Raw genomic sequence first — 104,079 nt, 5'->3', positions numbered from 1 at the left:
GTTATTTGCTGAGTGGTGCGCACCACAGGCCCCCGGTGATTGCTTCCCCTTAGCGCGGGGCGGCTGGTGGCTGCGAGTGGTCGGGAAGCGGCGGGGGGGGGGGGGGGGGGGCGGGGCACCCCCCCCCCCGACTGACTCTTAGGAAAGCAGGACGCAGGATTGTTTAGCGCCGTTGGGCGGATCTTCCGCACCCCGGATCTTCGCCGGAAGATCTTCTTCACGCTGGGCATCATCGCCCTGTTCCGGCTGGGGTCCTTCATCCCTGCGCCATTCGTCGATTTCGGCAACGTCCAGACCTGTCTGAACGCTAATCAGGACACTTCCGGCCTGTATTCGCTGGTGAATCTGTTCTCCGGCGGTGCCCTCCTCAAACTCTCGATCTTCGCGCTCGGCATCATGCCGTACATCACCGCGTCGATCATTGTGCAGCTGCTGCGCGTGGTCATCCCGCGCTTCGAGACCCTCTACAAGGAGGGCCAGGCCGGCCAGGCCAAGCTCACGCAGTACACGCGCTACCTCACCATCGCGCTGGGCGTACTCCAGTCGACGACGCTCATCACCGTCGCGCGCAGCGGCGCGCTGTTCGGCACCACCGCCGTCTCGCAGTGCACGCAGCTGATCACGGACGACTCCTGGTACGCGATCATGCTCATGGTCGTCACCATGACCGCCGGTACGGGCCTCATCATGTGGATGGGCGAGCTCGTGACCGAGCGCGGCATCGGCAACGGCATGTCGCTCCTCATCTTCACCTCGATCGCCGCGCAGTTCCCGTCCTCCCTCTGGGCGGTCGGCCAGTCGCAGGGCATCGAGATCCTGCTGGTCGTGATCGCGATCGGATTGCTCATCGTCATGGGCGTCGTGTTCGTCGAGCAGTCGCAGCGGCGCATCCCCGTCCAGTACGCGAAGCGAATGGTCGGCCGGCGCACCTACGGCGGCAACAACACGTACATCCCGATCAAGGTGAACATGGCCGGCGTCGTGCCCGTCATCTTCGCTTCGTCGCTGCTGTACCTGCCGGCGCTCATCGCCCAGTTCAACCAGCCGGCCGCGGGCAAGGCTCCTGCGCCCTGGGTCACCTGGATCACGAACTACCTGACCAAGGGCGACCACCCGCTGTACATGCTGCTGTACTTCCTCCTGATCGTCGGGTTCACCTACTTTTACGTGGCGATCACCTTCAACCCGGAGGAGGTCGCGGACAACATGAAGAAGTACGGCGGCTTCATCCCCGGCATCCGCGCGGGCCGTCCGACGGCCGAGTATCTGGACTACGTGCTCACGCGGGTGACCCTGCCCGGATCCTTCTATCTGGGCATCATCGCGCTGATCCCATTGGTCGCCTTCGCGTTGATCGGCGCAAGCCAGAACTTCATGTTCGGCGGCACGTCCATCCTGATCATCGTCGGTGTCGGACTGGAGACGGTCAAGCAGATCGACTCCCAGCTCCAGCAGCGGCATTACGAAGGGCTTCTGCGTTGACCCGAATGCTGATCGTCGGACCCCCCGGAGCGGGCAAGGGCACTCAGGCCTCCCGCATCACCACCACCTACGGGATCCCCGACATCTCCACGGGCGACATCTTCCGGGCCAACATCAAGAACGAGACGCCGCTCGGCAAGCAGGTCAAGGCCATCGTGGACGCGGGGGACTACGTCCCGGACACGCTCACCAATCAGCTGGTCGCGGACCGGCTCGACGAGGAGGACGCCAAGAACGGCTTCCTGCTCGACGGCTATCCGCGCACGCTCGCGCAGGTCGACTACCTCGATGAGCTCCTCGCCGGTAAAGGGCAGAAGCTGGATGCGGTTATCCAGCTGACGGCCGACCAGGACGAGATCGTGCAGCGCCTCAGCAAGCGCGCCCTCGAGCAGGGCCGCGCCGACGACTCCGAAGAGGCCATCCGGCACCGCCAGGAGGTCTACCTCCGCGAGACGTCGCCGCTGATCGACGTGTACCGCGAGCGCGGACTCCTTGTGCCGGTCGACGGTCTGGGCGGGATGGACGAGGTCGCCGAGCGGATCACCACCGCCCTCGCCGAGCGTGGCATCGTCCCGGTGGCGGGCGCCGGCGCGTCTACCGGCGAGTCCGTGGCCTAGAAGTGGTCTTCAAGAGGTCGATCTACAAGACGCCCGCGCAACTCCGCGACATGGTCGCGCCCGGGCGCGCGACGGCCGCATCCCTCGAAGCGGTCGCCGCGGCGGTCGCTCCCGGTGTGTCGACCCTCGAGCTCGACGCGATCGCGGAACGCGCGATCGTCGACGCCGGCGGCGCCTCCAACTTCAAGTTGGAGCCCGGGTACCACCACACCATCTGCGCCTCCGTCAACGACGAGGTCGTGCACGGCATCCCCGGTGCGCGCATCCTGGAGCCCGGCGACATCCTGTCGGTCGACAGCGGCGCCATCCTGGGCGGATGGAACGGGGATGCTGCGCGCACGTTCGTCCTTCCCGACCCGGCGCATCCCGACCCCGTGGCCGAGCGCGCCCGCCTCTCCGAGGTGACGGAGCAGTCGCTGTGGCGGGGCATCGCGACCCTCGCATCCGCGCGCTACCTCAACGACGTGGGGGAGGCGATCGAGGACTACATCTCGGCGCAGGGCGACTACGGCATCCTGACCGACTACATCGGTCACGGCATCGGGCGTCGCATGCACGAGGAGCCGCCGGTGTTCAACTACCGCGTGCGCGCCAAGGGACCGGAGGTGCGTCCCGGACTCGTGGTCGCGATCGAGCCGATGGTCGTCCTCGGATCGCAGGAGACCTACGTCAAGGACGACGGTTGGACCGTCGCGACGGAGGACGGCTCGGCGGCCGCCCACTGGGAGCACAGCGTCGCCGTGCACGCGGACGGCATCTGGGTGCTCACCGCGAGCGACGGAGGGGCCGCCGGCCTCGCCCCGTTCGGTGTGACACCGACCCCGATCGCCTGATGGGCGCCCGGAAGACGGTGTTCGCCCAGAGCGGCGGAGGATCATACACTCGGATTGGCGGATTCGCGCCCTTTCCCATAAGATAGATCCTTGGTGTCTTAGGCGCGTTCAGACGTGCCTTCCGCCGATCAACGCACGACCAGCAAACCACGACTTTTAGCGACAGTGAGGCTATGGCCAAAAAAGACGGTGTCATCGAGATCGAAGGATCCGTGATCGAGGCTCTTCCCAACGCGATGTTCCGCGTGGAGTTGACGAACGGTCACAAGGTTCTTGCCCACATCTCCGGCAAGATGCGCCAGCACTACATCCGCATCCTCCCCGAGGACCGCGTGATCGTGGAGCTGAGCCCCTACGATCTGACCCGCGGCCGGATCGTCTACCGCTACAAGTAAAGGTCTGCTGTAAGTAACGGCCCCACCCAACGGGTAGCCCCGGGTGAGGTACGAGGACAGCGAACAAAGGTAAGAAACACTCATGAAGGTCAACCCCTCGGTCAAGAGGATCTGCGACAAGTGCAAGGTCATCCGCCGCAACGGCCGGGTCATGGTCATCTGCGAGAACCCGCGCCACAAGCAGCGCCAGGGCTGAACGCAGTCATAACCGAATAGAAGAACAGGCGATCCCAGAACCCGCGTCCGGAGACGGACGCGGGGGACACCCTCGGAGGAGGCCGGGGCACCGGGATCGCTGCAGACCTCCACTCATCACAGGAGAAGCCAACACATGGCACGTCTAGCAGGCGTCGACATCCCGCGCGAGAAGCGCGTCGAGGTCGCACTCACCTACATCTATGGAGTCGGCCGCACCCGCGCCCTCCAGACTCTGCGCGAGACCGAGATCTCGGGCGACATCCGCGTCAAGGACCTGACCGACGAGCAGCTCGTCGCTCTCCGCGACTACATCGAGGGCAACTTCAAGGTGGAGGGTGACCTGCGCCGCGAGGTCGCCGCCGACATCCGCCGCAAGGTCGAGATCGGCAGCTACGAGGGTATCCGCCACCGTAAGGGCCTCCCGGTCCGCGGCCAGCGCACCAAGACCAACGCTCGTACCCGCAAGGGTCCGAAGCGCACCGTGGCCGGCAAGAAGAAGGCGCGCTAAGGCCCGCGGCCCCACGCTCTTAGGATTCAGGAGAAGAAATGGCAGCACCCAAGTCGGCCGCTCGCAAGCCGCGCAAGAAGGAAAAGAAGAACATTGCTGTGGGCCAGGCCCACATCAAGAGCACGTTCAACAACACGATCGTCTCGATCACCGACACCACCGGTGCCGTGATCAGCTGGGCCTCGTCCGGCGGCGTCGGATTCAAGGGCTCCCGCAAGTCGACCCCGTTCGCGGCGCAGCTCGCCGCCGAGTCGGCCGCGCGTCAGGCGCAGGAGCACGGCATGAAGAAGGTCGACGTCTTCGTCAAGGGCCCGGGTTCGGGTCGCGAGACGGCGATCCGCTCCCTCCAGGCCGCTGGCCTCGAGGTCGGCTCGATCAACGACGTCACCCCGCAGGCGCACAACGGTTGCCGCCCGCCCAAGCGCCGTCGCGTCTAAGCAGTTCTCTTCAGTCCGCCGCAGGCGGCGACTCGACCGGGTCGCCGCCTGACGGCGTGACACCCCACCACAGTAGAAGCAAGTGTCATATAGCGGACACTTAGCCGAAAGGAATCAATAGTGCTCATTGCACAGCGTCCTACGCTCACCGAAGAGAACATCTCCGAGTTCCGCTCGCGGTTCGTCATCGAGCCCCTGGAGCCCGGCTTCGGATACACCCTCGGCAACTCCCTGCGCCGCACCCTCCTCTCCTCCATCCCCGGCGCGGCTGTCACCAGCATCCGCATCGACGGTGTGCTGCACGAGTTCAGCACCGTTCCGGGCGTCAAGGAGGACGTGACCGAGATCATCCTGAACATCAAGGGTCTGGTGGTCTCCAGCGAGCACGACGAGCCGATCACCGCGTACCTCCGCAAGACCGGCGCCGGTCAGGTCACCGCCGCCGACATCTCGGCTCCGGCCGGTGTGGAGATCCACAACCCCGAGCTGGTCATCGCGACCCTCAACGACAAGGCGAAGTTCGAGGTCGAGCTGACCATCGAGCGCGGGCGCGGCTACGTGTCGGCCCAGCAGAACCGCAACGAGTACAGCGAGGCGGGCCAGATCCCGATCGACTCGATCTACTCGCCCGTCCTGAAGGTCACCTACCGCGTCGAGGCCACCCGTGCCGGTGAGCGCACCGACTTCGACCGCCTCGTGGTCGACGTCGAGACCAAGCCCGCGATCAGCCCGCGCGACGCCATCGCCTCGGCCGGCCGCACGCTAGTCGAGCTGTTCGGTCTCGCCCGCGAGCTCAACAGCGCCGCCGAGGGCATCGAGATCGGCCCGGCTCCGGTCGACGCCGTCCTCAGCTCCGAGCTGTCGATGCCGATCGAGGACCTCGACCTCTCGGTCCGCTCGTACAACTGCCTCAAGCGCGAGGGCATCAACACCGTGAGCGAGCTCGTCTCGCTGTCGGAGACGCAGCTCATGAACATCCGCAACTTCGGTCAGAAGTCGGTGGATGAGGTCAAGGACAAGCTGACGGAGATGGGTCTGTCGCTGAAGGACTCGGTCCCCGGGTTCGACGGCGCCCACTTCTACAGCGGCTACGACGAGGACGAGTCCACCACCATCTGAGGCACGTCGCCCGACTCAGCCATCAGACCTTTTCAACACTGGAGATAACCGATCATGCCTAAGCCCACCAAGGGCCCCCGCCTCGGGGGCGGCCCGGCGCACGAGCGCCTCATGCTCGCCAACCTGGCCGCTGCGCTCTTCACGCACAAGAGCATCAAGACCACCGAGACGAAGGCCAAGCGCCTCCGTCCCGTGGCCGAGCGCCTGATCACGTTCGCGAAGCGCGGCGACCTGCACGCCCGCCGTCGCGTGCTCGCCGTGATCAGCGACAAGTCCGTCGTGCACGAGCTCTTCACCGAGATCGCGCCGCTGGTCGCCGAGCGTGAGGGCGGCTACACCCGCATCACGAAGCTCGGCTTCCGCAAGGGTGACAACGCGCCGATGGCGCAGATCGAGCTCGTGCTCGAGCCCGTCACCCCGAAGGTGAAGTCGTCCAAGACCACCGCCGCCCCCAAGGCCGCGCCGGTCGAGGAGACCCCCGCCGAGGAGACCGCGACCGAGGAGACCCCGGCCGAGGAGACCAGCACCGAGACCGCCGCCGCCGAGGCGGAGGTCGTCGAGGACGCGACCGCCGACGCCGACGCCGCCGGTGAGACCGACGCCGAGAGCGAGGCGGAGAAGGCGTAACGCCCTCCCGTTCCACACGAAGGCCCCGCATCCCTGGATGCGGGGCCTTCGTCGTTCCCGGCCGTCTGTGGGTCGCAACACGCCGCTACGCAGACGGGATAACGGCGTGTCGCGACCCAGGGATGCGGGGCGCGGCCGGGAGGCGAGGCTCTAGGGTGAAAGGATGACCGACGACACCCTGAGCCCGCTGCGCGAGCGGGTCGCCGCGCCGCCGACCTACCGCCCCCGGCATCCCCTCGTCGCCGAATGGCGACCGGCGACCGCCGCCGACGTGGACGCGATATACGACGTGTACCGGGCGATCGCCGTGCAGGACCACCCGAACTACGTCAACACACGCGAGGAGGTCGAGGAGGAGCTCGGCTACAGCTTCATCGACCTGGAGACCGACACGCTGCTCGCCGTCACCGCCGACGGTCGAGTCGCCGCCGTCGGTATCGTGATGGAGCCGCCGCGGCAGGAGACGCTGGTGCGCGAGTTCATGAACGGCGGCGTCCATCCCGAGTTCCGCGGCCAGGGAATCGGACGCGAGCTGCTCGCGTGGCAGCGGGCCCGGGGCGAGCAGAAGCTGGCCGCCTCGGACAAGACGCTGCCCGGCTGGCTGGTCGGGTACGCCGACCGGCGCGCGCCCGATCGCGAGCGGCTGCTCCTCGCCGGCGGGTTCGAGGTCGCCCGGTACTTCCGGACGATGGAGCGCGACCTGCGCGATCCCATCCCCGAGGTGTCGCCGACGATCGACGTGCGGATCGTCCCCTACACGAGCGAGCTCGCCGCCGCCGTTCACGCGGCGCGCGATGACGCCTTCCGTGATCACTGGGGCAGCCAGCCTCTGAGCGACGAGCAGTTCTCGGGGCTGGTGTCCGGGGTGTTCGTGGCCGAGCTCTCGTTCGTCGCGCTCGCGGGTGACGAGGTCGTCGGCGTCCTGCTCACGGATGTGAACGAAGACGACTGGGCCGGCCAGGGTTTCACCGGTGCGTACGTGTCCACCGTCGCGGTGACGCGGCCGTACCGCGGGAAGCGCATCGCACCGTCGCTGCTGCGAGCGGTGCTCGAGGGATGTGCTCAGCGTGACTGGGACAAGGTCGTCCTCGACGTGGACGCCGAGAATCCGACCGGCGCGCTGGGGCTCTACACGGGGATGGGGTTCGTGACGACCCAGGCCGAGACGGGGCTCGTGCGTGCCTACTGATCGCGCGCCGGGCGACGCCGCCCGACGGTACCGGCTCGACATCGCCTACCAGGGCACGGATTTCAACGGCTGGGGGCGCCAGCCGGGCCTGCGGACGGTGCAGGGGACGCTGGAGGACGGTCTCGCGACGATCTTCCGCCGGGCGGGGGAGCCGCCGCTCCTGACCGTCGCCGGCCGAACGGATGCGGGGGTGCACGCTGCGGGACAGGTCGCCCACGTCGACCTGTCGCGGGAGCAGGAGGCGGTCCTCCGGAAGCCGCACGGGAAGCGCCCGCCGCTGTCTGCAGAGGAGGCGCTCGGCCGGCGGCTGAACGGCATCCTCGGCCCGGTATCCGACGTCGTCGTGCTCGACGCGACGGTTGCGCCCGAGGGATTCGACGCGCGCTTCTCGGCGCTCTGGCGACGTTACGAGTACCGCGTCGCCGACCGCGCGGCCCTCCGCGACCCGCTGCAACGCCACCGGACCGCCTGGGTGTCGGCGGACCTCGATGTGGATGCGATGGACATGGCCGCCCACGGACTCCTCGGCCTCCACGATTTCGCCAGCTACTGCAAAGCGCGCGAGGGCGCCACGACCATCCGCACCCTCCAGGCGTTCAGCTGGCGTCGTGACGATTATGGCGTGCTCATCGCGGAGCTCACGGCCGACGCCTTCTGCCACAGCATGGTGCGCGCGCTCGTGGGGGCATGCGTCGAGGTCGGTGAGGGCAAGCTCGGCGCCGGCGACCTGGTGAGCCTTCGCGACGAGAAGCAGCGCACCAGCGCGTTCAAGGTGATGCCGGCCCGCGGCCTCACCCTGATGGAGGTCGGCTACCCCGAGGGAGCGGAACTCGCCCTCCGTGCGGAGCGAACGCGCGCGATGCGGGAGCTGTGAGCGCCGCTCACCGCACGAGCCCGTTCTCATAGGCGAACGCCACCAGTTGCACGCGCGACGCCAGCCCGAGCTTGGCGAGGATGCTGCGGACGTGCGACTTGACGGTCGCCTCGGAGATGAAGGCCGTCTGCCCGATCTCGCCGTTGTTCAGACCGCGGGCGGCGAGGAGGAACACCTCCTTCTCGCGGACCGACAAGGCGTCGATCGACTCCGGCCGCCGGCGGGCCAGCGTGCGGAACAACTCCGTCGTCGCCTTCGGTGCGATGACCGAGTGACCGTCGTGCACGGTCCGGATGGCGGCCAGGATGAAGTCCGGCGTCGCATCCTTCACCAGGAAGCCGTCCGCTCCCGCCCGAAGCGCCGCGGCGACCGCCTCGTCACGTTCGAAGGTCGTGAGGACGACGATGCGGGGGAGTGGGGCCGCGTGCTCCCGCCGGATGCTCTCTGTCGCTGCGATGCCGTCCAGCACCGGCATCCGGATGTCCATGAGCAGCACATCTGGACCCGCCGACCGGGCCAGCTGTATTGCTTGCAGGCCGTCCGCGGCGCTGCCGGCGAACTCGAGATCGGGTTGCGACTCGATCATCATCTGCAGTCCCGTACAGAACAGCGGCTGGTCGTCGGCGATCGCGACCCGGATCATGCGGTCACCGCATTCCGGCTCGCCGGGATGTAGGCGGTCACGAGATACCCGCCCGGCTGGTCTTCGTCCTCGCCGGCGTCGAGCCAGCCTCCAGCGAACCGGGCGCGCTCGCGCATCCCGATGAGGCCGCGGCCCGTTGATCTGGGCGGAGGCGCGTCCCGCGGAGCCGACGGCCGGGATGCCAGGGACAGGGCGATGCCGTCCTCTCGCTCGTCCAACGCCAGCCGCGCGCGTGCACCGGCGCCGGCGTGCTTGAGCGCGTTGGTGAGGCCCTCCTGGACGATCCGGTAGACGGCGAGTTCCTGTGCCGCGCTGAGTTCCGCGGCGCCGCCGAACCGCTCGACGGCGATCGTGAGGCCGGCGTGGGACATGCGCTCCACCAGTTCGTCGAGGTCGGCCAAGCCGGGATGCACGGGGCCGTCGGGACTGCCGACGAGCGTCTCGATCAGCACTCGGACCTCTGTGAGGGATGCGCGCGCGGTGTCCGCGATGGTGGCGAGCGATGGAGCGACGTAGGCGGGGCGCTCGTCCACGAGCATGCGAGCGCCGTCCGCCTGGGCGAGGATCACGGAGAGCGAGTGCGCCATGATGTCGTGCACGTCCTGCGCGATCCGCTCCCTTTCCCCGGCAACCATCGTCTCGACCTCCGCGATGCGGAGTTCGGCCGTCGTGCGCGCGAGCTCCTCCTCGCTCCGCCGCGTGCGCATCCACACGCCGATGAGGGTGCCGATGACCCAGGCGAACGCCGCCGCTCCGGCGCAGACGACGAAGAATGTCACTCGGATCGCAGCATCGGTGTGCCCGATCCCCTGGGCCCAGGACAGGAGCCCCGCAACGGACACTCCCGCCCCGACGGCGAAGGCGAGGGCGACGACCCGCATGCGACCGTGCACCGTGGCGGCCACGACGACGATGATGACGGCATAACCGAGGTAGATGGCCGCATTCTGGAAGATCCCCGACGGGAAGAGGAGCTGACCGACGAGCACCGCGGTTCCGCCTGCCATGGCCACGACAGGACTGAGTCGCGAGAGCCCGATAGCGCAGGCGAGCACCAGGAGGGCGGCCCAGAACGGAACGGTAGAACGGAGGGCAGACGGCAGGAGCTGGTTGCGGCCGGCCTCTGCGACGGCCCAGAAGACGAAGAACGTCACCGCGAGGGCGGGCTCGAGCAGCCACCGGCTGCGTTTCAAGAGCGGACTCATACCGGCAACGCTAGGGTGGGGAGGCTGATTCTGCGCACGATCGCGCCGGGTTTCAGCCCTGGGGCTGAGTGCGGCTCAGCCGGTTTGACCGGGTATGCCCGGCTCCCGTAGTATTGACCTTTGGTGTCCGCGCCCCCTGCGGCCGGACGCACGAACGTGAGCCCTCCACCGGTCCGGTTCGACGCCATCGCGAACGAACCACCAACGGAGTGGGATTCACGAACACCTCCGTTCGAGACAGAAAGCAGCCACTACTGTGACGCGCACCTATTCCCCGAAGGCAGACGAGATCCAGCGCGACTGGGTCGTCATCGACGCGACCGACGTCGTGCTCGGCCGTCTCGCCAGCCACACCGCCGCCCTCCTCCGCGGCAAGCACAAGCCGACCTTCGCCCCCCACATGGACAGCGGTGACTTCGTCATCATCGTCAACGCCGACAAGGTCGCGCTGACCGGTCAGAAGGCTCTGCAGAAGAAGGCCTACCGCCACTCGGGCTACCCGGGTGGACTCAAGGCGACCACGTACTCGGAGCTTCTCGAGAAGAACCCGGTGCGCGCCGTCGAGAAGGCCGTCCGCGGAATGCTGCCGAAGAACTCCATCGGCCGCGCCCAGCTCCGCAAGCTGAAGGTCTACACCGGAAGCGAGCACCCGCACGCCGCCCAGCAGCCGAAGCCGTACACGCTCGGCCAGGTCGCCCAGTAAGCGCGACGACGCAGACCTTCACGACTTAAAGAGACAAAGGATTATCACCACCGTGGCGAAGATCGCAGACAGCATCGACTCGGCCCAGGTCGAGAACGTCGAGTCCTACTCGACCGAGACCCCGGCCTCCGAGGCCCCGGCCGCCCCGCGCGCCGTCCTCTCCGTTCCCGGCGCGGCCGTCGGCCGCCGCAAGGAGGCCATCGCGCGCGTGCGCCTGGTCCCGGGTTCCGGCACCATCACGGTCAACGGCCGTGAGTTCGCCGACTACTTCCCGAACAAGCTGCACCAGCAGCTCATCAACGACCCGTTCAAGGTGCTCGACCTCATCGGCTCCTACGACGTCGTCGCCCGCATCACCGGCGGTGGCCCCTCGGGTCAGGCGGGCGCGCTGCGCCTCGCCATCGCGCGCGCTCTCAACGAGATCGACCGCGACAACAACCGCCCGACCCTGAAGAAGGCCGGCTTCCTCACCCGTGACGCCCGCGTCACCGAGCGCAAGAAGGCCGGTCTCAAGAAGGCCCGCAAGGCGTCGCAGTTCTCCAAGCGCTAACGCTCGCCAGCGTTTAGGCTTCGGTCCATGCCACGCCTCTTCGGAACCGACGGCGTTCGCGGTCTCGCGAACGGCAGTCTCACCGCCGACCTGGCGCTCGGCCTTGCGCAGTCAGCTGCTGCTGTACTGACGCAAGGCCGAAGCGCCGAGGCGCGCCGCGCCGCCGGCAAGCGCCCAACGGCCATCGTCGCCCGCGACCCCCGCGTCTCGGGTGAGTTCCTCTCCGCCGCCGTCGCGGCCGGGCTCGCCAGCTCCGGCATCGACGTGTACGACGCGGGAGTCATCCCCACGCCCGCAGCGGCGTTCCTCATCGCCGACTTCGATGCAGACTTCGGTGTGATGGTTTCGGCGTCGCACAACCCGGCGCCGGACAACGGGATCAAGATCTTCGCCCGCGGGGGCACCAAGCTCCCCGACGTCGTCGAGGACCGCATCGAGCAGCACCTCGACCTCGAGAAGCTGACCCCGACCGGCGCCGACGTCGGCCGCATCCGACGCTTCGCCGACGCGGAGGACCGCTACGTCCTCCACCTCCTCGGCAGCCTCCCGCACCGCCTCGACGGCATCCATGTCGTCCTCGACTGCGCCCACGGTGCGGCGGCGGGGATCTCGCCCGAGGTGTTCACCGACGCCGGAGCGCGAGTGACCGTCATCGGCGACGCGCCGGACGGCATGAACATCAACGACGGTGTCGGCTCCACGCACCTCGACAACCTCGCGAAGGCCGTGCTCGCGGCCGGCGCCGATGTCGGCATCGCCCACGACGGCGACGCGGACCGCTGCCTCGCGATCGACGCCGACGGCAACGTCGTCGACGGCGACCAGATCATGGCGATCCTCGCGGTCGGCATGAAGGAGCGCGGCAAGCTGCGCGACGACACCCTCGTCGCCACGGTGATGAGCAACCTGGGCCTGAAGCTCGCCATGCGCGACCACGGCATCCGGATGGTCGAGACTGCGGTCGGCGACCGCTACGTGCTCGAGGAGATGAACGAGCACGACTACTCCCTCGGCGGAGAGCAGTCCGGCCACGTCATCATGCGCGAGTTCGCGACGACGGGTGACGGCATCCTCACCGGCCTCCACCTCCTCAGCGAGATGGCGCGCCAGGGCAAGACGCTGGCGGAGCTCGCCACGGTCATGACGGTGTACCCGCAGGTGATGGTGAACGTGAAGAACGTCGACCACCACGCGGTGCACACCGATGAGGGGCTCCGCACCGCCGTGCAGACGGCGGAGAGCGCCCTCGGCGACACCGGACGCGTGCTGCTGCGCCCGTCGGGTACCGAGCCCCTCGTCCGCGTCATGGTCGAGGCCGCGGACCACGTCACGGCAGAGCGCCTGGCGAACGAGCTCGCCGATGTCGTGCGGGAGCGCCTGGCCCTCTAGTCGGTCAGCGCGTTTCGCGCGTCAGCACCCGCGTCAGCGCGTCTCGTGCGCGCGGCGCGCCGCGAGGAAGTCCGCCACGGAGTAGGCGCGCGAGCGGTCGGGCAGCATCTCGGTGCCGTACAGTCCCGCCATCAGGGTGCCCGGGTCGACGTCCAGCGCCGTCGCGATGCGGACGATCGTGTGCAACTCGGAGTTCGCCTCGCCGCGCTCGACCCGCCCGTAGTTCGTGACGTGCATGTCGGCCAGGTTGGCGATGTCCTCCTGGCTCATCCCGAGCGAGATCCGTGCCTCGCGAACCCGCTGCCCGAAGAGTTCGGCGGCGCGAGAACGTGGTGCTGGCATGCCTCATGCTTACGGGACGTATGCATGCATGGCCAGAGCACCACGACCTCATTTATGCATGCTTGAGGTCTAGAGGCCAGATCAGAGCTTGCGCAGCAGCACCGAACTGACCGCGTGATCCGCATCCTTCCGCAGCACCAGCTTGGCGCGGGAGCGCGTCGGCCGGATGTTCTGCAACAGGTTGGGCTCGTTGATCGCGGTCCAGATGGATGCGGCGCGCGCTCGCGCCTGCTCCTCCGTCAGCTGGGCATAGCGGTGGAAGTACGACTTCGGATTGGCGAACGCGCCGCGCTGCAGCTTCAGGAAACGCTCCTCGTACCAGTGCGCGATGTCGCGGGTGCGCGCATCCACGTAGACGCTGAAGTCGAACAGGTCGCTCACGGCGAGCCGGTTGCCTCCGCCCGCCGGCTGCAGCACATTCAGGCCCTCGACGATGAGGACATCCGGGCGCCGCACCACGATCTCCGCATCCGGAACGATGTCGTAGCTGAGGTGCGAGTAGAAGGGGGCCCGGACCTCCGGGGCTCCGCTCTTGATGGCCGTGACGAAACGCAGCAGCGCTCGCCGGTCGTACGACTCGGGGAAGCCCTTGCGCTCCATCAGGCCACGACGCTCGAGCTCGGCGTTCGGAAGCAGGAAGCCGTCGGTGGTCACCAGCTCGACACGCGGGGTGTCGTCCCAGCGCGACAGCAGCTCGCGCAGGAGGCGGGCGATCGTCGACTTGCCGACGGCGACGGAACCGGCGACGCCGATGACGAACGGGGTGCTGGCCGCTCGCTCACCGAGGAAGTCGCTCGTCACCCGGTGCAGCTGCTTCGCGCCGCCCACGTAGAGATTGAGGAGACGGCTGAGCGGGAGGTAGACCTCCGACACTTCGCGCATGTCGAGCGGATCGCCGAGGCCGCGGAGCTGGACGATCTCCGTCTCCTGCAGGGGCAGGCGGGTGTTCTCCGCCAGTTCCGCCCAGTCGGCCCTGCTCAGCTCGACGAAGGGGGTGGAGGAGTCGCCGTTCGGAAGCATAGGCCACCAATTCTAGGGGGGCGCTCCAAGCGGGCTCCCATTTCAGCCCACGATAGACTCGAGCCCATGTGTGGAATCGTGGGGTACGTCGGTACCGACAAGAGCCTCGAAGTGCTTCTCGGCGGTCTGAAGCGTTTGGAGTACCGCGGATACGACTCCGCGGGCATCGCCGTGATCGGCCCGGACGGAGCTCTCGGCACCGCCAAGAAGGCGGGCAAGCTCTCGGTGCTGACCGAAGACCTGCAGGAGCACCCCATCCCGAACGGGCAGACCGGCATCGGTCACACCCGTTGGGCGACGCACGGCGGGCCGACCGACGTGAACGCGCACCCGCACCTCGGCGACGACGGTCGCCTGGCCGTCATCCACAACGGCATCATCGAGAACTTCGCGACGCTGAAGGACGAGCTGCTGGCCGACGGCTTCGCCTTCGAGTCCGAGACCGACACCGAGGTCGCGGCCGTTCTGCTCGGCCGCGAGTACCGCCGGACGGGCGACCTGCCCGAGGCGTTCCAGAGCGTCGTCTCGCGCCTGGAGGGTGCATTCACCCTCCTCGCGATGCACCAGGACCAGCCGCACGTCGTCGTCGGCGCGCGCCGCAACTCGCCGCTCGTCATCGGGCTCGGCGAGGGCGAGAACTTCCTCGGTTCGGATGTCGCCGCGTTCGTCGAGCACACCCGCAAGGCGATGGCGATCGGCCAGGACCAGATCGTCACCATCACTCCGGACAGCGTCACGGTCACCGACTTCGCCGGCGCACCCGTCGAGGTCGAGCCGTTCGAGGTCGCGTGGGACGCCTCCGCCGCCGAGAAGGGCGGATGGTCGTCGTTCATGGCCAAGGAGATCGCCGAAGAGCCGGATGCGGTGGCCAACACCCTGCGCGGCCGTCTCGTCGACGGCACGGTTCACATCCCCGAGCTCGACGCGCTCGGCGACGAGTACTTCGCCGGCATCGACCGCATCACGATCATCGCGTGCGGCACCGCCGCGTACGCGGGCCTGGTGGGCAGCTACGCGATCGAGAAGTGGGCCCGCGTGCCCGTCACGGTCGAGCTGAGCCACGAGTTCCGCTACCGCGAGCCCGTGCTGACCGACGGCACCCTGGTCATCTCGATCAGCCAGTCGGGCGAGACGATGGACACGCTGATGGCCGTCAAGTACGCCCGCGAGGGCGGCGCGAAGGCGATCTCGGTCTGCAACACGCAGGGCGCGACCATCCCGCGCGAGTCCGACGCAGCGCTCTACACGCACGCCGGGCCGGAGGTCGCCGTCGCGTCGACGAAGGCTTTCGTCGCCCAGATCACCGCGCTGTACCTGTTCGGGCTCCACCTTGCGCGCGTCCGCGGAACCCTCAGCGCCGCCCAGCAGCGCGACGCGATCGAGGAGCTGCAGGAGGTGCCCGCGAAGATCGCCACGGTGCTCGAGTCGCACGCCGAGATCGCGCAGCTGGCCAAATGGATGTCGGACACCCGCGCGGTGCTGTTCCTCGGTCGTCACGTCGGCTACCCGATCGCGCTGGAAGGCGCGCTGAAGCTCAAGGAGCTTGCGTACATCCACGCCGAGGGCTTCGCGGCCGGCGAGCTGAAGCACGGACCGATCGCCCTGATCGAGCCGGGCCAGCCGGTGTTCGTCGTCGTGCCCAGCCCGCGCTGGTCGGACGAGCTGCACAAAAAGGTCGTCTCGAACATCCAGGAGATCCGCGCCCGCGGCGCCCGCGTCATCGCGATCGCCGAGGCCGGAGACGCCGCCGTGCTGCCGTTCGCCGACGAGGTCATCCGCATCCCGCTGGCCGCGCCCCTCTTCGAGCCGCTTCTCGCGGTCGTCCCGCTGCAGATCTTCGCCATGGAGCTGTCGGCGGCGAAGGGCCTCGACGTCGACCAGCCGCGCAACCTGGCCAAGTCCGTCACCGTCGAGTGACGCCGTGATCGCCGGCATCGGGGTCGACGTGGTCGATCTGGCACGCTTCGCGCGGTCGATCGCCCGTACGCCGAAGCTGCGCGACCGGCTGTTCACCGAGGCGGAGCGCCTGCTTCCCGTGCACTCGCTCGCGGCCCGGTTCGCCGCGAAAGAGGCGCTGATCAAGGCGCTCGGCGGGTCGGAAGGCGTGCGCTGGCACGACATGGAGATCGTCCCCGACGAGGAGAGGAACCCCGGTTTCGTGCTGCACAACGTCGTCGAGGCGCAGGTCCGCGAGCGCGGCATCGTGCGCATCCACGTGTCGATGACGCACGACGCCGGCGTCGCGACGGCGTTCGTCGTGACGGAGTGCGCGCCGTGACCGCGGCGTTCCGGGAGCGGGTCGTCGACCTGGATGCGGTGAGCGCGAACGTCGCGCGCCTGCGCGAGCTCGTCGGCACGCCGCACGTCATGGCGGTCGTCAAGGCCGACGCGTACGGCCACGGCGCCGTCGAGTGCGCCCGTGCGGCGCTCGCCGGCGGAGCGGACTGGCTCGGCGTCGCCGAGATCTCCGAGGGCCTTGCGCTGCGGGAGGCCGGCATCACCGCGCCGGTGCTCGCGTGGCTGCACGACCCCGACGACGACTTCGCCGACGCCGTCCGCGCCGACCTCGACCTCGGGATATCGTCCCGCGCTCAGCTGGAGGCCGCAGCGGCCGCAGGCACGGGCGACCGGCCGGTCTTCGTCCAGCTCAAGATCGAGACCGGGCTGAGCCGCAACGGAGTCCCCGAGTCCGAGTGGGATGCGGTGGTCGCGCGCGCACGCGAGCTCGAGCTCGCGGGGCTCGTCCGGGTCCGCGGCATCTTCTCGCACCTCTCCAACGCGTCGCCGGACGACGACCGCGCGGCCATCGCCGCGTTCGAGCGCGCGCTCGATCGCGCGTCCGCCGCCGGACTCGATCCCGAGCTGCGGCACATCGCGGCTAGTGCCGCAGCCCTCTCGCTACCGGAGTCGCGATTCGACCTCGTCCGTCTCGGCATCGCCGTGTACGGGCTGTCGCCCTTCGGCCGCGAGTCGGCCATCGAGCTCGGGCTGCGTCCCGCGATGACGCTCCGCGGACGGGTGGCGGCCGTCCGGCGCGTGCCTGCGGGCACCGGCGTCTCCTACGACTACACCTACCGCACCGAGAAGGAGACGACGCTCGTCCTCGTCCCGCTCGGCTACGCGGAGGGCATCCCGCGTCACGCGTCCAATCGCGGTCCTGTCGCGATCGGCGGCCGCACATTCCAGATCAGCGGGCGCGTCGCCATGGACCAGTTCGTGGTCGACGTCGGCGACCTGGACGTGGCGGTCGGCGACGAGGTCGTCCTGTTCGGCGACCCCGCGACCGGCGTGCCGGGTGCGGACGACTGGGCCGAGGCCGCCGACACCATCAACTACGAGATCGTGACCCGGCTCGGCGGACGACTGAGACGGAGCTACACCGGAGGCGACCGATGACGGACGCGCTGCAGGTGCCCGCGGTCCGGCGGGTCGCCACGGCGGAGGAGATGCACGAACTCGGCCGGGAGCTGGCCGGGGTCCTTCGGGCGGGCGACCTCGTCATCCTGTCCGGCCCGCTCGGAGCGGGTAAGACGACGCTGACGCGCGGGATCGGCGAAGGACTGGACGTGCGCGGCCCGGTGACCAGCCCGACCTTCGTGCTCGCCCGGACGCATCCCAGCCTCTCCGGCGGCGCGCCGCTCGTCCACGTCGACGCCTACCGCCTGTCCAGCGCGCTCGAGCTCGACGATCTCGACATCGACTTCGCGCGCTCGGTCGTCGTGGTGGAGTGGGGCGCCGGGATGCTCGACGGCGTCGCCGAGTCGTGGCTCGAGGTCGCGATCGAGCGGCCGACGGGGGCGGCGGAGGGCGCGGCTGCCGCGGACGAGGCGGTCGACGAGACCGACGAACCGCGTACCGTCACGCTGACCGGGTTCGGTCCGCGCTGGGCGCCGCTCACGGGCTCCTCGTCCGCCGATCCCGCTTAGGCTGGATGCATGCTGCTCGCCATCGACACGTCCGCCGGGACCAGCGTCGCCGTCGTCGACCGGGAGGGCGGGGTGCTCTCGGAGATCATCGAGACCGACACCATGCGTCACGCCGAGGTCATCGGCACCCTCATCGACGAGGCGCTGACCGTGGCCGGAATCGAGGTGCGCGCTCTGTCTGGCGTCGTCGCCGGGATGGGGCCGGGCCCGTTCACGGGACTCCGGGTCGGCATCGCCGCGGCGAAGGCGTTCGCGATCGGCGCGGGAAAGCCGCTCGTCCCCGTCGTCAGCCATGACGCCGTCGCCTACGACCGCTACGCGTCCGGCCACGAGGGTCCGCTGCTGATCGTCACCGATGCCCGGCGCCGGGAACGGTATTGGACCGCCTACTCGGGCGTCGACGGCTTCGGTCTCCCGATCCGCCTCGACGGGCCGGGCCTCGCCCGGCCGGACGAGCTGCCGCATCCCGATGTCGCTCGAGTCGACGCCGACGTCGTCCCCGCCGGCCGCCTCGGCATGATCGCCGAGCTGCGCTACGCGAACCGGCTGCCCATGGACCCCGATGTCGCCCTGTACCTGCGCTCGCCGGATGTGACGCCGTCGGCCGGGCCGAAGCGGGTGACGGCGTGACCGATCCCGCCCGCACCGTGCACCAGCTGCGCCGCGCCGAGCCCGCCGACGTGCCCGCGATCATGGAGCTGGAGCGCAGCGTCTTCGAGAACGACGCGTGGTCGGAGCGATCCATGCGCTCGGAGGTCGCCGGCGAGCACGGCTACTACCTCGTCGCGTTCGCACCGGAGTCGCCCGACCGACTCGCCGGGTATGCCGGACTCCTCGCCCCCCGCGGGGGAGGCGAGGGCGACATCCAGACCATCGCGGTCGCCCCGCACGCCCGCCGCCGCGGGCTGGGACGTCAGCTCATGCTCGCCCTGATCGCCGAGGCGCGGAAACGGGGCGCCCGCGAGGTGTTCCTCGAAGTCCGCGCCGACAACCCGGGCGCCCAGACCCTCTACCGCGACCTCGGTTTCGAGGAGATCGGCGTTCGCCCGAAGTACTACCAGCCGGACGGTGTGGATGCGATCGTGATGCGTCTCGCCGTCCCCAGTCCGGAGACCACCGTCGCATGACCAGCGCAGCATCCACTCGCCTCGATCCGGCGTCCACGAAAGAGCCGCTCGTGCTCGGCATCGAGACGTCGTGCGACGAGACCGGTGTGGGGATCGTCCGCGGCACGACGCTGCTCGCCAACACGATCGCGTCGTCGATGGAGGAGCACGCCCGCTACGGCGGCGTGGTCCCGGAGGTCGCCGCCCGCGCACATCTGGAGGCCCTGGAGCCGACGCTGCGCACCGCGGTGGCGGACGCGGGGATCGAGCTGGCCGACGTCGACGCCATCGCGGTGACCAGCGGCCCCGGACTCTCGGGTGCGCTCATGGTCGGCGTCGGCGCGGCGAAGGCGCTCGCCGTCTCCCTCGGCAAGCCGCTGTACGCGGTCAACCACCTCGTGGGTCACGTCGGTGCCGACCTGCTCGACGCGCAGGGCGGCCCGGGACATCCCGTCGAACTGCCGACGATCGCCCTGCTCGTCTCCGGCGGCCACACCTCCCTGCTGCTCGTCCGCGACCTCGTCTCGGACGTCGAGCTGCTCGGCGAGACCATCGACGACGCAGCCGGTGAGGCGTTCGACAAGGTCGCCCGCGTGCTCGGCCTCCCGTATCCGGGCGGCCCGCAGATCGACCGCGTCGCCGCGGACGGCGACCCGAAGGCGATCCGCTTCCCGCGCGGGCTGACCCGGCCGAAGGACCTGGAGAAGCACCGGTACGACTTCTCCTTCTCCGGACTCAAGACCGCGGTCGCGCGCTGGGTCGAACAGCGTCAGGATGCCGGGGAAGAGGTGCCGGTCGCCGATGTCGCTGCGTCGTTCCGGGAGGCGGTGGCGGACGTGCTGATCACGAAGGCGCTCGCCGCGTGCCGCGATCACGACGTGCCCCGGCTGCTGCTCGGCGGCGGTGTCGTGGCGAACGCCCGGGTGCGCCAGCTCGCCATCGCGCGGGCGGCCGAAGTCGGTGTCGCGCTGCGCATCCCGGCTCTTTCGCTGTGCACGGACAACGGCGCGATGATCGCGGCGCTGGGGGCGCAGCTGATCATGGCGGGTCACGGCCCGAGCGAGCTCACCTTCTCGGCGGACTCCACGCTCCCGGTGACGGAGATTCAGGTCACCGCCTGAGTGGTGCGTTGACACCCTCCCGGACCCCCTGCCACGATGGGAGTGATACAGCGTTCTCTCAGGAAATTCGTTTCCGCCGAGGCGCCGACCACCAGCTTCCCGCACCGAAGGAGATGGGTCTCATGACCGACCCGAACGCCCCCGTCGAACCGACGGACCCGAACTCGCAGAACGGATCGGTCCCGCCGCCGCCGCCCGCACCGCCCGCGTCCGACACGGGAGCGGTCCCGCCGCCCGCGCCGGGCTACGGTCAGCAGCCGCCGGCCCCCGACTACGGGCAGCAGCCGCCGGCTCCGGGATACGGTCAGCAGCCGCCCGCGCCGGGATACGGCCAGCAGCCGCCCGCCCCCGGTTACGGTCAGCAGTACCAGCAGCCCTACGGCCAGCAGCCGGGCCAGCCCGGTCAGCAGCCGTACGGCCAGCCGGCATACGGCCAGCCTGCCCCGGGCTACACCCAGCCGTACGGGCAGCCCGCGGCCAAGTCGCCGATCCTGAGCATCCTGTCGCTCGTCGGCGGCATCCTCGGCATCGTGCTCAACATCGCCTGGGGCATCGGCTTCCTGTTCGGCATCGCGGCGGTCGTGCTCGGTTTCATCGGCCGCAACAAGGAGCCGCAGGCCAAGGGCTTCTGGCTCACCGGCATCATCCTCGGCTTCGTGAGCATCGCGATCGCGATCATCTACTGGATCTTCCTCGCGATCATTTTCGCGAGCATCGCCAACTACCAGGGCACGTACTGATCAGAGCCTTGTGAAGCGGTTCGCCGACGGCCTCAGAGCCGTTCGGCGAGCAGCGCCGTGTGCCGCCCGGCGACCCTGGTGAGGATCAGGGTCGCCGGGCGGTCGCCGTTGAGGCCCAGCCTGCGACGCAGTGCGGCGGGGTCCACATCCACTCCCCGCTTCTTGATCTCGAGGGTGCCGATGCCGCGCTGACGGAGCGCCTTCTTGAGGTCCTTCTCGGCGTAGGGGAGCGTCTCGAGCACGCGGAAGCCGGCGGCGAACGGCGTCTCCGCAGGCTGGTCGGTGGTGATGTATGCGATCTGCTCCGAGAGCATCCTGCCGCCCAGCCTGCGTGCGAGATCGCCGATGAGGCGCGCCCGGATGACCGCGCCATCCGGCTCGTAGAGGTACTCTCCGAGCGGGCCGGTCTCCTCGTCGGGGCTGTCCGCGTCGGCCGTCAACTCGTCGGCCTGGTCGCCACGGAGCACGAGTGCTGCCCGGTGGATGCCCGGGCGGGCGAGCGCTCCGAACCAGAGCCCCAGCTCGACGACCTGCCCTTCGGCGGAGACCCACTGCGCCTCCGCCGTCGAGGGGATGAGGTCGCGGTCGAATCCCGGACCGAGCTTCAGGCCGACGGATCGGCCGGTGGCGAGCTCGTACGCGAAGCCGAGCGACGGCGTGTAGTCGTCGGGGTCGGTGAGGCGTTCCGTCTGCGTGTGGCCGGCGGTCCGCCGCGCCGGGTCGAGGAAGACGCCGTCGATCTCGCGCAGGTCGACGTCTTCGGCGCGCTGCTGCTCTACCCGAGCGCTGGGGAACGGTGCCAGGTTGAAGGAGGCGATGGCCGCGGTCACCTCGTCGGCCTCGATCGCCAGGACGTCGAGTTCGAGGGCGGCGAGGGCGAGCGCGTCGCCGCCGATGCCGCAGCCGAGGTCGGCGACGCGGCGGAGGCCCGCAGCGCGGAACCGGCCGGCGTGGCGCGCGGCGACCGGCAGCCGGGTGGCCTGCTCCAGTCCCGCCTCGGTGAAGAGCATCTGCGACGCGAAGTCGCCGAACTTGGCCGCGGCCTTGCGGCGCAGTTTCGACTGCGTGAGGACGGCCGCGACCAGCGCGGGGGAGTGGCCCTGCTTGCGGAGGTCGCTGACGATGGCGAGAACGTCCCGCTCGCTGTTGTACGGCGGCAGGGAGTCGAGCAGCCGCAGGCCCTCCGGGCTCAACAGGGCGACCAGCTCGGAGCGTTCCATGCGCTCAACGCTACCCTGGACCTGCCGCCCCGCCCGGTCTGGCACTCACGTTGCGTGACTGCTAACCCACCCCCTAGACTCGTGTTAGCACTCTCAGTGCGAGTTTGCTAATCAGTCTTAGTAGAGACACTGTTCTTCACAGGAAAGGGGTCAACGTGTCGGTCTCCATCAAGCCGCTCGAGGATCGCATCGTCATCAAGCAGGTCGAGGCTGAGCAGACCACTGCTTCCGGTCTGGTCATCCCCGACACCGCCAAGGAGAAGCCGCAGGAGGGCGAGGTCGTCGCGGTCGGCCCGGGTCGCATCGACGACAACGGCAACCGCATCCCGCTCGACGTCGCTGTCGGCGACAAGGTCATCTACTCGAAGTACGGCGGCACCGAGGTCAAGTTCGGCGGCGAGGACTACCTCGTCCTGTCGGCCCGCGACGTGCTCGCGGTCGTCGTCCGCTGACGCACCCCCTCTTCTCGACGGCCCGGATGCTCTGAGCATCCGGGCCGTCGTGGTGTCCGGGGTCGGAGGTAGAGTCGGACGAGTGGCATCCTCCGACGAACTCAGCTCCCACCGCACATCCGGACTCGTCTACGCGGTCTCCGCGTACGTCCTGTGGGGCATCCTCCCGATCTACTTCCTGGCGCTCGCGCCCGCTTCGGCTTGGGAGATCGTCGGCTGGCGCGTGATCTTCTCGCTCGGGTTCTGCGCGATCGCCCTCACCGTGACGCGCTCGTGGCGCACGTTCGCCGCGCTGCTCACCGACAAGCGCGTCCTGTTCACGATGGGCCTCGCGGGCGCCCTCATCTACGTCAACTGGCAGACGTACGTGCTGGCGACGGTGAACGGCCACGTCGTCGAGGCGGCGCTCGGCTACTTCATCAACCCGATCGTCACGGTGTTCCTCGGCGTCGTCGTCCAGCGTGAGAAGCTGCGCGTCGCCCAGTGGGTCGCCGTCGGCGTGAGCGTGGTCGCCGTCATCGTCCTCGCGGTCGGCTACGGCTCCATGCCGTGGATCGCGCTCATCCTCGCCTTCTCGTTCGGCCTGTACGGGCTGATCAAGAAGCGGGTGGGCAACCGGGTGGATGCGCTCTCCGGTCTCACCCTCGAGACGATGTGGCTGACCCCGGTGGCCGTCATCCAGCTCATCGTCGTCGGTGTCACCGCCGGGCTCACCATCGGCACCGCGGGCGTATGGCACACGGTCCTGCTCGTCGGAGCGGGCGTCATCACGGCCGTCCCGCTGCTGTTCTTCGCCGCGGCATCCCGTCGCCTCCCGCTCGTCTACATGGGCTTCATCCAGTACTTCGCCCCGTTCATCCAGTTCATCGTCGGCGTCGCCGTGCTGCACGAGGCGATGCCTCCGGAGCGCTGGGTCGGCTTCGCGATCGTCTGGCTCGCGCTGCTCATCCTGAGCATCGACATGATCGTCGCGGCACGGCAGGGGAAGCGGGCGGCGGAGCTCGACCTGGCCTCGGTGGACTGACCGCGAAGCGGCCGGAATATCCGTCCAGATTCTGCCGTTACCATTGAGCATCCACAGTCGCGCGTCCTCACACGGGATGCATCTTTGAAGGGGTGAGATGGATCAGGCGGATCCGTTCGGTTTCATCGGTTTGACCTACGACGACGTCATGCTCCTCCCCGGGCATACGGACGTCATCCCGAGTGAGGCGGACACCTCTACTCGCCTGACGAAGCGCATCTCGATGGCGACTCCGCTGCTGTCGAGCGCGATGGACACCGTCACCGAGTCGCGCATGGCCGTCGCCATGGCGCGCCAGGGCGGCATCGGCATCATCCACCGCAACCTCTCAATCGAGGACCAGGCGGCGCACGTCGACAAGGTCAAGCGCTCCGAGTCGGGCATGATCACCAATCCGGTGACCACGACTCCGGACGCCACCGTCGAAGAGGTGGATGCGCTGTGCGGCCAGTTCCGCGTCAGCGGTCTCCCGGTCGTCGAGCCGGACGGCACCCTCGTCGGCATCATCACGAACCGCGACATGCGCTTCGTGTCGCCGTTCGAGCGCTCGACCACCAAGGTCCGCGACGTCATGACGCGTCAGCCGCTCATCACGGCGCCGATCGGCATCGACCCCGACGCGGCCGTCGCCATCTTCGCCGAGCACAAGATCGAGAAGCTCCCCCTCGTGGACGCGGACGGCAAGCTCGGCGGCCTCATCACGGTGAAGGACTTCGACAAGAGCGAGAAGTACCCCGACGCCACGAAGGACGACGAGGGCCGCCTCCGCGTCGGTGCCGCGATCGGCTTCTTCGGCGACGCCTGGGAGCGCGCGATGACCCTGGTCGACGCGGGCGTCGACGTGATCGTCGTCGACACCGCCAACGGCGACAGCGCGGGCGTGCTCGACATCATCCGCCGTCTGAAGGCAGAGCCCCGTGCGTCGCACGTCGACGTCATCGGCGGCAACGTCGCCACCCGCTCGGGCGCCCAGGCGCTCATCGACGCGGGCGCCGACGCCATCAAGGTCGGTGTCGGCCCGGGCTCCATCTGCACTACGCGCGTCGTCGCCGGTGTCGGCGTTCCCCAGGTCACCGCGGTCTACGAGGCGTCGCTCGCCGCGCGGGAGGCCAACGTCCCGCTCATCGCCGACGGCGGTCTGCAGTACTCGGGCGACATCGCGAAGGCGCTCGTCGCCGGTGCCGACAGCGTCATGCTCGGATCGCTGCTGGCTGGGACCTCCGAGTCGCCGGGCGAGCTCGTGTTCGTCAACGGCAAGCAGTTCAAGAACTATCGCGGGATGGGGTCGCTCGGCGCTCTGCAGACGCGCGGGAAGAAGACCTCCTACTCGCGTGACCGCTACTTCCAGGCGGATGTGCCGAGCGACGAGCAGCTGATCGCCGAGGGCATCGAGGGCCAGGTGCCGTTCCGGGGCCCGCTCTCCGCCGTCGCCTACCAGCTCGTCGGCGGTCTGCGGCAGTCGATGTTCTACGTCGGAGCCCGCACCATCCCGGAGCTCAAGCAGAACGGCAAGTTCGTGCGCATCACCGCGGCGGGGCTCAAGGAGTCGCACCCGCACGACGTGCAGATGGTCGTGGAGGCCCCGAACTACCGCCGCTGACGTGCAGCTTCAGGTCTGAGAAACCGCCGCCCGTTCCCTCGGGCGGCGGTTTCGTTTAGTCTGGAAGGCTTTGCCCGCCCTCCAGACCAGGATCACACCATGAGCCACATCGACGTCTCCGGCGTCTCCTACACGCTCGCCGACGGCCGTCCGCTGCTCGACGACGTCTCGTTCCGGGTCGGGGACGGCCGGGTCGGCGCTCTGATCGGTGCGAACGGCGCGGGTAAGTCGACGCTGCTGCGCATCATCCGGGGTGAGCTCCGGCCGGATGCGGGAGGCGTCGTCATCGAGGGCGGCCTCGGGGTGATGGACCAGTTCGTCGGACACGTCCGCGACGATCGGACGGTCCACGACCTGCTGGTGGGAGTGGCGCCGAAGGCGGTGAAAGCTGCGGCCGAAGCCCTGGAGGCGGCCGAGAACGCCATCATCGAGCGCGACGAGACCGACACGCAGCTGCGGTATGCGAACGCGCTCGCCGAATACGCCGACGCCGGCGGATACGAGCAGGAGGTCGTCTGGGACCAGTGCACGGTCGCTGCGCTCGGCATCGCCTTCGAGCGCGCTCGGTACCGGTCCGTCCGCACGCTGTCGGGCGGAGAGCAGAAGCGATTGGTGCTGGAGGCGCTGCTGCGCGGACCGGAGCAGGTGCTGCTGCTGGACGAGCCGGACAACTACCTCGACGTGCCGGCCAAGCGCTGGCTGGAGGAGCAGCTCCGTGCGACGCAGAAGACGGTACTGGTCGTCTCGCACGACCGCGAACTCCTCGCGAACGCTGCCGACCGCATCATCACGCTGGAGCTCGGCGCCGCCGGAAACACCACGTGGACGCACGGCGGCGGTTTCTCCGGCTACCACGATGCCCGGCGCGAGCGGATGGAGCGGCTCGAAGAGCTGCGCCGACGGTGGGACGAGGAGCACGCGAAGCTCAAGGCGCTCGTCCTGCGCTTCAAGGAGAAGGCGAAGTACAACAGCGACCTCGCCAGCGCCTACCAGGCCGCGCAGACGCGCCTCGCCCGCTTCGAGACGGTCGGTCCGCCGCAGGCCGTGCCGCGCGAGCAGAACGTGCGGATGCGCTTGACCGGCGCCCGCACCGGCCGCCGCGTGCTCGAATGCACGGACCTCGAACTGACCGGGCTCATGCGGGCGTTCGACGCCGAGGTCTGGTTCGGTGAGCGCGTCGCGGTGCTCGGCTCGAACGGGTCCGGGAAATCGCACTTCCTCCGGCTGCTCGCGGCCGGAGGAACGGATCCGGACCCGTCCGCCGGGCACCTCGCCGCGGCGGAGAACGCCGGCGCCGCCGTCCCGCACACCGGCAACGCCAAACTCGGTGCCCGCGTCGCTCCCGGCCTGTTCGCGCAGGCTCACGAGCATCCCGAGCTGGTCGGGCGGACGCTGCTGGAGATCCTGCACCGCGGAGACGATCGCCGCGACGGGATGCCTCGGGAGGCCGCCAGCCGGGTCCTCGATCGCTACGGCCTCGCCGGCGCCGCCGAGCAGACGTTCGAGTCGCTCTCGGGCGGCCAGCAGGCGCGGCTGCAGATCCTGCTGCTCGAACTCTCGGGCGCGACGCTGCTGCTGCTCGACGAGCCGACCGACAACCTCGACCTGGTCTCGGCCGAAGCGCTCGAGGAGGGCCTCGCCGGGTTCGAGGGCACGGTGATCGCGGTCACGCACGACCGGTGGTTCGCTCGCGGGTTCGACCGGTTCCTGGTGTTCGGTTCGGACGGCGCGGTGTACGAGACCGACGAGCCGGTGTGGGACGAGCGCCGGGTCAGCCGCGCGCGCTGAGTTCCGCGATCCGGTCGATGGCCTCGGTGAGGACCTCCGGGGAGCACGCCAGGTTGAGGCGGATGAAACCGGCGCCGGGCGCACCGAACTCGATGCCCGGGTTGACGGCGACGCGGGCCTCCTCGAGGATGCGCGCGGCCGGGTCGTCACCCCAGTCGAGCGCGCGCAGGTCGATCCAGGCGAGGTAGCTGGCGAGCGGCTCGCGGTAGCGGGCGCGCGGCAGGCGGTCGGTCAGCAGGACGGACAGCAGCTCGCGGTTGGTCTCGATGGCCCGCAGCACGTCGTCGAGCCAGGGGCCCCCATCCCGGTAGGCCGCCTCGGTGGCGATCCGGCCGAAGTGGCTGGTGCGCACCTCCACCTCGATGGGCAGGGCGTGGACGCGCTCGGCCTGCTCCGGCGACGCCGTCACGAACAGCGCGCACTTGAGCCCGGCCAGGTTCCACGCCTTACTGGCGGCATGTGCGGCCACGCCGATCCGCCGTGCCTCGTCCGACACGGAGAGGAACGGCGTGAAGGTCGCATCGGAGTGCGTGAGCGGAGCGTGCACCTCGTCGCTGACGACGGACACGCCGTGGCGCGCCGCCAGCGCGGCGACCGCCTCCAACTCGGCGCGCGGGTGGACGAGGCCGAGCGGATTGTGCGGGTTGCACAGCAGGAACGCTTTCGCCCCTCCCGCGAACGCCCGCTCCAGACCGGCGAGATCGAGCGCCCAGCCACGGCCGTCGGTCCCGCCCTCGAGCAGCGGCACCTCCTCGACGACACCCCCGGCCTCGGGGATCAGCTCGAAGAACGGTGGATACACCGGCGGGGTGATGACCACGCGGTCGCCCGGTTCGATCAGGATCCGCAGCGCCTCTACGATGACCACGCTCACGTCGGTGGTGGTCCGGGTCTGCGCGGGGTCGACCTCCCAGCCCCAGCGGTCGCGTGCGAAGTCGGCGAACGCTCGCTGCGTGCGGTCGTCCGGCCCGATATAGCCGGTGTCGCTGCGGTCGACGGCCGCATGCAGGGCCTGGGCGATCGGCGGGGCGAGCGGATAGTCCATCTCGGCGACGAACAGCGGGAGGACGTCGTCGGGGTACGCGCGCCACTTCTCGCTGGTGCGCTGGCGGAGACGGTTGAGGGGTTCGGCTTCGACGGTCACGAGACCACCTTTCCACAGGCCCCCGACGCCGAACAGGCGCGCGGCCTAGACTGAAGCGCGTGAGTATGGAGATCGAGATCGGCCGCGCCAAGCGCGCCCGCCGTGTGTACGCCTTCGACGACGTCGCCGTGGTTCCCAGCCGGCGCACCCGCGACCCGGAGGACGTCTCGGTCTCGTGGACGATCGACGCCTATCAGTTCTCCATCCCCTTCATCGCGGCCCCGATGGACTCCGTGGTCTCGCCGACCACGGCCATCATGATGGGCCAGCTCGGCGGTCTCGGCGTGCTCGACCTCGAGGGCCTCTGGACCCGCTACGAAGACCCCGAGCCGCTGCTCGCCGAGATCCGCGAGCTGCCTGCCGAGCGCGCGACGAGCCGGATGCAGGAGATCTACTCCGAGCCGATCAAGCCCGAGCTCGTCACGCGTCGCCTCGCCGAGATCCGCGAGGGTGGCGTCACCGTCGCCGGCGCCCTCTCGCCGCAGCGCACGCAGGAGTTGTACGAGACGGTCGTCGACGCGGGCGTCGACCTGTTCGTGATCCGCGGGACCACGGTCTCGGCCGAGCACGTGTCGAAGAACGTCGAGCCGCTCAACCTCAAGAAGTTCATCTACGAACTGGATGTGCCGGTCATCGTCGGCGGGGCCGCCACCTACACCGCGGCGCTGCACCTGATGCGCACCGGCGCGGCCGGAGTGCTCGTCGGCTTCGGCGGCGGTGCCGCATCGACCACGCGATCCACTCTCGGCATCCACGCGCCCATGGCGACCGCCGTGGCCGACGTCGCCGGCGCCCGCCGCGACTACATGGACGAGTCGGGCGGCCGCTACGTGCACGTCATCGCCGACGGCGGCCTCGGCAGCTCGGGCGACATCGTCAAGGCGATCGCCTGCGGCGCCGACGCCGTCATGCTCGGCACCACCCTCGCCCGCGCCACCGATGCGCCGGGCGGTGGATGGCACTGGGGCGCCGAGGCGCACCACTCGCAGCTGCCGCGCGGCAACCGCGTCGCCGTCGGACAGGTGGCGCCGCTCGAGGAGGTCCTCTACGGGCCGGCACCGGTGGCCGAGGGCTCTGCGAATCTCGTGGGAGCCTTGCGCCGAAGCATGGCCACGACGGGATACTCGGACTTGAAGGAGTTCCAGCGCGTCGAGGTCGTCGTCGCGCCGTACCGTACGCAGTAGAGCAGCGCCGGCCGAAGGCGGCCGGGGAGGGAGAGAACGATGGTGAAGTCCCAATCTGCCCCAGGCGGCGACAGGCACGCGACGCCCGCGTCGAACCCGGCCGTGACATACCCGTCACGGCTCGGTCCGGCGGAGCGCGCCGCGGCGATCGCGGCGCTCAAAGACACGGAGCTCGACATCCTCGTCGTCGGCGGCGGCATCGTCGGCGCCGGATCGGCGGTGGATGCGGCGACCCGCGGTCTGACCACCGGTCTGGTGGAGGCGCGCGACTTCGCCTCCGGCACCTCCAGCCGCTCCTCCAAGCTGGTCCACGGCGGCATCCGGTACCTCGAACAGCTCGACTTCCGGCTGGTCCGTGAGGCGCTCATCGAGCGCGGGCTGCTGCTGCAGCGCATCGCTCCGCACCTCGTGAAGCCCGTGCGCTTCCTGTACCCGCTGCACAAGCGGGTGTGGGAGCGGTTCTACATCGGCGCCGGCATGATGCTGTACGACATCTTCTCGTACAGCGGCGGCCGACCTCCCGGGGTCCCGCACCACCGGCACCTCAGCAAGCGGCAGGTGCTGAACGCCATCCCGTCGATGAACAAGGACGCCCTGATCGGCGGCATCACGTACTACGACGCGCAGGTCGACGACGCCCGCTACGTCGCCAACCTGGTGCGCACGGCCGCGCACTACGGCGCCCACGTCGCCTCCCGCGTGCGGGTGGAGGGCTTCATCAAGGTCGGCGAGCGGGTGGTCGGCGTGCGCGCCCACGACCTCGAGACCGACGAGCGGTTCGACATCCGCGCCAAGCAGGTCGTCAACGCGACCGGCGTGTGGACGGACGACACGCAGTCGATGGTGGGGGAGCGCGGCCAGTTCAAGGTGCGCGCGTCCAAGGGCATCCACCTGGTGGTGCCGCGGGACCGCTTCCAGTCGAAGATGGGTCTGCTGCTGCGCACCGAGAAGAGCGTGCTCTTCGTCATCCCGTGGGGCCGTCACTGGCTCATCGGCACGACGGACACCGACTGGCACCTCGACAAGGCGCATCCCGCGGCGACCGCGGCCGACATCGACTATCTGCTGGCCCACGTGAACGAGATCCTCAACATCCCGTTGACCCGAGAGGATGTCGAGGGTGTCTACGCGGGCCTCCGGCCCCTCCTCGCCGGCGAGTCCGAGCAGACGTCGAAGCTGTCGCGTGAGCACCTGGTCGCCCACTCGGTACCGGGCCTCGTCGTCATCGCGGGCGGCAAGTGGACGACGTACCGGGTCATGGCGAAGGATGCGGTGGATGCCGCCGTCAGCGCGATCGACGGCAAGACTCCGCCCTCCACGACGATGGACATCGCCCTGGTCGGAGCGGAGGGTTACCAGGCCGCGTGGAACCGCCGCCACCGGATCGCCCAGGAGTCCGGCCTCCACGTCGCCCGCGTCGAGCACCTGCTGAACCGCTACGGGACGTTCGCGGAGGACATCCTCGCGCTCATCCGCGAGGACCCGTCGCTGGCCGACCCCCTGCCTGGAGCGGACGACTACGTCGGCGCCGAGGTCGTCTTCGCGGCGACGCACGAGGGCGCCCTCCACCTGGAGGATGTGCTCGCCCGTCGCACCCGCATCTCGATCGAGGCCTGGGACCGCGGGGTCTCCGCCGCCCCGGTCGCGGCGTCGCTGATGGCCCGGGTGCTCGGCTGGGATTCGGAGCGGGAGGAGCGCGAGGTGCGCACCTACCTGCGGCGGGTCGAGGCGGAGCGGGCCAGCCAGCTGCAGCCCGACGACGAGTCCGCAGACCGCATCCGACTCGAAGCGCCCGACATCGTGGAGGCCGACGCCGAAGCCGCGAAGGCCGCGTCGAAGGCCGGCACGCCGACGAGCGCCGACCAGGCGCCGAAGGACGTCGAGGGCGCCGGTGCGGAGGACGCGCCGAGGACGGACGGGTAGCCGGCGTACGGAGCCTCAGACGCGGGAGCGGCGGAAGAACGAGAAGCGTCGCTTCCGCGCTGGGGCGGCGGCCGGCAGCGGCTCGCGGGCGGCGGCCGGTAGCGGCCCCTGCGTGGGAGCGGCGTCCGGCAGTGGGGGCAGACCGAGCGCTGAACGGAGCGCGAGTTCTTGTGCGGTGCGAAGCCCGTGCGTTCCCGGCTCGAGGAGCCGCGCAATCTCGTCGTCGGCGTTCGGCGTCAGGTAGGCATTCGGGAGAATCAGGTCGACGAAGACCTTCAGATCCAGTCGCGCCCGTTCGCCCAGCTGATCGTCCTCTGCCAGCGTGAGATCGGTGAGGATACGCGTCCGCGCGTCTCGCGCGGTCAGCAGGCGGAACCCGGCGAGCCGGACATGAGGACTCTCTCCGCGATGCAGCAAGGATCGGAGGAGGTCGATGTCCACCGTCCCCGCCGAGCGACGCAGCGCCTTCGTCACCTCCCGGACCACCCCGGGGGATGTGTCGTGCAGGGAGGCCACGAGCACCGACTGGTCGGCGCCGCCGAGGGTTCGCAGCGCGTGCGCGGCCTCGGCCCGGATCGCAGGATCCGGGTCGCGGAGGAACGGCACGAGCAGTTTCGCATCGTCAGGTGAGCCTGTCTCGCGAAGACCTGCAAGCGCTTCGCGCCTGAAGCTGCCGGCGGACAGCTCTGCCCGGTAGACGTCGGCGGGGGACTCGCCTGCCGCGCGCACAGCGACCTGCGCGGCGCTGCGTACCCGGTGGGCGCGATCGCTCAGGGCCGCTCGCGCCGGCCCGCGGTCGCCGCTCGTCGCCAGAGCGGTGATCGCGAGAGCGCGCAGCTCCGCCGAGCGGCTCTGCAGCAGGCCGTACACCTCTTCGGCCGGTGTCGCGCGAAGCACTGCCTCGGCGCTGACAGCACGGACATCGGGGTCGGAGTCGCCTTCCGCGACGGCGCGAAGATCCTCCGACGTCAGCACGGCGCGACGGATCGCGACTCTGACGACGGCACGCCGGAAGACGTGGTCCCGGCTCTGCAGGCACTGACGTATCCCGTCGGCATCGAGGGTCTCCAGGCGGCCGCGGATCTCTCCGGCGAGCCAGGAGCCCGCCTCTCGTGTCGCCAGTGCCAACCCGAGCGGTCCCGCCAGCACGATCGCGCCGGGATCCGTTTCGAAGCGGTCCATGAGCGCCCGGCGCGCCCGCTCGCGGATAGGCTCGACCCAGTCGGATGCGCGGATCGCCAGCACGGGCACGACCGCCCTCTCGTTCAGCGACGACAGCTCGTCGACGGCCGGCTCGCGTATGTAGCCGGACGCGTGGAAGGCGTCGCGGTACAGGTTGCCGAAGGGGTTCGGACGATACCGGCTGTCGCTTCGGGCGCTCTCGGCGAACGCCATCCACTCGCGCGGCGCAGCGTCGGGATCGGGGAGTTCGGTCGCAGACATAGTCGACCAGTATCGCACCGCCGGGAGGTCGTTCGCATGCCTCCGGTAGGCTGGAGGCATACCCCCCTTATGCCGGCCGGCCCGGCGGATGGAGACGGATGATGGTAGACGTTCGACGGGTGAAGCTGCCCGGGGTCGGGGTGCTTCACACCTTCGTGACCGACGATGGCGGCAAAGTCGGCGTCATCGCGCACCGCTCCGGCCACAGCGACCTGATCACGTTCTCGGACCATGAAGACGGCAGCGACGTCACCAAGGTGTCGCTCCGGCTCAACGAGGATGAGGCCCACACACTCGCGGAGCTGCTCGGCGGCACGCAGATCACCGAGGCTCTGACCGCGCTCGACCAGATCCCCGGTCTCAGCATCGACTGGTTCACCGTCGACTACGACGACTACATCGCCGGTCAGCAGCTCGGGCAGCCGGGCGACCGCGGCTTCGTCGGCCTCACCGTCGTCGCCGTGGTGCGCGGGGACTCCGCCAACCCCGCGCCCGCCCCCGACTTCAAGGTGTTCCCCGGGGACACGTTGGTGGTCGCCGGCACGCCGGAGAAGGTCGCGAAGGCGTTCTCGTTCTTCCGCACCGGCGAGGTCGCGCACCGTGTCACCGCCGACGCTCCGCCCGGGGGCTGAACGACGATGCATCTCGGCGAAGACCTCATCGTTCTCGGCATCCTCCTGCTCGTCGCGTACGTGCTCGGGCGCCTCGGCAGGTTGGTGAGTCTCCCCGCGATCCCCATCTACATGCTGGTCGGGTTGCTGGCCAGCCCGCACACCGGCTGGTTCCCGCTCAACTTCGAGAGCGACTACATCGAGCTCATCGCGATCTTCGGGCTCATCCTGCTGTTGTTCAACCTGGGTCTGGAGTTCGACCAGGACGAGTTCTTCGGCAACTTCGGCAAGCTGATCGTCTCCGGCGGCTCGTACATCGTCATCAACATGGGTGTCGGCCTGATCTTCGGGTTCATGGTCGGGTGGGGCACCCGCGAGGCGCTCATCATCGCCGGGATGACGGCCACCTCATCGTCGGCGATCGTCACCAAACTGCTCATCGAACTGCGGCGGCTGGCGAACACCGAGACGCCGATGATCCTCGGTGTCACGGTCGTCGAGGACATCTTCATCGCCATCTACCTGGCGATCGTCTCCGTGGTGCTCAGCGGCGAGACCGACTTCTGGCCCGTGGTCGGCAAGCTCGCGATCGCGTTCGCCTTCCTCGTCGTGATGTTCACGATCGCGCGCTGGGGCGGGCGGTTCGTCTCGCGGCTGTTCCGCACCAAGGACGACGAGCTCTTCACCATCCTCTTCTTCGGCTTCGCTGTCCTGTTCGCCGGCATCGGCGAGCTGCTCGGCGTGACCGACGCGATCGGCGCCTTCCTCATCGGTCTGGTGCTCGGCGCGACGAAGTACCGCAGGAAGATCGAGCAGATCGCCATCCCGCTGCGGGATGTGTTCGCCGCCTTCTTCTTCCTCAACTTCGGGCTCGCCCTCGACCCGGCGAAGTTCCCGTCCGTGCTGCTGCCGGTCGGGATCGCCGTCGTCATGACGATCGTGCTCAACATCGGGGCGGGCCAGTTCGTCGCCTGGATCAACGGGATGGGCGTGCAGGCGGGTATCAACACCACGGTCATCCTCCAGAACCGCGGCGAGTTCGCCCTCATCCTCGCCACGCTGTCGCTGGCCGCCGGACTGGATGAGCGCATCCAGCCGTTCGCCGGTCTCTACGTGCTCGTCATGGCGATCATCGGGCCGATCCTCGCAGCGAACTCCGAGAAGATCGGTGCGATGATCCTACGGTCCGGACCGTCACGCCGACGGGATCGGAAGAAGACGAAGAAGCGCGAGCCGATGCTGGACGAGGAGATCGCCCTGGTCGAGGCCGCGACCGCCGACCTCGACTCCGACGCGCGCCGCGAGACGACGAGCGCCGACGAGACCCAGCGGGCCGTCGACAGGATGGTGGAGCGGGCCATGCAGGACGACATCAGCGGCGAACGGGAACGGGACTGACCATCGAGACGACCACGGGGGCCGAGCCGATCGCCGGCGAGACCACCCTCTTCCAGATGATGCGCCGCCCGCGATGGATCGGCGCGCTGCTGTTCGCGCTGCTCCTCGCCGCCGGGTTCGCCTGGCTCGGTCAGTGGCAGCTTGAGCGTGCGGTCGAGTCGGGCAAGGCCGTCGAGGCTCCGAGCGAGACCGTGCTCCCGCTCGCGGACGTCGCCGGCCCGTCGTCGCCCCTGCGCGATGTGGCCGTCGGGCAGCTGGTCGAGTTCACCGGGACGTTCGTCCCGGAGGACTACCAGCTGCTTCACGACCGGCTCAATCAGGGACGCAGCGGCTGGTGGGTCGTCGGTCACGTGAACCTGGAGCGCGACGGCCGGCCGGTCGCGCTCGCCGTTGCACGGGGGTGGGCTCCGGACAAGGCCTCCGCGCAGGCCGCGGTCGAGCGGCTGTCGCGGCAGGCGGACACGGATCCGCAGCGCATCGTGGGCCGCATCCTGCCCGACGAGCAGCCCGAGGTGCCGACCGACAAGAAGGATCCGACGGCGATGCGAACGCTCGGGGTCGGCGCTCTGTACAACCTGTGGACCGGTGTCGACGGCATGCCCGTCTACGCGGCCTACGTCGTCGAGCGCGGAGCGCCGGCCGGGCTGGTGCAGATCTACTCGCCCCCGCCGATCGCCCAGACCGAGCTGAACTGGCTGAACATCTTCTACGCGGCCGAGTGGATCATCTTCGCCGGGTTCGCGGTCTTCCTCTGGTATCGCCTGGTGAAGGACGCGAAGCAGCGGGAGGACGAGCTGCGCGAGGAGCAGCTGCTCGAACGTGAGAAGCGTGAGAAGCAGGATGCGATGGCCGGGAAGAACCCCCAGTCCGAGCCTTTAGAATAGGCGCATGCCCCTCGCTCCCAAGCTCGAAGACTTCCCGAAGATCCGCGGGGCGCTCCGGTTCTACCAGGTGTTCGCGTACGTCACGGGCATCATGCTGCTGCTCCTGTGCGCCGAAATGGTCGTCAAGTACGGGCTCGGCTACGAGCTGTTCGCTTTCAGCAACTACGGCGCGCTGACCTTCGTCCCCGTCGAGACCGCCGTCGCTCCGACCGGCGTCGACCTGAGCACGGGCATCCTGATCGCACACGGCTGGCTGTACGTCGTGTACCTCATCTCCGACTTCCGCCTGTGGAGCCTGATGCGCTGGCCGTTCACGAAGTTCGTGATGATCGCCCTCGGTGGCGTCGTCCCGTTCCTCTCCTTCTTCGTGGAGGCGCGCATCACCAAGCAGGTGAAGTCCTACCTGGCCGGCCGTGAGGCCGAGGCAGCCGACCTCGTGGAGGCGACACATTAGCGGCGAGACAAGGAGCCCTGACCCGATGAGCACGGATGCGGCGTTCACCGATCTTCTGGGCGGAGCCGACTCCGCCAACCCGTCCGGGCCTGTCCTGGTCGTCGACTTCGGCGCGCAGTACGCGCAGCTGATCGCCCGGCGCGTGCGCGAGGCGAATGTCTACTCGGAGATCGTGCCGCACACGGTGACCGCGTCCGAGGTGGCCGCCAAGCGCCCCTCCGGGATCGTCCTCTCCGGCGGACCGTCCTCGGTGTACGAGGAGGGCGCACCGCGGCTCGACGAGGCCATCCTCGACCTCGGTGTCCCCGTCCTCGGCATCTGCTACGGCTTCCAGGTCATGGCGACCGCGCTCGGCGGCGAGGTCGCGAAGACCGGCCAGCGCGAGTACGGCTCGACCGCTGTGCGGATCAGCGACTCCGGCATCCTGCTCGACGGCCAGCCCGAGGAGCAGACCGCGTGGATGAGCCACGGCGACTCGGTCGCCCGCGCGCCTGAGGGCTTCGACGTCCTCGCCTCGACCGAGGGGACGCCCGTCGCCGCGTTCGCCAACGACGAGCGGAAGCTGTACGGCGTGCAGTGGCATCCCGAGGTGAAGCACTCCGCCTACGGGCAGGCCGTGCTCGAGAACTTCCTGCACCGGGCGGCCGGCATCCCGGCCGACTGGAACAGCGGCAACGTGATCGCCGACCAGGTGGCGGCCATCCGCGCCCAGGTCGGTTCTGGCCGCGTGATCTGCGCGCTCTCCGGCGGGGTCGACTCCGCCGTCGCTGCCGCTCTGGTCCACGAGGCCGTCGGCGACCAGCTGGTCTGCGTGTTCGTCGACCACGGCCTTCTCCGCAAGGATGAGGCGCGCCAGGTCGAGGAGGACTACGTCAAGGCGACCGGCGTGCGGCTCGTCACCGTCAACGCGCAGAAGCAGTTCCTCGACGCGCTCTCCGGTGTCAGCGACCCGGAGACGAAGCGCAAGATCATCGGCCGCGAGTTCATCCGCGTCTTCGAGAAGGCCCAGGCCGACCTGATCGCCGAGGCGGCGAGCGAGGGCGACCCCATCCGCTTCCTCGTCCAGGGCACGCTGTACCCGGACGTGGTGGAGTCGGGCGGCGGAGCGGGCACGGCCAACATCAAGAGCCACCACAACGTCGGCGGCCTGCCGGAGGACCTCCAGTTCGAGCTGGTCGAGCCCCTGCGCACGCTGTTCAAGGACGAGGTGCGCGCCATCGGGCGTGAGCTCGGCCTGCCGGAGGAGATCGTCTCGCGTCAGCCGTTCCCCGGACCGGGCCTCGGCATCCGCATCGTCGGCGAGGTCACTCAGGAGCGTCTCGACCTGCTGCGCGACGCCGACGCCATCGTGCGTGCGGAGCTCACGGCCGCCGGCCTCGACGCCGAGATCTGGCAGTGCCCCGTCGTGCTGCTCGCAGACGTGCGCTCGGTCGGCGTGCAGGGCGACGGCCGCACCTACGGGCACCCCATCGTGCTGCGCCCGGTGTCCAGCGAGGACGCCATGACGGCCGACTGGACCCGCCTGCCCTACGACCTGCTGGCGAAGATCTCGAACCGCATCACCAACGAGGTGGATGGCGTGAACCGCGTCGTGCTCGACGTCACGTCGAAGCCGCCCGGGACCATCGAGTGGGAGTGATCCCGAAGTGACGACGAAGGCCCGGGATGCTGGTTCAGCATCCCGGGCCTTCGTCGTGAAGCGTGGGGTCAGTCGCGCGAGATCGCCAGCATGCGGAGGATCTCCAGGTACAGCCAGATGACCGTGACCATGATGCCGAAGGCACCCGACCAGCCGTAGATGCGCGGGGCGCGGTTCGCGACACCCTGCTTGATCGCGTCGAAGTCGAGCACCAGCGAGTAGGCGCCGAGCAGGACGACCAGGAGGCCGATGATCAGGCCCAGCTTGATGCCGGTGTTGCCGAGCTCGACGCTGTTCAGCCCGAAGCTGCCGCCGGTCACGCCCGTCCACATGAGGACCAGGTTGACCAGCGAGTAGGCGAGGTAGCCGAACATCGCGATGAGGAAGATCTTCGTCGCCTTCGCCGAGGCACGGATCTTGCCCGAGGCGAAGAGCGCCAGGGTGACGCCCACGACGGCGAACGTCGCGATGACCGCCTGGATGACGATGCCCGACCACTGCGACTCGAAGAACATCGAGATGGCGCCGAGGAAGATGCCCTGTGCTGCCGAATAGCCGAGGATCAGCCCGGGCGAGGGCTTGCGCTTGAAGATGTTGACGAGCGCCAGCACGAAGCCGACGATCGCGGCGGGGATGGCGAGAACAGGGACGAACCAGCCGACGCCGGCGCCCGCGAGCAGGAGGACGAAGCAGATCGCCGTCTTCGTGATGGTGTCTTCGACCGTCATCCGGTCGGTGTCCGCGGCCGTCGCCGACGGCGACTGGTACATCTGCTCCAGGTTCTCGGCGGAGACGGTCGCGGCCTGACCGTTGGTGGAGAACGCCGGGTTCGTAGAGAAGGCCGGGTTGTTGAGTGCCATGAGCTCCTCGTTCTATGGGTGGACCGGTTGACGGTCGTCTTCAGTCAAATCTACGGGGTTCTTTTCTGAGAGTTCTGACAGATTGCCATGAATCGAATCGGATGGCGATCCATTTCGCGAGCCAGGCAGCCCCGACGATGACCGTCGTGCTCGTGGCGATGGTGATCCAGCCGTGCTCGTAGTCGTGCACGAACAGGGGGAGGAGGGCGCTCCAGGCGGCGGGGAGGAGGAGCACGGCGAACGAGGGGAGCGGGCGGAGCCGGACGAGCAGCCAGGCGGCGAGGACGACCGCGTAGCACCAGGCGAAGCCGGAGCCGCCGAGCATGAGCCAGGTGAACCCGAGGACGGGAAGCGGGACGGCGACGCGCCGGCCGATCGTCGACGGGAGCACGGCCCAGCCGGCCGGCTGCATGAGCGATCCGATGAGGAGGAGCGCGAGGCTGTACGTCGTGGTGCCGAGCACGCACGCGGTTCCGACGACGAGCATCGCGAGTCCGGCGATCAGGCGGGGGCGGTAGGCGCCCCAGCGGAGCGGGAGGAGGGACGCGGGCTCCCTCCAGCCCGCGCCGGCGAGCGCAGCGGCGTCGGGCCCTGCGGGGTCGCGGGGCGAAGGGGCCGTGCTCGGATCGGCGGACACCCGTCGATTCTGGCACTCCTGGCGCGTCGACGACCCGGTATTTCGGTCCCGTGGGCGCGCGCGTGCCCCGGGCTAGGATCGGGCCATGCGCGCGCGAACGGCTCCCGTGGTCATCGGTCACCGCGGGGCTCCGGGGTATCGGCCGGAACATACGCAGGGCTCGTACGAGCTGGCGTTCCAGCTCGGTGCCGACGCCGTCGAGCCCGACATCGTGGCGACGAAGGACGGAGTGCTCGTCCTCCGGCATGAGAACGAGATCTCGGGAACGACCGATATCGCCGAGCGGGCGGAGTTCGCCGATCGCCGGACGACCAAGGAGGTCGACGGGATCGCCGTGACCGGGTGGTTCACGGAGGACTTCACCTGGGACGAGCTGTCGACGTTGCGGGCGCGGGAGCGGATCCCGGCTCTGCGGCAGCACAGCTCGACGTTCGACGGGCACTATCCGCTGTTGCGTCTGAGCGATCTGCTCGAACTGATCGACCGCGCGGGTGAGGGATCGTCGCGGCCGCCCGGCCTGGTGGCCGAGCTGAAGCACGCGACGTATTTCGAGGCCGCGGGGTATCCGCTAGATGAGCTCCTGCTGCGCGATCTCGCGGAGGCGGGCTGGACGGATCGCGCCGGCGTGGTGGTCGAGAGCTTCGAGCGCACCGTGCTGGTGAAGCTGCACGAGCGCGGATTCCGGGGCCGGCGTGTGTATCTGCTGGAGGATGCGGGTGCGCCGGCGGATCGTGTCGCGGCACTCGGGTCGTCGGCGCCCGGGTACGACACCGACCTGAGCCTCCGCGGTCTGTATGCGCTGGGCTCTGCGGCGCCGTCGGCCGCGGACCGGGTCGACGGCATCAGCGTCGAGACCTCGCTCGTGCTGTCCTCCGGCTCGGTGTCGATGGCACTGTTCGGGGAGGACGACGCCGCGGATGTCGGCGCGGTCACCTCGGACCTGGTCGATCTCGCGCACTCAGCAGGCCTTGCGGTGCTCTGCTGGACTCTCCGCCCGGAGAACGGCATGCTTCCCGCCGAGTTCCGGGGCGGTGACGCCGAGGCGGCCTGGGGGGATTGGCGGCGCTACTTCTCGATCCTGCTGCACTCCGGCGTGGACGGGGTTTTCGCGGACCATCCGGACCTGGCGGTGGCCGTGCGCGACGGTCGCTGACCGCGCTCGCGGCCGAATGACGGTGGCAGCGACTAAAATCGACTGCAGACATGACGAGCCTTCCCGACGCCCCGCAGACCACCCCTTCCTCCGTCCCGATCATCCTGGACGGGTGGCAGGGCGACGGCACCGACGTCGACGCGACCCCGGGCTCCAGGAGGGGCGCGAGCGGCGGGCGGGGCTCGCGCGGAACGGGGGGCCCGGGTGGTTCCGGCCACTGGCGCGGGCCGAGCGAGCGCCTGTTCGAGGGCCTGAACCCGCAGCAGCGTGAAGCGGCCGAGTATCGCGGCCAGGCGCTGCTCATCGTGGCAGGTGCAGGCTCCGGCAAGACCAGCGTCCTCACCCGGCGCATCGCCGGGCTGATCGAGAGCCGCGAGGCGTGGCCGAGCGAGATCCTGGCCATCACCTTCACCAACAAGGCCGCCAACGAGATGCGCGAGCGCGTCGAGCAGCTGCTCGGCGGCAAGGCGCAGGGAATGTGGATCTCGACGTTCCACTCGGCCTGCGTGCGCATCCTCCGGCGTGAGGCCGAGACGATCGGCAAGACGCCGAGCTTCACCATCTACGACTCGGGCGACTCCCGCGCACTGCTGAAGCGCATCATCAAGGAGCTCGACGCCGACACTCTCGGATTCACCGTCGGCAGCGCGGCGAACCGCATCTCGAAGCTCAAGAACGAGCTCACCGACCTGGAGACCCACGCGCGCTCGGCCAACCTCAGCGACCCGCAGGAGGTCATGTTCCTCGAGATCTTCCGCCAGTACACGCGGGAGCTCCGACGCGCGAACGCCTTCGACTTCGACGATCTCATCGCCGAGACGGTCTTCCTCTTCCGCGCCTTCCCGCGGGTGGCTGCGCTGTACCAGAGCCGGTTCCGCCACATCCTGGTTGACGAGTACCAGGACACCAACCACGCGCAGTACTCGCTGATCCGCGAGCTCACCATGCCGGTCGCTCCGGACATCGCCGACGACCTGGAGGCCCACGGCCGCAATGTCGGCCCGCTGCGCGACGCTGCGGGCGTCATCCCCAGCGCCTCGCTCACCGTTGTGGGCGACTCGGACCAGTCGATCTACGCGTTCCGTGGCGCCGACATCCGCAACATCGTCGAGTTCGAGCGCGACTTCCCGGGCGCCAAGGTGGTGCTGCTGGAGCAGAACTACCGCTCGACGCAGAACATCCTGAGCGCTGCCAACGCCGTGATCTCCAACAACTTCGACCGCAAGGACAAGAAGCTGTGGACCGCCGTCGGCGACGGCGAGAAGATCGTCGGTTACACCGGGTACTCGGGCCACGACGAGGCCCAGTTCGTGGCCGACGAGATCGAGAAGCTGCACAGCGCGGGGATGGACTACAAGGACATCGCCGTCTTCTACCGCACGAACGCCCAGACCCGTGCGCTGGAGGAGATCTTCATCCGCTCGGCGCTGCCGTACAAGGTGATGGGCGGCACGAAGTTCTACGAGCGGGCCGAGATCAAGGACGCCATGGCGTATCTGATCACGGTCGCGAACCCGAGCGACATGCTGGCGCTCCGCCGCATCCTGAACACGCCGAAGCGCGGCATCGGACCGGCCACGGAGACCCAGCTGGCGAGCTACGCGGAGGACAACGGACTCACCTTCCGGGCGGCCATGCGCGACGCGGGCTCGCTGGGTCTCGGCCCGAAGGTGACGAACGCGATCCTGCAGCTGTCGAACCTGCTGGACGAGGCGGCGGCGAAGATCGACCCGTCGAATCCGGCCGGAGTCTCGCCGGTCGCCGACATCCTGACCTTCCTGCTGGACGGCAGCGGCTACCTCGAGGTGCTCCGTAACAGCCGCGACCCGCAGGACGAGGCGCGAGCGGAGAACGTTGACGAGCTCGTCGCCGTGACCCGCGAGTTCGCGCGCAACAACCCGGACGGGACGCTGGTCGACTTCCTCACGGAGGTCTCGCTGGTCGCGGCCGCGGATGAGATCGACGACTCGAGCGGCTCGGTGTCGCTGATGACGCTGCACACGGCGAAGGGCTTGGAGTACGACGCCGTGTTCCTCACCGGGATCGAGGAGGACCTCCTGCCGCACCGGATGTCGGCGAACGAGCCCGGCGGCCCGGCGGAGGAGCGACGCCTGTTCTACGTAGGCATCACGCGCGCCAAGAAGCGCCTGTTCCTGTCGCTGGCGATGACGCGTGCGCAGTTCGGCGAGACCGCGGTCGCGATGCCGAGTCGTTATCTGCAAGAGATCCCCGCCGATCTGATCGATTGGCGGCAGTCGCCGGGTTCGGCGAACGGCCGCGGTGGAACGCAGTCCCGCGCGCTGAACGCACGGCGCCCGGGCTTGGGCGCCGGTTCCGGCGGAACAGGGTGGAACGACCCGCTCTCGTCGTCGACGTTCCGCCAGGAGCGCCCGAAGGCGGAGTGGCCCAACCGCGTCACGGGCAAGGTCCGCGACAATGGCGACCTCGAGCTGTCGCCCGGCGATCGCATCCGCCATTCCGACTTCGGCGAGGGCCGGGTCACGCAGGTGACCGGGCAGGGCGCCAAGCGCGTCGCGCATGTCCAGTTCGACAAGGTGGGCGCGAAGAAGCTCCTCATCAAGATCGCCCCGATCGACAAGCTGTGACGGCGGCTGCCCCCGCAGAACGGAAGGGCGGAACTCCGCGCAACTTCGAGGTGGGTCTGCGTGCGGCCGTCGCCGTCGCGGTGCCGCTGTTCCTGCTCTTCTCGGCCGGTCGGCTCGATCTGACCGCGTACGCCGCCTTCGGTGCGTTCACCGCGCTGTACGGGAGGAACGAGCCGTACCGGGTGCGGGTTCGGACCCTGACCGTTGCAGCTATCGCGCTGCTTCTCAGCATTTCCGCCGGCGTCGGTCTCGCCGTGCTCGGTGAACCGCTCGCGCTCGTGGCGGTTGCGCTGGTGCTGGTCGTCGGCGGCGGAACCCTGTTCGTCACGGTTTTCCAGATGATGCCGCCTCAGGCGCTGTTCTTCGTCTTCGCCCTGCTGGTCTGCGCCGCCGTGCCGACTCCGGCGGCGGACGCGCTCCCGCGCATTGGTCTTGCGGCCGCGGCGGCGGCGTTCGCGTGGTTGCTGACCATGTCCGGCTGGGCGGTGCGGCGCATCCCGGGCATCGCGCGCAGTGCGTTGGGGCGCTCCGGATTCGTGCCCGAGCTGCGTCGGCGGCCCGGCATCGACCGTGCGGCCGTGCGGGATCCACGCGTCTGGCTCACGGTGGCCCAGAACGTTGTCGGCGTGCTGATCGCCGGCGGCGTCGCCCTCGCGTTCGGGCTCGGTCATGCCTACTGGGCCGTGGTGAGCGTCGTGGCCGTGATCCCGCCTGCGCGGGCGGCCCACTCCATCTCCCGTTCCCTGCACCGGATCGTGGGGACGATCGTCGGAGTCGGCGTGACGGCCCTGCTCCTTGTCTGGTCGCCTCCGGCGGTCGTGGTCATCTGCGTGATCGTGGTGTGCCAGTTCTTCGCCGAGATCCTGGTGGCCCGGCACTACGGCGCCGCCCTCGTCTTCATCACGCCGCTGGCCCTGTCGGTCTCGCACCTGGCGAGTCCGACACCGCTGAACGTGCTGGTCGTCGACCGCGTGCTCGAGACGGTCCTCGGCGCGGGCGTGGGCATCGCGCTGGTGCTGCTCGCCCGGGCCGTCGAGCGCCGCCGGGGTCTCGCCGCCTAGCGCTGCGCGGTCGGCTTCGTCGCGCCACGATTCCCGGCGTCGGCTGGGCGCGGTGCGAGCACCGCCCGCCGGAGCTTTGCCCGATAGCGCTCCCGTGGCACGTGGCGGAGCCGGAGCGGAAGCCGAGGGTAGACCGACGCGGTCCATCGCATCGCCCGCTCGAACCGGAGCTGTCGCCTCTCGTCCCACGGGAGCCCGAACTGTCGCCTCACCGATTCGGGAAGGAGACCGGCTGTCACCAGCCGCACCAGGGGCAGGGTCGGGCGGAGCCACCACGGCACGCGACGCGGATGCAGGATCTGCCGTGACACCGCCCGCACGTCGTCGTTCACCCGGAGCGACAGGAGCATCCGCTCCCAGTAGGCGTCGAAGTCCGCGCGCCGGGCCGGCCATCGATCGCGGGTGAGCTGCAGGTTGGAGAGAGCCCCCGAGAGCTCCTCGTACGCTCTGTCCGCTTGTGCGGGCGTGAGCGGACCGAACACTCTCCGATGCAGATCCATCACCGTCTGGTAGAGAGTGGCGGCCACCCAGAGCTGGAGCTCCGGATCGAAGGCGTTGTAGGCCGAGCCGTCCGCGGCGATCGTCCCGCGGACGGGCGCATGCGCGCGGTTCACTATTCTCCGCATGGCCGCGAGTTCCGCCTCCGAGCCGAACATGGTCGCCGTGAGATAGAGCATCGTGCCGTCGAACCGGTCCATGAGCCGCTCGGCGAAGTCGCTGTGCTCGACGACGCCCTGGCCGACCGAGGGATGCGCGATCTGCAGCAGGAGTGCGCGGCCTCCGCCCGCCAAGGTCAGCGCCTCGGAGACGATGTCCTCGCCCTCGACGGGACGGTTGCGGGGATTTCTGCGCACCCGGACATCCTGTCGTCGCCTCCTGCGAGGGACCGGAGAATGACCGTCGCATGCTTCTCACGGCCCCACCCAGGTCGAGCGGGCGCGCCGGGGGCGCACGTTACGTCGACCGGAGACGTGCGGAGCCCGACCGGGGCGGTCGACCATCTCGGGGTCGATTACCGCTCCCTCGAGTGCCGCGCGCCTCCCGCGTGCGCGACGGGCTCCGCGGGTCCGCAACCGCCCGGCGATCAGCAGCAGCACGCCTGCGACGCCGGTGCCGGAGCCCCATACTGCCGGCAGGAGGGCGTCGGCGCCCGTGTCGGCCAGTCGCGTCTGAGTGAGGGCGGGCTCGATCTCCGGGACGGGGACCGTGGGAGTCTGCGCCCGGGTGATCTCCGTGGCGATGCCGAACTCGGACGTCCACGGGTGCACCCGTGCGCCGCCTGCATCGGGATCGGTACGCCCCGGGTCGATGCGTTCCGTCCAGACGTAGTAGCCGTCGGCCGGCAGAGTGCAGGTCGGAGTGGTGTACTCGCCGACCCCGTCGATCACCGTCTCGACCGTGCAGACGGTGGGCGAGCCGGGCGGCGGTGCGGGGGAGCGGGCGATCGGGTCGGCGAACGGCCCGTGCAGCGTGCTCTCGACGACCGCGGTGACGGCGGCGAAACCGTCATCGCCGGAACGAACTCCCCAGGTCGGCAGCAGCCCATCGCCCTCGGCGACACTCACGGTGAGGTGGTCCGCGATCTCGGCGCCCGGATGGGCTTCCGCCAGAGACGTGCGCGTGCCCACCTGAGGCTGGAACGGCAGTGGTGACGGACCGGTCGCGTGCGCCTCGGCCTGCGCGTTCGCCGTGGACGGTTCCGCGATCAGCACGGCCTGAGCATCCGTCGTCGGCAGCGCGACGGTGATGCGGTTGCCGTAGGGGAGCTCCCCGGTCTTCGCGGTGGCGCTCACGGCAACGCTGGCCTCCGAGCCGGTCGGCCGGATCGCGACATCGGTCCCCGACCGGATCGTGCCGGTGCTCCCGCCGCCGTCGAGCGTGGCTCCCGTGAGGGAGACGGAGACCGGGTGGGCCCCGCTGGGGAGCAGCTCCGGACCGGCGATGCGATCGACGGTCAGCTCGACTCGCAGGCGGCCGGCTCCCGTCTCGGCGAGTTCGACGACAACGGCGGCGCGCACGCCCGTCGAGGCGCGGCTTCGTGCCTCGGCCAGCATCTCGACAGCTCCCGCGTAGACGCGGTCGCTGTCGGCGCCGGCCCGTGCCGCGTGCTCGCGGGCGTCGGGCTCGGACATCCCGGCGTACATCCACGTCGCCAGCTGGCCGGCGGCCGCGGTGAGTCGGTCGCTGCTCCCCGCCCAGGTGCGGGCGAAGTAGGCGAACATCGCCGACTGCTCCGGCGTCCACCAGCCCATTCCGGCCGGGTCGGCGTAGCTGTACTGGAGGCCGACCGGTGCGACCTTGCCGGGATTCAGGCAGAAGCCCAGTGCGCCGTCGTCGAAATGGTAGGCACCCAGCCACCAGCCGTCGGCGGACTGGTAGCCGGGACCGTGGCCGTCGCCCACGAGGGCGCGCGCCGGCCCGGCAGCGGAGGTGAGCGCTCCATGGAGAACGCCGAGGAAGACGGCGAGCCCCGCGAGGCACACGGCGGAGATCAGGGTGAAAGGTCGATGAGTCATGCCTCCACCGTCGCGGCGCCGGTGTGTCCCGTGGCCGCTGTCGGCGGATCGGTGGACAACGGCGTTCGCCGAGGACCTGTGAACACCTCGGCCGGTTTCGGCCCGTTCAGCGGAAGGGTCTAAAGTTCTTCCTGGCGAATTTATCTCGGCGTCGAGCTATTCTCGCGCCGGACCGTCAGGAGAAATCAGCCGGCAGCCACGAGCGCACCGGAACACCAGCGGATTGGATAACCGTGGATCTATACGAGTACCAGGCCAGAGACCTGTTTGAGAAGTACGGGGTCCCGGTGCTTCCGGGCATCGTCGCCGACACCCCCGAGGAGGTGCGTGCGGCTGCCGAGAAGCTGGGCGGCGTGACCGTCGTCAAGGCGCAGGTCAAGACCGGTGGTCGCGGAAAGGCCGGCGGTGTCAAGGTCGCGAAGAACGCCGATGAGGCGGAGGCAGCGGCGCAGGCGATCCTCGGACTCGACATCAAGGGTCACGTCGTCCGTCGCGTCATGGTCGCCGGCGGCGCCCGCATCGCTCGCGAGTTCTACTTCTCGGTGCTCCTCGACCGCGCCAACCGCTCCTACCTCTCGCTGACCAGCGTCGAGGGCGGCATGGAGATCGAGCAGCTCGCCGTCGAGAAGCCGGAGGCGCTCGCCCGCGTCGAGGTCGACCCGCGCGGCGGCATCGACCACGCGAAGGCCGTCGAGATCGCCCAGGCCGCCGGATTCCCGGAGGACCTGGTCGAGAAGGTCGCCGATGTCTTCGTGAAGCTCTACGAGGTCTACACGGGCGAGGACGCGACCCTCGTCGAGGTGAACCCGCTTGTCCTCACCGAGGAGGGCGACATCATCGCTCTCGACGGCAAGGTTTCGCTCGACGAGAACGCCGACTTCCGTCACCCCGACCACGAGGCGCTCGAGGACAAGGACGCGGCCGACCCGCTGGAGGCCAAGGCCAAGGCGGCGAACCTCAACTACGTCAAGCTCGACGGTCAGGTCGGCATCATCGGCAACGGCGCGGGCCTCGTCATGTCGACGCTGGACGTCGTCGCCTACGCCGGCGAGAAGCACCAGGGCGTCAAGCCGGCCAACTTCCTCGACATCGGTGGCGGCGCGTCCGCCGAGGTCATGGCGGCGGGTCTCGACGTCATCCTCAACGACCCGCAGGTGAAGAGCGTGTTCGTCAACGTCTTCGGCGGGATCACCGCGTGCGACGCGGTCGCCAACGGCATCGTGAAGGCCCTGGAGATCCTCGGCGACGAGGCGAACAAGCCGCTGGTCGTGCGCCTCGACGGCAACAACGTCGACGAGGGGCGCCGCATCCTGACCGAGGCCAACCACCCGCTGGTCACCCTCGCGCTCACCATGGACGAGGGCGCCGACAAGGCCGCCGAGCTGGCCGCGAAGTAAGCGAAGGACGAACGAGAATGTCTATCTTCCTCAACAAGGACTCCAAGGTCATCGTCCAGGGCATCACCGGCGGCGAGGGCACGAAGCACACCGCCCTGATGCTGAAGGCCGGCACCCAGGTCGTCGGCGGCGTCAACGCCCGCAAGGCCGGCACGACCGTCACCCACGGCGATGTCGAGCTCCCCGTGTTCGGCACGGTCGTCGAGGCCATCGAGAAGACCGGCGCGGATGTGTCGATCATCTTCGTGCCGCCGGCGTTCGCGAAGGACGCGATGGTCGAGGCCATCGACGCCGAGATCCCGCTGCTCGTCGTGATCACCGAGGGCATCCCGGTGCAGGACTCCGCAGAGGCGTGGGCCTACGCTAAGGAGAAGGGCAACAAGACCCGGATCATCGGCCCGAACTGCCCCGGAATCATCACGCCCGGCGAGTCGCTGGTGGGGATCACCCCGGCGACCATCACCGGCAAGGGCCCGATCGGCCTCGTCTCGAAGTCGGGCACGCTGACCTACCAGATGATGTACGAGCTCCGAGACCTCGGCTTCTCGACCGCCATCGGCATCGGCGGCGACCCGGTCATCGGCACGACGCACATCGACGCGCTCGCCGCGTTCGAGGCGGACCCGGAGACGAAGGCCATCGTGATGATCGGCGAGATCGGCGGCGACGCCGAGGAGCGCGCCGCGGACTTCATCAAGGCGAACGTGACCAAGCCGGTCGTCGGCTACGTGGCGGGCTTCACAGCTCCCGAGGGCAAGACCATGGGCCACGCCGGCGCCATCGTGTCGGGCTCGGCGGGCACCGCCCAGGCCAAGAAGGAGGCGCTGGAGGCTGCGGGCGTCAAGGTCGGCAAGACGCCCTCCGAGACGGCAGAGCTCCTGCGCGAGGTCTACGCCGCGCTGTAATCGAGCGGCGCACCACCGCGAAGGCCGGGACCCGGGAGGTCCCGGCCTTCGTCGTTCCGACCTACGTCATCCCGAACAGATACTCCCTGCCGCACACGGCGACCGCGGCGCTACAGTGAGCGCACCGTGCCGGAAGGAGACGCTGATGGCTCGTCCGACGAACACCGAGCTGCTGCAGCGCATCGCAGCCCTGGAGGAGGAGAACGCCGCGCTCCGCATGCAGAGCGCCGATCCCGCGGCCGATACGGTGCCGATCGCGCCGTCCCCGCCGGTCAAGCACCAGCGCAGCTGGGCGTGGACCCTGCTCGCGACCGTCCTGATCGTCCTCGGCGCCATCCTCGCGCCCGTCGCGGTGATCTCGTCGTGGGCGAAGGTCCAGCTGACGGACACCGACTCCTTCGTCTCGACCTACGCCCCGCTCGCGCACGACGCCGGCGTCCAGGCGTTCGTCACCGACGAAGCCGTGAAGGCCGTACAGGACAACGTGGACATCGACGGGCTGACGTCTCAGGTGATCGACGGCATCACCGATCTCGGCACCGGCCCGGTCGCCACCAAGGCTCTGGAGTCGCTGAAGGCTCCGCTCGCGCAGGGCATCGAGTCGCTGCTGCGTTCGACCGTCCAGCGCTTCGTCGCCTCGGATGCGTTCGCGCAGGTCTGGCAGCAGGCGCTCCGGACGAGTCACGACCAGCTGATCGCGACGATGCAGAACGACCCGAAGGCGGCCATCACGGTCGGGTCGGATGGCTCCGTCGGCATCCAGCTCGCCCCGATCATCGACCGGGTGAAACAGCTGCTGGTGGATCAGGGGGTGACGTTCGCGGCGCAGATCCCGTCGGTGGATCGCACCATCACCGTCGCGCAGAATTCGTCCATCCCCACCCTGCAGCTCTTCTACGGGCTGGCGGTCGCGGCCGGTGCGTGGCTGCCCTGGGTCGCCATCGGGCTGCTGGCACTGGGCGTCGTCGTCGCCCGCCGCCGTGCCCTCGCTCTGATCTGGGCTGCGGTCGCGTTGGGCCTCGCCATGGGGATCACGCTGGCCGCGATCGGCATCGGCCGGCTCGTCTTCGTCTCGTCGGTGTCGCCGTCTCTCGTCCCCTCGGGGTTGGCGCAGACGCTGTTCTCGACGGTGACGGATGCGATGATCGCGACCGCCGTCGCGGTCCTGGTCCTCGCGATCGCCGTCGCCGTCGTCGGCTGGTTCTCCGGCCCCTTCGCCGTGCCCAGGAGGCTGCGCGGCTTCTTCGGCGACGGTGTCGCCTGGGTGCGTCAGTCGGCCGAGCGCCACGGCATCACGACGGGACGGGCGGGCGAGTGGATGTACGCCCAGCGCACGCTGCTGCGCGCGGCCGTCGCGGTGATCGCGGCCGCCGTCGTGCTGTTCGTCCGACCGCTCACTCCGGCTCTGATCATCTGGACGCTGGTGATCGCGGCGCTGGTCGTCGCGATCCTCGAACTGCTTCAGCGGCCGGTCATCACCGTGCCGGAGCAGGCCGACGACGAGACGCCGGTGGTCACGGTCTCCTGAGCGCCGAAGTGTCGGCCGTCCGCGCCGCGTGCGCGCCGGTAGGCTCCGTTCGGTCATGAGTCGCACAACCGTCGCCCTGCTCGCCGCGCTGGAGGCGTTCATCGTCGCCGCCATCGGCATCGGGATCTGTCTCGTCCCGATCACGATCCTCTGGGCGGCGCAGTTCCAGCTCGGCGCCGATTTCACGGTCGTGTGGCGTTCCGCAGCCGACATCTGGCTGGTCGGCCACGGCGTCAACCTGACCATCGCGCTCGACCCGCAGACGGTCGCGCAACTCGGGCTGCCGACCGCGGCGGTGCCGTTCCAGGTGACGATCGCGCTGCTCGGGTTCGCCGCCCTGACCGCCGGGCTGGGCGTTCGGACCGGGATGCGCGCAGCCGAGACCGATCAGCGCGCGGTCGGTGCCCTGAGCGCGCTGGCGGCTTTCGTGGTCATCTCGACGCTCGTGGTCCTGACCGCTGGCTCCCCGGTGGCGCAGCCGTCTCTCTGGCAGGGCATCATCCTGCCGCCCTTCGTCTACGGGGTCGGGATCGCCGCCGGATTCGGGTTCGCCGCGCTGCGCGGCGGGGCGCCCGCCGAGACGGCTGCCGCGACCGCGTCGCCGGATCGGGATGCGACGAGCCCGCTCGGCGGAGGCTCAGGCGGCTTGTCGACGGGCCGGGCACCCGCGCCGGCCGTCCTCTCCGTTCTGCGGACCGCGACGGTGCCGATCCCCAGCGCCCTGCGCACCGGCGCGGGCGCCGCACTGCGGGCCGGGACGGCGGCGACCGCCATCGTGATCGGCGTGGCCGCTCTGGTGGTCGCGCTGCTGATCTTCGGCAACTACGGGACGATCATCAGCCTGTACGAGCAGCTGCAGACCGGTGTCGCCGGGGGAGCGGCGCTGACCATCGGGCAGCTCGCCGTCATCCCGAACATCGTGGTGTGGATGGCGTCGTGGCTGGTCGGGCCCGGTTTCGCCCTCGGCACCGGGTCGTCGGTGAGCCCGATCAGCACCGCGCTGGGCCCGTTGCCGGGGTTGCCGCTCTTCGGCATCATCCCCGCGGGCGGGTGGAGCTTCGGCCTGGTCGGTGTCGTCGTGCCGATCCTCGCCGGCTTCGTCTCCGGTGTCCTCGTCCGCTCGCGGACCGCGGTTCGCGGGCTCGACGGCCTGCAGGCCCTGCTGCTGACCGCGCTCGGGATCGGCGCGGTCGCCGGGATCGAACTGGGGCTCCTCGCGTGGTGGTCGTCCGGTGCGCTCGGACCCGGACGCTTGCACGATGTGGGGCCGAACCCGTGGCTGGTCGGCGCGCTGGCTGCCGCGGAGGTCGCCGTCGCCGCCGGGATCGGGCTGGCGGCGGCCGGGCGCGGCCGCCGGTGATCGAGCCGGTCGTCGCACGCCGCTAGGCTGGTGGCGTGCTCTCGATCGTGGTGCTGATCTCCGGTGGCGGCTCCAACCTGCGTGCCCTGCTGGAGGCCTCGGAAGACGCCGAGTTCCCCGCCCGTGTCGTCGCCGTCGGCGCCGACCGCGACGCGGACGGCTTTGAGCACGCGGAGCGCTTCGGCATCCCGACCTTCACGGTGCCCTTCACGTCGTATCCGAGCCGGGAGGAGTGGGGCGACGCCCTGCTCGAGCAGATCCGGCAGTGGGAGCCCGACCTGACCATCCTGTCCGGCTTCATGCGCCTGGTGCCCCCGCGGGTGGTCGAAGCGCTGTCGCCGCGGCTCATCAACACGCACCCCGCCTACCTGCCCGAGTTCCCGGGCGCGCACGCCGTCCGCGACGCGCTCGCCGCCGGTGTGACGCAGACCGGGGCGAGCCTCATCGTCGTCGACAACGGAGTGGACGCCGGCCCCATCATCAGCCAGGAGCGCGTGGAGGTGGAGCCGGGCGACACCGAGGCCGCCCTCCACGAGCGCATCAAGCCTGTGGAGCGACGGCTGCTCATCGACGCCGTGCTCGACATCGCCAACGGACACATCGACCTCGAGGAGCTTGCCCGAGCATGAGCGGACCCCGTCACGACGCCAGCCTGTACCGCGAGCGGGATCTCGTCCCGATCCGCCGCGCCCTGATCTCGGTCAGCGACAAGACCGGACTGCTCGACCTGGCGTCCGCGCTCGCCGCGGCCGGCGTCGAGATCGTCTCGACCGGCTCGACGGCGCAGACCATCCGCGACGCGGGTCACGCGGTGACCGACGTCGCGAGTGTCACCGGGTTCCCGGAGTCGCTCGACGGGCGTGTGAAGACACTGCACCCGGCCATCCACTCGGGACTCCTCGCCGATCTGCGGCTGGCGTCGCACGAGGAGCAGCTCACGGACCTCGGCATCGAGCCGTTCGAGCTCGTCGTCGTCAACCTGTACCCGTTCGTCGAGACGGTGGCTTCCGGCGCGGTCGGCAACGACGTCGTCGAGCAGATCGACATCGGCGGCCCGGCCATGGTGCGCGCTGCCGCGAAGAACCACGCGAACGTGGCGATCGTGGTGTCGCCCTCCGACTACGACGGCATCGTGGAGGCCGTCGCCGCCGGCGGTACGACCTTCGACCAGCGCCGGGAGCTCGCGTCGAAGGCGTTCGCGCACACGGCCGCCTACGACGGCGCCGTCGCCGCCTGGTTCGCGGGGGAAGCCCCCTCGGTGGATGACTTCCCCGAGCGCTGGGAGGCGCGGGCCGAGCTCAAGCAGACCCTCCGCTACGGCGAGAACTCGCACCAGGCTGCCGCCCTCTACGCCGACCCGAAGGGCACCGGCATCGCCCAGGCGACCCAGCTCGGCGGCAAGGAGATGTCGTACAACAACTACGTGGATGCGGACGCCGCCCTGCGCAGCGCGTACGACTTCCGCGAGCCGGCCGTCGCCATCATCAAGCACGCGAACCCCTGCGGAATCGCCGTCGCGGACGACATCGCCGAGGCGCACCGCAAGGCGCACGAGTGCGACCCGGTGTCGGCGTACGGCGGCGTGATCGCGGCCAACCGCACGGTCACCCTCGCCATGGCGGAGACGGTGAAGGGCATCTTCACCGAGGTGCTCATCGCCCCAGGCTACGAGCCGGAGGCGCTGGAACTCCTGCAGACGAAGAAGAACCTCCGCATCCTGCAGCTGCCCGAGGGATACGCCCGCGCACTGACCGAGTTCCGCCAGATCTCGGGTGGCGTGCTCGTGCAGGACTCCGACCGCTTCGACGAGTTTTCGTCGGAAGGCTGGACCCTGGTCGCCGGCGAGGAGGCCGACGCGGCGACCCGCGCCGACCTCGAGTTCGCGTGGAAGGCGTGCCGCGCCGTGAAGTCGAACGCCATCCTGCTCGCCCACGACGGCGCCTCCGTCGGGGTCGGCATGGGCCAGGTCAACCGCGTCGACTCGTGCACCCTGGCGGTCAGCCGTGCGGGGGAGCGGGCGGCCGGATCCGTGGCCGCATCCGACGCGTTCTTCCCCTTCGCCGACGGTCCGCAGATCCTCATCGACGCGGGCGTCCGCGCGATCGTGCAGCCGGGCGGGAGCATCCGCGACGAGGATGTGATCGCGGCGGCGAAGGCGGCCGGAGTCACCATGTACTTCACCGGCGAGCGGCACTTCTTCCACTAGGAGAACGCGCGGCGACGTTGCCTCCGCGGCCGGGTCGCGGGAGAATGGACGGCGGTCCACAAGACCGTCACACATTTTCACCGCGATCCCACGAGGAGACACCGATGTCCGTCCTGCCCGCAGACCTGCCGCACGAAACACTGCACGTGGTGAAGGGGAGGCGGAGCGGTCTCACCATCAGCATCGCGGTCCACTCCACCGTCCTCGGCCCGGCCCTCGGCGGATGCCGGGTCTGGACGTACGACTCCTGGCAGGAGGCGGTCGCCGACTCGCTGCGGCTGGCCGAGGGCATGACCCTCAAGAACGCGGCGGCCGGTCTCCACCGCGGCGGCGGCAAGGCCGTCGTCTACGTGCCGCGCGGCACGGTGCTCACACCGACCGAGCGCTACGAAGCCATGCTCGATCTCGGCGACGCCGTCGAGACGCTCGGCGGCAGCTATATGACCGCGGAGGATGTGGGCACGAGCGCCGAGGACATGTCCGTCGTCGCGTCGCGCACTGCGCACGTCTGCGGCCTCCCGCCGTCGGAGGGCGGGGTCGGGGAGCCCAGCGATGCGACCGCGGCAGGCGTCTACGCCGGTCTGCAGGCCACCATGGAGCGGGCGTTCGGCAGCCGGGATGTCGCCGGGCGCCACGTGATCGTGCTCGGCCTCGGACACGTGGGATCGCTCATCGCGATGCGCCTCGCCAGCGAAGGCGCCGTGCTGACCGTCACCGACGTGAACCCCGCGAAGCGCGCCCTCGCGGAGGCGCTCGGCGCCACCTGGGTGGAGCCGGATGACGCCCACCGCGTCGAGGGCGATGTCTTCGTCCCCGCCGGTGTCGGCGGAGTCCTGACCGACCGGGTGATCGACGAGCTCCGGGTCGCCGCGGTCGTCGGCCCCGCGAACAACCAGCTCGCGCACCGCTCGGGAGCGGAGCGTCTCGCCGCACGCGGCATCCTGTGGGCTCCCGACTTCGTCGTCAACGCGGGCGGTGTGATCTTCCTGTCGATGGCGGGCGAGCCCGGCGTGACCGCCGAGGCCACGCAGGAGCGCGTCGAGCGGATCGGCGACACGGTCGCCGAGATCTTCCGGGCGGCCGACCAGCGCGGGGTCACCACGCTGCAGGCGGCGGAGGAGCTCGCGCTCGACCGGCTCCGGGAGCCAGCGAACGCATAGCGGCGCTCCGCTAGGTTGGATCCCATGACGTCTTCCTGGGGCCGCCGGCTCATCGCATCCCTTGTCGCTGCCCTCGTGGTGGTCCTCGTCGTTCACGCGGCGATGATCGCCGCGTTTTACGTGGGGAGCCTCGCCGGGTCGTCGGCCCCGTCGGGGGCATTGATCGTCGCCGTCAGCAACTACTTCTCGCTGACCAGCGTCATCGCCTTCGTGCTGCTCTGGGTCGCCGGCTTCGTCGGTGCGTTCGACCGGTGGTGGACGGCGTTGATCGCGGGCGTGCTGGCCGGAGTGCTGGCGCCCGCGGTCGGGACCATCCTGACCGCGACCTCGGGCGGTTCGCCGTTCAGCGGCGACCTGATCGTCGCGGTGCTCGGCACACTGCTGGGGATCAACCTCCTCTACGCCGTCGCCATCACCGCGCTCACTCCGACGTTCGGCCGGTGGCTGTTCCGCGTCGTCGAGGGCACCCGCAGCCGCTTCGAGACCGACCGGAAGGTCGCGCTGGTCCGCATCCCCGCCGGCAACCTCGCCGAGGGCCTGGTGACCCACATCGACCGCCAGCCGGTGGATGCGGAGCGCGCGGACGCGCAGTGGGACGCCTACGTCGCGGCCCTCTCCGAGGCCGGCTGGCAGACCGTCGAGGTCGCGAGCGCGGACTCCATGGCCGACTCCGTCTTCGTGGAGGACACCGCCGTCGTCTTCGGCGACACCGCCGTGATCACCCTTCCCGGCGCCGAGTCGCGCCGCGCGGAGGTCGTGGGCACGGAGGCCGCGTTGCGGGCGCAGGGTCTGCACCTCGAGCGCATCGAGGCGCCGGGGACGCTCGAGGGCGGCGATGTGCTCAAGGTCGGCTCGACGGTCTACGTCGGTCGCGGTGGGCGCACGAACGCGGAGGGCATCCGCCAGCTCCGCGCCCTCGTCGCGCCGCTCGGGTACACCGTCGTCGCCGTGCCGGTCACGAAGGCACTGCACCTGAAGACGGCCGTGACGGCGCTGCCCGACGGGACGATCATCGGCTACGAGCCGATCGTGGACGACCCGCGCGTCTTCGAGCGCTTCCTCCCCGTGCCGGAGGCCCACGGCACCGCGGTCGTCGTGCTCTCGGACGACACCGTGCTGATGTCGTCGTCGGCCCCGCAGTCGGTGGCGCTGGTCGAGGACCTCGGCTACACCGTCATCCAGGTCGACATCTCGGAGTTCGAGAAGCTCGAGGGATGCGTCACCTGCCTGTCGATCCGGATCCGCTGACCCCTTCCGCCGAGTGGTGACATCTCGTCGCCACTCGGCGGAATTCCCGCGCTCGCTCGCATCTCGCCGAGGCCCCTCGGTGGGATGTGAGAAAAACTCTTGCATTCGGCGAGAACCTGGCAATATGCTGTAGGGCTGCCTTGTCGCGGCATAACGGACGTGTACATCGAGGCTGGGAGGACGCCATGACGACGATCGAGACCGCACGAAAGACCACCGTGCCCGGGATCGTCGCCGCCCTCGCGGCCGACGCCCGACCGTCCGGGCGGTAGCTCCCCGCCCCTTGCCGCGCGCCGCCGCGCGCGACACCGGGATCGTCTGCGGACGCTCCCCGCATCCACACCACAAGACCCGCCATCGTCGGCGTGTCTTCGGCGACTCCTCCGCGTGCTCGCCGCCGGCTCCATGACGTCGGACACCTACAGAAAACGGATCATCCATGTCTGTCGCCCAGACTCCGAACACCCAGACTCCGAAGACCGCCGCGAAGCGGAAGAGCACCGCGCGCATCCTGCTGCGCATCCTCCCGTTCGCGAAGTCCGCCGCGCCCCGCATCATCCTGGGCATGGTGGCCGCGCTGCTGGCCAGCCTCGTCGCGCTGAGCATCCCGCAGGTGCTGCGCTGGCTGGTCGACGGCCCGCTGTCGACGGGCGACCCGTCGGCGGTGTGGCCTGCCGCGTTGCTCGTGGTCGGGCTGGGTGCCGCCGAAGCGGTGTTCATCTCGCTGCGGCGCTGGTTCGTGCTGACCCCGGGAACCCACGTCGAGGCGAAGATGCGCAACGCGCTGTACGCGCAGCTGCAGGATCTCCCTGTCGCGTTCCACGACCGCTGGCCGAGCGGCCAGCTGCTGTCGCGCGCGGTCAGTGACCTCAGCATGATCCGCCGCTGGCTGTCGTTCGGCATCGTGCTGCTGGTGGTCAACGTCGTCACGATCGTGGTCGGGTTCGCGATCCTGATCGGCTGGAACTGGATCCTGGGGCTCATCTTCCTGGTGTGCTCCATCCCGCTGTGGATCTACGGGTTCGTGTTCGAGAACAAGTACTCGGTCATCGCGCGGCGCAGCCAGGACCAGGCTGGCGACCTGGCGACGGCCGTCGAGGAATCGGTCCACGGCATCCGTGTGCTGAAGGCGTTCGGGCGCGGCAAGCACGCGCTGAAGACCTTCGAGTCGCGCGCGGAGGAGCTGCGCGGTACCGAGATCGAGAAGGCGAAGGCCATCGCCGGGATCTGGCTGTGGCTGCTGCTGGTCCCGGACGTCGCGTTCGGCATCTGCCTCGTGGTCGGCGTCTGGCTGTCGGCGCAGGGCCAGCTGTCGGTCGGCGAGCTCGTCGCGTTCTTCGCCACGGCGACCGTCCTGCGGTTCCCCGTGGAGTCGATCGGCTTCCTGCTGTCGATGACCTTCGACACCCGCACGGCGGCGGACCGCTACTTCGAGGTGATGGACGAGGTCAACACGATCACCGACCCGGCCGAGCCCAAGCGCATCGCCGAGCCCCGGGGAGAGCTCGTCTTCGACGACGTGCACTTCCGGTACCAGGACTCACCGGAGCGCTTCCCGGACCTGCTCGACGGCATCCGCCTGACGGTCCGCCCGGGGGAGACGATGGCCCTGGTCGGCTTGACCGGCTCGGGCAAGTCGACCCTGACCGCCTTGACGACACGGCTGTACGACGTGACCGGCGGCGCGGTGAAGGTGGACGGCGTGGATGTGCGCGACCTCACCCGCTACGACCTGCGCAAGGCGATCGCCATGGCGTTCGAGGATGCGACCCTGTTCTCGGCGTCCGTGCGCGACAACGTCCTACTCGGCCGCGACGACCTCGATCCCGCCTCGGCGGAGGCCGAGCGCGTGCTCACCGAGGCGCTCGAGGTGGCGCAGGCGGGCTTCGTCTACGACCTCCCCGAGGGCGTCGAGACGAAGGTCGGCGAGGAGGGGCTCAGCCTGTCCGGCGGTCAGCGACAGCGGCTCGCGCTCGCGCGCGCCGTCGCCGCGAACCCCAGCATCCTGGTGCTCGACGACCCGCTGTCGGCGCTCGACGTCGACACCGAGGCGCTCGTCGAGGCCGCGCTGCGCCGGGTGCTCGCCTCGACCACGGCCCTGATCGTCGCGCACCGCCCGTCCACGGTGATGCTCGCCGATCGAGTGGCCCTGCTGGAGGACGGCCGCGTCACCGCGGTCGGCACCCACCACGAACTGCTCGCCAGCAGCGAGCACTACCGCTTCGTCATCTCCAGCCTGGAGGACGAACAGAACGAAGAGATTCTCGAGGAGGTGAACCTGTGAGCACCACGACCGTCCTGGGCGTCGAAGGCGAAGAGCGCAACGACCTCAGCAAGGAGGAGAGCCGGCAGGTACGGCGCCGTTCGCTGCGCCTGCTAGGCTCGCTGCTGCACCCGCTGCGGATGCGGCTGGCGCTGACGGCCGTCGTGGTCGTCGTGAGCACGGCCGCCCAGGTGGCGGGTCCCGCGATCATCGCGTTCGGCATCGACAACGGCCTGCCGGCGCTGCTCAAGCAGGATTGGTTCCCGCTGGCCGCCGCCGGTATCGCCTACCTGGTCACCGGCGTGATCGGCGCTGCGCTCATCGCCTGGTACACGGTGCTGAGCGCGCGGATCAGCCAGGCCATCCTGCTCGACCTGCGCAAGCGGGTGTTCCTGCACACGCAGAAGCTGTCGCTCGAGTTCCACGAGTCGTACACGTCCGGCCGGATCATCTCGCGCCAGACGAGCGACCTGGACTCCATCCGGGAGCTGCTCGACTCGGGCATCAACCAGCTGGTCCAGGGCTTCCTGTACATGCTGTTCATCGCGATCGCGCTGTTCTCGATCGACTGGATCAGCGGTGTCGTGCTGCTCGTGTCGCTCGTGCCGCTGTACCTGCTGACACGGTGGTTCCAGAAGCGCTCGCAGGTGCTTTTCCGCATCTCGCGGGTGGCGTCGGCGAAGCTGATCGTGCACTTCGTGGAGACCATGACCGGCATCCGCGCGGTCAAGGCGTTCCGCAAGGAGAAACGCAACGAGAAGGACTTCGGCGGGCTGGTGGAGGACTACCGGGATGTGAACGCCCGCGTCATCCAGCTGTTCGGGATCTTCGACCCGGGCCTCGTGATGATCGGCAACGTCACGGTCGGCGTCGTGCTGCTGGTCGGCGGCTTCCGCGTCGCCGACGGGCAGCTCGCGATCGGCGTGCTGCTCGCGGTGCTGCTGTACACGCGGCGCTTCTTCGACCCGATGGAGGAGATGGCGATGTTCTACAACTCCTACCAGTCGGCCGCCGCGGCGCTGGAGAAGATCTCCGGCGTCCTGGAGGAGGAGCCCAGCGTTCCGGATCCGGTGCGGCCGGTCGACCTGTGGTCGGCGCAGGGGCACGTGAGTTTCGACGATGTCTCGTTCGCCTACAAGAAAGACCGCGTCATCCTGCCGGAGTTCACGCTCGACATCCCCGCCGGGCAGACGGTCGCGCTGGTCGGTTCGACCGGTGCGGGCAAGTCGACGCTGGCGAAGCTGATTTCGCGCTTCTACGACCCCACCGCGGGTTCGGTGAAGCTGGACGGCGTCGACCTGCGCGACCTGCACCCGAAGGATCTGCGTCGGGCGATCGTGATGGTCACCCAGGAGGCGTACCTGTTCAGCGGCTCTGTCGCCGACAACATCGCCCTGGGCAAGCCGGATGCGACGCGCGACGAGATCGTGCGGGCGGCGGAGGCGGTCGGCGCGCACGAGTTCATCGAGGGTCTGCCGAACGGCTACGACACCGACGTGAACAAGCGCGGCGGCCGCGTCTCCGCGGGACAGCGGCAGTTGATCTCGTTCGCGCGGGCGTTCCTCGCGGACCCGGCCGTGCTCATCCTGGATGAGGCGACGAGCTCGCTCGACATCCCGAGCGAGCGCCTGGTGCAGGAGGCGCTGCAGACGCTGCTCGCCGACCGCACGGCCGTGATCATCGCGCACCGCCTGTCCACCGTCGCGATCGCCGACCGGGTGCTCGTCATGGAGCACGGCCGCGTGGTCGAGGACGGCACGCCCGACGACCTGATCGCGGGCACCGGCCGGTTCGCCCAGCTGCACGCGGCCTGGCGCGACTCGCTGGTGTAGCGGTCAGGGCCGCGCATGCGGCCGCACTTCCGCACTTCCGGCGGGGACCACGGGGAAGCCTCCCGTGGTCCCCGCCGCCGGTCGCCGGCCGGTCAGGGGTTGAGTCAGCCGGCCGGGGACCAGGTCGAGCGCGCCCGGGAGGGACGCAGTGTGCGGTGTCCGCCCGTGCGGGCGTGCGGGGTGCGGCGCACGGAGGGTGCCTCGCGGGTCAGCGCCGTACGGAAGAGGGGCAGGCGGGACAGCAGGCCGTCGCGCATTCCGTCGCGGAGCACGACCACCTCGCATCCTGCGTCGATGTAGGCGCTTGCCGTCGGGCCGTCGGCGAAGCGCGCTGCCGCGCCGGCGGAGACGGTGATGCAGTCGGCGACGAGCGCGCGACCGGCCGTGGCCACCACGGTGGTGCGGGAGGTCGCCGGAGCGACGAGCGAGCGGATGGTGCGGGCGAGTGCCGGCCACTCGGCCGGACGGATGGCCGTGCCGTCGGAGAACGTGTCGCCGAGGTCGAGCAGCTCCAGACGGCGGCCGGTCGCGGCGGACACCTCTGCGCTCGCACGCACGGCGCGCTGCAGGAGCGCGACCAGGTCGGTGGCGGCGGTGTCCGGAGCGACGGGGAGGGAGAGGCCGGCGACGCGCACGCCGAACGTCGACGCGTACCGGGCGACCGCGACGGCGATGGCCGGGTCGACCCGGAGCAGCACCTCCGTGCCGGCCGGTGCGGAGACGAAGGTGTCCAGGTCGTCCGGGTCGTCGACGACGAACCGACGGACGCCCGCCTCCCAGGCGGAACGCCGCTGCAGCCAGCGCGCACCCGGCGTGGCGTGCAACACCCGGCCGAGGTCCGCATCCACTCGGCGGAGGGCCGGGAGTGCGGCGTCGTGGGTCACGGTGAAGCCGGCGCCCTCGGCGGAGATGGTCGCGAGCAGAGCCGGATGCGCGAGAGCGCTGACGTCGTAGTGCACGTCCACCCAGGGGAAGGCAGCGCGCAGATCGCGGAAGCGACGAGCCGCGCGCGTCAGATCGATGACGACGACGGGCAGCTCGTCGGCCCCACGTCGGCCCCGACCGGAGTGACGGCCGTCCACCGCGCCCGCCCCGGTCGCCGCGTCCGTTCGGGCGGCAGCGGCGCCGGTCGGGTCGGCGGTTCGGGTCGCGGTGGACATCGCCATCTCCTCGGGTGGACTTTCGTCCCGCTCATCGGCGGGAACCTCGACGTTCGGGTCGTTGAGGTTGTCTCACATCCTGGCCCTGGGCTCAGATGGCCCACATCCGGGGGGTCACCTCATTCCGTTTGCGTGGAGGCACGGATGAACCTCGGGGTGCGTGCGGAGATGATGGTGCCATGTACCTCCGCGTTGTGATCGTCGACGACCACGAGCGGTTCCGTGAACAGGCGGCGGAGCTGCTCCGCCTGGAGAGCTTCATGGTTGTCGGCGACAGTGCGACCGCTGCCGGCGGCATCGAGCTGAGCCGTCGCCTCGCCCCGGACGTCGTCCTGCTCGACGTCGGCCTGCCCGACGCCAGCGGCTTCGACATCGTGCCCGCGATGCGGGCGACCGGAGCCGCCGTCGTGCTCACGTCGAGCCGGTCGGCGACCGACTACGGAAGACGCGTCGCCGACAGCGGCGCGGAGGGTTTCATCAACAAAGACGAGCTGACCGGTGAGGCGATCCGCACCCTGCTAAGGTAAGCGCGTGAGCGGGGGACAGACTGTAGAGTCTCGCGCGCTCAGAGTGGCCGTCGCCGACGATGCAGTGCTGCTGCGCGAGGGGATCGGACAGATCCTGCGCGCGGGCGGTATGGAGGTCGTCGCCTCGGTGGACACCGCCGAGGAACTCCTGCGCGCCGTCGCGACCGACGGGGATGTGGACGCGATCGTCCTCGACATCAAGATGCCGCCCACCCACACCGACGAGGGGCTGCGGGCTCTCGAACGCCTGCGAGCGAGCGGCTCGCGCGCCGGCATCCTGCTTCTCTCCATGTACACCACCGCGTCGTACGCGATCCGCGCGATGAGCGCCGGCAGCGGCACCGGCTATCTGCTCAAGGACCGCGTCGCCGACGCCGACACCCTGGTCACCGCGGTCCGCACCGTCGCGCGCGGCGGCTCGGTCGTCGATCCGGAAGTCGTGCAGCTGCTCGTCACCGCGCGGTCGTCGGAGGCGACGGTCGAGTCGCTCTCCTCACGGGAACGGGACGTGCTGCGGCTGATGGCGGAGGGCAAGTCGAACGTCGGCATCGCGACCGAGCTGCACCTGAGCCTCCGCACCGTCGAATCCCACATCGGGCACATCATGGCGAAGCTGGGTGTGGAGGACTCCGCCGAGGGCCATCGACGGGTGCTCGCGGTGCTGCGCTTCCTCGGCCGGGACGCCTGACCCCATGGATGCCGCGCTCCCGGCGCATCCGGAGGCCGCGCGCACCGGTGATGTCGGCGTCGCCCCCGCCCGACCGGGCACGGGCCGGCTGATCCTCCGTGCGCTGGCCGTCACGGTCGCCATCGCGTCGAACGTCACGGCGCAGGTGCTCAGCGCGCTCACCGGGGACTACGGGCCGCGTCCCTCGGGCGTCGGCTGGGCCATCGTCTTCGTCTCGGTCGCGGTCGTCTACGTCGTCTGCGCGGTGATCGCCTGGCGGATCGTGCGCAGTCCCATCCCCGGCTGGCTGATGGTCGGGGCCGCCTTCTTCTGGTCGGCGGGCGCTTGGTATCCGCTGGTCCGGCAGTGGGGCTGGGTGTGGCCGTGGGTGCAGGGCGTGACGGACCTGTGGGCGGTGCTGGTCGGGCTCCTCGTGCTCTGCTACCCGACGGGGAGGCTGGTCGCGCGTTTCGACCGCGCCATTCTGCTGGCCATCTCCATCGCCTTCGCGGTGCGTCTCGGCGGCACCTTGCTGTTCTCGTCGCCCGAGCCGACCGAGTGCGGGTGCGTGATGAATCCCTACGCCGTGCTGCCCAGCGACACGGCCGACTACTGGCTGGGGCTGGCGTGGCGCTTCGTGGGGCTCGCGCTCATGCTGACCGTCGCGGCCCGCCTGATCGCCCGCTGGTTCACCAGCTCCCTCCCGGCCCGCCGGGTGGCCTTCGTGATGCCGCTCGCCATCCTGCTCTGGTGCTACGGCACGGTGCAGGACTCGCTGAGCTTCGCGTTCGGCTGGGACGGCGGATGGTTGCAGTTCATCCCGCCGGTCGCGATCGCGTTGATCCCTCCGGCGTTCGTCGGCGGTGTGCTCTACGCGCGGGGACTGCGCTCGCGGATGGCGGACCTCGTCATCGTCGCGCGCGACAAGGTCGACCGCGGTCTGTGGGAGTCGAGCCTCGCGCGGATGCTGCACGACGGATCCCTGCGCGTGTTCTGGTGGGACGAGCCGCTGCAGAGCTACCAGACCAGCGACGGAAGGCCGATGCCGGACGCCGGTCCGACCGACCGGCCGGGTCGCTCGGTGCTCGCTATCGACTCGGATCAGGGACCGATCGCCCTCATCGAGCACGACGTGGCACTCAGCCAGGACGACCGCCTTCTCGATGCCGTCTCGTCGGCGCTCCTGCTCTCCGTCGACAACGACCGGCTGCGCGGGAGGCTGGAGCGCACCATCCAGGAACTGCGGGAGTCGCGGCTGCGCATCGTCGAGGAAGGCTACCTCGCTCGCCGGAAGCTGGAGCGCGACCTCCACGACGGCAGCCAGCAGCAGCTCGTCTCGCTGGCCATCAGCCTCCGCATCGCGACGTCGAAGGCCGAGGCGCACGGCGACGAGGAGCTCGCCGGCGACCTGCAGCGCGCGTCCGAGCAGCTCGCGGACGCCCTCCGCGAGTTGCGGGAGCTCGCCCGCGGCATCCACCCCACGGTGCTGAGCGACGGCGACCTGCGTTCGGCGATCGAGGAGCTCGGACTCCGGAGTCACGTGCCGGTCGAGGTCCACGTGGACATCGTCGACCGGCTGCCCGAGGTCGTGGAGGAGACCATCTACTACTGCGTCTCGGAGGCGCTCGCCAACGCTGCGAAGCACGCGCGCGCTCGCACGTGCACCGTCACGGTGTCGCGTGCGGACGCGACGGTGACCGTCATCGTGAAGGACGACGGACAGGGCGGCGCCCGCATCGAGCCGGGCGGCGGTCTCGAGGGCCTGCGCGACCGGGTGGAGGCCGTGTCCGGCCGGGCCGAGGTGCGCTCGGTCGAGGGCCTCGGCACGATCATCGAGCTCACCATCCCGGTGCAGGGTTCCTGACCAGAATTCATCCGCCGTTCACGAAGGCGGACGGGGATCGGCGTACTCAGGGGGTGGGCGCATCGCGTGCCCGTCAACCTTCCCGGAAGGACCGCCGATGGACATCCTCGTCACGGTCGTCGCCGTGATCGTCGTCGCCCTCGTCTTCGACTTCACGAACGGCTTCCACGACACCGCCAACGCGATGGCGACCTCCGTCGCCACCGGCGCACTCAAGCCCCGCACGGCCGTGCTCATCTCGGCCGTCCTCAACCTGGTGGGCGCGTTCCTGTCGACCGCGGTCGCCCAGACGATCTCCGGCGGCGTCATCAAAGAGGGGTCGTCGGGTGTCGACATCACCCCGACGATGATCTTCGCCGGCCTGGTCGGCGCGGTGCTGTGGAACCTCGTCACCTGGTACTTCGGCCTGCCGTCGAGCTCGACGCATGCGCTGTTCGGGGGACTGATCGGCGCCGCCGTGATCGGAGCCGGTTTCGGAGCCGTGGACTGGGGCGTGCTGCTGAGCAAGGTGATCGTCCCCGCTCTGCTGTCGCCCCTGGTCGCGGGAGGCGTCGCCCTGGTGGCCACCTTCGCGGCCTACCGCATCACCCGGAATGCGCGCGTCCACGGCGCGGAGGCCGGGTTCCGGCACGGCCAGACCGTCTCCGCCTCCCTCGTCTCGCTCGCCCACGGCACGAACGACGCCCAGAAGACCATGGGCGTCATCACCCTCACGCTGATCGCCGCCGGTTACCTGAGCTCCGGAAGCGCGCCGCCGTTCTGGGTGATCGTCTCGTGCGGCCTGGCGATCGCGCTCGGCACCTACCTCGGCGGCTGGCGGATCATGCGCACGGTCGGCAAGCGGATCACCGACGTGAAGGCTCCCCAGGGCTTCGCGGCAGAGACGTCGTCCGCCGCCACCATCCTGGTCTCGTCGCACCTCGGCTTCGCCCTCTCCACCACGCAGGTCACCTCGGGTGCCGTCGTGGGCAGCGGCCTCGGCAAGAAGCTCGCCTCGGTGCGCTGGGGCGTCGTCGGGCGGATCGCGACGGCCTGGGTGGTGACGCTGCCCGCGGCGGCACTGGTGGGAGGACTGGCGGCCTGGATCGCCTCGGCCAGCCTGATCGGACTCATCGGTGTCGCCGTGGTCGGGCTCCTCGCCGGTCTCGGACTGTGGGCGCTCTCGCGCCGCAACCCGGTCACCCGGCACAACGTCAACGACGGCGAGGGCGACGAGGCCGAGGGCGACGCGACCGGCTCGCGCGCGACGGCGTCCGTGGGCGCCGGGCAGGAGGGATGAGGATGCGACAGCTGATCGTCAACACGGCGGCCCCCGACGGCTCGTTCCTCGGCGTGGACTGGGGTTCGTTCGTCGTGGTGCTGCTGGTCGCGTTCGCGGCGACGACGGTGGTCGTGATCAGTTACGCGGTCGCCCTGCGGCTGCTGGCCGTCGGCGCTCCGTTGGACGCCGACGGCGGAGCGGCGAGCGTGCGGACCGGGCGACGCCCGCTCACCGCGACGGTCGGAGCGGTCGTCTGCTTCGCCATCGGCGTCGCCGCGGTGCTCTATGGGATCTGGCTGATCATCCCGCAGTTCCACTGACCGCCCGCGGGTACCGGCCTACTTCGACGTGGGAGCCTTCGCGGCCCACACCTGGTCGCCGACAGCGAACGCGACCCAGCCGCCACCGCAGTCCGAGGCCTTGTCCGGGATGCCTTGAACCGGCCACCAGCTGTCCTCGATCGCAGGCTTCGGGATCGCGGTGTCCTTCTGGCAGGTGTTGGGCGCGACCCGCGTGTGCGATGTGTACGTCATGATCGCCGACCCGTTCTGGGTGTCGTAGTCGACGCGGATGACCGTCGCGTCGTCCGGCACGAACGTCGGTGAGCCGAAGAGGGCCGTGTTCGACGCCTTCATCTCCTTGGCCGTGTCCCAGATCGCGGAGTCGACGTGAGGCTCGAACGCGGTCAGCACCGAGCATCCGGACAGGGCCAGGGCGAGGGCGGACGTCGTCGCGATGACTCCGGCGGTTCGGATGCGGGGCACGGCAGCTCCAGGGGAAAGGGACAAGGATCTCCTACGAGTGAACACTACGGAACTGAATGGTTCATCGGTCGGAGGGATGATTCCGCGCGTCGTCGAAGCGGGCCGCCCGCAAATCTACCCGGTACGGCGACTTTCCGCCGCCCAGCAGGGGAGTGCCCTCCGCGCGGTAGTGCTGCAGCGCGATGTGCTCGTGACCCGCCGCGGGGTGCCCGCTGGCCCGCACGACCCGCCACCACGGCACGTCCGAGCCGTAGTACGCCATGACCTGGCCGACCATCCGGGCCGCACGCGACCCCAGCGTCGCCGCCACATCCCCGTAGGTCATCACGAACCCGGGCGGGATCGCATCCACGACCTCGAGCACCCGCTCGACGAAGGATGCGCTCGCCGCGTCCTCCGGGTCGGGCTCCGGGTCAGAGATCGAGGGCACCGATCGTCTCGCCGTACTGGGTCTCGCCGACCGGCTGGAAGCCGCTGCGCAGGAAGAACTGCTCCGGCCCGAGCTCGCCCGACTCCCAGATCACGTAGAGGCGCTGGTGGCCACGGGCGCGCGCCTCGTCGGCGAGAGCACGCACGGCGAACGTGCCGATGCCGCGACCCTGGTCGTCGGCGTCGACGTTGATCCGCCAGAGGATGGCCTTGAACTCCTCGTGCTCGGCGTTCGGGTCGAAGTTGCCCATGATGAAGCCGACCACCTCGTCGCCGTCGAGCACGACGCGCTGCCACGAGGTGTTCGGATCGGCGACCGCGGCCGCGGCCGAGTAGGACACGGGAGCGATGAACTGCTCCTGGCCCGGCTTCAGCGTCAGCGCGTTCGCCGCCACGACGGTCCGCGCGCTCAACTCTTCCAGTCTCAACTCAGCCATGACGAAAGGGTAACGTGCGCGAGCGACCGCGGCATAGTCGCGCCGCACCCGACCGGCAGCTGGGAGAAAGTGTCTCGATGTCAAGATAGTTGTCGCGCTCGGGTAAGCTGTCGTCGGCGTAAAACGGCAGACACCCCAGGAGAACCATGGACAAGATCAAGGTTGACGGAACGGTCGTCGAACTCGACGGCGACGAGATGACACGCATCATCTGGAAGGCCATCAAAGACTCTCTCATCCACCCGTACCTCGATGTGAACCTCGAGTACTACGACCTCGGCATCCAGAAGCGCGACGAGACCGACGACCAGATCACGATCGACGCGGCCCACGCCATCCAGAAGCACGGCGTCGGCGTGAAGTGCGCGACCATCACGCCCGACGAGGCGCGCGTCGAGGAGTTCGGCCTGAAGAAGATGTGGAAGAGCCCGAACGGCACGATCCGCAACATCCTCGGCGGTGTCGTCTTCCGCGAGCCGATCATCATCTCCAACATCCCGCGGCTCGTCCCCGGCTGGAACAAGCCGATCGTCATCGGCCGTCACGCCTTCGGCGACCAGTACCGCGCCACCGACTTCACGTTCGACGGCCCCGGCACGCTCACGATGAGCTTCCAGCCGGCCGACGGCGGCGAGGCGCAGTCCTTCGAGATCTACCAGGCGCCGGGCGCCGGCGTCGCGATGGGCATGTACAACCAGGACGCGTCCATCCGCGACTTCGCGCGCGCGTCGTTCAACTACGGCCTCGACCGTCAGTACCCGGTGTATCTGTCGACCAAGAACACGATCCTGAAGGCCTACGACGGCCGCTTCAAGGACCTGTTCCAGGAGGTCTTCGACACCGAGTACAAGGAGAAGTTCGACGCGGCCGGCCTCACCTACGAGCACCGCCTCATCGACGACATGGTCGCCTCCAGCCTCAAGTGGGAGGGCGGCTACGTCTGGGCCTGCAAGAACTACGACGGCGACGTGCAGTCCGACACCGTCGCGCAGGGCTTCGGCTCGCTCGGCCTGATGACCTCTGTGCTGACCACGCCGGACGGCTCGGTCGTCGAGGCGGAGGCCGCGCACGGCACGGTGACCCGCCACTACCGCCAGTACCAGCAGGGCAAGCCGACCTCGACCAACCCGATCGCCTCGATCTTCGCCTGGACGCGCGGCCTCGCGCACCGCGGCAAGCTCGACGGCAACCAGGACCTCATCGACTTCACGCACACCCTCGAGGACGTCGTCGTGAAGACGGTCGAGGAGGGCAAGATGACGAAGGACCTCGCGCTCCTCGTCGGCCCGGAGCAGAAGTTCCTCACCACGGAGGAGTTCCTGGACGCCATCAGCGAGAACCTGAAGGCGCGCCTGGGCTGATCCTCCCTCACACATTCGTGCCGAATGTGCGCTATCGCGACGCGAGAACGCACATTCGGCACGAATCGTTAAGCGGGTCAGCAGCGGGTCAGCGGGCGGTCCAGCCGCCGTCGATGGCGAGGGTCTGGCCGGTGATGAGGGATGCCGACGGCGACGCCAGGAACGCGACCGCTCCCGAGACCTCGCGCGGCTCGCCGATGCGGTGGAGCGCGGCGATGCGCTCGGCGGTGTCGGCACGGAACGCGTCGTCCGAGAGTGCCGCGGAGGTGCCGTCGGTCTCGATGAAGGTCGGCGCGACGGCGTTGACGCGGATGCCGTACGGGCCCCACTCGACGGCCAAGCAGCGCGTCAGGTGCACGACGGCGGCCTTCGCCGCGCAGTACGACGCCTCACCGGGCAGCGCCACGAGCCCGGCCTGCGACGCGACGTTCACGATCGCGCCGCCTCCGTTCTCCCGCATGCTCTTCGCGACGTGCTGTGACAGGAAGAACGTCGAGCGCGTGTTGAGCTGCCAGACGTGGTCGAAGTCGTCCTCGGTGACCTCGAAGGCGGGGGAGTCGATCCCGCCACCGGCGTTGTTGACGAGGATGTCGATCGGACCGCGCTCCGTCGTGACCCCGTCGATGGCCGCGCGGCAAGCGGCAAGATCGAGCACATCCATCCGGATCGCCACCGCGTCGATGCCGAACGCCCGCAGCTCGTCGACCAGGTCGGCCGAGCCATCGGGGTCGCGGACGCCGAGCACGACGTCGGCGCCCTGGCCGGCCAGCTCGAGCGCGATCTCTCGGCCGAGGCCGCGGCTGGCGGCGGTGACGAGGGCACGCGAACCGGTGAGCGTGAACGGATCGCGGGTGGATGCGGCGGGGGCTTCAGTGACCATGGAGGGAGCCTAATCCCGGGTCGGAGGGCGCGCAGAACGGAAGTCGGGACCACGCGGAGTCCGTGTAACAACTTCGTTTCGTCTCTTGCAATTCATTTGTTCGTAAGCTTTACTAACAAACATGACGACGACCGAGGTGCAGGGAAGCACCGGGGGACTGGCTCCGGGCCGGGCTCTCCGGCCGCGCGCCAAGGTGCTCCCCGAGCACGCTCGCAGCCACAACCGGTCGCTCGTTCTGCAGACCTTGTACCGGGATGGGCAGCGCAGTCGCGCAGACCTCGCCAGGGAGACGGGGCTCACCCGGGTGACGGTCTCCGACCTGGTCGCCGAACTGCTCGCCGAGGGGCTCGTCATCGAGCTGGGCCAGCGGGAGTCGGCGCGACCCGGCAAGCCGGCCGTCCTCCTCGACATCGACCGCGCGGCGCACCAGATCATCGGAGTGGACCTCAGCGACCACGACCGTTTCCGCGGAGCGGTCATGGACCTGGACGGGCGCATCCTGGCCAGGGCAGAGGTCATGCTCGCGGACGGCGAGGGCGGCGAGTCCGCCACCGGCGAGTCCGCGGCCGTCAAGGTCGACGCCCTGGTCGACCGGCTGGTCGCCGCCACCACCGCACCCGTGCTCGGGATGGGAGTGGGCTCACCCGGTGTCGTCGACCTGACCGGCACCATCCTGACGGCGCCGAACCTCGGCTGGGACGACCTCCCGCTGCAGCAGCGCCTCGCGGCACGCACGGGTCTGCCCGTCGTCGTCGCCAACGACGCCAACGCCGCAGCGCTCGCCGAGCACACGTATGGCGGAGCCGCGGGCGACATGATGCTCATCCGCGTCGGCCACGGTATCGGCGCGGGCCTCCTCGTCGCCGGCGCGCTCGTCTACGGCAGCCACTTCGCTGCGGGCGAGATCGGGCAGGTCATGGTCGGGACCGACCTGGGCCTCGAGACCACGTACAACCGCGACCAGGTGCTCGAGCACTGGCTCAGCGTTCCGCAACTGCAGCGCGGCATCCGCGAGGCAGAGGCCGCCGGCGTCGACGCGACGCCCATCCTCCGCGAGGCGGGGCAGCGGCTCGGCATCGCCCTCGCGCCCGTCGTCGGCGCGCTCAACCTGTCGGAGATCGTGCTCAGCGGCCCGACCGAACTGCTCGACGGCCCCCTCGCCGAGGCGACCGTCCACACGCTCCGGAACCGGACCATGGCCCAGAACCATGCCGACCTGTCCCTCCGGATGACCACGCAGGGGCAGGACATCGTCCTCCGCGGCGCGGCCGTACTCGTCCTCTCCGGACAACTCGGGGTCTCTTAACACAGCACCACCCGAACCACGACCCCTGCACCGACGGTGTGCTGCACCTGCAGCCACTGACCACTACGAAAGGAACCAGCAATGAAGAGAAAGCTCGTCGGCCTCGCCGCTGTGGCAACGGCTTCCGCTCTCGTGCTCGCCGGATGCGCCTCGGGAGGCTCGACCGCCGCGAGCACCGACGGCAAGGGCAAGACGGTCACCCTGTGGCTCGTCGGCTCCGACACCCCGGACAAGCTCCGCGACTACCTCAAGACGGAGTTCAACAAGGAGACCGGGGCGACCCTCAAGATCGAGCAGCAGGACTGGGGAGACATCGTCACCAAGCTCACCACGGCCCTCCCGGACGCCAACAACACGCCGGACGTCACCGAGATGGGCAACACGCAGTCGCCCACGTTCACCAACGTCGGCGCCTTCCTCGACATCTCCGACATGTACAAGGACCTCGGCGGGAGCGACCTGCTGCAGTCCTTCGTCGAGGCCGGAAAGGTCGACGGCAAGAACTACACGCTGCCGTACTACTTCGGGTCGCGCTACATGTTCTACCGCAAGGACATCTACCAGGCGGCCGGGGTCAGCGTCCCCACGACGCTCGACCAGTTCAACACCAACGTGGCCGACATCACCGCGAAGAACCCGAAGGGGATCAACAACTTCTCCGGCTTCTTCCTCGGCGGCCAGGACTGGCGCGACGGCATCTCCTGGATCTTCGCCAACGGCGGGGACATCGCCAAGAAGGACGGCGACAAGTGGAAGGCCACCCTCGAGTCGGAGGAGTCGCTGAAGGGCCTCCAGCAGCTCCAGGACCTGTACAAGAACGCGTCCAAGGCGCCGAACGACGCCAAGGACTCGAACCAGTACATCTACCTCAACGACACCGACCAGACGGTCGACGCCGACGGGAACAAGACCGGTGACACCTCCCTCGCGGCGGCCACCATCATGGCTCCGGGATGGGCGCACTGGTCGATCGGCGACATCGGGAAGGGCGACGACGGCAAGCCGACGCGCACCTGGAACGACGCCACGTTCGGCACCTTCGTGCTCCCGGGCAACGACGGCAAGCCGGCACCCGTGTTCGCGGGCGGCTCCAACATCGGCATCTCGGCGAAGACCAAGGAGCCGGGGCTGTCGAAGACACTCCTGAAGATCATCTTCTCCAAGGAGTACCAGGAGATGCTCGGCAAGAACGGCCTGGGCCCGGCGAACGAGAAGTACACCTCCTCGCTCGGCGACGACCAGTTCGCGAAGGCGCTCATCGAGTCGGCATCCAACTCGAAGCTCACGCCGGCCGCACCCGGCTGGGCCTCGGTCGAGGCGGGCAACGTGATGGAGGAGTTCTTCTCCAAGATCCGCGATGCGTCCGACCTGAAGGCGCTCGCGCAGGAGTACGACAAGAAGATCGACGCGCTGCTCAACGTCAAGAGCTAGCGCTCAGCGATCGGCGAGGGCGCGGAGGCACCCCTTCCGCGCCCTCGTCGCTGCCCTCAGACTGACTCCGCAACACAGAAAGGAGGACGCCCGTGACCGCCACCGAGGACACCCGCCTCGCTCTCGCGACACCACCGGCACCGGCGCCGGACGCACCGCGCCGCCGCCGCGGGAAGCTCACGCCGTACTCCCTGCTGCTCCCGGCCATCATCATCCTGCTCGTCGCGCTCGGCTACCCGATCGTGTGGCAGCTGATCACGTCGATGCAGCACTTCGGACTCGCCCAGCAGTTCGGCAAACCGGCCGAGTTCGTCTGGTTCGAGAACTACATCACGCTCTTCTCCGACGGTTACACCTGGGTCGTCGTCGGCCGTTCGATCGCCTTCTGCCTGGTCACCGCCTTCGTCACGGTCGTCATCGGCGTCGGGATGGCGCTGCTGATGAACGCCGTCAACAAGGTCGTGCGCATCATCCTGCAGGTCTCGCTGCTGCTCGCCTGGGCCATGCCGGTCGTCGCCGCCATGACCGTCTGGAACTGGCTGTTCGACTGGCGCCGCGGCGTCGTCAACTACGTGCTCACCTCGTGGGGGCTCGACTTCCAGGACCACAACTGGCTGCAGAACCCGCTCTCCTTCTTCTTCGTCGCGATGGTGATCGTGACGTGGATGAGCGTGCCCTTCGTCGCGTTCTCCGTCTACGCCGGGCTGACCCAGGTCTCCACGGAGGTCGTCGAGGCCGCGCAGATGGACGGCGCGCGGGGATGGCAGCGGCTGCGTTACATCATCCTGCCGATCATCCGGCCCGTGCTCGGCATCGTCCTGCTGCTGCAGATCATCTGGGACCTGCGCGTCTTCGCGCAGATCAAACTGCTGCAGGACAAGGGCTCCATCGCCAGCGAGACCAACCTGCTCGGCACCTACATCTACCAGCTCGGCGTCGGCTCGAGCGACTTCGCGATGGCGAGCGCCGTCAGCGTCTTCGTGCTCGTCCTCACCGTCGCGCTCAGCTGGTTCTACGTGCGCTCCCTGCTCAAGGAGGACGAATCGTGACCACAGCGACCTCGACCCGGCCCGCCGCCGTCACGGCGCGGCCCCGGACCCGCCGGCGCATCCGCGCCTCCCGCGTGCTGCTCGGCGCGCTCGGCATCGTGCTCGCCCTGGTGTGGGTGTTCCCGGTGTATTGGATGGTGAACTCGTCGCTGCTGCCGAACGTCATCCTGCAGAACACCACGCCGACGTGGCTTCCGTTCGGCGGATCCTTCGACAACTTCTCGGCCGTCGTCGAAGGTGGGACGTTCTTCCCGGCGCTCGGGATGAGCGTCGCGGTCGCCCTCATCACCGTGGTGTGCTGCCTGGCGTTCGCGTTCTTGGCGGCGCTCGCGATCAGCCGGTTCAAGTTCCGCGGGCGTCGCTCGTTCGTGCTCGCGGTGCTGCTGATCCAGATGCTCCCCGCCGAGGGCCTGTTCATCGCCCAGTACAAGCTGATGGGCACGCTGGGCCTGCTCAACACGGTCGTCGGGGTCAGCATCCTCTACATCGCCGCCGTCGTGCCCTTCACGATCTGGATGCTGCGCGGCTTCGTCGCCGGCATCCCCGCCGACCTGGAGGAGGCCGCCATGGTGGACGGCCTCAGCCGGACGCAGGCGTTCCTGCGGATCACGTTCCCCCTGCTCGCCCCGGGGCTCGTCGCCTCCGGCGTCTACGCCTTCCTGCAGGCGTGGAACGAGTTCACGGTGGCACTCGTCATCCTCCCGCAGTCGAGCAGCGCGACGCTTCCGCTGTGGCTGCGCGGCTTCGTCCAGCAGTCCGCGTCGCGGGCGACCGACTGGGGACAGGTCATGGCCGCATCCACTCTCGTCGCCGTGCCGGTCATCATCTTCTTCCTCATCGTGCAGGGCCGGATGACCAGCGGTCTCGTCAGCGGGGCGGTGAAGGGGTGAGCGGCGCGTCCGTCGCCCACACCGCCGTCACCGATCCGGACCTCCGCCGCAGCATCGCCGCGACGCTGCTGCCCGGGTTCGTCGGGACGACGCTGCCCGCGTGGCTCGAGGAGCGCCTGCGCGGCGGCCTCGGCGGTGTATGCCTGTTCGGGCAGAACATCGCCACCGCGGAGCAGCTGCGCGCGCTGACCGACGCGATCTACGCGGCCAACCCGGATGCGGTGATCGCGATCGACGAAGAGGGCGGCGACGTCACCCGGCTGTACTACGGGAGCGGTTCGCCCTATCCGGGCAACGCCATCCTGGGCCGTCTCGGCGACGCGGACTACACCGAGCGCGTGGCGCACCGGGTCGGCCAGGAGCTGAGGCGCGCGGGCGTGAACCTCGACTTCGCCCCGGACATCGACATCAACTCCAACCCGGACAACCCGGTGATCGGCGTGCGGAGCTTCGGCTCGACGCCCGAGGTGGTCGCCGAGCACGGTGCCGCCTGGACGCGCGGGCTCCAGGCGGCGGGTGTCGCGGTCGCCGCCAAGCACTTCCCCGGGCACGGTGACACCGGCACCGACTCGCACCTCGAGCTGCCGGTCGTCGACCTGTCGCCGCAGCAGCTGCGCGAGCGGGAGCTCGTCCCGTTCCGCGCTGTGATCGAGGCGGGGGCGCGAGCGGTCATGACATCGCACATCCTGCTCCCGCAGCTGGATGCGGTGCTCCCGGCCACGCTCAGCCCGGCGATCATCGAGGGGATACTGCGCGGCGAGCTCGGCTTCGAGGGCGTCGTCGTCAGCGATGCGCTCGACATGCAGGGCGCGAGCGGTGAGCGTGGCATCCCGGAGGCGGCTGTGCTGGCGCTCGCCGCCGGCTGCGACCTGCTGTGCATCGGCACGGAGAACACCGACGAGGAGCTCGCCGCGATCGAGCGGGCGATCGCCGACGCCGTCGCGGCGGACCGCCTCCCCGCCGCCCGCGTCTCCACCGCCGCCGCCCGCGTCCGCACCCTCGCCCGCTCCCTCCGCGTCGCGCCTCCCGCCCCGTCCCTTCCGCCCACCGTCGAGTCCGCACAATTTGCACACGACACGCCTGCCGAGCGTGCAAAGTCTGCGGACTCGACGGCGGGGCGGAGCCAGGTGCGGGCGGCGGATGTCGCGGCAGCGGAGCGTGCGTTCGACGTGAGCGAGCAGGCGTGGGAGTGGCTGCGGGAGAACGGCGGCGGACGGTACTCGGTCGTCCGCATCGACACGGTCGCCAACATCGCGGTCGGAACGGCGCCCTGGGGGCCGTTCTCGGAAGTCGAGGCCGACCCTGGAACCGCGTGGGCCGCGGCCTTCACCGCCAACCCGGCGGTCGTCTTCACGGAGAACGACCACCCCGACCTGGTGCTCGCCGCGCAGTCCCCGGTGCTCGTCATCGGCAAGGACAACCACCGGCACGCTTTCGCCCGTGCCGCCATCGATCGGTTGCGCGCCGAACGCGAACGCGTGCTCGTCGTCGACATGGGCTGGCCCAGTGACGACCGCGCCTATGCCGACATCGCGACCTTCGGCGCATCCCGCCTGGTCGGTCGCGCCCTCCTCGAACTGCTCGGACGCCGGACGTGAGGCTCGGGATCGACATCGGCGGCACCAAGACCGACGCGGTCGCCGTCGACGAGCTCGGCGCGCTCACCCAGCGGGTGCGTCTGGTCACGGGGTTCGGGCATGACGCCGTCGTCGAGACCGCCGTGGCCGCTGTGTCGCGCATCGGCGAGCTCACCGGCCTCGCACCGGGCGGCTTCCAGTCGATCGGGATCGGTGTGCCCGGGATGGTCGACACCGCTTCGGGGCAGGTCGCGCACGCGGTCAACCTGGGGCTGGAGCAGCTCGAACTCGGCGGGATGCTCGCCGGCCGCCTCGGCGTCGGAGTCCGCGTCGAGAACGACGTCAAGGCCGCGGCCCTCGGCGCCTACCACCTGCTCGGCCTGACCGGCACGATGGCGTTCCTCAACCTCGGGACCGGGATGGCCGCCGGCATCGTCGTCGACGGACGCCTCTGGCGCGGGAGCACGGGCATCGCCGGCGAGATCGGCCACCTGCCCGTCGACCCGCAGGGAGCCCTCTGCGCCTGCGGTCAGCGCGGCTGCCTGGAGACCGTCGCGAGCGGATCGGGCGTCGCCCGCCAGTGGCCGACCGACGACCCGCTGCCGGTGCGCGCGGTGTTCGCCGCGGCGGCCGACGGCGACCCCGTCGCCCGCGCGATCACGGCTAGGCTGGCTGCGGGCATCGCCTCAGCGGTGCGCATCCTCGTGCTCACCGTCGATGTCGGCACCGTCGTCATCGGCGGCGGTCTGAGCCACCTCGGGGAGCGCCTGCTCGGCGACGTCCACGAGGTGCTGCACGACTGGGAGCGCACGTCGCCGTTCCTGGCGTCGCTCGACCTGCCCGGGAGGGTGCGCCTCGTTCCCGAAGGCACCCCCGTCGCCGCGCTGGGCGCGGCACTCGTAGGAGAGAACTGATGGCCGAAATCGTCGTCGTCCGCGACCAGGACGCCGCGGGCGAGCTCGCCGCGCGCAGCATCCTCGACCTGATCGCCGCCAAGCCCGATGCGGTGCTGGGCCTCGCGACCGGATCCACCCCGCTGGCGGTCTACCGAGCCCTCGAGCGCGGCATCCAGGAGCGCGGTGTGGATGTGTCCCACGTGCGCGGGTACGCGCTGGACGAGTACGTGGGACTGCCGGCCGGCCATCCCGAGTCGTACCGAGCAGTGATCACGCGCGAGGTCGTCGAGCCGCTCGGGCTGACGCCGTCGCTCATCCACGTGCCCAACGGATCCCTCGACGGCATCGAGCACGCGGGGGCCGACTACGAGAAGGCGATCGCGGAGTCCGGGGGAGTGGATGTGCAGCTCCTCGGCATCGGGACCGACGGCCACATCGGGTTCAACGAGCCCGGTTCGTCGTTCGCGTCGGTGACCCGCGTGAAGACGCTGACCGAGCAGACCCGCAAGGACAACGCGCGTTTCTTCGCGTCGGAGGACGACGTGCCGATGCACTGCATCACGCAGGGGCTGTCGACCATCCTGCGCGCGCGGCACCTGATGCTGCTGGCGTTCGGCGAGGGCAAGGCGGAGGCCCTGGCGGGTGCGGTGGAGGGGCCGGTGTCGGCCTCGAACCCGGGCTCGGCCATCCAGCTGCACCCGCACGTCACCGTGCTCGTCGACGAACCGGCCGCCTCCCGCCTGCGCAACCTCGACTACTACCGCTACGCCTACGCGAACAAGCCCTCCTGGCAGACCCTCTGATCCGTCCGCACCCGCGCCCACCCACCGTCGAGTCCGCACAAACTGCACGCGAAACGCCGCCGGGGCGTGCAAAGTTCGCGGACTCGACGGCGGGAGGCCGGCGCGGGGAGGGTCGTGCGGTCAGGCGAGGGGGGAGCCGTCGGCGACGACGGCGGTGACACGCCAGTCGTGGTCGAGGAGGACCGCGTCGGCGACGTACCCGGCGTGCAGCCGTCCGAGGCGGTGGCCCTCGCCGAGCACATGCGCGGGAGTCCGTGTGAGCGCGGTGACGGCGGTGACCGGGTCGAGCCCGGCGAGCGTGACGGCATTCCGCAGGGCGACATCCTGCGTCAGCGTCGAGCCGGCGATCGTGTCGGTGCCGGAGAGCACGGCCAGTCCGTCGTGGACCGTGACGTTGAGGCCGCCGAGGCGGTAGTCGCCGTCGGTGGCGCCTGCCGCGGCCATCGCGTCGGTCACGAGGGCGACGCGCCCCGGCGCCTCGCGGAACAGCAGCGCCCCGACCGTCGGGTCGACGTGCAGCCCGTCCAGGATGAGCTCGAGCGTGATCTCGGCGTTGTCGATCGCGGCCAGGACCGGACCGGGCGCCCGGTGATGGATGCCCGGCATCGCATTGAACGCGTGCGTGAGCAGCCGCGCGCCCACCTCGAAGGCGCGGGCCGTCTCGGCGTACCCGGCGGTCGTGTGGCCGACGCCGACGACCGCACCGGCCTCGATCAGCACGCCGATCGCCTCCAGGGCGTTGGGCAGCTCGGGCGCGATGGTCGCCGTCCGGAGGGTTCCGCGGGCCGCGGCGATGAGCTCCTCCACGGCCTCCGGCTCCGGGTCGCGGAGGAAGCGGGCGTCGTGCGCTCCACGTCGCTCCGGCGCGAGGAACGGGCCCTCCAGGTGCGATCCCAGCACGAGCGGGTCGCTCGCGGTCAGCTCGGCGACGACCGCGAGGCTCTCGCGCAGCGAGGCCAGCGGGTTCGCGACGTGCGAGATCAGGGAGCGGGTGGTGCCGTGCGCGCGGTGCGTCGCGAGCGCTGCACGCATCTGGTCGATGCCGTCGTCGTAGGGGTGGCCTCCGCCGCCGTGGCAGTGCAGGTCGATGAAGCCCGGGGTCAGCCAGTGACCGTGCGCGTCGATGACGTGCGGCCCGGCGTCCGATGAGGCGTCGTCATCCGTGCCGCGCACCGCCTCGCGCCAGCCCGATCCGCTGCCGGTCGCGGTGATGTGCGCTCCGTCGGTGGCGAGCCAGAAGTCGTCGACCAGCCCATCCGCATCCACCTTGCGGGCGCTGTGGATGACGAGGCCGGTCATGAGAACTCGCGCCGTCCGTTGATCACGCCGCTGATGGTCGCGATCACCGCGAAGACGATGGCGACCACCGGCTGGCCGAGGTCCCACCAGGCGAACGCAGCGGAGCCCATCACGACGATCTCGACGATCGCCTTCACGAACGGGTCGACGTGCAGCACCGCGCGCGGCGAGCGGAACAGCGCCCACAGCAGGATGGCCACGACCGGAGCGCCGATGCCGACGAGGATGTTCCACGGCAGCGGCCAGGCCAGGAAGCCCCAGATGCCCAGCGAGACGATGGCGAACAGCTCCAGGACGAAGCGCAGGATGTCGTTCGGCCCCACCGTGAGCCGGGCGTGCTGGTCGGGTGCTGAGGTCACCACGGCAGTCTACCGACGCGCCGTGGGGCCGAGACAGCGAGGATCAACGGAAGATGATGGTGCGCGCGCCGTCGAGCAGCACGCGGTCCTCCGCGAACCACTTCACGGCCTGCGTCAGCGTCCGGCTCTCCTCGTCCTGCCCGATCGCGACCAGCTCCTGCACAGTGTTGCTGTGGTCGACCCGGACGACGTTCTGCTCGATGATCGGCCCTTCGTCGAGATCGCTGGTGACGAAGTGGGCGGTCGCTCCGATCAGCTTGACGCCGCGCGCGTGCGCCTGGCGGTACGGGTTGGCGCCCTTGAAGCCGGGGAGGAAGGAGTGGTGGATGTTGATCGCGCGCCCGGCGAGGCGCTCGCACAGCTCCGGCGAGAGGATCTGCATGTACCGGGCGAGCACCACCAGCTCGATGTCGTGCTCGTCGACCGCCTCGAGGATGCGCTGCTCGAACGCCGCCTTCGACGCAGGGTCGGTGACGGCCCGCGACTCGAAGGGCACGCCGTAGAACCCGGCGAGGTCGCTGAGGGTGTCGTGGTTGGAGAGCACGAGCGGGATCTCGACCGGCAGCTGGCCCGCGCGCTGACGGAACAGCAGGTCGTTGAGGCAGTGCGCGGCCTTCGACACGAGTACCAGCGTCCGGAGCGGACGGCCGACATTGTCGACCCGGTGCGTCATCCCGAACTCCTCGACCACCGGGGCGAGCGCGCGCTCGAACTCGTCGCGTCCCGCCGCCGACTCCACCTGCAGCCGCATGAAGAAGCGGCCGGTGTCGGTGCTCGCGAACTGCTGGCTCTCGGTGATGTTGCCGCGCGCGGCGACGATCGCGCCGCTGACCGCGTGCACGATCCCGGGGCGGTCGGAGCAGCTGAAGGTGAGCACCCAGTGGTTGGAGGCGGAGGAGTCGGTCACCAGATCAGGGTAGCGGTCGGCATGATAGCGTTGGTTGATATCCAAAATATGTCTGCATTAGGAGGCATCTGATGATGAAGCAAGTATCGGTGACCGTCGGTCTCGACGTGGACATCTACGAGACCCTCGAGCTCATGGCTCGCGGCGAGAGTCGGACGGTCGGTGAAGAGCTCGAATACATCGCGGGACGGGTCGCGGTGGGGGAACCTGTCGACCCGCGTCCGAACTACAAGAAGCTGGGCTTCGTGGAGTTCATCCGCAACCGGGTCGAAGCGATGGACGAATGATCCTGCTCGACACGAACGTCCTGTCGGAGTTCGCGAAGCCCGAGCCGGACCCGCGTGTGCTGTCCTGGTTCGCCTCCGTCGAGGACGAGCTGCGAATCTCGGTCGTCACCGTCATGGAGATGCTCACCGGAGCCAATCGCATGCAGGACGGCCGTCGGTCGGAACACAAGGCCGGGATCATCCTCGAGATCCTCGGGTACTACCACGCCCGCACGCTCCCGTTCGATCCGGTCGCCGCGGCGGAGTGCGCCACTATCAGATCGGTCCGGGAGGCGGCGGGCCGCCCGATCGCGCTCGCCGACGCCATGATCGCAGCAACGGCCCTCGCCGCCGAAGCTGACGCAGTGGCGACGCGGGACAAGGATTTCGCCGACGTGGGCGTCCCCGTCATTAATCCCTGGGCTGCCTGAGCGCGCCGCGGTTGACGCGCCGGGGCGGGGTGCACCACGATCGGTGCATGACCAGCACCGGTGAGGACGCGCCCGATACCCGTTCGGGCGCGGCGTCCGCTTTCGACGTGGAGCTGAACGGGCTCAACACCATTCACGAGAGTGAGCGGAAGGGGCGGCCGCGCGACCTGTTCTGGCCGTGGTTCGGCGCCAACGTCTCGGTGTTCGGGCTCAGCTACGGGTCGTTCCTGCTCGGCTTCGGCATCTCGTTCTGGCAGGCGACCATCGTCGGCGTCATCGGGATCGTCGCCTCGTTCCTGCTGTGCGGCGTGATCGCGCTCGCCGGAAAGCGCGGATCCGCGCCGACGATGGTGCTCAGCCGCGCCGTGTTCGGGGTGGAGGGCAACCGGGTGCCCTCGGCGCTGTCGTGGCTGCTCACGGTCGGATGGGAGACCGTGCTCGTCTCGCTCGCCGCGCTCGCCACCGCGACCGTGTTCGAACAACTCGGCTGGGAGGGCGGGGTCGTCACCAAGCTGGTGGCCCTCATCGTCGTCGTCGCGCTCGTCATCGTCGGCGGCGTGATCGGCTTCAACCTGATCATGCGCATGCAGATGGTCATCACGATCGTGACCGGCGTGCTGACCGTGGTCTACATCCTGCTGGTCCTGAACCACATCGACCTCGGCGCCGTCGCGGCGCTCCCCGCTGGAGACGCGCCGCACGTGATCGGCGGGTTCGTCTTCATGCTCACCGGCTTCGGGCTCGGCTGGGTGAACGCCGCCGCCGACTACTCCCGCTACCTGCCGCGCAGCGCCCGCAGCGGGGGAGTGGTGGGATGGACGACCTTCGGCTCGTCGCTCGCCCCGGTCATCCTGCTGATCTTCGGCATCCTGCTCGCCGGCTCCTCCTCGAAGCTGAGCGAGGCCATCGCCGCCGACCCGATCGGCGCGCTCGCGTCGCTGCTGCCCACCTGGTTCCTGGTGCCGTTCGTCATCGTCGCCGTTCTCGGGCTCGTCGGCGGTGCCGTGCTCGACATCTACTCGTCCGGGCTGGCGCTGCTCAGCGTGGGCGTCCGCGTCCCGCGGTACGTCGCCGCGGGCATCGACGGCATCATCATGACCGCCGGCGCGATCTATGTCGTGTTCTTCGCTACCGACTTCCTCGGCCCGTTCCAGGGGTTCCTCATCACGCTGGGCGTGCCGATCGCCGCCTGGTGCGGCATCTTCATCGCCGACATCCAGCTGCGCCGCCGCGACTACGCGGAGCCCGAGCTATATGACCGGCGCGGTCGCTACGGCGCCATCCGCTGGCTGCCGATCGCGCTGATCGTGGTCGGAACCGCGATCGGCTGGGGCCTCGTCACCAACGGTTCCGCCTCGTGGCTGGCCTGGCAGGGATACCTCCTCGGCCCGATCGGCGGCAAGGAGGGCGACTGGGCCTTCGCGAACCTGGGCGTGCTCGTCGCGCTGGTCATCGGCTACCTGGGCACGCTGCTGTTCTCTCGCAACGCGGTGCGCCGGCAGGAGGAGCGATGACCGGCCCGACGCTCGTCGTCGTCGACATGCAGCAGGTGTTCGGTGACCCGGCGAGCCCCTGGCTCACCCCGCGCTTCGCGGACGCGGAGGCCGTGATCGCCGGGATGGTGCCCGCCTTCGAGCGCGTCGTGTTCACCCGCTTCATCGCACCGGAGCGGCCGGAGGGCGCCTGGGTGCCGTACTACGAGCAGTGGCCGTTCGCGCTCGTCCCGGCCGACGACCCGATCTACGACCTGGTGCTCGCCTTCCGCGACACCGGGCATCCGGTGGTCACCGAGACGACGTTCGGCAAGTGGGGTACCGCGCTGCGGGAGGCGCTCGACGGGTCGCAGGATGTGGTGCTCGCCGGCGTCTCCACGGACTGCTGCGTGCTGAGCACGGCGCTGGGAGCCGCGGACGCGGGCGTGCGCATCCGGGTCGCGGCCGACGCGTGCGCCGGCCTCAGCGATGCCGACCACCAGCGGGCCCTGGACGCGATGGCGCTGTACGCGCCGCTGATCGAGATCTCGGACAGCGCTGCCATTCTCGACGGCCTCCGGTAGAATCGTCCGTGGTCGGCGGTTCCCGCACGGCCCTGGGCGCGCACATGGGCGCGTAGTCGACCCGCCATTCCTCCCGGAAGCCGCAGCCAGCCACTGGCACCGGCACCGAGGCCCGCACTCGCGGCGGAATGGCCGGGGAACGCCGTCCGTTGGACAGATCCGTATGACTGCCACTTCGACGACTCCGGCGCGCATCGCGCCGAAATTCCCGTGGACCGGGCTGATCGCCCTGGCCGCGGCCACCTTCCTCTCCGTCACCAGCGAGATGATCCCGACCGGCCTGCTGCCGGACATGAGCTCCTCGCTCGGCGTGAGCGAGGCCCAGATCGGGCTTCTCGTGACCGTGTTCGCGTTCACCGTCGTGGTCACCAGCGCCCCGTTGACGGCGCTGACCCGGCGCTGGCCGCGCCACGGCCTGCTGATCGGCATCCTCGTCGTGCTCGGCATCTCGAACGCGCTCACCGCGATCGCGCCGGACTATGCCTTCGTGGTCGGCTCGCGCGTGCTCGGCGGAGTCGCGCACGGCATGTTCTGGTCGATCGTCGGCGCGTACGCCGGCCACCTGGTGCCCAAGGAGCAGATCGGCCGTGCCGTCTCGATCACCCTCGGCGGCGGGACGCTGGCGTTCGTGCTCGGTGTGCCGCTCGGCACGTTCGCGGGGCACGTCTTCGGCTGGCGGCTGTCGTTCGGCCTGCTCGCCGCGCTCATGATGGTGGGTGCAGTCGTCATCTGGAAGTTCCTCCCGGCGGTCGAGCGGGAGGCGGACGGCAAGCGGCGGCGTGAACGTGACCGCACGGTTCCTAGGCCGCGCGACCGCACCATCCCGCTGGTCATCATGGTCTGCGTGATCGCGGCCGTCACCATGGTCGGGCACTACGCGTTCTACACGTTCGTCGTGCCGTTCCTGACGGGGCCGATGGGCGTGCCGTCGGGCAACGTCGGTGCGCTCCTGTTCATCTACGGGATCGCGGGCGCGGGCGGTCTGATACTGGCTGGTTCGGTGTTCGGTCCGCGGCCGCAGCTGGGGCTGATCCTCGCGCTCGTCGTGACCGGGATCGCCGTGGCGGCGCTCGCCCTGCTCGCCGGCCAGATCGTGCTCGCGCTTATCGCATTCATCCTCTGGGGACTCGCTTTCGGCGCGCTCCCGCCGCTGCTCCAGACGCGGATGCTGCACACCTCGTCGCCCGCGTTCCGCGACACCGCGAGCGCGCTGTACACGACGTCCTTCAACGTCGGGATCGGCGGTGGCGCGCTCGTCGGAGCGCTCATCTTCGACGCGGGCGGCCTGATGGTGCTGCCGTGGGCGTACGTGGGGCTGCTGGTGGTGTCGGTCGCGCTCGTGCTCGTGGTCGGACGCATGTCGCGAGCGGTCGTCGCGTCGCACTGACCGCTGCTGTGGGTCGCAACACGCCGTTCTGGGCCGCCCGTAACGGCGTGTTGCGACCCCTGGATCAGGCGACGGGAGCGCCCGCCGCCCACACCCGGCGGACGCGGAAGTCGGCGTCCAGCAGTACGGCGTCGGCCGCGTAGCCCGGGGCCAGACGGCCGAGGTCGTGGCCACGGCCGACGGCTGCGGCCGGCGTCTCGGTGAGCGCGCGCACCGCGTCGGCGACCGGGATGCCGACCTCGAGCACCGCGCGCCGCAGCGCGTCGTCGAGGGTGAGCGTCGAACCGGCGATCGACCCGCCGCCGGCGAGCCGGGCGACCCCGTCGCGCACCTCGACGTCGAGCGACCCGAGCACGTAGTCGCCGTCGGCGGACCCGGCGGCGGCCATCGCGTCCGTCACCAGCGCCATCCGGCCAGGGGCGGCGGCGAAGGCGACCCGGACCATCTCCGGGTGGACGTGCACGCCGTCGTTGACGATCTCGAGCGTCACCCCCGGGGTGCGGGCGGCTGCGGCGACCGGTCCCGGCGCGCGGTGGTGCAGTCCGGGCATGGCGTTGAACGCGTGCGTGAGGATGCTCGCGCCCGCGTCGAAAGCGGCCAGCGCCTGGTCGTAATCGGCGGCGGTGTGGCCGACCGCCACGGCCGCGCCGGCGGCGGAGAAGGCGCGCACGGCGTCCATGCCGCCGGGGAGTTCCGGCGCGATGGTGACCTGGCGCAGGGTGCCGGCCGCGGCATCCACGAGCAGCTCGATATCGGCAGCCGTCGCCGAGCGCAGCAGCGCCGGGTCGTGGGCGCCTTTGTGCCCGACGTCCAAGAACGGCCCCTCCAGGTGCGACCCGAGGATGCGCGGGTCGGCCGCCGTGAGCGTGGCCACTTCCCGCACCCGGCGGGCGAGCTCCGGCACCGGTGCCGTGACGAGTGACAGCACCGAGCGGGTGGTGCCGTGCCGCCGGTGCAGCTCCAGCGCCTGGGCGATCGCGGACGGCCCGTCGTCGAAGCTGGCGCCCCCGCCGCCGTGGACGTGGATGTCGACGAAGCCGGGCGTGAGCCACGCACCGCCCGCATCGGTCACGGACACGCGATCTGTGCCGGCCGCATCCACCACACCAGGCTCGTCGCGCCACGTCGCGCCGCTGCCGACCGCGGCGATCATGTCGCCGTCGAACCGCACCCAGCCGTCCTCGACGACCGTGCCGCCGTCCACCAGCCGCGCCGAGTGGATGAGATAGCCGTCGCTCACGCGACGATCACCTCGATGCCCTGCTCGACGAACGCGGCACGCTGCTCGGCGGTGATGCCCTCGTCGGTGATTAGGGTCGTCAACACCTTCGGACCGCCGAGGGTCGCGAACGCCTTGCGGCCGATCTTGGACGAGTCGGCCACCACGACGGCGCGGGTCGCCCGGCGCGCCATCAGCGAGTTGACGCTCGCCTCGCCCTCGTCGTGCACAGTCGCGCCGACCACCGGGTCGATGCCGTTGACGCCGATGAACGCGATGTCCATCGTGATCTTCTCCAGCACGACGTCGCTGTACGGCCCGACGAGCTCGTACGAGCGCGCGTGCACCACACCGCCGGTCATCACGGTCTTGATCTGCGGCCGCATCACCAGCTGAGCGGCGATGTTGATGGCGTTGGTGACGACGGTGAGACTGGGATGCGGCGAGGGCTCCATGAGGTCGGGGCGCGACCCGAGCACGGTCGCGACGGCGGTGCTGGTCGTCCCGCCGCACAGGCCGACCACGGCGCCGCGCGGCACGAGAGCGCTCGCCGCCTGCGCGATCCTCAGCTTCTCGGGCGCGTGCTGCTCGCGCTTGTACCGGATGGGCAGGTCGTAGGCGACCGACTGGCCGATCGCTCCGCCGCGGGTGCGGGTGAGCAGCTGCTGCGACGCCAGGGCGTCGAGGTCGCGGCGTGCGGTGGCCGCCGACACATCCAGCTTGGCCACGATGTCGTCGACCTCGATCTGGCCTGCCTCGGCCAGCAGGTCGAGCACGGCGTTCAGCCGTTCGGCTCTGTTCATCGCTGTGCACTCTCCGTTCCGCCTGCCACATCGAACAGGGTCATCAGGCGTGCCGCCTCCCTGGTCACCGCGGCGCGTCCCTCCCGCACGTATTTCCGCGGGTCCACCACATCGGGATGCGCGCTGAGGTACGCCCGGATCGCGTCCGTGAAGAACCGGTTGAGGTGGGTGGAGACGTTGACCTTGGTGATCCCTGCGCGGATCGCCGCCTCGATCGTCTCATCCGCCACACCGCTGGAGCCGTGCAGGACCAGAGGAACCGGCACGGCGTGTCGCAGCCGGGCGATGAGATCGAGGTCGAGCGAGGCGGTCCGCTCGGTCATTGCGTGGGAGCTGCCGACGGCGACGGCGAGGGCGTCGACGCCGGTCTCCTCGACGAAGCGGCGGGCCTCGTCGGGGTCGGTCCGGACGGCCGGAGCGTGCGCGCCGTCCTTCCCGCCGATCTCGCCCAGTTCCGCCTCCACCAGCACGTCGTTGGCGTGGGCGTGCTCGACGACGCGCACGGTGGCGGCGACGTTGCTGTCGTAGTCGAGCGTCGCTCCGTCGAACATGACCGAGCCGAAGCCCAGTTCGACCGCCTGCCGCGCGAGCTGCTCGTCCTCGGCGTGGTCGAGGTGCACGGCGACATGCGCCGTCGACGCGCGGGCGAGGGCGAGGGTCGCCGACGCGATGGGGTCGAGCGAGCCGTGGTAGGCGACGCAGTTCTGCGAGATCTGCAGGATGACCGGGAGCCCGGTCTGCTCGGCCGCGTCGACGAGGGCCTCGGCGGTCTCCAGCTGGATGATGTTGAACGCGGCGAGCCCCGTGTGGCGGCCGACAGCCGCGTGCAGCAGGTCGGCAGTGGGGACGAGGGGCATGGCGGCGGCTCCGGGCGAGGGTGGATGGGTGAGGGATCGAGCGGCGAGGGGTGAATGGGATGGGATGGATCGGCCGGTTCAGCCGGTCTCGATGCGCCCCTCGAACTCCCGGAATTCCGGGGCGAGCTCGCCGGCGAGCGGCGCGAGCACGGCGGCGGCAGACCAGGCGGTGGCGCGGCGGACGAGCACCGACGGGTCGGTGACGCCGACGGCGAGCAGGCTTGCGACCGCGGCGACCGCCGCATCCCCGGCGCCGGTGGCATTGCCGGTCAGGGGCGACCCGAGCCGCGCGTGGACGGGTGCTCCGTCGCGCGGCACGGCGAGCATCCCGTCGGCACCGAGCGACACGAGCACCAGCCCGGCGCCGGCGTCGAGAAGCACGCGCGCGCCGTCCACCGGGTCGTCGTGGCCGGTCGTCTCCGTCAGCTCGCGACGGTTGGGTTTCACCACGGAGGCGCCGGCTTCGGCCGCGCGCACGAGCGGTGTACCCACCGCGTCGATCACGCTCGGCAGACCGCGGGTGGCGGCCGCCGCGACGATGCGGGCGTAGACGTCGTCCGGGGCGTCGGGCGGGAGGCTGCCCGACCCCACGACGCAGGCGGCGGGCACGACGAGCCGGTCGACGGCGTCGTGCAGCGCCGTCCACTCGGCCGCGCTGAGCGTGCCACCCGTCTCGTTGATCACGGTCGTCTCGCCGGTGGACTCGTCGACGACCGCGACGCTGCTGCGGGTCGGCACGGCGACGGGCACCAGCTCCGAGGGCAGGTGCGACGCCTCGAGGTCGTCGGCCAGCCGCAGTCCGGGGGGACCGCCGGCGGTGGTGAGGATGAAGGCAGCGGCCCCGGTCTGGGTGAGCACCCGTGCGACGTTGAGCCCCTTGCCGCCGGCTCGGACGGCGGGGGCGGCGGCGCGGTGCGTCTCGCCCGGCTCCAGCAGGGCCACGCGGTAGGTGAGATCGAGGGCCGGGTTCGGCGTGACGGTGAGGATCACGACGCCACCTCGGCGGTGGATGGGGCGGATGCGGCGGATGCGGTCGACGCCGACGCCATCGACGTCGAGGTGGATGCGGCCAGCCGGTCGCGCGCCCGCAGGGCCGCGCCGATGAGCCCGGCGTTCTCGCCGATGCTCGCGGGCAGCAGCACCGGCCGCCGGTGGAAGGTGAGGATGGCGTTCAGCTTCTGCGCGAGCGGCTCGAACAGCGCGGGGCCGGCCTGCGCCAGTCCGCCGCCGATCACCACGGCCTCGGGCGCCAGCAGCGCGACGGTGTGCGACAGGTCGAGCGCCAGCGCATCCACCGCGGAGTCCCACACGCTCTGAGCGGCCTCGTCTCCGGCCTGCGCCAGCGCGAGCACCTCCCGCGCACCCGGGACGTCCGCCCCGGTGAGCGCGTTGTACCGGCGCGCGATGGCTGCGGCCGAGGCGACCGCCTCGAGGCAGCCGATGCCGCCGCAGGCGCAGAGCGGGCCGTCGGCGACTCGGGAGTGCCCCATCTCGCCCGCCATGCCGCCGCCTGTGTGCAAGCGGCCGTCGAGGAAGATCGCTCCGGCGATGCCGGTGCCGATCGCCATGACGACCACGTCGCGGTAGGGCGCGGCGGCGCCGAGCCGGTGCTCGGCCTCTCCGGCCCCGCGCACGTCGTGGCTGAACGCCACCGGGATGCCGAGTGCGGCCTCCGCCCGGTCGCGGAACGGGAAGTCGCGCCAGCCCAGGTTCTCGGCGAAGACGCCGATCCCGGCGTCGTCGTCCACGTGGCCGGGCACCAGCAGCCCGGCCGCGCGCGGCGCGATGTCCGGATGCTCCTGCCGGAAGCGCTCGGCGAGACCGGCGACCGCGGTCACCACGGCGTCGCCGGTCGCCTCCCCGGCATGCGGGGTCGGGATGCGCACCACCTGCAGCAGGCGGCCGGCGTCGTCGACGAGGGCGGCCTTGGTGTCCGTTCCTCCGACGTCGAAGGCCAGCACCGGTGCGCCGTCTCCCAGCGGAGCGGCGGCCGGTGGCGGGGTTCGGGTGTCAGCGGTCACGAGGGGAGGATGACCGATCGAGTGAGGTTGCGGGGGCTGTCGGGGTCGAGGCCGGCGCGGCGGGCGCGAGCGAGGGCGACCCGCTGCGCGCGCACCAGGTCGGCCATCCCGTCGATCGGGCGGTCCTCGAAGCGCGCTCCGGTGACGGCGAGGTCGCCGGAGAGCCCTGCGGGAGCCTCGCCCAGCATCCACGTGACGCGGCCGGGAGCGGCGATGGCGATCGGGCCGTGGCGGTACTCCTTGGCGGGATACGACTCCGTCCACGACTGCGACGCCTCGCGCATCTTGAGGGCGGCCTCGTGCGCGAGCCCGACCGTCCATCCCGCGCCGAGGAACGAGTACTGGTCGGCGGTGACGAGCTCGTCGTCCAGCTCCTCTTCGATCGCCGCGGCTGCCTGGTCGATCGCGGGAGCGAGGTCGTGGCCGAGGGAGGCGCGGACGAGGGCGAGCGCCGTCGTCGCGAACCGGGTCTGCACGACGGACTGCTCGTCGGCGAACGGGAGCCGGATGGCGACATCCACCAGACTCACGAGAGGCGTGTCCGGGTCGCCGACGATCCCCACGGTGCGCGCCCGGTTGCCCGACGAGCGCAGGCCGTCGAGCAGTTCCAGCACCTCGGTCGTCGTCCCGGATCGGGTGATGGCGACGACCGCGTCGTAGTCGCGGTCGACGAACGCCTCGGAGGCGGCGAACGCGTCGGTGACGCCGTGTCCGGCACTCTCGCGCAGGACCGCGTACGACTGCGCCATGAACCACGAGGTCCCGCAGCCGACGACGGCGATGCGCTCGCCGGCCGCGGGGAGCAGCGACTGCTCCTCACGCAGGCCGGCCGCGGTCGCCCAGGTCTCGGGCTGCGACCGCAGCTCGCCCTCCATGTGGGCTCCTGCGGTGGGTGCGTGCGTCACTGATCGCTCCTGTTCTGCGCCTCTCGCGGCCGAGTGCGTGGTTGTCTCGCACAATGATCACTGATGATCGAAGCCTCTGTCTAGTGATCATGTTCAATCGTTTCGAGTCGGACGCGACCGCGCACCGGCACATCCTGTAAACGCCGTGTAACGATCTTGTGCATTGTCCTTGACGCGGGGGAGCGGACGCGCCATGATTTCGATCATCCATTGAGTGCAAGTGCTTGTTTCGAGCAGAAACAAATCACTAAGCATCAACAGCTACGCATCGTCGCGCAGGTTCCATCGGCAGTGACGGTTCGCGTTTCCCTTCAAGAAGTGAGGAAGTCAATGAAGAAGTCACTGCGGTGGGGAGCGGCGGTCGCAACCGCGGCGGTCGCCACCATGACGCTCGCCTCCTGCGGCTTCAGCGGCGGGTCCGGAGGCTCGTCCGGCGGCGCGCAGACGCTCGACCTGATGGTCGCCAGCTACTCGGACAACACCAAGACCGAGTGGCAGCAGATCATCAAGGACTTCGAGGCCAAGAACAGCGACATCAAGGTCAACCTCGACGTCGAATCCTGGACCGACATCAACAACGTCATCAAGACGCGCATCCAGGCGCAGAAGCAGCCCGACATCCTGAACATCGACGCGTTCGCCGGCTTCGCGGCCGACGACCTGCTCTACCCGGCCAAGGACATCGTCTCCTCCGCCACGCTCGACGACTTCCAGGACGCCTTCAAGAAGAACGCGAGCATCGACGGAACGCAGTACGGTCTCCCGTTCATCGCCTCCGCCCGCGCGCTGTTCTACAACAAGGACGACTTCTCCAAGGCCGGCATCTCGGCCCCGCCGAAGACCTGGGCCGAATTCGAGGATGCCGCCACCAAGCTGAAGGCCGCCGGCATCACGCCGTACGGCATGCCGCTCGGCAGCGAGGAGGCACAGGCGGAGACCGCCATCTGGTTCTACGGAGCGGGCGGCGGATACGGCGACGCCAAGAAGCTGACCATCGACAGCTCGGAGAACGTCGAAGGCGCCACCGAGATGCAGAAGATCATCACGCAGGGCTACACGCAGGCGAACCCCGGTTCGACCAACCGCACCCCGCTGCTGAACGTCTTCATCCAGGGCCAGCTCGGCATGCAGGTCGGCCTGCCGCCGACAGTCGGGCAGATCAAGGACAAGAACCCGTCGCTCCAGTACGGCATCGCGCCGATCCCCACCAAGGACGGCTCGCCGTTCACCCTGGGCGTCGCTGACCACCTGATGGCGTTCAAGAACAAGACGGACAAGACGGCGTCGATCAAGAAGTTCCTCGACTACTTCTACTCGAAGGACGTCTACACGAAGTGGGTCACGGCCGAAGGCTTCCTGCCGACGACCAAGTCCGGCGCCGACGCGATGGGCTCCGACGAGACCATCAAGCCGTTCCTCGACCTCCTGCCGAACGCCAAGTTCTACCCGTCCACGAACCCGAACTGGTCGGCCGCGCAGGGCGCGATCCAGAGCCAGATCGGTCAGCTCGGTCAGGGCGCGAAGCCCGAAGACCTGCTGAAGTCCATCCAGGCGAAGGCCGACGGCCAGTAACCCGGATGACCAGCACCGCTGAAGCGACCCGCGCGGGGGCGGCCACCGGCCGTCCCCGCCGCGGGGCGTCCCCCAAGCCCACAGGCGGGGCGTCCGACCTGTGGCACGCCGTGCCGTGGACGCTGCCCGCCCTCATCCTGATCTTCGGCGTCGTGCTGTTCCCCGCCGGCTACATGATCTACAACTCCACCCGGAAGATCTCGATCGCCGGTGTGGACCACGGATCGGTCGGCCTGAAGAACTACGTCACGGTCCTGTCGCGGCCGGAGCTCCCCGCCATCCTGCTCAACTCCCTGGTCTGGGTGGTCTCGGTCGTCGTGATCACCGTCGTGATCTCGCTCGCCCTCGCCCAGTTCCTCGACAAGAACTTCCCCGGCCGGCGCTGGGTGCGGATGGCGATCATCGTCCCGTGGGCGGCCAGCGTCGTCATGACCACGACCGTGTTCGTCTACGGCCTCGACCCCTTCTACGGGATCATCAACAAGTTCCTGGTCGACATCCACTTGCTCGCCGAGCCGTTCGGCTTCACCAAGGAGCCGATCCCCGCGTTCATCTCGTCGATCGGCATCGCGGTGTTCGTCTCGCTGCCGTTCACGACCTACACGATCCTCGCCGGGCTCGCCGGCATCCCCGGCGACATGCTCGAGGCGGCGAAGATGGACGGCGCAGGAGCGTTCCGCTCGTACTTCAGCGTGACCCTCCCGAACCTGCGGAGCGCGATCGCCCTGGCCGCGCTGATCAACATCATCAACGTGTTCAACTCGCTGCCCATCCTGAAGCTGATGACCGGATCCATCCCCGGCTATAAAGCGGACACGACGACCACCTACGTGTTCAAGCTGCTCCAGAACGAGCAGCGCATCGACCTGTCCAGCGCCCTCAGCGTGATCAACTTCCTGATCGTGCTCGTCGTCGTCGGCATCTACCTCTGGGTCGTCAAGCCGATGAAGGAGGTCTCGTGACCGCGCCAGCCCCCGTCGCGCTCGCCGGAGCGCCGACGCCGCGCCGCCGCCGCTCCCGGTCCGCCGGATCCTCCTGGCGCGTCGCCGGGAAGACCATCGCCGGCATCGTGATCGCCCTGGTCTTCATCGCGCCGTACCTGATCATGCTGATCGGCTCATTCAAGAGTCGGAACAACATCCTCGCGGTCCCGCCGACCTACCTGCCCGAGCAGTGGCATCCCGAGAACTACCTCACGATGTGGTCGACGCCGGAGACACCGCTGCCTTACAACCTCATCTCCACCATCGTGATCTCCGTGTTCGCGACGGTGCTGGTGCTGCTGGTGTGCGTGCCCGCCGCCTACTACACGGCGCGGTTCCGGTTCCCGGGTCGCGGGATCTTCCTGTTCCTCGTCATCGTGACCCAGATGCTCCAGCCGACCGTGCTCGCGACGGGTCTCTTCAAGGAGATGGTCGCGCTCGGGATCAACGACACGTGGCTCGCGATGATCCTCGTCAACGCGGCCTTCAACCTCGCGTTCGCGATCTGGATCATGCACAGCTTCTTCGCGGGCGTGCCGAAGGAGGTCGACGAGGCCGCGCAGCTCGACGGAGCGGGGAAGTGGACCGTGCTGTTCCGCGTCCAGCTTCCGCTCGTCTGGCCGGGCATCGTCACGGCGATCATCTACACCTTCGTCGCGTCGTGGAACGAGTTCGCGGCGAGCCTCGTGATCCTGTCGACGGATGCCAACCAGCCGCTCTCCGTGGCGCTCACCAAGTTCGTCGGCCAGTACGACGCGGCCTGGCAGTACGTGTTCGCGGTGTCGGTCGTCGCCGTCATCCCCGTGGTCATCCTGTTCATGCTCATCGAGAAGCGACTCGTCGGCGGTCTCACCGCGGGCAGCGTGAAGTAGGGCACACCCGGACCCGGCGGGAGGCGCCGCGCGTGTGGCGCGATGCGGTCGCCTCCCGCCGTATGAGGACTCTCTCAGGCCACGTCAACCGGCTGCCGGAGGACCGTTTCCGGCGGGTACCATCCCAGAGGGCAGATCCCGGAGAGGGATCGGATGGCGACGGACGGGACGATGACAGCGGGCACCACGAGCACCAGGCGACCGGAGCTGCCCGGCCGCCCGATGGCGGTACCGCGGCGGCTGCGCTTCGCCGGCCGTGAGGTGCCCTGGTGGGCGGCCGTTCTCGTGCTGTACGCCGTCTCGCGGCTGCTCACCACCCTGCTGATGCTCGCGCTGTTCGTCACCGCCAACGTCGCGCACTGGGACTACGCGAGCCCGCGGATGAACCCGACGTTCTTCACGTTCTCGGGCTCGTGGGACGGCGCGTACTACAGCCAGATCGTGGAGCAGGGGTACCCCACCAGCCTTCCGCGCGACAGCGACGGCTCCGTGCAGCAGAACCCGTGGGCGTTCCTGCCCCTCTTCCCGATGGTCGTGCGCGTCGTGATGGTCCTCACCGGGCTGAGCTTCTATCCCGCCGGGTTCGCGGTCGCGATGGTCTTCGGGGCCGCCGCCAGCGTGGTGCTGTTCCGGCTGGTCGCGGCGCGGGCGGGAGTCTCCAGCGCGTTCTGGGCGACGGCCTTCTTCTGCTTCGGCCCGCTCTCCTTCGTGTTGCAGATCGCCTACGCCGAGAGCATGTTCTTCTTCCTCATGTTCGCGGCTCTGCTGACCATGATCCAGCGGCGGTACTGGCTGATGCTGCCCTTCGGCGTCGCCGCCGCGTTCACCCGGCCCGGGGCGCTGGCCCTGCCGCTCGCGCTCGCCATCGTCCTCGTCGTCCGGACCATGCGGGCCCGGCGCGGCACGGACGCTTTCCTGCCGCGCGAGCGCCTCTCGATGGTGGTGACCGGGGGACTGATGGCGCTGGCCGGCCTCGCCTGGCCGATCATCGCGGCCGCCGTGACGGGCACCGGCGACGCCTACGTCAGCACCGAGCTCTCCTGGTGGACGGGCTTCATCGGCAAGGTGGCGTTCATCCCGCTGACGCCGTGGTTCCTGCTCAGCTGGAAGTACCTCAGCATCCTGGGCGCGCTGATCGTGCTCGCGATCGTCGCCGGATTCACCTGGGTGGTGACCCGGCCGTCCGTCCGCGCGCTCGGGACGGAGACCGTCGCGTACGCGGCCAGCTACGGGCTGTACCTGTTCGCGGTGTTCCTGCCGCAGCAGAGCACCTTCCGGCTGCTGCTGCCGCTCGCACCCCTGGCGGGCGCGCGCGGGCTCACGCGTCACCGGAAGGCGCGGAAGGCGACCCTGATCGCGTGCATCGCTCTGCAGCCGGTGGCAATCGTGCTGCTGTGGTTCATCGGGTACCCGTGACCTGTCGCCACGGCACCTCGGGCACGCGGCGGTAGCGGGTGCCCGCCGCATCCCAGTGCTCGGCGAGCCCGGCGACGCGCTCGGTGAAGTCGTCGAGGTCGCGCGCCGCTTCGACGGGCTCGGTGTCGGCGGGCGCCCGAGACCACCCCACCTCGGCCACCGCCGCGAGCCGGGGGAGGACCATCTCCTCGACCTCCTCGATGGAGGTCACGGTCTCCGTCCACAACGCGGCCTCCACGCCCAGGATGTGCGCATCCCCGACGCCCGGGATGACGCGAGCCGGGTCCCACGCGAACGCGTCGCGCAGAGTGGTCGGCTTGCCGGTCCAGTCCTGGCCGATCGGGTCGCCCTCCGCATAGACGATGTCGAGGTAGGCGGCGTCCGAGGGCGAGAGGATGAGGGAGCCGCCGCCGCGGACGAAGGTGACCGCGTACTCGGCCGAGCGCTCGCGCGGTGTGGTGAAGTCCCAGTACTGCCCGACCGTCCCGGCCGGCAGGTCGCCCGCCTTGCCCATCTCGTGCCAGCCGACCGGCGTCTTGCCGTTCTCGGCGACGACCCGCGCGGCCTCCTCAACGAACGCGACGAAGTCGGCCGGCGATGTGCTCAGGCACTCGTCGCCGCCGAGGTGCAGCAGAGGTCCCGGCGTGAGCGCGGCCACCTCGCGGACGACGTCGCGCACGAAGCGGCGCGTCACCGCATCCCCGGTCTGCAGCGTGCTGAAGCCGACGTCCGAGCCGGTGTAGAGCGGGCGCGCGACCCCGTCGGGATTCAGCTCGGGATACGACGCGAGCGCCGCGTTCGTGTGGCCCGGCATGTCCAGCTCCGGGACCACGGTGACGTGCCGTTCGGCCGCGTAGGCGACGAGGTCGCGGAACTCGTCCTGCGTGTAGAACCCGCCGCGACTGCCGTCGCTGCCGGTCGAGCCGCCGACGCGGGTCAGCTCCGGCCACGAATCGATGTGGATGCGCCAGCCCTGGTCGTCGGTCAGGTGCAGATGCAGGTGGTTGACCTTGAGCAGGACGATCGCGTCGATGAACCGCTTCACCTCGGCCGGCGTGAAGAAGTGGCGCGCCACATCCAGCATCGCCCCGCGGTACGCGTACCGGGGATGGTCATGGACGCGGACGGGCTCGATCGTCAGCGGGTCGCCGGCGCAGTCGGCCGGGACCAGCTGGCGCACCGTCTGCACACCCCAGAACGCGCCGGCTGGGGTGGCCGCGCCGAGCCGCACGCCCTCCGCGGCGACCTCCAGCGTGTAGCCCTCCGCGCTGTCCGAGCCGTCCTCGTGCGGACCCTCGCCCGGTGCGATCACCACGGCGATGTCGCCGAACGCGGGAGGCTCGTCCACGATCGCCAGGTCGCGGGAGCAGTCGGCGGCCAGGGCGTCGCGGAGGAGCCGTGCGACGGCGTCCGCTCCGGGCCCGGCGACGCTGATGCGGGCGGTCGGCGCGAGCACGAAGGGCGAACCCTCCGACGGCTCGGCGGAGACAGGGCGGGGCACGACCACGGTGAGCTCCCTTGCGGGTCGGGGCAGAGCGGATGAGACCGACTCCGCCCGCCCCGCATGCGTCGGCCATCAGCGAGTATCGCAGGGCCTTCGGCGATGGGCAAGGGTTCCGCCCGGTCCCCGCTTTGCTATGCTTGGCCCGTCGCGACTGGCGCTCAGATGGTCACCATCGGGGAGCGACACGGAACCTCGAGAACACGGATGGATGCGGCCGCGCGCCTGGGTCGCTACGCAATAGTCCATCCCTGTACGAAGGAGCCGGCCATGACCGATACCCTCCCCTCGACGTTCACCGCTCCGCTGGCGGAAGTCGACCCCGAGATCGCGGAGGTGCTGCAGCTCGAGCTCGGCCGCCAGCGCGACTACCTCGAGATGATCGCCTCCGAGAACTTCGTGCCGCGCGCGGTGCTCGAAGCGGTCGGCTCCGTCCTCACCAACAAGTACGCGGAGGGCTACCCGGGCCGCCGCTACTACGGCGGCTGCGAGTACGTCGACATCGCCGAGCAGCTCGCGATCGACCGGGCGAAGGCCCTCTTCGGCGCCGAGTACGCCAACGTCCAGCCGCACTCCGGTGCCTCCGCGAACGCCGCCGTGCTCTCCGCCATCGCGACGCCCGGCGACACCATCCTGGGCCTGGAGCTCGCCCACGGCGGCCACCTCACCCACGGGATGAAGCTCAACTTCTCCGGCAAGCTCTACAACGCCGTGTCGTACGGCGTCGACCCCGAGACCTTCCTCGTCGACATGAACGTCGTGCGCGACAAGGCGCTCGAGCACAAGCCGCAGGTCATCATCGCCGGCTGGTCGGCCTACCCCCGCCAGCTCGACTTCTCGGCGTTCCGCGAGATCGCCGACGAGGTCGGAGCGAAGCTGTGGGTGGACATGGCGCACTTCGCCGGTCTCGTGGCCGCTGGGCTGCATCCCTCGCCCGTGCCCTACGCGGACGTGGTCAGTTCGACCGTCCACAAGACCATCGGCGGCCCGCGCTCCGGCTTCATCGTGAGCCGCGACACCGAGCTCGCCAAGAAGCTCAACTCGAACGTCTTCCCCGGCCAGCAGGGCGGGCCGCTCATGCACGTGATCGCCGCGAAGGCGACCGCGTTCAAGCTCGCGGCGACGGAGGAGTTCAAGGACCGCCAGGAGCGGACCATCCGCGGTGCGAAGCTGCTCGCCGAGCGCCTGACCGCCGACGACTCCCGCGCCGCCGGTGTGGACGTGCTCACGGGCGGGACCGACGTGCACCTCGTGCTCGCCGACCTGCGCACGTCGGAGCTCGACGGCCAGCAGGCGGAGGACGTGCTGCACGAGGTCGGCATCACCGTGAACCGCAACGCCGTGCCGTTCGACCCGCGCCCGCCGATGGTGACCTCCGGTCTCCGCATCGGCACGCCGGCGCTCGCGACCCGTGGCTTCGGCGACACCGAGTTCACCGAGGTGGCCGACATCATCGCGCTGGCCCTGCGTCCGGGTGCGGACACCCGCGCGCTGCGTGCCCGCGTCGACGCGCTGACCGCGGCGTTCCCGCTCTACCCGGGCCTGACGCCGTCCGGCGGCGAGGCCGTCCAGGTCGAGCTGCCCTCCTCCATCTGACCCACCCCCAACCCAAGCCATCAGCTCCTGAGTTTTTCCGCCGATTCGCGTCGATTCGTGCGAAAAACTCAGGAGCTGGCGGCTTCGTTCTGTGGAAGGAGCGAACGTGACCGCACAGATTCTCGACGGGAAGGCGACCGCCGCTGCGATCAAGGCGGAGCTGAAGGAGCGCGTCAGCGCGCTGCGTGAGAAGGGCATCGTCCCGGGGCTCGGCACCATCCTCGTCGGCGACGACCCGGGCTCGCAGTGGTACGTCGCCGGAAAGCACCGCGACTGCGCCGAGGTCGGCATCGCCTCCATCCGCCGCGACCTGCCCGCCGACATCTCGCAGACCGAGCTCGAGGCCGTGGTCGAGGAGCTCAACAACGACCCCGACTGCACCGGCTTCATCGTGCAGCTGCCGCTGCCGGGTCACCTCGACACCGACGCCATCCTCGAACTCGTCGATCCGGCGAAGGATGCGGACGGCCTCCACCCGACGAATCTCGGCCGCCTGGTGCTCAATGTGAACCGGCCGATCACCTCGCCTCTGCCGTGCACGCCGCGCGGTGTGATCGAGCTGATGCTGCGGCACGGCATCGACATCCGCGGCAAGGATGTCGTGGTCGTCGGCCGCGGCGTCACCGTGGGGCGGTCGATCGGCGCACTGCTGACCCGCCGCGAGTACAACGCGACCGTCACCCTCACCCACACCGGCACCCACGACCTCGACGCGCACCTCCGCCGTGCCGACATCATCGTGGCCGCCGCCGGCGTCGCCGGGCTGGTCACCGCCGCGAACGTCAAGCCCGGTGCGATCGTCCTCGACGTCGGCGTGAGCCGCGTGGAGGACCCGGTGACCGGCAAGAGCGTCGTCGCGGGCGACGTGGCGCCGGATGTGGCCGAGGTCGCCTCCTGGGTCTCCCCGAACCCCGGTGGGGTCGGCCCGATGACGCGCGCGCTGCTGCTGCAGAACGTCGTCGAGTCGGCGGAGCGGGAGCTGCAGTGAGCGACGCGCCGCGCGAGCGGACGCATCCCGCGGTCGAGCGCGTCGAGGCGGCGCTGCTCGCGGCGGGGGTCGAGCCTCGGGTCCGCTGGTTCGAATCGGCCACGCCGACAGCCGCGTCCGCCGCCGCGGAACTGGGTGTCGAGGTCGGTGCGATCGCGAACTCGCTCGTCTTCACCATCGACGGCGAACCGCTCCTCGTGATGACCTCCGGCGCCCACCGCGTCGACACCGCGTTCCTCGGCGAGAGGCTCGGCGGCCGCATCCGCCGCGCCGACGCGGAGACCGTCAAAGCGGCGACCGGTCAGACGATCGGCGGCGTCGCACCCGTCGGTCACCCGCAGCCTCTGCGGACCGTGGTGGATGTGGCGCTCGCCGGCTACCCGGAGATCTGGGCGGCCGCGGGCCACGCCCACACCGTCTTCCCCACCACGTTCGACGAGCTGGTGCGCCTCACCGGCGGTGAGCCCGGGCCGGTCGAGCCGGCCGACGTGGAGCCGACTCCGTCCGCAGACTGACCCGCGTCCGTCCGACGGCGGACGCCTGGGCGGGCGTCGCGGGGATAGCGTCTGCCGCATGCCTCATCCCCGGCGTCACCGACGGATCACGCGCCTCCTCGTCGGGGGTGGAGTGCTTGCTCTCCTGCTCGCCGTCTATCTCGCCGTGATGGCGGTCGGTGGTGCCTGGAAGAACCCGTGCTCCCGGTATGGACCTGCTCCCGAGGGCGCCCTGATCTCGGAACGGAGCGACGTCGTCACCGAGCATCGCTCGTTCTGGCCGATCGGCAGCGTCTGCGACTGGCAACGGGCCGACGGCCGCGGCACGATCCGCAGCGACAACGGCAGCATCCCCTTCTCCGCGCTCACCTATGCTCTCGCCGCCACCGGCGTCGCCCTCCTCGTCGCCGCCGCCCGCCGCCCCTCGTGACCCCTACCGTCGAGTCCGCACACTTTGCACACGACGCGCCACCGGAGCGTGCAAAGATTGCGGACTCGACGGTGGGCGGCGCGGAGCGGGTCAGCGGTCGACGACGACGATGAAGCGCTTGGCGACGACGCGCTCGCCGGGGGTGCCGCGGAGCTCGCCGAGAGCCGCGAGCACCCGGTCGAGGATGCGCGGGCGCAGCGGCAGCGGTGCCTCGTCCGGCTGGTCCACCGTCCCCGCCGGATAGTCCACGCCGGGCTCCGTGGACATCTCGATGTGCGCACCGCGCAGTTCGCGCACGGGCGCGGGCGGGTCGTCGCGGAAGCGGATCAGCCGCTCGATCGTCGCCCGGTACTGCCCGAGGTCGCGCACGTACAGCCGCGCGGGGAGGACGGTGTCGCCGGTGAAGAGGATGCCCGTCTGCCGGTCGAAGAACACGACGGCCGACGGCTCGTGGCCGGGTCCGCCGATGACGTCGATCACGCGGCGGCCCAGGTCGTACGTGACCGTCGCGTCCGGCCAGGTCGGGAACCCGAAGAAGCCGATCACCTCGGCCGGGCTGGTGCCGACGACCGTCGTGCCCGGCCGATCCCGTAGCAGCGCGTCGCCGGCGATGTGGTCGCCGTGCGCGTGCGAGTGCGCGACGACCAGGGGATACGGGCGCACGAACACCGCCGGGTTGCGCCGCAGCCAGTCGGCGATCAGGCCTTCGACCGTCGCCCGCAGCGGGAACACCGCCTCATCGGACGTCGCGCCGGTGTCGATCAGGAGCGCCCGCTCCCGCCCGAACAGCAGGTAGAGGAAGGGCGCCTCCCAGTGCGACGTCTTGGGCTGCCGCACCTGGACGGTGTCCGCGTCGAGCCACACGACGACCGGATCGTTCACTCCCTGTCCACTCACGCGTCACAGTGTGACACCACCGGGTGACCGGGAGGTGAACCGGCCGAACAGGCCGCCCGCTCAGCTCTCGCGCCGCGCACCCTCCGACGCCTGCACGGTGAACAGGTCCGGCTGGCCGAACCCGTGCTCGGCGAACGCGCCGTCCAGCGCGACGAGCACGCGGCTGAGCGCGTCCGTCGGCACGAGGGCGATGGCCGAGCCGCCGAATCCGCCGCCGGTCATCCGCGCGCCGATCGCGCCGTTCGCCTGCGCGGTCTCCACGGCGAGGTCGAGCTCGGGCACCGAGATCTCGAAGTCGTCGCGCATCGACACGTGGGAGGCGTCGAGCAGTTCGCCGATCGCGGTCGGCCCCTGCTCGCGGAGCGTACGAACGGTGTCGAGCACACGCTGGTCCTCCGTGACCACGTGACGGACACGGCGGAAGGTCACGTCGTCCATCAGCTCGCGCGCGCGGTCGAGGTCGGCGACCGAGACATCCCGCAGCGCTTCGACGCCCAGGATGCGCGCGCCCTCTTCGCATGACGCCCGACGCTCGGCGTACCCGCCGGTGGCGTGGGAGTGCGTCACGCCCGTGTCGATGATGAGGATCTCGAGCCCGGCGGCCTCGAGCCCGAGGGGCACGACTTCGGAGTCGAGCGACCGGCAGTCGAGGAAGACGGCCGCGTCACGCTCGCCGAGGAGGGACGCGGACTGGTCCATGATGCCGGTCGGCGCACCGACCGCGACGTTCTCGGCGCGCTGGCCGACCCGGGCGAGGGTGCGGCGGTCGAACCCGAGACGCCACAGGTCGTTGAGTGCCACGGCCACGGCGCCCTCGATCGCCGCGGACGACGACAGGCCGGCGCCGACGGGCACGTTGGAGTCGAGCAGGATGTCGACGCCCGGCACAGCGGCCAGGTCGGCACCGAACTGGCCGAGGGCCCAGGCGACGCCCAAGGGGTACGCCGACCAGCCGGAGAGCACCTCGGGCGCCAGCTCGTCGAGCGAGATCTCGACCACCTCGTCCGCGAAGGTGCTCCCGACGCGGATGACGCGGTCGTCGCGCGCGCCGACCGCGGCGACGGTGCGCCGGTTGATCGCGAACGGCAGGACGAATCCCAGGTTGTAGTCGGTGTGCTCGCCGATCAGGTTGACCCGGCCCGGCGCCGACCAGACGCCGTCGGGTTCGCGGCCGAACACCTCGGCGAAGTCGTCGCGGACGCCCGTGCGCAGGTCGGTCATCGGTCAGCCTCTCGGTCGGAAGTGGATGCGGTGCCCGCCGGGGCGACGACGGGCTCGGTGACGAGCCCGCTCACGGTGACCGGCAGTTCGCCGACCGGGTTGTCGCGGTCGGCGCGGGCGACGGCCTCGCGGAGCGCGGCGGCCGCCTGCTCGGGCGGGATGTCGCCCACCCAGGCGCCCATGGCCGACTCCGAGCCGGCCAGGAACTTCAGCTTATCCGCGCCGCGGCGGGGCGAGGTCAGCTGCAGCATGAGGCGGATCTCGTCCCGGCGAACGCCGACGGGAGCCTGGTGCCACGCGGCGATGTACGGCGTGGGGGAGTCATAGAGCGCATCCACCCCGCGCAGCACCCGAAGGTAGAGCGTGGCCAGCTCGTCGCGCTCGGCGGCGTTCGTCTCGGAGATGTCGGCGACGTGGCGGTGAGGGAGCACGTGGATCTCGATCGGCCAGCGCGCGGCGAACGGCACGTATGCCGTCCAGTGCTCTCCGGCGAGGACGACGCGCTCGCTGGCGCGCTCCCGCTCCAGGATGTCGGCGAACAGCGTCGGTCCGTACGCGTCGAGCGAGCGGATGAGCGCGGAGGTGCGCGGCGTGATGTACGGGTAGGCGTAGATCTGCCCGTGCGGGTGGTGCAGCGTGACGCCGATGGCCTCGCCGCGGTTCTCGAACGGGAACACCTGACGGACGCCGGGCAGCGCGGAGAGCTCGGTGGTGCGGTCCGCCCAGGCCTCGATGACCGTGCGTGCGCGCGACGGGCTGAGGCTTCCGAAGGATCCGGTGGTGGCCGGGCTGAAGCAGACGACCTCGCAGCGGCCGACCGACGTGCGGGTGCGGCCGAGGCCCACCGCGGCCAGGTCGTCGATCCCTTCGGGAGCGTTGTCGTCGACGAGCAGCGGGCCGAAGGAGGGCGACTTGTTCTCGAATACGGCGACGTCGTAGAGGTCGGGGATCTCCGACGGGTTCGTCGGTGTCGCGGGGGCGAGCGGGTCCAGCTCGGCGGGCGGGAGCATCACCCGGTTCTGGCGCGCTGCCGCGATGGAGACCCACTCACCCGTGAGCGGGTCCTGCCGCATCGTCGCGGTGGCCGGCCGGGGCGCGGGCTCCCGGAGGTCGGGCTTGCGCTCCGGGCCGAGCGTCGTGTCGGCGTCGTCGTAGTAGATGAGGTCGCGGCCGTCGGAGAGACGGGTGGGACGCTTCGTGATCGAGGCCATGCCATCCTTTCGAATACGAAAGCGAGGATACCGCTTCCGCTTTCGTATTGACAAGGAATCGCAAGCGCCTCAGCATGGGCATATGAGCGAAGCCCTTCCCGCGGCTCTCCGGCGCGAACGCATGCTCGAACTGATCGGGCGCGCCGGCTTCGCCCGGGTGTCGGACCTGAGCGAGGCGTTCCAGGTCTCCGACGTCACCGTCCGCAGCGACCTGGATGCGCTCGACCGCGAGCAGAGCATCCGCCGCGTCCACGGCGGGGCCGTGCTGCGAACAGCCGGGATGCGGGAGCCGAGCTTCGAGGAGTCCCTGGAGTCGTCGGCCGACGAGAAGCGCCGGATCGCCCAGGCAGCCGCGGCGATGGTCGCCTCCGGCAGCAGCGTGCTGCTCGACGTCGGCACGACCACCGCCGCGATCGCACGCGCCCTCGTCGAGCGGGACGACCTGGAGGACGTGACGGTCATCACGAACGGCCTGACCATCGCGCTCGAGCTCGAGCGCGCCATCCCGCGGTTCGAGGTCGTCGTCACCGGCGGCACTCTGCGGCCGCTGCAGCACTCGCTCGTCG

Annotated in this window: 102 protein-coding genes (1 of these 102 running past the window's edge); 73 read left to right on the top strand and 29 right to left on the bottom strand. The window is 69.9% G+C overall.

The window, feature by feature from the left end:
• Positions 1–159 precede the first annotated feature (159 nt).
• From secY to truA, 11 genes are all read left to right on the top strand, one after another.
• Positions 160–1,482, top strand: coding sequence for a preprotein translocase subunit SecY (gene secY / locus J2Y42_RS17360; protein ID WP_018191949.1), 1,323 nt, complete (start codon positions 160–162; stop codon positions 1,480–1,482).
• A complete protein-coding gene (locus J2Y42_RS17355; protein WP_309861052.1) occupies positions 1,479–2,099 on the top strand; it encodes an adenylate kinase in 621 nt (206 codons plus the stop codon). The genes secY and J2Y42_RS17355 overlap by 4 nt, the downstream gene beginning before the upstream one ends.
• Positions 2,100–2,101: 2 nt before the next feature.
• Entirely contained in the window at positions 2,102–2,932 is an 831-nt protein-coding gene (gene map, locus J2Y42_RS17350) for a type I methionyl aminopeptidase (protein WP_309861049.1), read from the top strand.
• 173 nt (positions 2,933–3,105) lie between these two features.
• Entirely contained in the window at positions 3,106–3,327 is a 222-nt protein-coding gene (infA, locus tag J2Y42_RS17345; protein ID WP_011186713.1) for a translation initiation factor IF-1, read from the top strand.
• A gap of 82 nt (positions 3,328–3,409) precedes the next feature.
• Positions 3,410–3,523 carry a 50S ribosomal protein L36 gene (gene rpmJ / locus J2Y42_RS17340; RefSeq protein ID WP_018191946.1) on the top strand — a complete coding sequence of 38 codons (114 nt, stop codon included), beginning with the start codon at positions 3,410–3,412 and terminating at the stop codon, positions 3,521–3,523.
• Positions 3,524–3,658: 135 nt separating this feature from the next.
• Entirely contained in the window at positions 3,659–4,033 is a 375-nt protein-coding gene (rpsM, locus tag J2Y42_RS17335) for a 30S ribosomal protein S13 (RefSeq protein WP_018191945.1), read from the top strand.
• 38 nt (positions 4,034–4,071) lie between these two features.
• Entirely contained in the window at positions 4,072–4,470 is a 399-nt protein-coding gene (rpsK, locus tag J2Y42_RS17330) for a 30S ribosomal protein S11 (RefSeq protein ID WP_018191944.1), read from the top strand.
• Positions 4,471–4,590: 120 nt separating this feature from the next.
• A complete protein-coding gene (locus tag J2Y42_RS17325) occupies positions 4,591–5,589 on the top strand; it encodes a DNA-directed RNA polymerase subunit alpha (RefSeq protein WP_018191943.1) in 999 nt (332 codons plus the stop codon).
• 54 nt (positions 5,590–5,643) lie between these two features.
• Complete coding sequence (gene rplQ / locus J2Y42_RS17320; protein WP_309861019.1) at positions 5,644–6,216, top strand: 50S ribosomal protein L17; 573 nt, start codon at positions 5,644–5,646, stop codon at positions 6,214–6,216.
• 163 nt (positions 6,217–6,379) lie between these two features.
• Complete coding sequence (locus J2Y42_RS17315; protein WP_309861018.1) at positions 6,380–7,405, top strand: GNAT family N-acetyltransferase; 1,026 nt, start codon at positions 6,380–6,382, stop codon at positions 7,403–7,405.
• Positions 7,395–8,279, top strand: coding sequence for a tRNA pseudouridine(38-40) synthase TruA (truA, locus tag J2Y42_RS17310; protein WP_309861017.1), 885 nt, complete (start codon positions 7,395–7,397; stop codon positions 8,277–8,279). The genes J2Y42_RS17315 and truA overlap by 11 nt, the downstream gene beginning before the upstream one ends.
• Before the next feature lie 7 nt (positions 8,280–8,286).
• On the opposite strand, the gene J2Y42_RS17305 is transcribed toward truA, so the two are convergent.
• Both J2Y42_RS17305 and J2Y42_RS17300 read right to left on the bottom strand, forming a co-directional pair.
• Positions 8,287–8,922, bottom strand: a complete 636-nt coding sequence (locus J2Y42_RS17305) for a response regulator transcription factor (protein ID WP_309861014.1) — start codon at positions 8,920–8,922, stop codon at positions 8,287–8,289.
• On the bottom strand, positions 8,919–10,127 hold the full coding sequence (locus J2Y42_RS17300; protein ID WP_309861010.1) for a histidine kinase: 1,209 nt from the start codon (positions 10,125–10,127) through the stop codon (positions 8,919–8,921). The genes J2Y42_RS17305 and J2Y42_RS17300 overlap by 4 nt, the downstream gene beginning before the upstream one ends.
• 256 nt (positions 10,128–10,383) lie before the next feature.
• Here J2Y42_RS17300 and rplM point away from each other — a divergent pair, with 256 nt between their 5' ends.
• Genes rplM through glmM form a run of 3 tightly spaced genes read left to right on the top strand, consistent with a single transcriptional unit; the run spans position 10,384 to position 12,769 of the window.
• Positions 10,384–10,830, top strand: coding sequence for a 50S ribosomal protein L13 (gene rplM / locus J2Y42_RS17295; RefSeq protein ID WP_018191935.1), 447 nt, complete (start codon positions 10,384–10,386; stop codon positions 10,828–10,830).
• A 52-nt stretch (positions 10,831–10,882) separates the two neighbouring features.
• Positions 10,883–11,380 (top strand): 30S ribosomal protein S9, encoded by a 498-nt coding sequence (rpsI, locus tag J2Y42_RS17290; RefSeq protein WP_309861007.1) that lies wholly within the window; start codon positions 10,883–10,885, stop codon positions 11,378–11,380.
• A 27-nt stretch (positions 11,381–11,407) separates the two neighbouring features.
• Positions 11,408–12,769 carry a phosphoglucosamine mutase gene (glmM, locus tag J2Y42_RS17285; protein ID WP_309861005.1) on the top strand — a complete coding sequence of 454 codons (1,362 nt, stop codon included), beginning with the start codon at positions 11,408–11,410 and terminating at the stop codon, positions 12,767–12,769.
• Positions 12,770–12,802: 33 nt separating this feature from the next.
• Here the strand turns inward: glmM and J2Y42_RS17280 are convergent, their stop codons facing one another.
• On the bottom strand, positions 12,803–13,111 hold the full coding sequence (locus J2Y42_RS17280) for a helix-turn-helix transcriptional regulator (RefSeq protein ID WP_309861002.1): 309 nt from the start codon (positions 13,109–13,111) through the stop codon (positions 12,803–12,805).
• Between the two features lie 81 nt (positions 13,112–13,192).
• Positions 13,193–14,131 (bottom strand): type I pantothenate kinase, encoded by a 939-nt coding sequence (gene coaA, locus J2Y42_RS17275; protein WP_309860999.1) that lies wholly within the window; start codon positions 14,129–14,131, stop codon positions 13,193–13,195.
• A gap of 66 nt (positions 14,132–14,197) precedes the next feature.
• On the opposite strand from coaA, the gene glmS reads away from it, so the two are divergent.
• The 8 genes from glmS to J2Y42_RS17235 all read left to right on the top strand — a co-directional run bounded on the left by glmS (position 14,198) and on the right by J2Y42_RS17235 (position 21,024).
• Positions 14,198–16,048, top strand: a complete 1,851-nt coding sequence (glmS, locus tag J2Y42_RS17270; RefSeq protein ID WP_309860995.1) for a glutamine--fructose-6-phosphate transaminase (isomerizing) — start codon at positions 14,198–14,200, stop codon at positions 16,046–16,048.
• A 4-nt stretch (positions 16,049–16,052) separates the two neighbouring features.
• Entirely contained in the window at positions 16,053–16,409 is a 357-nt protein-coding gene (locus J2Y42_RS17265) for a holo-ACP synthase (protein WP_309860992.1), read from the top strand.
• Positions 16,397–17,527, top strand: coding sequence for an alanine racemase (alr, locus tag J2Y42_RS17260; RefSeq protein WP_309860990.1), 1,131 nt, complete (start codon positions 16,397–16,399; stop codon positions 17,525–17,527). The genes J2Y42_RS17265 and alr overlap by 13 nt, the downstream gene beginning before the upstream one ends.
• Complete coding sequence (gene tsaE / locus J2Y42_RS17255) at positions 17,524–18,057, top strand: tRNA (adenosine(37)-N6)-threonylcarbamoyltransferase complex ATPase subunit type 1 TsaE (protein WP_309860987.1); 534 nt, start codon at positions 17,524–17,526, stop codon at positions 18,055–18,057. The genes alr and tsaE overlap by 4 nt, the downstream gene beginning before the upstream one ends.
• 9 nt (positions 18,058–18,066) lie before the next feature.
• Positions 18,067–18,687, top strand: a complete 621-nt coding sequence (gene tsaB / locus J2Y42_RS17250; protein ID WP_309860984.1) for a tRNA (adenosine(37)-N6)-threonylcarbamoyltransferase complex dimerization subunit type 1 TsaB — start codon at positions 18,067–18,069, stop codon at positions 18,685–18,687.
• Complete coding sequence (rimI, locus tag J2Y42_RS17245) at positions 18,684–19,184, top strand: ribosomal protein S18-alanine N-acetyltransferase (RefSeq protein WP_309860981.1); 501 nt, start codon at positions 18,684–18,686, stop codon at positions 19,182–19,184. Before tsaB ends, rimI begins: the two co-directional genes overlap by 4 nt.
• The gene (gene tsaD / locus J2Y42_RS17240; RefSeq protein WP_309860978.1) at positions 19,181–20,284 is read left to right on the top strand and encodes a tRNA (adenosine(37)-N6)-threonylcarbamoyltransferase complex transferase subunit TsaD; all 1,104 of its coding nucleotides are present in this window, start codon (positions 19,181–19,183) and stop codon (positions 20,282–20,284) included. The genes rimI and tsaD overlap by 4 nt, the downstream gene beginning before the upstream one ends.
• 122 nt (positions 20,285–20,406) lie before the next feature.
• Positions 20,407–21,024, top strand: a complete 618-nt coding sequence (locus J2Y42_RS17235) for a DUF4190 domain-containing protein (protein ID WP_309860975.1) — start codon at positions 20,407–20,409, stop codon at positions 21,022–21,024.
• 32 nt (positions 21,025–21,056) lie between these two features.
• On the opposite strand, the gene J2Y42_RS17230 is transcribed toward J2Y42_RS17235, so the two are convergent.
• On the bottom strand, positions 21,057–22,244 hold the full coding sequence (locus J2Y42_RS17230) for a THUMP-like domain-containing protein (RefSeq protein ID WP_309860972.1): 1,188 nt from the start codon (positions 22,242–22,244) through the stop codon (positions 21,057–21,059).
• A gap of 155 nt (positions 22,245–22,399) precedes the next feature.
• Here J2Y42_RS17230 and groES point away from each other — a divergent pair, with 155 nt between their 5' ends.
• From groES to J2Y42_RS17210, 4 genes are all read left to right on the top strand, one after another.
• Complete coding sequence (gene groES, locus J2Y42_RS17225) at positions 22,400–22,696, top strand: co-chaperone GroES (protein ID WP_018191921.1); 297 nt, start codon at positions 22,400–22,402, stop codon at positions 22,694–22,696.
• An 82-nt stretch (positions 22,697–22,778) separates the two neighbouring features.
• Positions 22,779–23,720: an EamA family transporter RarD gene (gene rarD, locus J2Y42_RS17220; protein WP_309860969.1), complete on the top strand. Its 942-nt coding sequence runs from the start codon at positions 22,779–22,781 to the stop codon at positions 23,718–23,720.
• A gap of 97 nt (positions 23,721–23,817) precedes the next feature.
• Positions 23,818–25,320, top strand: coding sequence for an IMP dehydrogenase (gene guaB / locus J2Y42_RS17215; RefSeq protein WP_309860966.1), 1,503 nt, complete (start codon positions 23,818–23,820; stop codon positions 25,318–25,320).
• Between the two features lie 99 nt (positions 25,321–25,419).
• Positions 25,420–27,108 (top strand): ATP-binding cassette domain-containing protein, encoded by a 1,689-nt coding sequence (locus tag J2Y42_RS17210; RefSeq protein WP_309860963.1) that lies wholly within the window; start codon positions 25,420–25,422, stop codon positions 27,106–27,108.
• Here the strand turns inward: J2Y42_RS17210 and J2Y42_RS17205 are convergent.
• The gene (locus J2Y42_RS17205; RefSeq protein ID WP_309860960.1) at positions 27,092–28,252 is read right to left on the bottom strand and encodes an aminotransferase class I/II-fold pyridoxal phosphate-dependent enzyme; all 1,161 of its coding nucleotides are present in this window, start codon (positions 28,250–28,252) and stop codon (positions 27,092–27,094) included. The genes J2Y42_RS17210 and J2Y42_RS17205 overlap by 17 nt on opposite strands.
• A gap of 65 nt (positions 28,253–28,317) precedes the next feature.
• Here J2Y42_RS17205 and J2Y42_RS17200 point away from each other — a divergent pair, with 65 nt between their 5' ends.
• Both J2Y42_RS17200 and J2Y42_RS17195 read left to right on the top strand, forming a co-directional pair.
• Complete coding sequence (locus J2Y42_RS17200; protein ID WP_018191916.1) at positions 28,318–29,436, top strand: GuaB3 family IMP dehydrogenase-related protein; 1,119 nt, start codon at positions 28,318–28,320, stop codon at positions 29,434–29,436.
• A 102-nt stretch (positions 29,437–29,538) separates the two neighbouring features.
• Positions 29,539–31,359 carry a glycerol-3-phosphate dehydrogenase/oxidase gene (locus tag J2Y42_RS17195; RefSeq protein ID WP_309861060.1) on the top strand — a complete coding sequence of 607 codons (1,821 nt, stop codon included), beginning with the start codon at positions 29,539–29,541 and terminating at the stop codon, positions 31,357–31,359.
• Between the two features lie 15 nt (positions 31,360–31,374).
• On the opposite strand, the gene J2Y42_RS17190 is transcribed toward J2Y42_RS17195, so the two are convergent.
• The gene (locus tag J2Y42_RS17190) at positions 31,375–32,802 is read right to left on the bottom strand and encodes a HEAT repeat domain-containing protein (RefSeq protein WP_309860958.1); all 1,428 of its coding nucleotides are present in this window, start codon (positions 32,800–32,802) and stop codon (positions 31,375–31,377) included.
• Positions 32,803–32,921: 119 nt separating this feature from the next.
• Between J2Y42_RS17190 and J2Y42_RS17185 the strand changes: the two genes are divergently transcribed.
• From J2Y42_RS17185 to guaA, 5 genes are read left to right on the top strand one after another with little or no spacing between them, the layout of a single operon-like run.
• The gene (locus J2Y42_RS17185) at positions 32,922–33,434 is read left to right on the top strand and encodes a TrkA C-terminal domain-containing protein (protein ID WP_309860956.1); all 513 of its coding nucleotides are present in this window, start codon (positions 32,922–32,924) and stop codon (positions 33,432–33,434) included.
• A gap of 6 nt (positions 33,435–33,440) precedes the next feature.
• Positions 33,441–34,811, top strand: a complete 1,371-nt coding sequence (locus J2Y42_RS17180) for a cation:proton antiporter (protein ID WP_309860953.1) — start codon at positions 33,441–33,443, stop codon at positions 34,809–34,811.
• Between the two features lie 56 nt (positions 34,812–34,867).
• Positions 34,868–35,695: an SURF1 family cytochrome oxidase biogenesis protein gene (locus J2Y42_RS17175; protein ID WP_309860950.1), complete on the top strand. Its 828-nt coding sequence runs from the start codon at positions 34,868–34,870 to the stop codon at positions 35,693–35,695.
• A gap of 4 nt (positions 35,696–35,699) precedes the next feature.
• Positions 35,700–36,149 (top strand): DUF3817 domain-containing protein, encoded by a 450-nt coding sequence (locus tag J2Y42_RS17170; RefSeq protein ID WP_018191911.1) that lies wholly within the window; start codon positions 35,700–35,702, stop codon positions 36,147–36,149.
• Positions 36,150–36,174: 25 nt separating this feature from the next.
• Positions 36,175–37,788: a glutamine-hydrolyzing GMP synthase gene (gene guaA / locus J2Y42_RS17165; protein ID WP_309860948.1), complete on the top strand. Its 1,614-nt coding sequence runs from the start codon at positions 36,175–36,177 to the stop codon at positions 37,786–37,788.
• 68 nt (positions 37,789–37,856) lie between these two features.
• Here guaA and J2Y42_RS17160 read toward each other — a convergent pair whose 3' ends face one another.
• Both J2Y42_RS17160 and J2Y42_RS17155 read right to left on the bottom strand, forming a co-directional pair.
• Complete coding sequence (locus J2Y42_RS17160) at positions 37,857–38,648, bottom strand: Bax inhibitor-1/YccA family protein (protein ID WP_309860945.1); 792 nt, start codon at positions 38,646–38,648, stop codon at positions 37,857–37,859.
• Between the two features lie 40 nt (positions 38,649–38,688).
• Positions 38,689–39,285 carry a hypothetical protein gene (locus J2Y42_RS17155; RefSeq protein WP_309860942.1) on the bottom strand — a complete coding sequence of 199 codons (597 nt, stop codon included), beginning with the start codon at positions 39,283–39,285 and terminating at the stop codon, positions 38,689–38,691.
• 85 nt (positions 39,286–39,370) lie between these two features.
• Between J2Y42_RS17155 and J2Y42_RS17150 the strand changes: the two genes are divergently transcribed.
• The 3 genes from J2Y42_RS17150 to J2Y42_RS17140 are packed head-to-tail and all read left to right on the top strand — an operon-like array spanning position 39,371 to position 44,105.
• Positions 39,371–40,438, top strand: coding sequence for a glycerophosphodiester phosphodiesterase family protein (locus J2Y42_RS17150; RefSeq protein ID WP_309860939.1), 1,068 nt, complete (start codon positions 39,371–39,373; stop codon positions 40,436–40,438).
• A gap of 50 nt (positions 40,439–40,488) precedes the next feature.
• The gene (locus J2Y42_RS17145; RefSeq protein ID WP_309860937.1) at positions 40,489–43,044 is read left to right on the top strand and encodes a UvrD-helicase domain-containing protein; all 2,556 of its coding nucleotides are present in this window, start codon (positions 40,489–40,491) and stop codon (positions 43,042–43,044) included.
• Positions 43,041–44,105, top strand: coding sequence for an FUSC family protein (locus tag J2Y42_RS17140; protein WP_309860934.1), 1,065 nt, complete (start codon positions 43,041–43,043; stop codon positions 44,103–44,105). Before J2Y42_RS17145 ends, J2Y42_RS17140 begins: the two co-directional genes overlap by 4 nt.
• Here the strand turns inward: J2Y42_RS17140 and J2Y42_RS17135 are convergent.
• Entirely contained in the window at positions 44,102–44,959 is an 858-nt protein-coding gene (locus J2Y42_RS17135; RefSeq protein ID WP_309860931.1) for an oxygenase MpaB family protein, read from the bottom strand. The two genes, J2Y42_RS17140 and J2Y42_RS17135, sit on opposite strands and share 4 nt — an antisense overlap.
• 57 nt (positions 44,960–45,016) lie before the next feature.
• Positions 45,017–46,621 (bottom strand): hypothetical protein, encoded by a 1,605-nt coding sequence (locus J2Y42_RS17130; RefSeq protein WP_309860929.1) that lies wholly within the window; start codon positions 46,619–46,621, stop codon positions 45,017–45,019.
• Between the two features lie 233 nt (positions 46,622–46,854).
• Here J2Y42_RS17130 and sucC point away from each other — a divergent pair, with 233 nt between their 5' ends.
• From sucC to J2Y42_RS17080, 10 genes are all read left to right on the top strand, one after another.
• Positions 46,855–48,018, top strand: a complete 1,164-nt coding sequence (gene sucC / locus J2Y42_RS17125) for an ADP-forming succinate--CoA ligase subunit beta (RefSeq protein WP_309860926.1) — start codon at positions 46,855–46,857, stop codon at positions 48,016–48,018.
• Between the two features lie 17 nt (positions 48,019–48,035).
• Positions 48,036–48,923, top strand: a complete 888-nt coding sequence (sucD, locus tag J2Y42_RS17120) for a succinate--CoA ligase subunit alpha (RefSeq protein WP_018191900.1) — start codon at positions 48,036–48,038, stop codon at positions 48,921–48,923.
• Between the two features lie 145 nt (positions 48,924–49,068).
• Positions 49,069–50,451, top strand: coding sequence for a hypothetical protein (locus J2Y42_RS17115; RefSeq protein ID WP_309860923.1), 1,383 nt, complete (start codon positions 49,069–49,071; stop codon positions 50,449–50,451).
• A gap of 55 nt (positions 50,452–50,506) precedes the next feature.
• Positions 50,507–51,811 carry a DUF6350 family protein gene (locus tag J2Y42_RS17110; RefSeq protein WP_309860920.1) on the top strand — a complete coding sequence of 435 codons (1,305 nt, stop codon included), beginning with the start codon at positions 50,507–50,509 and terminating at the stop codon, positions 51,809–51,811.
• Between the two features lie 35 nt (positions 51,812–51,846).
• On the top strand, positions 51,847–52,440 hold the full coding sequence (gene purN, locus J2Y42_RS17105; RefSeq protein ID WP_018191897.1) for a phosphoribosylglycinamide formyltransferase: 594 nt from the start codon (positions 51,847–51,849) through the stop codon (positions 52,438–52,440).
• Positions 52,437–54,017 carry a bifunctional phosphoribosylaminoimidazolecarboxamide formyltransferase/IMP cyclohydrolase gene (gene purH / locus J2Y42_RS17100; RefSeq protein WP_309860916.1) on the top strand — a complete coding sequence of 527 codons (1,581 nt, stop codon included), beginning with the start codon at positions 52,437–52,439 and terminating at the stop codon, positions 54,015–54,017. Before purN ends, purH begins: the two co-directional genes overlap by 4 nt.
• Before the next feature lie 104 nt (positions 54,018–54,121).
• Entirely contained in the window at positions 54,122–55,177 is a 1,056-nt protein-coding gene (locus tag J2Y42_RS17095; protein WP_309860913.1) for a Glu/Leu/Phe/Val dehydrogenase dimerization domain-containing protein, read from the top strand.
• Positions 55,178–55,201: 24 nt separating this feature from the next.
• The gene (ddaH, locus tag J2Y42_RS17090; protein WP_309860910.1) at positions 55,202–56,425 is read left to right on the top strand and encodes a dimethylargininase; all 1,224 of its coding nucleotides are present in this window, start codon (positions 55,202–55,204) and stop codon (positions 56,423–56,425) included.
• Positions 56,426–56,864: 439 nt separating this feature from the next.
• Positions 56,865–58,709 carry an ABC transporter ATP-binding protein gene (locus J2Y42_RS17085; RefSeq protein ID WP_309860908.1) on the top strand — a complete coding sequence of 615 codons (1,845 nt, stop codon included), beginning with the start codon at positions 56,865–56,867 and terminating at the stop codon, positions 58,707–58,709.
• Positions 58,706–60,520 carry an ABC transporter ATP-binding protein gene (locus J2Y42_RS17080; protein ID WP_309860905.1) on the top strand — a complete coding sequence of 605 codons (1,815 nt, stop codon included), beginning with the start codon at positions 58,706–58,708 and terminating at the stop codon, positions 60,518–60,520. Before J2Y42_RS17085 ends, J2Y42_RS17080 begins: the two co-directional genes overlap by 4 nt.
• A 104-nt stretch (positions 60,521–60,624) precedes the next feature.
• Here J2Y42_RS17080 and J2Y42_RS17075 read toward each other — a convergent pair whose 3' ends face one another.
• Positions 60,625–61,680, bottom strand: a complete 1,056-nt coding sequence (locus tag J2Y42_RS17075; RefSeq protein WP_309860903.1) for a hypothetical protein — start codon at positions 61,678–61,680, stop codon at positions 60,625–60,627.
• Between the two features lie 179 nt (positions 61,681–61,859).
• On the opposite strand from J2Y42_RS17075, the gene J2Y42_RS17070 reads away from it, so the two are divergent.
• The 5 genes from J2Y42_RS17070 to J2Y42_RS17050 all read left to right on the top strand — a co-directional run bounded on the left by J2Y42_RS17070 (position 61,860) and on the right by J2Y42_RS17050 (position 66,319).
• On the top strand, positions 61,860–62,207 hold the full coding sequence (locus J2Y42_RS17070; protein ID WP_018191889.1) for a response regulator: 348 nt from the start codon (positions 61,860–61,862) through the stop codon (positions 62,205–62,207).
• A gap of 4 nt (positions 62,208–62,211) precedes the next feature.
• Positions 62,212–62,895: a response regulator transcription factor gene (locus tag J2Y42_RS17065; protein WP_309860897.1), complete on the top strand. Its 684-nt coding sequence runs from the start codon at positions 62,212–62,214 to the stop codon at positions 62,893–62,895.
• 4 nt (positions 62,896–62,899) lie between these two features.
• Complete coding sequence (locus J2Y42_RS17060) at positions 62,900–64,738, top strand: sensor histidine kinase (RefSeq protein WP_309860895.1); 1,839 nt, start codon at positions 62,900–62,902, stop codon at positions 64,736–64,738.
• A 97-nt stretch (positions 64,739–64,835) separates the two neighbouring features.
• The gene (locus J2Y42_RS17055; protein ID WP_309860893.1) at positions 64,836–66,017 is read left to right on the top strand and encodes an anion permease; all 1,182 of its coding nucleotides are present in this window, start codon (positions 64,836–64,838) and stop codon (positions 66,015–66,017) included.
• A 2-nt stretch (positions 66,018–66,019) separates the two neighbouring features.
• Positions 66,020–66,319, top strand: a complete 300-nt coding sequence (locus J2Y42_RS17050) for a hypothetical protein (protein ID WP_309860890.1) — start codon at positions 66,020–66,022, stop codon at positions 66,317–66,319.
• A gap of 18 nt (positions 66,320–66,337) precedes the next feature.
• Here J2Y42_RS17050 and J2Y42_RS17045 read toward each other — a convergent pair whose 3' ends face one another.
• From J2Y42_RS17045 to J2Y42_RS17035, 3 genes are all read right to left on the bottom strand, one after another.
• Positions 66,338–66,763, bottom strand: coding sequence for a hypothetical protein (locus J2Y42_RS17045; protein ID WP_309860887.1), 426 nt, complete (start codon positions 66,761–66,763; stop codon positions 66,338–66,340).
• 61 nt (positions 66,764–66,824) lie between these two features.
• Positions 66,825–67,193 carry an MGMT family protein gene (locus J2Y42_RS17040; protein WP_309860884.1) on the bottom strand — a complete coding sequence of 123 codons (369 nt, stop codon included), beginning with the start codon at positions 67,191–67,193 and terminating at the stop codon, positions 66,825–66,827.
• Entirely contained in the window at positions 67,177–67,629 is a 453-nt protein-coding gene (locus J2Y42_RS17035; RefSeq protein ID WP_026307266.1) for a GNAT family N-acetyltransferase, read from the bottom strand. The genes J2Y42_RS17040 and J2Y42_RS17035 overlap by 17 nt, the downstream gene beginning before the upstream one ends.
• 146 nt (positions 67,630–67,775) lie before the next feature.
• Between J2Y42_RS17035 and J2Y42_RS17030 the strand changes: the two genes are divergently transcribed.
• A complete protein-coding gene (locus J2Y42_RS17030; protein ID WP_018191879.1) occupies positions 67,776–68,990 on the top strand; it encodes an NADP-dependent isocitrate dehydrogenase in 1,215 nt (404 codons plus the stop codon).
• A gap of 88 nt (positions 68,991–69,078) precedes the next feature.
• On the opposite strand, the gene J2Y42_RS17025 is transcribed toward J2Y42_RS17030, so the two are convergent.
• Positions 69,079–69,870 (bottom strand): 3-oxoacyl-ACP reductase family protein, encoded by a 792-nt coding sequence (locus tag J2Y42_RS17025; RefSeq protein WP_309860879.1) that lies wholly within the window; start codon positions 69,868–69,870, stop codon positions 69,079–69,081.
• A 121-nt stretch (positions 69,871–69,991) separates the two neighbouring features.
• Between J2Y42_RS17025 and J2Y42_RS17020 the strand changes: the two genes are divergently transcribed.
• The 7 genes from J2Y42_RS17020 (at position 69,992) to nagB (ending at position 77,822) form a co-directional block, all read left to right on the top strand.
• Positions 69,992–71,176 carry an ROK family transcriptional regulator gene (locus J2Y42_RS17020; RefSeq protein WP_309860876.1) on the top strand — a complete coding sequence of 395 codons (1,185 nt, stop codon included), beginning with the start codon at positions 69,992–69,994 and terminating at the stop codon, positions 71,174–71,176.
• 81 nt (positions 71,177–71,257) lie between these two features.
• The gene (locus J2Y42_RS17015) at positions 71,258–72,607 is read left to right on the top strand and encodes an extracellular solute-binding protein (RefSeq protein WP_309860873.1); all 1,350 of its coding nucleotides are present in this window, start codon (positions 71,258–71,260) and stop codon (positions 72,605–72,607) included.
• A 92-nt stretch (positions 72,608–72,699) separates the two neighbouring features.
• Positions 72,700–73,656: a sugar ABC transporter permease gene (locus J2Y42_RS17010; protein ID WP_309860868.1), complete on the top strand. Its 957-nt coding sequence runs from the start codon at positions 72,700–72,702 to the stop codon at positions 73,654–73,656.
• Complete coding sequence (locus J2Y42_RS17005) at positions 73,653–74,546, top strand: carbohydrate ABC transporter permease (protein ID WP_018191872.1); 894 nt, start codon at positions 73,653–73,655, stop codon at positions 74,544–74,546. The genes J2Y42_RS17010 and J2Y42_RS17005 overlap by 4 nt, the downstream gene beginning before the upstream one ends.
• Positions 74,543–76,144, top strand: a complete 1,602-nt coding sequence (nagZ, locus tag J2Y42_RS17000) for a beta-N-acetylhexosaminidase (protein WP_309860863.1) — start codon at positions 74,543–74,545, stop codon at positions 76,142–76,144. The genes J2Y42_RS17005 and nagZ overlap by 4 nt, the downstream gene beginning before the upstream one ends.
• Positions 76,141–77,037, top strand: coding sequence for an ROK family protein (locus tag J2Y42_RS16995; RefSeq protein ID WP_309860860.1), 897 nt, complete (start codon positions 76,141–76,143; stop codon positions 77,035–77,037). The genes nagZ and J2Y42_RS16995 overlap by 4 nt, the downstream gene beginning before the upstream one ends.
• The gene (gene nagB, locus J2Y42_RS16990) at positions 77,037–77,822 is read left to right on the top strand and encodes a glucosamine-6-phosphate deaminase (protein WP_309860857.1); all 786 of its coding nucleotides are present in this window, start codon (positions 77,037–77,039) and stop codon (positions 77,820–77,822) included. The genes J2Y42_RS16995 and nagB overlap by 1 nt, the downstream gene beginning before the upstream one ends.
• Positions 77,823–77,942: 120 nt before the next feature.
• Here nagB and nagA (J2Y42_RS16985) read toward each other — a convergent pair whose 3' ends face one another.
• The 3 genes from nagA (J2Y42_RS16985) to purU are packed head-to-tail and all read right to left on the bottom strand — an operon-like array spanning position 77,943 to position 80,387.
• A complete protein-coding gene (nagA, locus tag J2Y42_RS16985) occupies positions 77,943–79,121 on the bottom strand; it encodes an N-acetylglucosamine-6-phosphate deacetylase (protein ID WP_309860853.1) in 1,179 nt (392 codons plus the stop codon).
• On the bottom strand, positions 79,118–79,480 hold the full coding sequence (locus tag J2Y42_RS16980) for a YrdB family protein (RefSeq protein WP_231947045.1): 363 nt from the start codon (positions 79,478–79,480) through the stop codon (positions 79,118–79,120). Before J2Y42_RS16980 ends, nagA (J2Y42_RS16985) begins: the two co-directional genes overlap by 4 nt.
• Positions 79,481–79,523: 43 nt before the next feature.
• On the bottom strand, positions 79,524–80,387 hold the full coding sequence (gene purU / locus J2Y42_RS16975; RefSeq protein WP_309860850.1) for a formyltetrahydrofolate deformylase: 864 nt from the start codon (positions 80,385–80,387) through the stop codon (positions 79,524–79,526).
• Positions 80,388–80,458: 71 nt separating this feature from the next.
• On the opposite strand from purU, the gene J2Y42_RS16970 reads away from it, so the two are divergent.
• The 5 genes from J2Y42_RS16970 (at position 80,459) to J2Y42_RS16950 (ending at position 84,527) form a co-directional block, all read left to right on the top strand.
• Complete coding sequence (locus J2Y42_RS16970; protein WP_018191865.1) at positions 80,459–80,674, top strand: hypothetical protein; 216 nt, start codon at positions 80,459–80,461, stop codon at positions 80,672–80,674.
• Positions 80,671–81,084, top strand: coding sequence for a PIN domain-containing protein (locus tag J2Y42_RS16965; RefSeq protein WP_309860844.1), 414 nt, complete (start codon positions 80,671–80,673; stop codon positions 81,082–81,084). The genes J2Y42_RS16970 and J2Y42_RS16965 overlap by 4 nt, the downstream gene beginning before the upstream one ends.
• Before the next feature lie 47 nt (positions 81,085–81,131).
• On the top strand, positions 81,132–82,598 hold the full coding sequence (locus tag J2Y42_RS16960) for a cytosine permease (protein WP_309860842.1): 1,467 nt from the start codon (positions 81,132–81,134) through the stop codon (positions 82,596–82,598).
• Complete coding sequence (locus J2Y42_RS16955; RefSeq protein WP_309860839.1) at positions 82,595–83,140, top strand: isochorismatase family cysteine hydrolase; 546 nt, start codon at positions 82,595–82,597, stop codon at positions 83,138–83,140. Before J2Y42_RS16960 ends, J2Y42_RS16955 begins: the two co-directional genes overlap by 4 nt.
• 163 nt (positions 83,141–83,303) lie before the next feature.
• Entirely contained in the window at positions 83,304–84,527 is a 1,224-nt protein-coding gene (locus tag J2Y42_RS16950) for an MFS transporter (protein WP_309860836.1), read from the top strand.
• A 64-nt stretch (positions 84,528–84,591) separates the two neighbouring features.
• Here J2Y42_RS16950 and nagA (J2Y42_RS16945) read toward each other — a convergent pair whose 3' ends face one another.
• The 6 genes from nagA (J2Y42_RS16945) to J2Y42_RS16920 all read right to left on the bottom strand — a co-directional run bounded on the left by nagA (J2Y42_RS16945) (position 84,592) and on the right by J2Y42_RS16920 (position 90,302).
• Positions 84,592–85,767 (bottom strand): N-acetylglucosamine-6-phosphate deacetylase, encoded by a 1,176-nt coding sequence (gene nagA / locus J2Y42_RS16945; RefSeq protein ID WP_309860834.1) that lies wholly within the window; start codon positions 85,765–85,767, stop codon positions 84,592–84,594.
• The gene (locus tag J2Y42_RS16940; protein ID WP_018191859.1) at positions 85,764–86,549 is read right to left on the bottom strand and encodes a DeoR/GlpR family DNA-binding transcription regulator; all 786 of its coding nucleotides are present in this window, start codon (positions 86,547–86,549) and stop codon (positions 85,764–85,766) included. The genes nagA (J2Y42_RS16945) and J2Y42_RS16940 overlap by 4 nt, the downstream gene beginning before the upstream one ends.
• On the bottom strand, positions 86,546–87,406 hold the full coding sequence (locus tag J2Y42_RS16935; RefSeq protein WP_309860831.1) for a class II fructose-bisphosphate aldolase: 861 nt from the start codon (positions 87,404–87,406) through the stop codon (positions 86,546–86,548). Before J2Y42_RS16935 ends, J2Y42_RS16940 begins: the two co-directional genes overlap by 4 nt.
• Before the next feature lie 78 nt (positions 87,407–87,484).
• The gene (locus J2Y42_RS16930) at positions 87,485–88,396 is read right to left on the bottom strand and encodes a 1-phosphofructokinase family hexose kinase (protein WP_309860828.1); all 912 of its coding nucleotides are present in this window, start codon (positions 88,394–88,396) and stop codon (positions 87,485–87,487) included.
• Positions 88,393–89,427: an ROK family protein gene (locus tag J2Y42_RS16925; RefSeq protein WP_309860825.1), complete on the bottom strand. Its 1,035-nt coding sequence runs from the start codon at positions 89,425–89,427 to the stop codon at positions 88,393–88,395. The genes J2Y42_RS16930 and J2Y42_RS16925 overlap by 4 nt, the downstream gene beginning before the upstream one ends.
• Positions 89,424–90,302 (bottom strand): SIS domain-containing protein, encoded by an 879-nt coding sequence (locus J2Y42_RS16920; RefSeq protein WP_309861058.1) that lies wholly within the window; start codon positions 90,300–90,302, stop codon positions 89,424–89,426. Before J2Y42_RS16920 ends, J2Y42_RS16925 begins: the two co-directional genes overlap by 4 nt.
• A gap of 360 nt (positions 90,303–90,662) precedes the next feature.
• On the opposite strand from J2Y42_RS16920, the gene J2Y42_RS16915 reads away from it, so the two are divergent.
• The 4 genes from J2Y42_RS16915 (at position 90,663) to J2Y42_RS16900 (ending at position 95,175) form a co-directional block, all read left to right on the top strand.
• The gene (locus J2Y42_RS16915) at positions 90,663–91,904 is read left to right on the top strand and encodes an extracellular solute-binding protein (protein WP_309860822.1); all 1,242 of its coding nucleotides are present in this window, start codon (positions 90,663–90,665) and stop codon (positions 91,902–91,904) included.
• Positions 91,905–91,909: 5 nt separating this feature from the next.
• A complete protein-coding gene (locus J2Y42_RS16910; protein ID WP_309860819.1) occupies positions 91,910–92,866 on the top strand; it encodes a sugar ABC transporter permease in 957 nt (318 codons plus the stop codon).
• Entirely contained in the window at positions 92,863–93,759 is an 897-nt protein-coding gene (locus J2Y42_RS16905) for a carbohydrate ABC transporter permease (protein ID WP_309860816.1), read from the top strand. The genes J2Y42_RS16910 and J2Y42_RS16905 overlap by 4 nt, the downstream gene beginning before the upstream one ends.
• 153 nt (positions 93,760–93,912) lie before the next feature.
• On the top strand, positions 93,913–95,175 hold the full coding sequence (locus J2Y42_RS16900) for a hypothetical protein (protein ID WP_309860814.1): 1,263 nt from the start codon (positions 93,913–93,915) through the stop codon (positions 95,173–95,175).
• Here the strand turns inward: J2Y42_RS16900 and J2Y42_RS16895 are convergent.
• Entirely contained in the window at positions 95,159–96,682 is a 1,524-nt protein-coding gene (locus J2Y42_RS16895; protein WP_309860811.1) for a beta-N-acetylhexosaminidase, read from the bottom strand. The genes J2Y42_RS16900 and J2Y42_RS16895 overlap by 17 nt on opposite strands.
• Positions 96,683–96,946: 264 nt before the next feature.
• Between J2Y42_RS16895 and glyA the strand changes: the two genes are divergently transcribed.
• The 4 genes from glyA (at position 96,947) to J2Y42_RS16875 (ending at position 100,184) form a co-directional block, all read left to right on the top strand.
• Complete coding sequence (gene glyA, locus J2Y42_RS16890; RefSeq protein ID WP_309860808.1) at positions 96,947–98,272, top strand: serine hydroxymethyltransferase; 1,326 nt, start codon at positions 96,947–96,949, stop codon at positions 98,270–98,272.
• Between the two features lie 106 nt (positions 98,273–98,378).
• Entirely contained in the window at positions 98,379–99,260 is an 882-nt protein-coding gene (locus tag J2Y42_RS16885; RefSeq protein WP_309860806.1) for a bifunctional methylenetetrahydrofolate dehydrogenase/methenyltetrahydrofolate cyclohydrolase, read from the top strand.
• Positions 99,257–99,775 (top strand): YbaK/EbsC family protein, encoded by a 519-nt coding sequence (locus J2Y42_RS16880; protein ID WP_309860803.1) that lies wholly within the window; start codon positions 99,257–99,259, stop codon positions 99,773–99,775. Before J2Y42_RS16885 ends, J2Y42_RS16880 begins: the two co-directional genes overlap by 4 nt.
• A 58-nt stretch (positions 99,776–99,833) precedes the next feature.
• Positions 99,834–100,184, top strand: coding sequence for a hypothetical protein (locus J2Y42_RS16875; RefSeq protein ID WP_309860800.1), 351 nt, complete (start codon positions 99,834–99,836; stop codon positions 100,182–100,184).
• A gap of 90 nt (positions 100,185–100,274) precedes the next feature.
• Here J2Y42_RS16875 and J2Y42_RS16870 read toward each other — a convergent pair whose 3' ends face one another.
• From J2Y42_RS16870 to galT, 3 genes are read right to left on the bottom strand one after another with little or no spacing between them, the layout of a single operon-like run.
• Positions 100,275–101,081, bottom strand: coding sequence for an MBL fold metallo-hydrolase (locus J2Y42_RS16870; RefSeq protein ID WP_309860797.1), 807 nt, complete (start codon positions 101,079–101,081; stop codon positions 100,275–100,277).
• Positions 101,082–101,141: 60 nt separating this feature from the next.
• On the bottom strand, positions 101,142–102,302 hold the full coding sequence (galK, locus tag J2Y42_RS16865) for a galactokinase (protein ID WP_309860794.1): 1,161 nt from the start codon (positions 102,300–102,302) through the stop codon (positions 101,142–101,144).
• Positions 102,299–103,513, bottom strand: a complete 1,215-nt coding sequence (gene galT, locus J2Y42_RS16860; protein ID WP_309860792.1) for a galactose-1-phosphate uridylyltransferase — start codon at positions 103,511–103,513, stop codon at positions 102,299–102,301. The genes galK and galT overlap by 4 nt, the downstream gene beginning before the upstream one ends.
• Positions 103,514–103,595: 82 nt before the next feature.
• Between galT and J2Y42_RS16855 the strand changes: the two genes are divergently transcribed.
• Positions 103,596–104,079, top strand: the 5' portion of a protein-coding gene (locus J2Y42_RS16855) for a DeoR/GlpR family DNA-binding transcription regulator (protein WP_309860790.1). It continues 302 nt past the right edge of the window; the window shows 484 of its 786 coding nt (coding positions 1–484); the start codon lies at positions 103,596–103,598; its stop codon lies beyond the right edge, outside the window.

The organism is Leifsonia sp. 1010 (assembly GCF_031455295.1).
In the GTDB taxonomy this organism is placed as follows: Bacteria; Actinomycetota; Actinomycetes; order Actinomycetales; family Microbacteriaceae; genus Leifsonia.
Note: the sequence above shows the minus strand (reverse complement) of the source record. Positions and strands in the feature narration are given on the sequence as shown.

Excerpts from the sequence above, each read along its gene's own strand:
- infA (WP_011186713.1), top strand. The coding sequence starts at position 3,106 with ATGGCCAAAAAAGACGGTGTCATCGAGATCGAAGGATCCGTGATCGAG.
- rpmJ (WP_018191946.1), top strand. The coding sequence starts at position 3,410 with ATGAAGGTCAACCCCTCGGTCAAGAGGATCTGCGACAAGTGCAAGGTC.
- rpsM (WP_018191945.1), top strand. The coding sequence starts at position 3,659 with ATGGCACGTCTAGCAGGCGTCGACATCCCGCGCGAGAAGCGCGTCGAG.
- rpsK (WP_018191944.1), top strand. The coding sequence starts at position 4,072 with ATGGCAGCACCCAAGTCGGCCGCTCGCAAGCCGCGCAAGAAGGAAAAG.
- rplQ (WP_309861019.1), top strand. The coding sequence starts at position 5,644 with ATGCCTAAGCCCACCAAGGGCCCCCGCCTCGGGGGCGGCCCGGCGCAC.
- J2Y42_RS17315 (WP_309861018.1), top strand. The coding sequence starts at position 6,380 with ATGACCGACGACACCCTGAGCCCGCTGCGCGAGCGGGTCGCCGCGCCG.
- J2Y42_RS17305 (WP_309861014.1), bottom strand. The coding sequence starts at position 8,922 with ATGATCCGGGTCGCGATCGCCGACGACCAGCCGCTGTTCTGTACGGGA.
- J2Y42_RS17300 (WP_309861010.1), bottom strand. The coding sequence starts at position 10,127 with ATGAGTCCGCTCTTGAAACGCAGCCGGTGGCTGCTCGAGCCCGCCCTC.
- glmM (WP_309861005.1), top strand. The coding sequence starts at position 11,408 with ATGCCACGCCTCTTCGGAACCGACGGCGTTCGCGGTCTCGCGAACGGC.
- J2Y42_RS17280 (WP_309861002.1), bottom strand. The coding sequence starts at position 13,111 with ATGCCAGCACCACGTTCTCGCGCCGCCGAACTCTTCGGGCAGCGGGTT.
- coaA (WP_309860999.1), bottom strand. The coding sequence starts at position 14,131 with ATGCTTCCGAACGGCGACTCCTCCACCCCCTTCGTCGAGCTGAGCAGG.
- glmS (WP_309860995.1), top strand. The coding sequence starts at position 14,198 with ATGTGTGGAATCGTGGGGTACGTCGGTACCGACAAGAGCCTCGAAGTG.
- tsaE (WP_309860987.1), top strand. The coding sequence starts at position 17,524 with ATGACGGACGCGCTGCAGGTGCCCGCGGTCCGGCGGGTCGCCACGGCG.
- tsaB (WP_309860984.1), top strand. The coding sequence starts at position 18,067 with ATGCTGCTCGCCATCGACACGTCCGCCGGGACCAGCGTCGCCGTCGTC.
- tsaD (WP_309860978.1), top strand. The coding sequence starts at position 19,181 with ATGACCAGCGCAGCATCCACTCGCCTCGATCCGGCGTCCACGAAAGAG.
- J2Y42_RS17235 (WP_309860975.1), top strand. The coding sequence starts at position 20,407 with ATGACCGACCCGAACGCCCCCGTCGAACCGACGGACCCGAACTCGCAG.
- J2Y42_RS17230 (WP_309860972.1), bottom strand. The coding sequence starts at position 22,244 with ATGGAACGCTCCGAGCTGGTCGCCCTGTTGAGCCCGGAGGGCCTGCGG.
- guaB (WP_309860966.1), top strand. The coding sequence starts at position 23,818 with ATGGATCAGGCGGATCCGTTCGGTTTCATCGGTTTGACCTACGACGAC.
- J2Y42_RS17210 (WP_309860963.1), top strand. The coding sequence starts at position 25,420 with ATGAGCCACATCGACGTCTCCGGCGTCTCCTACACGCTCGCCGACGGC.
- J2Y42_RS17200 (WP_018191916.1), top strand. The coding sequence starts at position 28,318 with ATGGAGATCGAGATCGGCCGCGCCAAGCGCGCCCGCCGTGTGTACGCC.
- J2Y42_RS17190 (WP_309860958.1), bottom strand. The coding sequence starts at position 32,802 with ATGTCTGCGACCGAACTCCCCGATCCCGACGCTGCGCCGCGCGAGTGG.
- J2Y42_RS17180 (WP_309860953.1), top strand. The coding sequence starts at position 33,441 with ATGCATCTCGGCGAAGACCTCATCGTTCTCGGCATCCTCCTGCTCGTC.
- J2Y42_RS17175 (WP_309860950.1), top strand. The coding sequence starts at position 34,868 with ATGATGCGCCGCCCGCGATGGATCGGCGCGCTGCTGTTCGCGCTGCTC.
- J2Y42_RS17170 (WP_018191911.1), top strand. The coding sequence starts at position 35,700 with ATGCCCCTCGCTCCCAAGCTCGAAGACTTCCCGAAGATCCGCGGGGCG.
- guaA (WP_309860948.1), top strand. The coding sequence starts at position 36,175 with ATGAGCACGGATGCGGCGTTCACCGATCTTCTGGGCGGAGCCGACTCC.
- J2Y42_RS17160 (WP_309860945.1), bottom strand. The coding sequence starts at position 38,648 with ATGGCACTCAACAACCCGGCCTTCTCTACGAACCCGGCGTTCTCCACC.
- J2Y42_RS17150 (WP_309860939.1), top strand. The coding sequence starts at position 39,371 with ATGCGCGCGCGAACGGCTCCCGTGGTCATCGGTCACCGCGGGGCTCCG.
- J2Y42_RS17145 (WP_309860937.1), top strand. The coding sequence starts at position 40,489 with ATGACGAGCCTTCCCGACGCCCCGCAGACCACCCCTTCCTCCGTCCCG.
- J2Y42_RS17130 (WP_309860929.1), bottom strand. The coding sequence starts at position 46,621 with ATGACTCATCGACCTTTCACCCTGATCTCCGCCGTGTGCCTCGCGGGG.
- sucD (WP_018191900.1), top strand. The coding sequence starts at position 48,036 with ATGTCTATCTTCCTCAACAAGGACTCCAAGGTCATCGTCCAGGGCATC.
- J2Y42_RS17115 (WP_309860923.1), top strand. The coding sequence starts at position 49,069 with ATGGCTCGTCCGACGAACACCGAGCTGCTGCAGCGCATCGCAGCCCTG.
- J2Y42_RS17110 (WP_309860920.1), top strand. The coding sequence starts at position 50,507 with ATGAGTCGCACAACCGTCGCCCTGCTCGCCGCGCTGGAGGCGTTCATC.
- purH (WP_309860916.1), top strand. The coding sequence starts at position 52,437 with ATGAGCGGACCCCGTCACGACGCCAGCCTGTACCGCGAGCGGGATCTC.
- J2Y42_RS17095 (WP_309860913.1), top strand. The coding sequence starts at position 54,122 with ATGTCCGTCCTGCCCGCAGACCTGCCGCACGAAACACTGCACGTGGTG.
- ddaH (WP_309860910.1), top strand. The coding sequence starts at position 55,202 with ATGACGTCTTCCTGGGGCCGCCGGCTCATCGCATCCCTTGTCGCTGCC.
- J2Y42_RS17085 (WP_309860908.1), top strand. The coding sequence starts at position 56,865 with ATGTCTGTCGCCCAGACTCCGAACACCCAGACTCCGAAGACCGCCGCG.
- J2Y42_RS17075 (WP_309860903.1), bottom strand. The coding sequence starts at position 61,680 with ATGTCCACCGCGACCCGAACCGCCGACCCGACCGGCGCCGCTGCCGCC.
- J2Y42_RS17070 (WP_018191889.1), top strand. The coding sequence starts at position 61,860 with ATGTACCTCCGCGTTGTGATCGTCGACGACCACGAGCGGTTCCGTGAA.
- J2Y42_RS17060 (WP_309860895.1), top strand. The coding sequence starts at position 62,900 with ATGGATGCCGCGCTCCCGGCGCATCCGGAGGCCGCGCGCACCGGTGAT.
- J2Y42_RS17055 (WP_309860893.1), top strand. The coding sequence starts at position 64,836 with ATGGACATCCTCGTCACGGTCGTCGCCGTGATCGTCGTCGCCCTCGTC.
- J2Y42_RS17050 (WP_309860890.1), top strand. The coding sequence starts at position 66,020 with ATGCGACAGCTGATCGTCAACACGGCGGCCCCCGACGGCTCGTTCCTC.
- J2Y42_RS17035 (WP_026307266.1), bottom strand. The coding sequence starts at position 67,629 with ATGGCTGAGTTGAGACTGGAAGAGTTGAGCGCGCGGACCGTCGTGGCG.
- J2Y42_RS17030 (WP_018191879.1), top strand. The coding sequence starts at position 67,776 with ATGGACAAGATCAAGGTTGACGGAACGGTCGTCGAACTCGACGGCGAC.
- J2Y42_RS17025 (WP_309860879.1), bottom strand. The coding sequence starts at position 69,870 with ATGGTCACTGAAGCCCCCGCCGCATCCACCCGCGATCCGTTCACGCTC.
- J2Y42_RS17020 (WP_309860876.1), top strand. The coding sequence starts at position 69,992 with ATGACGACGACCGAGGTGCAGGGAAGCACCGGGGGACTGGCTCCGGGC.
- J2Y42_RS17015 (WP_309860873.1), top strand. The coding sequence starts at position 71,258 with ATGAAGAGAAAGCTCGTCGGCCTCGCCGCTGTGGCAACGGCTTCCGCT.
- nagB (WP_309860857.1), top strand. The coding sequence starts at position 77,037 with ATGGCCGAAATCGTCGTCGTCCGCGACCAGGACGCCGCGGGCGAGCTC.
- nagA (WP_309860853.1), bottom strand. The coding sequence starts at position 79,121 with ATGACCGGCCTCGTCATCCACAGCGCCCGCAAGGTGGATGCGGATGGG.
- J2Y42_RS16970 (WP_018191865.1), top strand. The coding sequence starts at position 80,459 with ATGATGAAGCAAGTATCGGTGACCGTCGGTCTCGACGTGGACATCTAC.
- J2Y42_RS16965 (WP_309860844.1), top strand. The coding sequence starts at position 80,671 with ATGATCCTGCTCGACACGAACGTCCTGTCGGAGTTCGCGAAGCCCGAG.
- J2Y42_RS16960 (WP_309860842.1), top strand. The coding sequence starts at position 81,132 with ATGACCAGCACCGGTGAGGACGCGCCCGATACCCGTTCGGGCGCGGCG.
- J2Y42_RS16955 (WP_309860839.1), top strand. The coding sequence starts at position 82,595 with ATGACCGGCCCGACGCTCGTCGTCGTCGACATGCAGCAGGTGTTCGGT.
- J2Y42_RS16950 (WP_309860836.1), top strand. The coding sequence starts at position 83,304 with ATGACTGCCACTTCGACGACTCCGGCGCGCATCGCGCCGAAATTCCCG.
- J2Y42_RS16940 (WP_018191859.1), bottom strand. The coding sequence starts at position 86,549 with ATGAACAGAGCCGAACGGCTGAACGCCGTGCTCGACCTGCTGGCCGAG.
- J2Y42_RS16935 (WP_309860831.1), bottom strand. The coding sequence starts at position 87,406 with ATGCCCCTCGTCCCCACTGCCGACCTGCTGCACGCGGCTGTCGGCCGC.
- J2Y42_RS16920 (WP_309861058.1), bottom strand. The coding sequence starts at position 90,302 with ATGGAGGGCGAGCTGCGGTCGCAGCCCGAGACCTGGGCGACCGCGGCC.
- J2Y42_RS16915 (WP_309860822.1), top strand. The coding sequence starts at position 90,663 with ATGAAGAAGTCACTGCGGTGGGGAGCGGCGGTCGCAACCGCGGCGGTC.
- J2Y42_RS16910 (WP_309860819.1), top strand. The coding sequence starts at position 91,910 with ATGACCAGCACCGCTGAAGCGACCCGCGCGGGGGCGGCCACCGGCCGT.
- J2Y42_RS16900 (WP_309860814.1), top strand. The coding sequence starts at position 93,913 with ATGGCGACGGACGGGACGATGACAGCGGGCACCACGAGCACCAGGCGA.
- glyA (WP_309860808.1), top strand. The coding sequence starts at position 96,947 with ATGACCGATACCCTCCCCTCGACGTTCACCGCTCCGCTGGCGGAAGTC.
- J2Y42_RS16875 (WP_309860800.1), top strand. The coding sequence starts at position 99,834 with ATGCCTCATCCCCGGCGTCACCGACGGATCACGCGCCTCCTCGTCGGG.
- galK (WP_309860794.1), bottom strand. The coding sequence starts at position 102,302 with ATGACCGACCTGCGCACGGGCGTCCGCGACGACTTCGCCGAGGTGTTC.
- galT (WP_309860792.1), bottom strand. The coding sequence starts at position 103,513 with ATGGCCTCGATCACGAAGCGTCCCACCCGTCTCTCCGACGGCCGCGAC.